Origin of the sequence: Pseudarthrobacter sp. DSP2-3-2b1 (assembly GCF_049895945.1) — a bacterium.
Classification (GTDB): Bacteria; Actinomycetota; Actinomycetes; order Actinomycetales; family Micrococcaceae; genus Arthrobacter.
Genome location: NZ_JAFCTI010000009.1, coordinates 56,719 through 172,061, shown reverse-complemented (window position 1 = coordinate 172,061; position 115,343 = coordinate 56,719). Strand labels below are relative to the sequence as shown.

The following is a 115,343-nucleotide window of genomic DNA, read 5'->3' as shown; positions in this document are numbered from 1 at the left end:
GCATCAGGGTCCGGGAACGGATCGTCGAAGCCATGAACGCGCAGGAATATACCGACGCCGGGACAGCCGAGCGTGTGACGCTGCGGTTCATGGCAGCCCCCACGGACGTGAACTGGGGCGGGAAGGTCCACGGCGGAATCGTGATGAAGTGGATCGATGAGGCGGCGTACGTCTGCGCCTCCCGCTACAGCGGCCTGGACACCGTGGCGGTGTTCTCCGGCGGCGTCCGGTTCTACCGCCCGCTGCTGATCGGCCACGTGGTGGAGGTGGAGGCGCGGCTGGTCTACACCGGGACCAAGGGAATGCATGTGGCTGTCCACGTGCGCTCCGGGGATCCAAAGACCAAGGAGCTGAACCTCACCACGTACTGCCTCACCGTGATGGTGGCGCGCGACGCCGAAGGCACCTCAGTGCCCATCCCCCGCTGGGTGCCGGTCTCCGAGGAAGACAAGCGGCTGCACGCCCACGCGCGCGAACTGCTCGAAATCAGGGGCACAGCCCCGGGGAACCGGCTCCCCAACCACCTGCTGGCCCAGGGCTAAACCCGTTCCGCCGCGGTGGGCAGCCCTAGAAGCCGCCGCCTCCGGCGTCGGCCGCCATATTCGCGAAACGGGAATAGTGGCCCTGGAACGCCACAACGATGTCCTTGGTGGGTCCGTTACGGTGTTTGGCAATCAGGATGTCAGCCTCGCCGGCGCGCGGTGACTCCTTGTCATAGACGTCTTCACGGTGCAGCAGGATGACCATGTCAGCATCCTGCTCGATGGAGCCGGATTCACGGAGGTCCGAGACCATGGGCCGCTTGTCCTGGCGTTGCTCGGAGCCACGGTTCAGCTGTGACAGGGCGATGACCGGAACCTGGAGCTCCTTGGCAAGGAGTTTCAGCGCGCGGGAGAACTCGGAAACCTCCTGCTGGCGGGACTCCACTTTCTTGCCCGAGCTCATCAGCTGCAGGTAGTCGAGGATGACGAGCTTGAGGTCATGCTGCTGCTTGAGGCGGCGGCACTTGGCGCGGATCTCCATCAGCGACATGTTGGGGCTGTCATCGATGAACAGCGGGGCATCGTTCATCCGGCCCATGGTGGTGGCAATCTTGGACCATTGCTCGTCCTTGATGGTGCCCTTGCGGAGGTCCTGCAGGCCGATGGTGGCTTCGGCTGAGAGGAGGCGCATGGCGATCTCGTTGCGGCCCATTTCCAGGGAGAACATCACCGTAGCCAGGTTGTTCTTAATCGCTGCCGACCGGGCGAAGTCCAGTGCAAACGTTGACTTGCCGACTGCGGGCCGGGCGGCGATGACGATCATTTGACCCGGGTGCAGGCCGTGGGTGAGTTCGTCCAGCTCGTAGAAACCGGTGGGCACACCTGTCATGCCTTCGCCGCGGTGTCCGGACGCTTCGATCTCGTCCACCGTGGCTTCCATGACGTCCTTGAGGACCACATAGTCCTCGGCTGTGCGGCGCTCAGCTACGGCGTAGACCTCGGCCTGCGCCTGGTTGACCAGATCCTCCACTTCGCCATCGGAGCCGTAGCCCAGCTGGACGATCTTTGTTCCTGCGTTGACGAGGCGCCGCAAGATGGCGCGCTCTGCCACGATCTCGGCGTAGTAACCGGCGTTGGCCGCGGTGGGTACGGTCTGGATCAGTTCGTGCAGATACGCCGGGCCGCCGATCCTGTTGATCTCGGCACGCTTGGTCAGTTCGTCCGAGACGGTGACGGCGTCCGCGGGCTCGCCACGGCCGTAGAGATCGATGATGGCCTCGTAGATGGTTTCATGGGCAGGCCGGTAGAAGTCCTGGCCTCGAAGGATTTCCACAACATCGGCAATGGCGTCCTTGGACAGCATCATGCCACCGAGTACTGACTGTTCGGCAGGGATGTCCTGGGGCGGCTTTCGGCTGGTTTCGGATCCGCGGGTGCCCTCGATCGAATCCAGGTGCGTTACTGACAAAGCTGCCGTCCTCCGTTAATACCGCGTGACGCCGCGGCGCTGTAGCCAATTCCTGCCGGGTGCCGGCTTGTGGTCTGTTGCAACCGGCCTCCGTAGCGCGGCTGGTTTCAGGTCTACCAGCTGCCACCGACAACGAAGGCCGCAGGGGCCCGGGCAGTCGGTGGTGCGGGCAAAGAGAGTTATCCCCACAATCCACAAGGTTATCCACAGAGGTTGCCGCCAGCGCAGGAAAAATAGCCTGCCACCGCGGCACACACCTGTCCGTGGCGGCGCTGATTGCGCCCCACGGAACAGGTCTCCCGCTACGGTATCCGCCCCTGCCCCACCATCCAAGCCCACCCTTCAACCGGCCTGTGGATAACCTGTGCACTAAGTGGCATAGCTTGTGCACAGCCTGTGGGCGAACCTGTGGAAACAAAAATACTTTGGTCCACTCCGAGCTTCTGACCTGCGAAAACGTAAATTACGGGTGTGGACGGAATATTATTTTTTGGAACCTTCATCCACAGCTTGCACTCTGGCCACTGGGAGCCGGCGAGGTTTTAAGGGCCACCCGAACCTCAACTCATATCCCTCCGGTGATGTGCGCCACGGAGGCAAAGCAGTTTTGACGGAAGGGGCCAAGGGAAGTATGCAAAGCCAAGAATGTGCTGTGGATAACGCCCCTTCTGGCATAAGCTCTAATCATGGGCGACATACTGATAGTCCTGCTGCCGGCCATCATCCTGGGGGCAGTTATTTGGGCACTGACAACAGCCCTCCGGCCCCGCGATTCGGGGACCTCCGACGCGGAGAAGTACCAGCAGGATCTCGCCAGACGCTCAGCAGAGCACTACGCGGAACAGGTGCGGGTGGCCACGGCTGCGCGTGCCCGGCTCGAGGCCAAAACCCGTCCCAGCCAGAACGAGCAACAACAGTTGCAGCAGGAAGGCAACGCCCGGGCCGCACAGCGCGCCCAGCCATCCAACAAGACCTGGCCCCCGCCAAAGAGTATGTAGATCGGCCTTAGAAATGGAATCGCTTGTGATCCCCGTTATTATCCTCGCTGTTGTCGGCGCCGGAGTAGCGCTGGCAGCCCGCGCGTTCAGCAGGCGGCAGTCGTCCGCCAAGGAGGCGGGCTCTGTCCCGCCGCCGGATCCGGTTGAGCTCGCGCGCAGCGCGGCCGCGAAACTCACCGAGGACCAGCACCGCAGGCTTTATGCCCTGATCGCCCAGGGTCAGGCGATGGCCGCCATCAAGCTCTATTACGAGTCCACCGGTGACGGCCTGCGGTCTGCCCGCGACGCAGTGGCCGCGTTGGCTGCCCACCCGCAGCCGTACCTCAGCCCTGCTGCCGAACCGGCCGAGGTGGACATCGACGACGACGCACCCCAGCGGTTCCCGTACAGGTACCGCGCAATTGCCAGCAAGGGCGACGTCACGCGCGAGGTCAGCAGCAACATGCTCAACGACGAAATCTACGGACGCATCCGCACCCTGGCCCGAAGCGGCGACACCGAGGCGGCGGCGAATGCCCTCACCCGCCACTCGGACATCACTCTGAAGCAGGCCCGCGAGTTCATTGCCCTGCTCGATGACTAGCCGGACCTCCGGGTCCTAAAGGCCGAATTGGCCCTAGAAGTCGAAGAGGTCCCCCAGCCATCCTTCCTTCTTCTTTGGCCGCCGCCGGTCATAGTCACTGCCATAACCCTGTTTTCCGTGCTTCCGGTCGTCATAGCGGGGCTGGTCATAGCGGGGTTGGCCACGTTGGGGCTCAAAGTTTGGATACAGCGGAGGAGGGACCGGTGCCGCTGCCGGCGCCGCTGCGGGGCGGACCTGTGGAGCGCTTCCACCCATGGCCTCGTTGGCGCGGTCGATGATCTTATCCAGCTCACCCCGGTCGAGCCAGACGCCGCGGCACTTGGGGCAGTAGTCGATCTCCACACCGCTGCGTTCGCTCATGATCAGGTCAATCGAATCCACGGGACATTTCATGACCGGTCAACGATCGGCGGCCCAGGTTAGTTCGGCTGGGTTGGTTCGGCTGGGATAGTTCGGCCGGCAGCTCCCGGACCGGATCAGCGGCCGCCGGAGATCCCTGCCAGCAGTTGTTCGAACGGCAGGGACTGCGCCGCGGCGGGCCGGGAGCTGGGCTGCCCGCCCGTGAGGAGACCGGCGAACTCGGCTGCTGCGCGCTCGATCCGGGCCGACAGGGGCGATCCGCCGTCGTCGGTGTTCCCCCAGTCCTGGGGGCCTGCAAACACGCCGGTGGCGGTCATCCGGGTCCGGAGGTAGCTGAACAGGGGGCGCATGGCGTATTCGAGGACCATCTGGTGGCGGTCCGTTCCGCCGGTGACCCCGAGCAGCACGGCCTTGCCCTCCAGTGATTTTGGATCAAGGACGTCGATGAACGACTTGAAGAGGCCGCTGTAGGACGCACTGAAGACGGGGCTGACGGCGATGATGCCGTGGGAGGCCTCAACGCCAGCGATGACATCAGCCAGGCGCGGGCCTGCGTAGCCGGTGACAAAGTTGTTCGCGATGTCCACGGCGAATTCCCTGAGCTCAACAACGTCCACGCTCACGTCATAGCCCGCACCGGCGAGACGTTGTTCTGCGGCCGCGGCAAGCTGATCGGCAAGAAGCCTGCTTGAGGACGGGACACCAAGGCCGGCGGAGAGGACGGTGATGCGGCGGGTTTCCACTATGGGCTCCTGAAGGTTCGGTTGATTCAAGGTTACATGTGTTTGCATGTATCGAGGTAACCTGTGGCACTCTTTGTTTATTCCGCGCGGGCCGTACCGCTACAACAGCACCGTCCCGCTGATGCAGGTGGTGGAGGTGCCTCCCACCCAGATGTCAGAGCCCGCGGACTCCACATGGACGCGCCCTGCCCGTCCCAGCACAGTGCCCTGGGCGACCATGTACGACGCCGGCGCCCGCCCGGTGCCGATCAGCCACTGGGCGGCACCGGCATTGAAGCTGCCGGTGACCGGATCCTCAGCAGCCGCATCCCCCGGAATGAAGGTCCGCACCTCAAATCCGGGGCCGCCCGCGTCCGGGTACGGCCCGATCACACCCACTTTCAGGCCGTCCATGGCAAAGTAATCCGGCCTGATGCTCAAAACCTGCGCGGCCGATTCCAACAGCACACCGATCCATTCGGGTCCGTTCACCAGCCACGTGGCATCCAGGAGCTCTGTGCGGGGCAGGCGCAGCCCGGCAGCGATCCGCTGGAGCTGCTCCTCCCCTACTGGCCCCGAGCGCGTCAGGGGCGGTGCAGCGAACGCCAGCCGGCCGTCGTCGCACTTGACGCGCACCAGGCCCGCAGCGCACTCCTGGATAAGGACGCCGTCACGCTTGGGAATTCCGCCGGCCTCCAGCCAAGCGTGCGCAGATCCCAGAGTGGGGTGTCCGGCGAAAGGAAACTCCTCGTGGGCAGTGAAGATGCGGACCCGGTAGTCGGCGTCCGGATGAGTGGGCGGCAGCAGGAAGGTAGTCTCCGACAGGTTGGTCCAGTTTGCGAACTGCTGCATCCTGGCCGTAGTGAGACCTTCCGCATCGACCACCACTGCCAGCGGATTGCCGCGGTAGTGTTCGGCGGAAAAGACGTCCACCTGGGTAAACGGGCGACGGCGGCGGGCTGGGGCAGGATTGAGGCTCACCGCTGCAGGCTACCAGCGGGAGCGGCCGCGGCTGACAAGTCGCGCGGGCTCTGCCAGACTGCCAGCATGGCTGAAAACAAGACCCAGGCGACCGGTGCATCGGTGGACGAATTCCTGTCCGCGGTGGAACACCCCGTGCGGCACCGCGACGGGCTCCGCCTGCTCGATCTGATGACCGGGATCACCGGCGAACAACCGCAGATGTGGGGACCCACAATCGTGGGCTTCGGACGGTACCACTACAGGTACGAAACCGGCCGGGAGGGCGACGCCGCCGCGGTGGGATTTTCCCCACGGAAGGCGAGCCTTTCGCTGTACGGGCTCACCTACGGCCCGGAGGCTGAGGAGCTGCTGCCGAGGCTCGGCAAGTACAAAACCGGCGCCGGGTGCCTGTACATCAACAAGCTCGAGGATGTGGATGAGGCTGTCCTCGCCGAGCTGATCCGGGCGGGCTACCGGCACGTGACCGCAGTCCTCCACAGCCCCTAACAGTTCACGCTCAGACCCCGGCGTTCACGGGATGCAGAAAGACCCCCGCTGCCGGTGATGGCAACGGGGGTCTTTCTCAGAACTGCGTAGCTCTCTGGCCGAACGGGCCGAAAGTGCTACTTGCCTGCGACTACGTCGAGTTCGATCACAGCGGCAACGTCGTCGTGGAGACGGACATTGGCCTGGTATGAACCAACCGACTTGATGTGTGCCGGCAGTTCAACCTTGCGCTTGTCGATTTTGCCAAGGCCAGCGGCCTCAACGGCATCGGCTACGTCGGCCTGCTTGACGGTGCCGAACAGGCGTCCGGTCTCGCCAGCCTTGACGACGAGCTTGACCGGCTTGGCGGAGAGTGCAGCGGCCTGCTTCTGAGCATCTTCCAGGGAAGCATGCGCACGGGCGGCGCGGGCAGCCTTGATGGACTCAACCTGCTTCTCGCCACCCTTGGACCAGGTCAGGGCAAAGTTGCGGGGCAGGAGGAAGTTACGTGCGTAACCGTCCTTGACCTCGACAACATCGCCAGCGGCACCGAGACCGGTTACTTCGTGGGTCAGAATGAGCTTTGCCATGTTAGTTTCCCTTCCTTAACCGCGGCCAGCGCCGGAGTAAGGCAGCAGTGCAACTTCGCGGGCGTTCTTGATTGCCTGGGCGATCTTGCGCTGTTCCTGCACCGTAACGCCAGTGACGCGACGGGCGCGGATCTTTCCGCGGTCGGAGATGAACTTGCGCAGCAATGCTACGTCCTTGTAGTCGATGACAGTGATGTCAGCGGCCTTCAAGGGGTTGGACTTTGGTTTGGGCTTACGGAGTTCAGCCTTAGCCATCGTGGAGCTCCTATTCTATGGAGCCCGTGGATGTTGATCCACGGGATGGTGGTGGTCCGACGGCGGAAGTCACGTCCGGTGCCTTGCGGCACGTTCGGTGGGTCCCGGCGTCGGGCCTTTATTTGTGTTGTCTAGAAGGGAGGTTCGGAATCGGGGCCGTTGCCCCAGCCGCCTGCATTGGAGACGCCGGGCGTTGCCCAGGGGTCCTCCTGTGCAGCCTGCTGGTTGCCGCCGCCGCCGAAGCCTCCACCGGAGTTGCCGCCCTGGTTTCCACCAGAGTTGCCGCCTCCGAAGCCACCGCCGCCGTTGCCTCCGCCGAAGCCACCCTGTCCACCCTGACCGCCGGAGCGCTGGGTGCGGTTGACCTTGGCATTGGCGTAGCGCAGGCTCGGGCCGATTTCATCGACTTCGAGCTCGATTACGGTGCGCTTCTCGCCTTCTTTGGTTTCGTAGGAACGGCTCTTCAGCCGGCCGGAAACAATCACACGCATGCCCTTGGTGAGGGACTCGGCGACGTTCTCGGCTGCTTCACGCCAGACGGCAGCGCGGAGGAACAGGGTTTCCCCGTCCTTCCACTCGTTGGACTGGCGGTCAAAGGTGCGTGGGGTGGAAGCGATGGTGAAGTTCGCTACTGCCGAACCTGACGGTGTGAACCGCAATTCCGGGTCATTGGTGAGATTACCGATGACCGTAATGGTGGTTTCGCCTGCCATCTACTGCCTCCTTGTTCGATCCTGGATGAAGAATTCGATCCTGCGGGGTAAAGAATGAAGATTGGAGCTGAAATTACTCAGCAACAACTTTCTGCTCTTCGGGGCGGGTGATCTTGGTGCGCATGATGGTCTCGTTAAGAGACAACTGGCGGTCAAGTTCCTTGGCGGTGTCCGGCTTGGCGGTGAAGTTCACCACGGCGTAGATACCTTCAGACTTCTTCTTGATTTCGTAGGCCAGCCGACGACGGCCCCAGATGTCAACCTTTTCGATGGTTCCACCATCGTTGGTGATGACGTTCAGGAACTTCTGAAGCGACGGCTCAACGGTACGCTCTTCGACCTCGGGGTCGATGATTACCATCAATTCGTAAGGACGCATATGTGAACCCACCTCCTTTGGGCTAAGCGGTTACGGCATTTCCGTAACAGGAGGTTCATTTGCGATGCCATGCAAAGCCCCACCAACAGAACGGAGGCAGGGCGCAGCACAGACTTCAATATCTTAGTGCATTTGGACCGGATAGGCGATTCGCGCTTGACTCAAGGCTACAGCCGGGACACCTGCCGCCCGAAGCCGCTTTCAACGTATGTGGAAAACCCTGGATTCTGGCGTGGCACGGGCGCCTGCGGCGGATCCAAGTGGCCGCGTCAAGTACCGGGCCCGGCTACCCAAGTGCTGTACTCAGATAGCTCGGCCCAAAAGTACTGTGGTGCGCCCCGTTGAGCCCCGTCTATATTGGCATCCAACGGCTGGGTACCGTGCTGGACGCTACGGAGCGACCAGGAGGTTAGCCCGCACAGTCAAAGGACTGGGCGGGCCTCGTCAACAAACGCAGCAAGGCAGTATCGGTCTCCTTCTTCGATGGATTGGGGACCGCATGTCGTTAATAGGCCGAAGCAAGGAGTTGGACCGGATCCTGTCGGTGATCCGCAGGCCAAAGGAGTCCGCGCTCATGATTGCGGGCCGGCGGGGCGTCGGTAAGTCTGCGTTATTGGCGGAGATACCGCGGCTGTCCGATTACCGGACTGTTTTTCTGCGGGCCAGCGCATCGGAGTCTGACTGGCCACTTTCCGGCCTCACCGCACTGCTGAACGGCATTGACGATCCCGTGCTCAGCCGTTTTACCGACGAACTCCTCAGGGATTCGAGCGGTGCCATGGACGTGCCTACGGTGTCCACCATGCTTCTCAACGGCCTTCATCAGCGCTCGTCTTCCCGGACCGTCATTGTCATCGATGATGCAGACCAGCTGGATCCCAGCAGCCAGGCCGTCATTGGATACCTGGCCCGCCGCCTCTCCGGAACCGACATAGCGCTTTTCACCAGCGTCCGCGAAGAGTCGCCGGACAGCCCGTTCAGCAGCATTCCTGCTTTGCAACTAAGAGCACTGAACTACAACGACACCGTGCGAATGCTGGAATCGATTCCCGCCCGGCAGACCGCGACGACGGCAGTCCACGCCGTTGCCGCAGCAAGCCAGGGCAACCCGCTCGCCGCCGTCGAGCTCTATGCGTGCCTCTTGGAGCGCCAGGCCGAGGGCAAATATGCACTGCCCATTCCCCTGCCTTGTAAAGGGAGCTTCGAATCCGAGTTCGCCGCGATGGTGGGAGCCCTTACTCCGGCTGCGAGGCGGGTCCTTGACCTGATGTCGCTGTCCTGCCGGAGCGAGATAGCCACCCTGGAGAAGGTTTATGGCGGTTTGTGGCCTGGGGTGGATGAGCTCCTGGCCAACGGAATGGTCAGCCGGTCCGGACCGCACCTGCGGATCCAGGACCAGCTGCTGCGGGGCTACGTCTTCGCCGCGATGACGCCGGCAACCCGGACGGCTGACCACCGGTCGTTGGCGGAGGCGGCCGGGGAGTCCGATCCGTACGCTCGCCGCTGGCATCTGAGCTTCACCGCGCTCGAACGCCAGACACCGTTTGGACTGCTCCGTTACGCGGTAGAGCTGATCCGCAGCGGCGAGGTGTCCTTCGCCGTCGAATATATAGAACGTGCCCTCACCATCAACCCCTGGGAAGCGGAGACTGCTGCCCGGCTCACCACAGTGGCGGAGCTGCTCTTCAACAGGGGCGAATTTGTGTACGCCAAGCGGTATCTCGACTGGGCGCAGCGGGTCACCCGCAACCCTGCCCTGATTCTTCGGCTGACCGGGCTTGCCTTCGAAATCCAGTTCATGCAGGGCGCGGCTGTCCGGTCGGGCATGGTGCTTCGGCTGGTCAAGGAATTCGGCCGTCACGACCCCTCCTACGCCGCCACGCTGCTGGCCGTCGGATCCCTGTTTTACGCCGAGCGGTGGGAGCTCGAGGATGCCGCCAGCCTGCTCAAATACGCCGAACAGTTCAAGGACGCAGCGTCTAGGGACTGCCTGGCTGTGGGCGACCGCGCCCGGCTCCTGATCGAGGCGATCAGCGGGAACTCCGAGCATCTGAGCCGGAAGCACGACGGCGGTACTGTTGCCACGCTCCTGGTGCAGGGACGGGCCCTCAGCTACGCCGAACACCATGATCTGGCCCAGGAGGCCTTCGCCATGGTTCGCAATTCCGTCGAGGCAAGCAACATCAACTGGCGGGAAACGGCGGACTATCTGGCCGTCGACAACGAGATCCGGGCCGGCAATGTACGCAAAGCGGTCCGGCTGATCGAGGACCTGGAGCTTACCGAACCCGAGGTCAAGTACCACCGCGGCATGAGGCACATCTTCCGCGTATGGCGCGCCCATTCCTTGGGCGACGAGGCACTGGCCCGGCTTTACGTGGCGGAGGCCCAGCATTTCTCCGGGGCGGACAGCCATCCGGCCATCACAGCCCAGCTGGCTGCCTGCCAAGGCCACTTCGAGTTGATGCGCGGGAATCTTGCCGAGTCCTTTGCACAGCTTTCACGGGCGGCCGAGCTCGGCATGGCATTCGGCAACCCCACCTTGCTCCGCTGCGAGGCTGACCTGGTGGAGGTCCTGGTCCGGCTGGGTCGGCACCGCGAAGCTTCGCAGGCGCTGTACCGCCTCGAAAGCCGCTCGGTGGGGTTGAGATCACCCTGGCTGCTCTCCGCCGTGGCCCGCAGCCGGGCCATGCTTGCCGACGGCGAACAGTCGCTTCAGCTGTTCAGCCAAGCGCTTGAGAGCCGGAACGCCCACGATTCGCTGCTCGAACGCGCCAGAACCCTGCTGTGCTACGCCGAGCGGCTGGACGCCTTCGGCCGGCGGCGGGATGCCAAGGACGGGCTGCTGCGCGCGAAAGTCATGTTTGACGAAGCCGGCGCCGACGCGTGGACGCAGCATGTTGATTCCCTCCTGCTTGACGAGCGGGTGGAGCCGGCACGGGCGCCTGGGAACCCGGCCATGCTCATGCTCGCCGACCACGAACGCGCCCTCGCCCAGATGGTGGCCCGCGGCATGCGCAACAAGGAAATCGCTGCCACGCTCTACGTCTCCGTCCGGACAGTTGAAGTGCGCCTCACCGCCATTTACCGGAAGCTGGGCGTGGAGTCCCGCGCGCAGCTGACGGCCCTCGCCGCCGGCAAAAACGCTGCGGCCCGGGAACCGTACCTCCTGCCCGTCCTGTAGGGAAAAACCGGCCTTTTGCAGGTACCCGCAGTTTCCACACCGTTCCTTGGCTCCAGCCACATGGCCCCCGCTTTTCCCCGTAAGAGGGATTGGTTCCGGACTAATTTTGCAGCACGGCCAGAACAAAAACGTACGCAGGAAAGGGATCATCATGGTGGAAATTCCAGTAGCCCGGACCCGGCGCTCATCTTTTGACTGGCCTGTAGCGTCCGTTGCTGCACAACGGACCGCACCAACGCAGCTGGCGGGAGCAGAAACTGCAGGAACCCGGTTTCTGCTTCCGCCGGCTGCCGCAACCTCATCGCCGGGCCGCAAAGGGGCAGCGGGGTGGATCGCCACCCACATCAACCTTTTGCGTGTTACGGACTCGTTGCTGGTGGCAGGCGCTGTATTTGCCGGCTACCTCCTATCCAACGTCGGATTTGCTCCGGGCGTTGAAAGCACCAAGGCAGGCGTCCTGACCGCGGCGACTGTAACCATGCTTTGGGCTTTGGCCCTGGAAATCTACCGAACGCGAGATTCCAAGGTTCTCGGAGTGGGGGCGGACGAGTTCAAGCGGGTTGCCTCGGCGTCCCTGAGGATCTTTGGCCTGATGGCAATCAGCGCGGTGGTGTTCTCCATCCATGGGGGCACCGCTTTCGTCACCGTGTCGCTGCCGCTGGGGCTGCTGGCCCTAACCGCCAACCGTTGGGCCTTCCGGCGCAGGCTCACCTTGGAAAAGGCGCGCGGCCGGCACCTCTCACGTGCAATTGTGGTGGGAGAGCCGGAGGACGTCCGTTACGTCGTCCAACAAGTGGCCAAGAAGTCCGGCCCGGTGTACAAGGTCCTGGGAGTTTGCCTCCCCGGGGCCCGGCGCGGGGCGGGCCTGCGCATCGACGGCCAGCAAATCCCCGTCCTTTCATCCACTGATGACATTGCCCGGACCGTACGGCTGTCCGATGCGGATTCGGTCATCGTGGCGGGCCCACTGCCGGGTGGGAACAAGTTCATCCGGGAGCTCGGCTGGAAGCTTGAGGAGTGCTCTGCGGAGCTGATCCTGGCAGCCACCCTGACCAACGTTGCGGGTCCCCGAATTCATTGGCGGCCGGTGGAAGGCCTGCCGCTGATGCATGTGGACATCCCGCAATACTCTGGTGCCAAGCATGTACTGAAAAGGGCAATGGACGTGATCTCGGCGCTGGCGGGCATTCTGGCACTCCTGCCCCTGCTGGTGGTGCTGGCCGCAATTGTGCGGCTGGACAGCCCGGGGCCGGTTTTCTTCCGCCAGGACCGGGTGGGCAAGGACGGCAAAACGTTCGGGATGTTCAAGTTCCGGTCCATGGTGGTGGATGCCGAAGCCCGGCTGGAGTCCTTGGGCCAGCTTAACGAAGGCGCCGGCGTGCTCTTCAAGCTGCGTGACGATCCGCGGGTGACACGGTGCGGCCGCTGGATGCGCAAGTACTCGCTTGATGAACTGCCGCAGCTCTGGAACGTGGTGCTGGGCCATATGAGCATGGTGGGGCCGCGTCCGCCGCTGGACCGGGAGGTCACCGGCTACGAACGGCACACCCACCGCCGCCTGCTCATCAAGCCCGGGATCACCGGTCTGTGGCAGATCAACGGCCGCTCCAACCTGGCTTGGGACGAAGCCGTCCGCCTTGATCTTTATTACGTCGAAAACTGGTCGATCGCGGGTGATCTGCTGATCCTGTGGCGCACTCTCCGGGCAGTCATCAAGCCCTCCGGCGCCTACTAACCATCCCTTCATGGAAAGAAAGTGATATGCGGACCTTCGCCAATTCGTTCCACGTTCCCACCCACCGGGAGCCGCCTCCGAAACTGAAAATCGCCGTCGTCGGTGCAGGCTACTGGGGGCCTAATCTGGCCCGCAACCTGCAGGCCAGCGTTGACTGGGATTTGGTGGCCATCTGTGACCTGGACATCGAGCGGGCGGCGAAACTGGCCGCCACACTGGGTGGTATTCCCGTCGTCGAGTCCCTTGATGAACTCCTGGACACCTTTGATGTGGACGCAGTGGCGATTGCGACGCCGGCACGCACCCACTACGGGACGGTGATGACGGCGTTGCGCGCCGGCAAGCACGTCCTGGTGGAAAAGCCGCTGGCGGACAGCCGTGCCCACGGGGCCGAAATGGTGGCAGAGGCTGAGGCGAACAGCCTGGTGCTGATGGCCGACCATACATATTGCTACACACCGGCCGTACTGAAAATGCAGGAGCTCGTGCAGGAGGGCGCTCTTGGCGACATCCTGTTCGTTGACTCGGTGCGCATCAACCTGGGGTTGGTCCAGCCAGACGTGGACGTGTTCTGGGACCTGGCGCCGCACGATCTGGCCATCCTGGACTTCGTTCTCCCGGGCGGCCTGAACCCAGCCGAAGTGTCGGCGTTCGGAGCGGACCCGCTCGGAACCGGCAGGGATTGCGTGGGGCACCTGAATTTCAGGCTCCCCAACGATGCCACAGCCCACGTGCACGTGAACTGGCTGAGTCCCACGAAAATCAGGCAAATGGTGATCGGCGGTTCACTGCGGACCCTCGTCTGGGATGACCTGAACCCTCAGCAGAGGCTCAGCGTCTACGACCGGGGCGTCAGTCTGGACCGTCAGCCCCTGACCGCCGGAGAGAAGAAGACATCGGCGATCTCCTACCGCCTGGGCGATACGTGGTCCCCGGCGCTGCCTGAACGGGAGGCCCTGAGCCAGGTGGTGGAGGAGTTGGCCCACTGCATCCGCAACAAGCGTGAAGCCCGCACCGGCGGCGCGTCCGGCCTGCGTGTCCTTTCCGTCCTGGAGGCAGTGACCCGCAGCCTCAGCCTCGACGGCCAGTCCTCCCCCGTGGAGGGGACCGGCCCCTCTGACGACAACGGACTGTCAGGGCCGAGCCGTTCAGCAGCCGAGGTACAGCTGGAGCGTGCGCTGTGAGTGAGCTGCAAGGAGCCAACGTCCTGGTCACCGGCGGGGCGGGAACGATCGGTTCAACGCTCGTGGACTCCCTGCTTGCCGCTGGAGTGAACCGGATTGTCGTGCTGGACAACATGGTCCGCGGCCGGTTGGCGAACCTCGAAGTTGCCCTCGAAAGCGGTCAGGTTGAGCTGGTCCAAGGGAACATCGGCAACCGGGACCTGGTACACGATCTCACCAAGGGTAAAGACCTGGTGTTCCACCAGGCGGCTATCCGTATCACACAGTGCGCCGAAGAGCCCCGGCTCGCCCTTGAGGTCCTGGTGGACGGGACGTTCAACATCCTGGAGGCGTCCGCCGAGCATGGCGTGGGCAAGCTGATTGCCGCATCGAGCGCCTCGGTGTACGGCATGGCGGAGGAATTCCCGACGACGGAACGTCACCACCACGCCAACAACGACACGTTTTACGGTGCTGCCAAGTCGTTCAACGAAGGCATGGCCCGCAGTTTCCACGCCATGTCCGGGCTGGACTACGTGATGCTGCGCTACTTCAACGTTTACGGGCCGCGGATGGATGTCCATGGCCTGTACACCGAAGTACTGGTCCGCTGGATGGAAAGGATCGTGGACGGCGAACCGCCACTTATTTTCGGCGATGGCCTGCAGACCATGGATTTCGTTTACACCACAGATGTGGCCCGGGCCAACGTCCTGGCAGCGGCCAGCGACGTCACCCACGGGTGCTACAACATCGCCAGCGGAACCGAGACGAGCCTGCTGGAAATGGCGCAGGCACTGCTCAGGGTCATGGGCTCGGACCTGGAAGTGGAGCACGGCCCGGCCCGCCTGGTGAACAGCGTGGTCCGGCGTCTGGCCGATACCGCGGCGTCACGCCAGGACCTGGGATTCAAAGCAGAAGTGGAACTGGACGAAGGCTTGCGCGAACTCGTCAGCTGGTGGCGGCCTCTGCGCGAAGAAATCGCCGCAACAAGGAAGGTTGGTGTCCGATGACTGCTGAGACAGTCCTTGCCCGGATCAACGTCATGAAGCCCTGGCTGGGTGACGAGGAAGCCAAGGCCCTCGCCGAGGTGGTTGCCTCTGGCTGGGTGGCGCAGGGGCCCAAGGTCAAGCAGTTCGAGGCTGACTTCAGCGCAACGCAGGAGGTGCGTCACGCCGTCGCGACGTCCAGCTGCACTACTGCACTTCACTTGGCACTGGTGATTGCGGGAATCGGCCCCGGTGACGATGTGGTGGTTCCTTCTCTTTCTTTTATCGCCACCGCCAACGCAGTGGCTTACGTGGGGGCCCGTCCAGTATTTTGCGATGTGGACGCAGCCACGGGCAATGTGACTGCTGAGACGATCCACGCTGCGCTGACCCTGGACACCCGGGCTGTGATTGTGGTTGACCAGGGCGGCGTGCCCGTTGACCTTGACCCCATCCGGGAACTCTGCGATCGCCACGAAATTACAGTCATTGAGGACGCCGCCTGTGGCGTTGGCTCCCAGTACAAGGGCAGGCCGGTCGGTACAGGGGCGGACGTGACGGTCTGGTCGTTCCACCCCCGCAAAGTCCTCACTACCGGCGAAGGCGGCATGCTCACTACGCACCGGGCGGACTGGGCAGCAAGGGCACGGACGCTCCGGGAGCACTCCATGAGCGTCTCCGCGACGGACCGGCACGGGACCGTGTTGGCCCCGCCGGAGGTCTACACCGAGATTGGGTTCAACTACAGGATGACTGACCTGCAGGCAGCCGTCGGGATAGTGCAGCTGCGCCGGCTCGCAGAAGTGGTGGAACGCCGTCGGGAAATCGCTGCGGCCTACGTTGCCGGGCTGATAGGCCTGAAAGGCCTCCGGTTGGTGGCCGATCCGCCCTTCGGAACCACAAACTTCCAGTCCTTCTGGGTTGAGGTCCTGCCGGCGTTCGCAACCAGCCGGGAAGGACTGCTGTCCAAGCTCGCTGATGCCGGCATCTCGGCCCGGCGCGGGATCATGGCCTCACACCGCCAGCCGGCCTACCGCTGGCGCGACACCGGCAACGCAGGGTTGCAGAACACTGAGCGCCTCACTGACAGGACACTCATCCTGCCCGTCTACCACGAGCTGGACACCATCAGCATGAACCGTGTTATCAACACCATCCAGGAAGCCGCCAACGGGGTGGGGCCGTGAGTGAACTGATTCTGATAGCCGCCAGCGGCCTTGCCCGCGAAGTCCTGGCGATGGTCCGCAGCAGCGGACAGTACGACGTCGTGGGTCTCCTCGATGACGACAAGGAGATGGCAGGCGTCACCGTGGACGGCGCGCCCGTGCTCGGAACGATCGATGACGCCCCTAAGTACACCCACGCGTTCGTGCTCGTGTGCATCGGCTCGGGAAAGTCCAGGGAGGCGGTGGTGGACAGGCTCACCGCCATGGGGCTGCACGAGGCCCGCTACGCAACCGCCATCGACCCCAGCGTGCAATGCCCGGAGGGATGCAGGGTGGGCCGGGGCAGCATCCTCCTGCGGAATGTGACATTGACCGCGTCTGTCACCTTGGGTTCACATGTGGTGGCCATGCCATCGGTTACGTTCACCCACGACGACGACGTGGCGGACTTCGCCACCTTCGCTGCCGGCGTGTCGCTGGGCGGCGGAGTCCGGATTGGCCGGGCAGCCTACCTCGGCATGAACTCCAGCGTCCGCGAACGGACGTCCGTGGGAGCCTACGCCACCGTGGGGATGGGCGCCGCGGTGCTTAGCAACGTGCCCGACGGCGAGACCTGGGTTGGGGTGCCGGCCCACGCAATCGACCGCGAGGCGTTCTTTATGGGGAGTGGATTATGAGCGCGGGGATGGAAGTCAGGGCCGAAGCCTTAGTGCCCCTGGTGGACCTGGCTGCGCAGCAGCGGGATGTTCACGAGGAAGTCATGGCCGGGCTCACGGATGTGTTTACCCACGCCTCGTTCATCGGCGGGCCGGCCGTCGCCGAATTTGAGGCGGCCTACGCCCGCTTCCTGGGTGCCGGCCACTGTGTTGGGGTGGCCAATGGAACGGACGCCCTGGAACTGGCCCTGCGTGCTTCTGGAGTCGGGCCGGGCAGCGAGGTCATCATTCCGGCAAATACCTTCATTGCCACAGCGGAGGCGGTCAGCCGGATCGGGGCAGTTCCCGTGCCAGTGGACGTCGATCCTGAATACTTGCTCATTGATCCGCACGCTGTTGCCGCCGCGGTGACATCACGAACCCAGGCAATTGTTCCTGTGCATTTATTCGGACAGACGGCCTTCGTTGAGCGGCTTGTTCCTGTTGCTTCGGCCTGCGGCGCGGCGATCGTCGAAGATGCTGCGCAGTCTCAGGGTGCTACCCGGTTTGGCCGTTCGGCGGGAACATGGGGTCTCGCCGCCGGGACGAGTTTCTATCCCGGAAAAAACCTTGGGGCGGCGGGCGACGCCGGTGCCGTGGTAACCGACGACGACGACGTTGCCGCCCGGGTCAGGCTGCTCAGTTCCCACGGTAGCTCCCGAAAGTACGTGCACGACGCCGTCGGGTTCAACTCGCGGCTCGACACCGTCCAGGCAGTGGTCCTTCGGGCCAAGCTCGCGAAGCTTTCGGAGTGGAATGCTTTACGGCGTGCTGCGGCGGAACGCTACGCGCGACTCCTCGTTGATGTTCCTGGCGTGGAACTGCCGCGCGAGGCGCCAGGCAACGTGGACGTCTGGCACCTTTACGTAGTGCGCGTTTCCAACCGGGATGCAGTGCTCGCAGCTCTTCACGCCGCCGGCATTCAGGCCGGGATCCATTACCCGGTGCCGGTGCACCTCAGCGGCGCCTATAAGGGTGAAGGCCGGAAGGCCGGTAGCTTTCCTGTCGCTGAGGAAGCCGCCGGCCGCATCCTGTCACTTCCGCTCTTCCCACACATCACGGCAGAACAACAGGAACGGGTCGCGGGCGTACTGGGCACAGTGATGGGTCAGCGATGACAGATTCTCGGGGACGCCAGGTGGCTTCCGGAGCGTTCGGCTGGAGCGTCCTGAACACTGTGCTGTCCCGCGTGGGGACGTTGGGCATCGGCATTGTTCTGGCCCGCGTCCTGGGGCCTGAGTCTTTCGGAACGTTCGCGGTGGCCCTCGTGGCCCTCATGGCAGTACTGAGCTTCAATGAGTTGGGCGTATCCCTCGCCATTGTCAGGTGGCCGGGGAATCCAGCAAGGATCGTCCCCACGGTCAACACCATCTCCGTCGTTGGGAGTGCCATATTCTGCGGGGCGGCGATACTGGCAGCGCCCGTGTTCACCTCCGCCGTGGGGGACCCGGAGGCTACCGACGTCATCCGCATCCTGATTATCAGTGTCTTCATCAACGGACTAGTGGCGTCGCCGGCAGCCCTGCTGCAGCGCGACTTCCGAGAAAAGACGAGGATGGGCATCGACCAGGTCAACGTGTGGGTCGGCGCGGCCGTTTCCCTGGCTCTGGCCCTTGCCGGACTCGGGGCAATGGCGCTGGCATTTGGCCGGATTGCCGGCGGCCTGGTTGCAGCGGTCATGTTTTTGCGGGCATCACCAATACCGTACCGGTTCGGATTGGACCGAAACTACCTGATGCCACTTATCCGGTTCGGCATGCCGCTGGCCGGCACTAGCATCATCTTCTTCGCCATCGGTTACGCTGACCAAATAACCGCAGGCATACTGCTCGGAACAACCGGACTGGGTTTCTACGTGCTGGCCTTCAACCTTTCCAGCTGGCCCGTGAGCATCCTGGCTCAGCCGCTTCGACGGGTGGCACCAGCAGCGTTCTCTGCCCTCCAGCACGACCCGGCCCGAATCAATGGCACGCTAGGCGCCATCTTCTCCGTCCTCCTTTGCGCAGCAATGCCGCCGATGCTCTTCCTCGCCGCCAGCTCCGAACCACTGATCAACCTGATCTACGGGACACCTTGGCTTCCCGCCGCCCCCGTGCTGTCTTGGCTCGTAGTAGCCGCCTTTGTGAAGATCATCTGCGACCTCGCGTACGACTTCCTCGTGGTTTTGGGAAGGTCGGGCACGGTCTTCTTTATCCAAGCCGGGAGCCTGGTGGTTCTTATCCCCGCACTGATCTTCGGCGCCCTCCTGTTCGGGCTGGCCGGCCTCGCGGCGGCACAGGCTTTGGTCACGAGCCTCGTCGTCCTCCCGTGCTATCTTCGACAACTGCACAAAGCCGGCGTCAACCTGGTGCCAATGGCCGGGAGTATCTGGCTCCCCGCCGCCGCCGGACTCGGTGCCGGCGCTTTCGCCTGGCTGATGGCAACGGTCCAACCGAATCCGCTGTTCGTAGTGACATATTCAGGTCTGGTCACGGGGGCCCTCACCCTGTTCCTGCTCTACCTGCGCCGAACCTCGCTGGGCCTCCTTCGCACCATCGGAAACATTCCCCAAACCGCAGGGATGGCACTGTGAAAATTTTGGTTTTCCCCCACGAGCTCGAAATCGGCGGCAGTCAAATCAACGCCATCGAGATAGCGGCGGCAGTGCAAAAGCGGGGCCACGAGGTTGTCATCTTCGGCACCAAGGGTGCGCTCAATGCCCGGATCACGGAGCTGGGACTCGAATTCATTGAATCTCCCCGGCCCTCGCACCGCCCCACTCCGGCAATTATCAGGGCCCTGAACCAGTTGATCAGTTCACGTGGTTTCGCTGTCCTGCACGGCTATGAATGGCCCCCTACACTCGAATGCGCGCTGGCCGCTACGCAAACACCCGCCGTGGCCGTTTCCACTGTCATGTCCATGGCAGTTGCCCCGTTCATTCCCAAGCATCTGCCCCTGATGGTGGGAACCGCCGACATACTGGCAGCCGAGCAGAAATTCGGCAGGACCCTCACCGAACTCCTGGAGCCTCCGGTTGACTTGGCTGCCAACAATCCAAGCGTAGAGCTTGGGGTCCAAACATTCCGGCGCCAGTGGGGGCTGGAAAGCTCGTCTTTTGTTGTTTCAACAGTCACTCGCCTGGCAGCTGAACTGAAGCTGGAGGGCCTGCTGTCCGCCATCGAGGCAGTTGGCAGGGTAGCCCATCAGATTCCCGTCCAGCTCCTCATCGCCGGTAGGGGGCCCGCCGGCAACATCGTCGAGGCAGCCGCCATCGAAGTTAACCGCCGGACTGGACGCAGAGTTGTTGTCCTGGCAGGGCAAATGGACGATCCCCGTGCTGCTTACGCCGCCGCGGATCTTGTTCTCGGCATGGGCAGTTCAGCTTTGAGGGCTATGGCTTTCGCCAAACCGCTCGTGGTCCAGGGTGAACAGGGATTCTGGGAGTTGCTGACTCCGGAATCACTGCCGCTATTCCTGCAGAAGGGCTGGTTTGGCACGGGCCCCGGGCCAGAAACCGGAGCGGGAAAGCTTGCAGGACTGCTGATGGAGGTCTACCGGAGCCCGGGCCGCCGCCGGGAGTTATCCGCCTTCAGCCTCGCCACCGTAACCGGACGCTTCTCGCTGGCACGGGCGGCCGAACTGCAGGAAGCCTTCTACGTCCGGTCCATGCAGGAGCCGCCGGCCGTGCAGGTACGGAACAATCTGGGAGCCACGGGCCGGTTTGTCGTCCATCAACTGACCCAACATACTCGGCAACTGTTCGGTTCCGCCGCCGCGGACGACTTCAACGCACAACGGCCCGGCAAGCGCGCAGCCGTGGTGCGTCAGGCGCTGAAAGGAATGCGCGGATGAGCGACGTAACCCGCGTGCTGGTGTTCATCCCAGGTAGCCGCTGGGAAAATGTCAGTGGCACCGATCACCAGCTTGCCTTGACCCTGGCTGGATCGGTTCCCGTTCTTTGGGTCGATCCGCCCCTTCCATTCCATCATGCCCTTCGGACACATGACCTTCCACAAGGTCGCCTGGAACTTTCAAAGGTTGCTGACGGCATCACCCGGCTGCGGTCCCTGTCGTTGCCGGGATTTACCCGCCGACTCGTGGCACCCTTTACGAGCCGGCTGCTGTCCGCTGACATCAGGACCAGTCTTGTCCGACTCGGCGTTGAGGCGAAGGCCACCTTGCTGTCCTCGCCGATCTCACGATTCCCGTCCGGGCTGACTGGTCCCAACTTGCTGTACGTGACAGATGACTGGGCCGCGGGTGCGACCATGATGAGGCTGGCGCCTTCGCTGGTGGAAAAGACGCTGCAGGCCAACGTGGCTACTGCCCGGCACACCGCAGCAGTCTCACCGGCACTGGCTGCCTTGGTCGATTCCAGAATCAAGGACGGCCGGCGGGCCACGGCGGTGGTTCCTAACGGTTGTGCCGTCACCGCCCCTCAGGAGCCGGCTCCGGACCGGACGCCCACGGCTGTGCTTATCGGGCAGCTGAACGAACGGCTGGACATGGACCTACTGGCTGCATTGGACGAAGCCCGCGTCCCGATCCTTGTCATCGGACCACGCACCGAACACGACCGCAAAACAAGCCGCCTGCTGGACACTTTCCTGGGCTCGGACAATGTCGCATGGTTGGGCCGGCTCCCGCTCGCGGAAACCCGGAAGCACCTGGCTACTGCTCGAGTAGGTCTAACCCCATACCGGGACAATGCGTTTAACCGGGCATCCTTTCCCCTTAAGACCCTCGATTATCTGGCCGCCGGCCTGCCGGTTGTGGCCACCGACCTGCCCGCCGTTCGTTGGCTGGAGACAGATCTGGTGTCGATCTGTAAGACCAAGGAAAACTTCGTCCGACAGGTCCAGCAGGAGTTGGCCACCGCACCGAACACCGCGACCGAGGCTGACCGGAGGACGTTCGCGGCAGGACATTCCTGGCACGAACGGGCTCGCCAGCTAATGTCCGTAATTGAAGGACGTGAGAAAAGATGACATCTCCCGTCCGCAACGCGGCGTTAGCTTTAATGGGGATCATCGGACTGTTCTGTGCTGGATGCACCCCCGTTGGAGAGGCAGCTCCGGCGGCCGAAACCAGCACGGGGCTTAATCTGCCCAGAATTCCCTGGGAAGGCGGCCCGGAATACTGGAAGTCGTTCGCCAATGCAGACGCCGCCGGGTGGGACGATCCCAAGTTTTTCCCAGTGGCCATCTGGTACAACGGCATCAGCACCGACGAGGAAGTGCGCTTCGACAAAGACCATGGAATCAACACCTACATGGGCATGGACAGCAGCACTCCCTACTCAATTTTTGAGCGCAACAGCGTCTACTGGATCGGGGGGAAACTCAATGAATCATTCACCCCGGCCGGGACCAACTGGGTGGGTGCGTTCCTGGACGACGAAGTGGATGGCCGGTTCACCCCGGAGGACGGCCGGAAGCATCTGCAGAATCTCACTGACGCAGCCCCCGCAGGACTCTTTAAGTACGCCAACTTCACGCAGATGGTCCTCAGTCACTACATGCCACCCTCCGATGCCCAAGCCTATGTGAACGGCTATACGGACGCTGTTTCCATTGACATGTACTGGTACACCATCCCGTATTGCAGCATCGAGCCGTACGAGAACGCCCACCTGGTACCTGTAGACGCCGCAGCCTGCCGGACTGCATCCAGCTACGGGAAGACGATGAAGGCCTTACGCCTGCAGGACGCTGCGGACGGGAAGCTCCAGCCGTTGTGGCAGTTCGTCGAAAACCTCAACGGCGGTCCCGGCGAGGGCCCTTTCGTCTCTAACATCAGCCCGGCACAGTTGGAGGGCGCGGTGATGAGTTCAATTATCAACGAAGCCCGCGGCATCATCTACTTCAATCAAAGTCTTTCCGGCCCCTGCGGCGGCGGGAGCGTACTGCGGCTGGCCCAAGTGATGACTGATTTCTGTGGTGCCCCCCAGATCGCCGCCATGAAGAACGTCAACTCCCGCATACATGAACTGGCACCGGTCCTCAACACCCAGTCCTTTGACTTTTCGTTCGGCGATGGCCTGGACACAATGCTGAAGACACACGAGGGCTCCGCCTACATTTTCGCGATGGCCACAGGGGAATCCGTGCCAGGAAACCGGGCCTTCGTCCTTCCGCCGGACATCAAGGCGGACAGCGTTGAGGTCCTCTTCGAGGAACGCTCCCTTCCCGTTGACGGCACAGGGCGGTTCTCCGACTCCTTCGCCCATGAATCCACCTACCACGTCTACAAGGTGAAACTATGAACCACGCAATAGACCACGTAATCCTCACCAGGTTTAATGTGCCGTCTACCGGTCTGGAAAGCCGGATCCGCGCCAAAGAGGGTTGGCTTCGTGAACGGATGGTGCTTTTCGAGGCTTTCTGCCTGCCATCCGTCCAGTCTCAGACCAACACTGATTTCCGCTGGATAATTTACCTCGATCCGGAAAGTCCCGGATGGCTCAAGTCACGGATGGCTGAACTCAGCACCGGCGGGCTTTTTACGCCTGTTTACCGGTCACAGATTTCTGATTCGGAACGGATTGCCGATATCAGGGCAGTGACCGGTGCCACCGGCCAGATACTGATCACTACCAACTTGGACAACGATGACGCACTCGCCGAAGACTTCATCGAACGACTACAGGAGCCCGGCGCCGGGTCGTCCCGAGCAGCCGTGTACTTCGTCAACGGCTTGATACTCAGCGGTGACGCCCTGTACACGAACAAAGACAGCACTAACGCATTCTGCTCAGTACGGGAAACCTGGGACTCACCGGTGACCTGCTGGATGGATTGGCACACCCGGCTGGGAAGATCCATGCCGGTGCTGGAAATTGGCGGCGCGGCAGGCTGGCTCCAAGTTGTCCACGGAACAAACGTGAGCAACCGAGTCCACGGGACCCGGATACTCGCCAGTGCAGCGCCGAAGGCTTTCGGACAGCTCCTGGCCGGGGTGAAGGACCCCACCGGGCTGCAGTTGCTCTATGAGTTGACCATTGCCCGGCCTGGCAGGTGGAGCCGGGACAGGGGACGATCTCTGGCCAAGGCAGCCGTTCTAGGGATTTTCGGAAAAACGGGATTGGATCGGCTGAAGGATTCCCTAAGCGCCCGGACCCGTCCCTTGTCCAACCGTTGATAGTTTAGAGGAGCCACGAATGTACTTGCGTGATCTAATAGCCAGCCTGAAGCGGAGATGGTATTTCGTTGTGCTTGGAGCGCTCCTGACGATCTCCTTGGCCTTAGTCGTTTACTTCCAGGCGCCCGTAAAGTACGAGGCCACCGGTGGTGTTGCCCTGGTACCCCCGGCGACTGCGGTTATTTCCGGCGACAACCCATTCCTTTACATGGGAAGCCTGGAACAGGCGCTGGGAATCCTGACTGCGAAGCTGAACTCTGACGAGGTGCAGCGCGATATCTTGGGCAAACACGACGCTGTTGAGTACTCCACCATCCGCGACCCGTCGACGAACGGGCCCATCGTCCTGGTTACCGTTACCGGGGCCACGGCCGATGAGGCATTGGGGGCCCTTACTGACGTCCTCGCTGCCGTACCGCAGAACCTCACCAGCCTGCAGAACTCTCTGAACCTCGCCGAGAATTCCAGAATTACCTCGATGACCTTGTCCTCGGACGAGGAAGCCACGATCGTCGACAGCACCCGGACCAGGGTTGTACTGACCCTCGCCGCAGGGGGTGTCGCCGGAACACTGCTGCTGACCGGGCAATTGGACAAGATTCTCCTTCGTCGACGGGCAGGCGAGGGGACAGTTCGGTCGGGTATGCAGTCCGGCAGCGGGAAAAAGCCGGAACACTCTGGGAGTGATTCTTCCGCAGTGAAAAATGCGAACCGCTCCGGTGTCGGGCAAGCCGGCCCGCCCTACGGTTCAGGGACCTCCCCCGACCCGCGAAGCGGCATCGGAAGATCAGGGTCGAGACGCCGCCACCGCACACCGGAGCCGCGGGCGTGAGCGCACCTATGCGCAGACACTCTGACCCGCGGAGCTTTAAGTTTCCTACCGCCGATGCCCGCGGCCCCGAACGGGACCGGACAGGATGGGACGCCGGCAACGTCCTCATCATCTATTTCCTGATCCTCCTGGTTGTGCCGTCAAACCGCGCCATCGAGGCGTTGGGCGGGGCGGGAGCACCCGCCGCACTGTTTGCCCTGGTTCTTCTTCCGTGGTGGGGCTGGTACCACTTGCAGCGTAGTGCCAGGATGCTGCCCGACCGCATACAGCCTGTGCGGATGGCGATGTTCATCCTGCTGGGGTGCATCATGGCGAGCTACGCGGCCGGCGCCCTCCGGGCAATGACGCTCGCGGAGTCGAATGCGCTGAACCTCGGACTGGTGCGGACCGCCGCGTTCGCGAGTGTCTTGTTTTTGGCAAGTGACGGCATCCCCACGAGGGAGCGGTTGATCCGGCTTCTCCACTGGTGCTGCCTTCTGGGCGGCATATACGCGGCACTGGGAATCCTGCAGTTTATTACGGACCATTCATTTGTTGCCAACCTGACAATCCCGGGCCTATCGGTCAGTGATTTCGGCGCCCTGCAGGAGCGCGGCGGCTTCAGCCGCCCATCTTCCACAGCCCGAAATCCGCTCGAGTATGCCTTTGTGTTGTCCATGCTTTTTCCTGTTTCCATCAGCCTGGCACTGCATGACCGGAGTAGACACATCTTCCTCCGCTGGTTTCCCGTCGCCGCCATGGCCATGGCTGCCACGCTTTCGGTATCCCGTTCGGCCATCATTGGTCTGGTTGTGGCAGTGGCCGTACTCTTTCCATTTTGGTCCCCTCAGGTCCGACGTAGGGCGGGTATCGCGGCTTTGAGCCTGCTGGTGATCGTCTGGGTTGCGGTACCAGGGATGATGGGCACAGTGCGGGGCCTTTTCGGCGGCGAAGAAGCCAGCTTGAAATCGAGAACTGACAGCTACGATATCGTCTGGACCTTCTGGCAGATGAACCCCGTCTTCGGCAGGGGCCTGGGTACCTTTCTGCCCGAGTACCGGATACTTGACAACCAGTACCTCGTGAGCCTGCTTGACACAGGGATTGTGGGCCTGGCCGCCTTCATCGCCGTTCCTGTCACGGCGTTCTTTGTTGCCCTCACCGCGCGAAGGCGCTACAGCGAGCAAGTGTACGTTCACCTCGGTCCAGGGCTGGCGGCAGGCGTTGCGGCAGGAACTTTGCTTACCGGCTTCTTCGATGCACTTTCGTTTCCACAGGCGGCGGGCTCCTTTTTCCTTCTTATGGGAGTGTGCGGCGCTTACTGGCGCCTGCGGGATCTCCCATCGGTGCCCGCGCCGGACCGTCCCGAGCGGTGGTCTTCCAGCCGCAGAGTGGACATCAGGCAGTGGGGAATTGCAGTAACCGTTCTGCTGCTGATGGCGCCACTCATCGTTGCCGCCAGCCAAGGCAAAGGAATCTACTCGGCCAAGCAGGAGGTGGTCTTCCTGCCGCCTCCGGGCGCAGCGGCCGGAAACCCGCTTCGATTGGATTCCGAGGATATAGTCCAGTTCGCTGCAGTGATTGAGCGCAGGGCCATTGCCAAGAGTCACGAGCCGCAGCTACAAACAAATGGTGCAAGTCTCTACACAACCGGGGTCAGGGAGGGCTACTCGGTTAACCTTCCCAACGCCGGGTCACAATGGGAACATTCGTTCAAGAGGGCCGTGGTAGAGGTCGAAGCCGTAGCGGAAGACCCTGCCACAGCCGAAAAGCTAGTAGCGGAACTCGCCCGGAAAATCTCAGCGACAGCCACCCAGGAGCAGGACGCACTGGGGGTTTCGCGGAGTGCACACATCACTACCGAACCATCAGCAGCCGCAGTCAGCTATCACGCGTCCAGTCCCGTTGCGGCTGCAATGGCTTTGGTCCTGCTCGCCCTGGGTCTTGGTGCGGGCGCTGCTGCCACCAACAGAACCCTTTCGGCTAACCGCACGCGACGGCAAACAGAGGGTGACTGACGGAACATCGCTGAATCCGTTCGAGGCGTTTCACCCAGACGTCTGCCATCCCAGTGTTACCCGCGAATCCAGTGGTACCCGCGAAACATCCCCGGCCGGAGACCGCGAAGGCAGGATGGCACGTAGTGTTTCCGCTGGATGGATTCATCGACCATTGTGGCGGCCAGGAATTAGTTACAACTGCTGCTGTCCTTCCAGCCCCCCGCACGCGGCCGAACGGGCCATCCGGCCAGCAGTCCGCGCCCGCAGTGTGAAAATCGCGTAAACCGCGGCATCCAGAGCTGTGAGCAGACCGCGAACTGTTCCCAGTACTTCCGCGAGGCTGCCGGTGGCGTCGCCACCGGGATTTTGTCCCGCGTTGACCGGGCACGTGCGTCGCAGGACGGCTTCCAGGGCCATGACTGTATGCGGGGTGCTGACCACCAAAGTCTTGGAGGCCACGACGGTGTTCTCCTCGGGACAAAACAGCGAGTCGATGGAAAGGTCGTCGGCCGCAAGGTCGGGAATGCTCTTGATCCTCGAATGACCCTCGGCGCTGACGGCAAAAGCACCGGCGGCCCAAAGATGTGCCCGCTGAGACGGCATCCTGAAGCGCGCCCGGTAATAGGAACGGACCAGCCAATGGGCTTTGCGGCCGTTGTAAACGAAGCCGGGACGGGCCGCGAGCGTGCCCCCGGCGGACAGTGAGGAGAACAGTGCTGCCAGAACTGTAGGATGCATATCGATGTCCGCGTCGAGGTAAAGACGCGGCCAGATGGTCGCAACAGCATCTGCCGCACTGATTGCCGTTCCCTTGGACGCTTCGCTCGGTTCAACGATCTGGACTCCCGGGTAGCTTTGCGCAATCCCGGCAGCGCCGTCGCTGCAGACGACCACCACTTCAAGCCTTCCGGCGGTAGCGTACGGAGCAAGATGTTCCAGTGTGCGCGCCAGGACGGAAGCTCCATTGCGGGCAGCAATGATGACCGATCCCCGAGGCATAAGCGAGGGATCCAGATCTGAATCAGGACCAGGAAGGTCAATCCACCGCGACTCGCGCGCAACTTTCGCAAGAATTCCGCGGTGGGCGGGCAGGGGCTCCCGAAGCAGTGCACTGAGGATCACTGCCCCATGGAAGAGGCGGGCATAAGACTCCGATTTGAACTTGCGGATGTAGCGAACCCGGTTGGCGGCCATGAGCGCATCCAGTACGCTTGAAGCCCCGGAAGCCCCGCGCGAATGGCTCATTCGTGCCGTGGGTTCGTACCATATGGTGGCCCCTGCCTGCCTGACGCGGCGCATGAAGTCGGTTTCCTCTGAGTAGAGGAAGTACTGCTCGTCCCAGTCTCCGACGGTGCGGGCAACCCTGCTGTCTATTAGCAGCGCGGCGCCGGTCGCCCAGTCCACCTGATGAGCGCGCGCGTAATTGTCCGGGCCGAGTTTCATTTCGGACAGCCATCCCGGGCGTCCGGGGATCCTGCTTCCCAGCACGGCATCACCTACTGCGCGTGTAACGGTGGGTTCACGCCGCAGCGAGGGGTAAACGCTGCCATCGTCGTCCTTCAGGAGCGGAACCACAACGCCTGCACCGGATCGCTCCATCCGGGTCCGCATTTTCGCGACACAGCCCTGTGCAAGCCGTATGTCGGGGTTTAGAACCAGGTAGGAATTCACGTTACCCGCACGTCGCATAGCAAGGTTGATACCGGCGGCGTACCCCAAGTTGCCGCCGGTTCGGAAAATATCCACGTCTTCCTGCCCCAGCAGGCTGTGGAGGGTGGCCGACGAGGGGGAGTTGTCCGCCACGATGACCTTGATCGTCTGCTCCGCAGCCTCTTTGCGCAGATCTGCCACGAGCAGTGGGAGTGTTTCCTCGCTGTTGTAAGTCACAATCAGGACGGCCACGTGGGCAGGCTCATCCCGTGCCGCGAACCGGTTCCTGCAAGTCTGTGGGATTCCGGTCGGGACCGAAGGATTTGAAGGGCCTGGAACAGGACCGACGGACGGTACAGCAGAACCAGCTGATACGCCGCTGAATGACCGCAATCTGGCGTAGGCGGGGGGTCCGTCCACCAGGTAACGGGATGCCAGCCGCTTCGGTTCAAGGGCAAGCCGCCAGGCCCATTCGAGCCCTGCTTCGCGAAGTGGTTCCGGTGCCCGGCGCACCTTTCCTGCCAGGAAGTCGACGGCCGCCCCGAATGCCAGCAATACATTGGCTCCGGTGAGGTGGCCATACTCCTTGATCCAAAGCTCTTGGCGGGGTTTGCCCAGACAAACGAACAGAATGTCCACCCGGGCAGCGGAAATGTCGGCTGCCAAAACCCGTGAGGAGTCAGGGTCAGCAAGATCCTTCCGCTCCGGTGCCCAGTAACCCGCAACGTCCAGCTTGCTGAGTTCCTGGTTGAGCCGGTGCCGAACGAGCTCGTGGGTTGAGGACTGGCCACCGATAAACCCCACCCGGAGGTCAGCTTCGGCCGCTGCGGCGAGGATGGGCCAGGAAAGGTCACTGCCGGCGAGCCTCGGCCAGCGGATCTGCGTCAGTCTCTCGGCCTGTGTCACCAGTGGTGCGCCATCGAGCAGGGTCAGCCACTCAACAGGCTCGGTCGACTCCATGGCGCCTGCCCATTTCGAGCCGTGACCGAAGTGCTTGATATGATCCAGATTTGCCGAACCAACGGCAAGGGGCGGCCCTGTCTGGCCGGCCGCCCGCGCCATGATGAGGCCCAAGGCATCATCGGAGGTGGCTAGGTGGACTGGCGCACCGCCGAGATTGATGGCTAACGGAAGCACAGGGGCAACGGTCACCCGTTGCGGGGTTTCGGGTTCTGAGTGGCGCCGCCACCTGACTGGATGAAGGCCGCTTGCGCTTATCGCTTTGCTGGCCAGGGCGGGTGCAGAAGACATCTATTGGCTCCATGGTCTCGCCGCAGCAGGCGGAGGCCGGAGCCGGGGTCTGCACTCCCCGTTCCTGCCAGGTGCCGAAGGCCGGCACCATGCCTGACGCGTCAGTCAGTTGTCAGCGGAGCACGTGGGCGGCGAGGCGTCGGCCTCCCCACGCATGCAGCCCGGAACCGTGGACCGCATACCCCAAGGGCATCCGTTGTGTTCAACCGTAGGCGCGGCGGAGAAAGGCTGCTAGGCCAGAAGAGTCACTCTGCGGGTATCCGCACCAACTTTGTGGTGACGGGCGCAGGAAGGTGAAAGCGCTTAAACCCCGCTGCGGAAAAACAGCTCAGCAGCCGCAGCAAGAAACGCCGGATCCTCCACGCCGCAAAGTTCGCGCGCCGAGTGCATTGAAAGCAGCGGCACGCCCACATCAACGGTCCGGATCCCCAGCCGGGTGGCCGTCAGCGGCCCGATGGTGGACCCGCAGGGAACCCCGTTGTTGGATACGAATTCTTGGTACGGCACCTTGGCCTCAGAGCAGAGCCGTGCCCAGAACGCCGCCCCGGTAGCGTCTGTGGCATACCGCTGGTTGGCGTTGATTTTGAGCAGCGGGCCGCCGTTGAGGACCGGGTGGTTGGCGGGATCGTGCCGTTCGGCGTAGTTGGGGTGGACCGCGTGGCCGGCGTCCGCAGAAACACAGAACGACGCCGCCAGCGCCTGCCGCCGTTCGCTCACCGTTGCGCCAAGGCCGTCGGAGATGCGGACCAGCACGTCTTCGAGAATGGGGCCGCAGGCTCCGGAACGGGAGTTGGAGCCGATTTCCTCGTGGTCGAACGCCGCCAGCACGGCGATGGGCGCACCGGCCCCGCCCGAAACGGAGGAAGCAGAAGCGGCGATCAACGCCGTCAGCCCCGCATGTGTAGCTGAAAGGTTATCCAAGCGCCCGGAGGCGAAGAACTCACCGTTGGCCCCGAAAACCGCGGGCGCCTGCGTGTCCGCAATGACGACGTCGTACCCGCCAATCAGGGCCGGATCAACGGAAGCGCCAGGGACGTGCGAAGCCAGCACGGACAGCAGGTCGGAATCGGCGGGGTTGCCCAATCCCCACACCGGGTTCATGTGCCGCTGCTTGTCCAGCGTGAGGCCGTCATTCACGTTACGGTCCAGGTGGATGGCCAGTTGAGGGAAGCGGAGCAGGGGACCCGTTGCGGTCAGATGCTGCGTTCCGTCCAGCATGACCAGCCGGCCGGCCAGCTGCAGCTCCCGGTCCAGCCACGAGTTCAGCAGTGGACCGCCGTACACCTCGACGCCGGCCTGCAGCCACCCGAAGGCACCGGTGGTGGGCTTTGGCTTGAGTTTGAAGGACGGCGAGTCAGTGTGCGCGCCCAGGATGTTGAACCCGGTGGTCGGACCAGCACCCTCCGGAACCACCCAGGCGATCAGGGCGCCGTCGCGGACTATGTAGAACCGTCCCGGCCCGCCCTCCCACGGCTCCAGCTCATCCAGCCCCGTGAATCCGGCCGCTTCCAGCCGCCGCGCTGCCTCGTGTACGGCATGAAAGCTCGACGGCGACGCGCTGACATACGCGCCAAGGTCCTGGATGTGGTCTGCGGCGGAAGGTGAAGGCATGGTTCCGAGTCTAGATGGTCACGTTGAGCCCAGCCGTGTACCCGGTGGCGGCGGAGCCGGTCATCGTGGCCAACTGGTAAATCCCGCCGTCGTCGCCGAATACGTTGTCCGACTGCAGCGGGGTCCGCTTCATGTTGGTGACGCTGGTCTCGTAGCCGGCGGTGGCGTAGACGTCGTCGCAGGCGGCCTGGGTCAGGGCGATCTGCGATACGGCGAGCACCTGCCCGGCGGCCGTGGCGTTGCTCATCGATTCGAAGACCTCGAAGTGGATGTGCGGCCAGCGGCCCGAGTAGGCGCACGGGAAGACGGACTTGAAGGTGACCTGCCCGTTCGCGTCGGCCTCCTGGACGCCGCGGAGGTAGTTCTCGCCGGTCAGGCCGGAATCGTAGAGGGAATACCGGCCATCCCTGTCGCAGTGCCAGGCATATACCGCGGCGCCGGCCAGGGGAACGCACCCGTTGGCGTTGTCCAGCAGGGTTAGGGTCAAGGTCAGCGGCACACCTTCGGCTTGGGCGCTGCCTGTCCCGAAGCTGGCGGTGATGTCCTGGCGCACCACTCCGGATGCCGTCAGCACGTTGGGGCCGTTGGAGCCGTCGCCCGGGTACGGGCCCGCTGTTTCGGCGGGAATCTCCACACCGCATTCTGCGATTGCCCGGGTGAGCGTGGGAGATGCGGAGGGCGTCGCCGTCGCACTCGACGTGCCGGTTGCGGCGGCACTTTCGCTGGCGGCCGACGTCGTCGTGCTGGCTGTGCTGCCTGACCCGCCGGGTGTGCAGGCCGCCAGGGCCGCAACTGCGCCGCCGGCACCGAAGAACATGCCGAGCGAACGGCGGCTCATCATGGTTGAGAGATCAAATTCGAGGCCGCGATCGTGGTTGGGATGGGGAACATGATTGGTCATGTTCCCCATCAAACCCGCCTTGCCTATCCCCTGCATAGGCGGTTCCTGTGCGGAACCTGTGGGATGGTTCCTAGACGTCGCGCTTCTTGAGCACGACGGCGGCGAGTACCACCGGGATGACCACCCAGGCGCCGAGGACCAGGGCAGCCTGCCACGCCTCGAGCGTGTCGGGTACGTGCTGCACGGCGGTCATGGGTTCAACCGTGTTGCCAGGCAGGTACTTGCGGGTCTGCACGAAGAAGTCGCCCGGAATCAGCTGGAACGCGATCGGAGCCACGAAGAACAGGCCCACCAGGGTCATGATGCCGCCCGCGGAATTCCGGAGCAACGTGCCGAGAGCCATGCCAATGGCTGCAACAGCGGCCACGTAGGCACTGTTGATCAGCAGCATCTTCACCGACTGCGAGCTGGCAAGGTCAAGTTTGAGGTCGTAGTTGTCCAGGATCGGCACAGACACGAGACCCGCCACGTACACGGACACCGCGGTGACAACAAAGGCCGTGACCATCACTACCAGCAGCTTTGCCACGAAAGCCGGCGTCCGCTTCGGCACGGCGGCGAACGTGGAACGTGCCATCCCGGTGGAGAACTCCGAGCTCATCAGCAGCACGCCGAGGGAGCCCAGTATCAGCTGCGCGAAGGCAATGCCGGAGGTGGGCACACCGACGGCGAGGTCCCCGCCCTGGGCCGCAAAGGCGGCGGCAGCCTCGGGGTCGTTCAAGGCCTGCTCGGCGAACTGGCCGGTTCCCCATGCGGAGAGGGCACCGAAGCCCACCACCACCAGGACCGTGCAGGCAAGGAGGATGAGCGTGGAAAGCAGGGTGCGGAACTTGATGAATTCCGAGTTGAGCACACGGTGGAACGCCGGGCCCGGGCCTGCGCTGGTGCCGTCACCCGGCAGTTTGCCTGCCAGTGCGGTTCCGGCGTGCGCTCCGCGGCGGGAGGGGTTGGGTTCGAGGGTGGTTGAGCTCATGGCTTAGTTGCCTCCGGACTGGACGGGAGCGTCAGCGCCCGTGGTGATCAGCGAGTGGTATTCGACCTCATCCTTGGTCAGCTCCATATAAGCTTCCTCAAGGCTGGCCTGCAGCGGGGTGAGTTCGTAGATCATGGTGTGGTTATCAAGCGCGGTCCGGGCGATCTGGCGGGGATCCAGGCCGGATACCTCGAGCAGTTCGTAGTCCTTGAGCTCCACGGAAACACCCTCGCCGGCGAGCAGCTGCGTCAGCTGTTTCGGCTGGTCCGTGCGGACCCTGGTGCGGATCCGGCCCGTGCCGTTGATGATGTCCTTGATCGGCGCGTCGGCGATAATCCGGCCGCGGCCAATCACAATCAGGTGGTCTGCGGTGAGCGCCATTTCGCTCATCAGGTGGCTGGAGAGGAATACCGTGCGCCCCTCGGAGGCCAGGTACTTGACCAGGTTGCGGACCCAGACAACACCCTCCGGGTCCAGGCCGTTGACGGGCTCGTCCAGGATGACGGTCTGCGGATCGCCGAGCAGCGCCGCGGCAATCCCCAGCCGCTGCCCCATACCGAGCGAGAAGCCGCCCACCTTCTTCTTGGCCACCTCGGTGAGCCCTGTCATCTCAATGACTTCGTGCACGCGCTTCTTCGGAATGCTGTGTGTCGCGGCCATGGCCAGGAGGTGGTTGAACGCCGTGCGGCTGGTGTGGACGGCCTTGGCGTCGAGCAGCGCACCGACGTCGCGGAGGGGGGCTGCGTGGCGGGTGAACGGTGAGCCGTTGACGCTGACCGTGCCCGACGTCGGCCGGTCCAGTCCCATGATCATGCGCATGGTGGTTGATTTGCCAGCGCCGTTGGGGCCGAGGAAGCCGGTGACCCGGCCGGCCTCGACCGTGAAATTGACTCCGGCGACGGCGGTCTTCTCGCCGAAAACCTTTGTCAGGCCTTTTGCCTCAATCATGGACATGTTCCTTCGAATGGCAGCCGGGCGGCTGCGGGATGGCTGAAAGATTGGTTATCACTGTCCACGCTACCCATGACCTCCGCAGATTTCGTGCGAATCAGGGATGAATCAGGGTCGAATCAGGGTTTATCTAACGAAATGATCAGAGCCGGTTTCCGGCCGGGGCGAATAGTAGGTCAGGGCCTGCCGGTGGACCCGGATCCGCACGCTGCGCACCCCTGCCACCGCCTCACCGTCGACCGCCAGGACCATCGGGGACCCGTTTGCCTCAATCCGGACCTCCTCAGCCTCACGCAGGTGTGTGATTCTGGACGTTGCCACCGTTCCGGTCAGCACCGACCACAGCAGGCGAAGGCGGGCCAGGCGCTCGTCCGCGGTGATCATCCGGATATCGAGGACCGAGTCGTCCAGGACAGGCCTGAGCAGCGGTGCGTGGTCGCGCGGAAAGTAGCGGCCGCGCCCAACGTAGGCAATCCACACCTTGTGCCTGACGCCGTCCACAGTCAATGTGGTGGGTGTCCCCGCAGCGAAGGTACGGAACATGGCCACGACACCTGCCAGCGGTTTGCCGAGGGCAGGCTGCAGTTGTTCCCGCCGCCGCACGAGGTTGGGGTACAGGCCGATGCTGGCGGTGTTCAGCATCAGGTGCTCGGCCGTCTCCGGGTTGCCCGCCAACCCACGTTCCACTGTCACAATGCCAACGTCCGCCAGTGCCGCTTCTCCCCGGGTGGCCGCGGTAACTGCTTCCTGGAGGCTCCCTGTTCCGGCGTCCCGGGCAAAGTGGTTCAGCGTTCCGCCGGGCAGGACCAGCAAGGGTAGGGAACGCTCGACGGCGGCAGCTGCTGCCGTGCCGACGGTTCCGTCACCGCCCCACACGCCCAAGGCGGCCGTTCCGGGGCGGTCGACGATTGCCGAGATGGCCTCTTCAAGCGACTCATCAGGCTTTACCGTTTCTATATGCGCCCTTGGGAATACGTCTTGGAGCGCGGAGGCGGTCTGCTCCGTAAAGGCCCCGCCCAGGGTGTTCACCACGATGCCCAGACCCGCGCCGTCCGGGAGTCCGGGCGCGTCCGTCCAGCTACGGGTGGTGGCTGGAAACGGCGGACGGACCGGCCACCACTTCCGGGTGATCAACGCCGCCCCCGCACCGATGGCTGAACCGAAGATAACGTCCGACGGCCAGTGGGCTCCGGTATGTACGCGGGAATAGGCGACGCCGGCAGCCAACGGGGCCAGCGACGCCCCCAAGCCCGGCTGGATGATCCCCGCGCCCACCGCGAAGGCCACCGCTGACGCTGAGTGCCCGGACGGCATTGAAGAACTGGTGGGCTGGGGGTGGACAAAGCGGAACACCGGCAGGTGCTCCGGCAGGGGACGGGTACGCGGGAGCAGGGTCTTGAACCCGAGGTTGGTGACCGCAGACGCAACGGCCTGGGCGATCAGCCCGTGCAGCGCGGCCCGGCGCGGCTTACCTGGAAAGGCAGCCATCACGGCAGCGGCTCCCATCCACAATTTGCCGTGGTTGGCGGAGGCGGACAGGCGGCGGAAGAACGTATCGTGGTCACCGCCCGGGAAGGACGACACCCTGCGGACCAGATACCGGTCAAAGCGGCTGATCTGGCCCGGTCCCTTGCGCCATACTCTGTGCATCTCCCCACCCTACTGCGCAGGCGGGTGGACCTTGATGAGCTACTTGGTGGCGAGCGGCTTCGCAGCCCCGGCCAGCAGAAGTGCCAGAAGGATCGGCGCCATGATGGCGAGCAACGCCAGATGGATTCCCGTGAGGTCACCCAGGTAGCCGAGCAACGGCGGCCCGGCAAGGAATGAAACATAACCCAAAGTGGATACAACCGACACCCTGGCGGCGGCATGCTTCGGATCATCGGCGGCTGCGGACATCCCCATCGGGAAGGCAAGTGCTGCGCCGATCCCCCACAAGGCTGCTCCGACCGCTGCGAGCCACACGTTCCCGGCCAGCACAAACAAGCCGAGGCCGGCGGCTGCTGCCGCCATGCTGGCGCGGAGCACAGCAACGCGTCCGTACTTATCAATGACCCTGCCGCCGACGAACCTCATGGCCGTCATGGCCAGGACAAACAGGGCGAACATCAGCGCGCCGGTGGACTCTGATGTTCCCAGACCGTCAACAGTTGCCTTGGCGATCCAGTCGTTTCCGGCGCCCTCGGTCAGGGTGGCGCCGAGAACCACCACGCCGATCAGCAGGGTCCTGCTGTCGCGCCAGGCGGATCCCTTGGGAGCCCTGGGTTCTCCGTTGGCAGGGGCCACCGCCGGGAGGTGGGGGAGGAAGTACCGGGGAGCGATCAGCGCCACGATGACCACCGCGCCGGCGATGACCAGCAGGTGCAGCGGAAGCCCCACACCGATGCTGGACAGCCCGGCACCAATCAGCGCCCCCACAAAGGCCCCGCCGCTGAAGGCGGCATGGAACTGGGGCATGATGGTCCGCCGCAGTTTGTGCTCCACGTCGGCACCCTCGATATTCTGCGAAACATCCCACAGGCCGATGCCGATGCCGAAGAAGAACAGGGCAATGGCAGTGCCCACCACTGATTCCGCGGACAGCGAGAGTGCAATTCCAACGCCCGCCAGGGCTGCCAGCACTCCGGCGGCGCGTACCGCATTGGCCGTTCCGATCCTTCCCACCACCAGTCCCGCCGTCGGAAGCGCCAGCAGCGAGCCGATGGCCGTGCACAGCAGCAGCGTGCCCATCTGGCCGGAAGTCAGGTCCAGGGTTTCGGTGACGGCAGGGATACGTGCCGCCCAACTGGCAAAAACGAAGCCGTTGACTCCGAAGACCACAAATGTGGCGGCGGCCGCTGCCCGGAGGGAGGGCCCGGCCGTGGTGCTGGTGTTGATGCTCATGCTTTGACTACTTCCACCGGGAGCTTTTTCAAACCGTCAAATAACACTGTCAAGATCATTCCTATCCAACGCTCTCTCACTTCCTGCAGCAAAACCACCAACGCTCTTGCAGCCGGTGCAAGAGCGTCGGCCCAAAACGTGCAGGAAGTGCCAGAGCGTCGGGTTAGCGGGCGCGCTGCACGCGCTTTTCGTCCCAGACGGGTTCGGCGGATTCGTAGACGCGGCCGTCGGAGCCGAAGACCAGGAAGCGGTCGAAGGTCCGGGCGAACCACCGGTCGTGGGTGACCGCCAGGACCGTGCCCTCAAAGTGGTCGATGGCCTTTTCCAGGGCCTCGGCGGAGTGCAGGTCCAGGTTGTCGGTCGGCTCGTCGAGCAGCAGCAGCGTGGCACCCGAAAGCTGCAGCAGCAGGATCTGGAACCTGGCCTGCTGCCCGCCGGAGAGAGACTCGTACTTCTGCTCGGACTGGCCTGCCAGGCCATAACCGTCCAGGGCGCCGGCCGCGGCCTCGCGGCCCAGCCCGGACCGGTGCTCGTCGCCGCGGTGCAGAATCTCCAGCAGGGTCTTGCCGAGGAGGTCGGGGCGGACGTGGGTCTGCGCAAAGAACCCGGGCCGGATGCGGGCGCCGAGTTTCACGGTGCCTTCGTGCGGCACCTCGGCGATCTCGACGTCGGATACGGGGACGTGCTCCTTCTCCGGGTCCGTGCCGCCGGTGGCGAGCAGGCGCAGGAAGTGGCTCTTACCGGAACCGTTGGACCCCAGCACCCCCACGCGGTCGCCGAACCACACCTCGGTGGAGAACGGATCCATCAGTCCTGTCAGCTCAAGTTTCTCTGCCACGATGGCGCGTTTGGCGGTCCGGCCACCCTTGAGCCGCATCTTCACGTTTTGCTCGATGGGAAGCGCCTCGGGCGGACCGACTTCCAGGAACTTTGCCAGCCGGGTCTGGGCCGCGTGGTAGCGGTTTGCCATGTCGGAGCGGAAGGCCGCCTTGTTCTTGTACATGTTGACGAGTTCCTTGAGCTTGATGTGCTCCTCGTCCCAGCGCTTGCGTAACTCCTCGAAGCGGGCGTTGCGGTCCGCGCGGGCGTCCACGTAGGAGCCGAAGCCGCCGCCGTGCACCCAGGCGCCGGCGCCGTTGATTCCGGGTTCCAGGGTGACGATGCGCCCCGCGGCATTGTTCAGCAGTTCGCGGTCGTGGCTGATGAAAAACACGGTCTTTTTGGACTCGTTGAGCTTGTCCTCGAGCCAGCGCTTGCCGGGGACGTCGAGGTAGTTGTCCGGTTCGTCCAGGAGCAGGAGTTCGTCGGGGCCGGCAAAAAGGGCTTCGAGGACCAGCCGCTTCTGCTCGCCGCCGGAAAGGCTCGACGCCGGGCGGTGCTGAGCGCGGTCGAACGGGAGTCCCAGCGCCGCCATGCAGACCTCGTCCCAGACGGTCTCCACGTCATACCCGCCGGCATCTCCCCAGTCCACGATGGCCTGGGCGTAGCGCATCTGGGAGGGTTCGTCGTCGTGCTCCACCATGGCGAGCTCGGCCTCATCCACCTCACGGGCCGCCGCGGCCAGAGCCGGCGGGGCCGCGGAGACCAGCAGGTCCCGGACCGTTGACTCATCCCGGACCTGGCCCACGAATTGGCGCATAATGCCCATGTTCCCGGAACGCCCGATCACGCCTTCATCAGGGACCAGATCACCGGCGATGATCCGGAACAGCGTGGTCTTCCCGGTGCCGTTGGGGCCGATCAGCGCCGTTTTGGTGCCGTCAGGGACCTTGAACGTCACGCCGTTGAGCAGCTGGGTGCCATCGGAAAGGAAGTAGTCAATGCCGGAAATGTCTATGTGGGCCACGCCAACAATCTTCCCACGCCCGGCTGCCGGTGCTTTCCCGGCGGTCAGCCGGCTGCGGTCAGGAACTGCTTGAGCAAGGGCCCCGAGGTGGTGGCTCCAAGCCCACCGTCCTCCACGAACACTGCGACCGCGAGATCACCGTGGACGGCCACAATCCACGCGTGTGTCTTCGGCGGGTTCTCGTTGCCGAATTCCGCCGTTCCGGTCTTTGCACCAACGGGCGCCCCGGGAACGCTGGACAGGAATCCGGCGTGACCGGACGTCACAACCGCCCGCATCATGTCGGACAGTGCAGCCGCCTCGGCGGCGGTGATCGGTTGGCCGGACGCCTGGGCCGGGGCTTCGGGGGTAACGCTCGACGACGGCGACGCGGCATCCGCCGTCGGCTCTCCGGGCGTCCCTCCCGCGGCGCCGCCGGCCTCGGGATTCAGGACAAGCTGCGGTGAGACGGGGGAGCCCTTGGCCACGGATCCGGCCATGATGGCCGCGGCGAGGGGTGATACCAACACCTTGCCCTGGCCGATCATCGAGGCCGCGTGTTCAGTGCCCGCAGCTTCCCCCGGCACCGAGCCGAGGAAGGCCGCGGCACCTAGCGACGGTGCCTCCACGGCGACGCCCATGGCCATGGCTGCCGCCTCAAGCTGTGCCTGCGACACGGAATCGCGGGCGGCGATAAAGGCCGTGTTACATGAATGAGCGAAGGCGTCGCGGAGGGTAACGGACCCCAGTGAAGCCTCCGGATAACCTTCTGCGTTCTTAAATGTCCGGCCGTCCACGGTAAGCGTGGGCGCACACTCCACCTTCGAATCGGGGGTTAGGCCGTTGCGGAGCATCGCAAGCGAGTCCACCATTTTGAAAGTTGATCCGGGCGCGTATTGGCCGAGCATCGCTGTGTTGTAGCCGTTGCTTCCGGGGCCGGAGGCTGCCGCCAGAACGGCACCGGTGGAGGGTCGAAGGGCCACGATGGCCGATGCCGGGCCCACGCCGGCAAGCGTGCTCTCGGCCAGCGCCTGCAGATTCGGGTCCAGCGTGGTTTTGAGTGGAGTCCCCGGTGTGGGAGCAACCTCGAACACCACGCGGCGGGGATCGGTTCCCGCCGCCCGGATCTGCTCAGAGGTCAGATCGGCCCGCTGCGCGCGGATCACTACTGCGTCCGTGCCGCGGAGCTGCGCATCGTATTGCTGCTGCAGTCCGCCGATTCCGGTCACGTCGCCGGCGGTGAGGGCTCCGGCTGATGCTTCGATCTGCTCGGCATTGGCCTCACCCACGGTGCCAAGGACCGCCCGGGCGAACGTCCGGCTGGCCGCCAGGGGCTGCGTTGCCGGGATGGCACGGGCGCCGGGGATGGCCTGGATCTGCTGGTCCGTGATGGTGCGGCCTTCTTCACGGAGGGTGATGGCTATGACAAAGGCTTCGTCCCCGGAGGCTGCCACTTGCTGGGTGTAGGCTGCGGGGTCAACGCCCACCAGCTCGGCCAGCTGGGTGGCCGACGCTTCCGGATCTGACGAACCCAGCTGCGGCTTATCGATCCCCACGTTGACCACGGGGCGGTAGGTGACCAGCTTCGCGTCGCCGGCGCCCAGAATGTCGGCCCGCTGTGGTGATTGGCTGCCCTTGCTGAGGATTTCGTTGTCGTTGAGACCCGGCACCAGGGAGGCCGGGTTCCACACCGTCAGCCACTTGTCGTCGGATTTGGTGAATTTGGCGGAGACCGTGTACTTCCACTCTTTAGAGGCAATCTTCCAGGTGTAGTTCAGCGGAACAGTGGCTGTATCGCCGTCCAAAGTGAGCTCACCGGCATCCACGGTTGGCCGGTCCGGCTCCAACGCTTTGAACACATCCTGGACCTGCTGCCTGGCCACCGCAGAGTCCTTGCCATCGAAGGCCACTGCTCCGACGTCGAGCGCGGACACAGCTGCCGCAAACTGCTTCGCAGCGCTTTCGGCACCGCCTCTGCCGTCGTCGCAGGCGACCAGGGAGGCGCCGAGGATGAATCCAGCTATGGCAAGTGAAAGTTTCTTTGAGTTCCCCACGGCGCTATTATGCCCCCTTTTTAAATGCGCTTGCTGACCCGGCTTGGGAAAGGCCCCGGACCCAACGGTCGGGCCCCCGGCGGTCCGGCGGAGGCGGCTTATAGCCCCAGCGCCGGAACGCCCCGCCCAAACATGTCTTTCAACGCATACTTGGCGGCGAAGAAGCCCGGCATGCCCGTCACACCAGGGCCTGGTGGCGTGGATGACGAACACAGATACACGCCGGGCAGTGGCGTGCGCCACGGAACGCGGGATACGACGGGCCGCTGGAGAAGTCCGCGCATGTCCATGATTCCCGCGCTGAAGTCTCCGCCGACATAATTCCGGTTGTAGCTGGCCAGTCCGGCAGCCGTGGTGACATGCGTCTGCACCACCACGTCGCGGAAGCCCGGGGCGAAGCGCTCCAGCTGGGCTGTCACGGCTTCGCCCATATCCCTGTCCGAGCCTGCCGGGACGTGGCAGTAGGTCCAGAGGGTATGGCGCCCGGCCGGGGCACGGCTGCCGTCAAAGCGGGATGGCTGGGCTACCAGCACGTAGGGCCGCTCGGGGTGTTTTCCTGCCGACACTTCGTTCTCCGCCCGGGCCACTTCCGCCCTGGTGCCACCCACATGAACCGTTCCGGCGTCGGCGAGCTCTTTGGCTGCCCAGGGGACCGGACCGGACAGGATGTAGTCCACCTTGCAGGAACCGTTGCCGTAACGGAATGACTCCAGGGACCTCCGGTACTTGCCGGGGAGTTTGTCGCCTGCGATGTTCAGCAATCCCTGCGGGGCGACATCAAGCAACGTTGCCCTGGCACCTCGCACCTGCTGCAGGCTGTCGATCGGCTCACCTGTGTGGATAACGCCGCCGTGGGCGCGGATGTCTTTTGCCAGTGTCCCGGCAATGGCAGCCGAGCCGCCCAGCGGAATGGGCCAGCCCTGGCCATGTGCCAGTGCCGTGAGCATCAGGCCTGCGCCCGCTGCCGCCAAGGAAGGCAAGTGCGAGACGGCATGGGCAGCCACGCCGCTGAGCAGGGCCGGTGCCAGCGGCTCCCTGAAGCGGGCGTTCCACAATGGAGATCCCTGTTCCAGGGTCCGCATCCCGAAAAGCGCCGCAGCAAGGGGGTCCCGGGGGATCCGGAGCAGCTGGTGCTGGGTGAAGTCCATGACGCCGTCGATCCGGCTCACCAGCGGGCCAAGAAGGCGGCGGTAGGCAGCACCGTCCCTGCCCAGGCCTTCGACGGTCCGTTCCAGGGAGTGGTAACCCAGGGCAGCCCGGCCGCCGTCGAGCGGTGATCCGAAGGCGAGCTCCGGAACCGCGAGCTCAATCCTGCGTGCCAGTTCGAAGGCGCGGAAGAAGGGTGAGGCCAGAGCCATGGGGTGGACTGCCGAGCAGACATCATGGAGGTGCCCTGGCTGCATCAGCTCGGAGGTGCGGGTCCCGCCTCCGATGGTTGCTGCGGCTTCAAAGATCTCGACGGACAGTCCGGCCCGGGCCATTACGGCGGCGGCGGCAAGGCCGTTGGGGCCGGCACCTACGACGGCGACGTCAGGCATGCCGTTTCTCCCGCCAGGGGAGGGCCGCCCGGGAGGGGTGCCGGGGGTTCAAGCGCAGCCAATCGGGCAGGCCCTCGTACGGGCCGCCCTGCGGGTCATCGACGTCATGGCGGCGGATGGGATCGTAATTGGGGTCATAGATGTCCCAAACCACCCTAAGCATCAGATATGCCGTAGCGAGCATATGAGCTGCAACCGCTAAGACGTAATACGGCATGTCGATGTTGTGCTGCGAGGTCCCCTGGCTGGTCACTTGGCCAAGGTACATCCAGATCGCAACCCAATGAAAGGCCTCGACCCCTTGCCAGACGAGGAAGTCCCGCCACCGCGGCCGCGCAAGCGCCACAAGCGGGATCAGCCAGAGCACAAACTGAGGTGAGTAGACCTTGTTGGCCAGGATGAATGCCGCCACGAGCAGGAATGCCAGCTGGGCCAGCCGCGGCCGCCGTTGTGCGGTGAGGGCCACCAGCGCTATGAGGACACAGGCGAGGACGAAGAGCGAGACCGCCAGCCAGTTGATCACCGCGGCGTCCAGAACCAGCCAGCGGAGCCGCCGGGCCACCAGGTTGTAGGCGTACCACAGCGAACCGTAGCCCGCCTCCCTGGTCTCCGGGAAAGTGAAGGAATGACCCCAGCTGGACGGGTTGGCGAGGGCAATGGGCGCGTTGACCGCCAGCCATGCGCCTGCCGCTGCCGCTGCCGTCACCAGGAAGGGCCGGATGCGCCCGGTACGCAGCGCCAGCAACAGGATGGCAACCAGGATCAGGACGGCGTACAGCTTTGTAGCCGCGGCAAGGCCAATCAGGATGCCCGCCAGGACCAGCCTGCCGCGTGCGAAGCACAACATCCCCAGGGCCAGGAAACCCGCGGCCCACATGTCCCAATTGATGGTCCCGGCCAGAACGATGCCGGGAGCCAGAGCCACCATTGCGGCGTCCCAGGGCCGCCGCCGCGACATCCGCGCAGTGGCCAGCACCGTGACAATCCAGACGGCTGCGATCAGGGTTGCGTTCGTGTCGAAGTAACCAAGGATCCGGGCGTCGTTAACACCAGCACCGGGGATCAGCCAGGCGGTCGCCCCGGCCAGGAGTCCAACGAGGACAGGATCGTCAAAAACGCTTCCCTGGCTCAAGAACGGGAACGTCCCCTCGCCCAGTCCGCGGTTCCGGAAGTACTCCGGAAAATCCGAGTAACAGGTGGAATAGAACTGACCGGGCGTCTCCCAGCCTTTGGCCCGGCAGTAGCCCTTGATGGCGATGCCTGCCAGCGCTGCCAGCACCGTCAGGATGATCAGCACGCGCTCCACGGTAAACACGCCGGGGGAGACGATGCCCGGCGCCGACCGGGTACCCATCGGTCCGCCGATCAGCTCTGTGAAGTTCCTCAGCAGCAGGTCACTGCGGCTCGGCACCACCAGGCGGGCGCGCCTGTGGTGTCGCGGCGGCTTGGTCTCCTGCATGAGTCAGAGCTTACCGGGGTGGTGCCCTGAGAGACCGTCAAAAAGTGATCAGGGCACCGGCGGTTTCCGGGGCTTCAGTTCAGGCCGGCCCTTTGCTGGTGCATCAGGACAAAAACGTCCTCGCGTCGTTGGTCCAACAGGCGGGCGTTGAATTGGCGGCGCTGAGCCCGGACAGGAACGCGCAACCGAACCAGCACGCTTTTTATTCTCTTGATCATGGCAATCACATCCTTTCTTCTGTAAATGGGCATGACAAATAAGGCCGACGAAGTTCAGGTAAAAGCCGGCTGAATTTGGGCAAAGAAATGCCCGGCGTTTATGTGTGGTTGCAAATACGAACTGGGCTACGGAAATAGCGTCGTGCAGCGCCCATCAGGAAGCAGGTTCCGAACTATGGGGTTGCTGCGTCACCGCATGGGCCGCTGCGCATTGCGCCGCTGCACACCGACAAGGTGCCGGGAGATGTGCCGTGCTCCAGTGATGCCGCCACCGGGCGGGATCACATACTGGTGCTAAGAGGCAGGAACTCCGTTAAAATGGCGCGCAAAAGCAGAGGCCGGGTTGGCGGTGATGGTCATCTTCCATCCGCTAGTCAAAGTAATCATTTTCCCAACCTCCTTTTCTGCTCAGCCGTTGCGCCAGCAGACTGGCCTGGCAACGCGCACCGTGACCCCGGCGGATCGCTCTGGGGTCAGGAATAAAATTACCCTATGAATGCGGCTATGCGCCACTTAAATTGGAAACTTTTTCAAGGAAGTTTATGAATGGCTTTTATAGTCCCCAACGGACAATGGCGGGCGTCCTTTTGTCCCATCCCAAGGTGCAGACTTTTGCCGTGCCCAGGATGAAGTGGCGGCCTTCTGCGGGCGGCAGTTCGAGCCACCGCGCAGTCAGGATCCGGGAGAAGTGCCCGTGGGCCACGATAAGGACGTTATCCAGCCCCGATTCCAGGACGCGGGCCACGATCTTGTCCGCGCGGGCGGCCACCTCGTCCAGGGTTTCGCCGTTGGGCACCCCATGCGTCCAGATCAGGTAGTCAGGGTTGTCCTTGCGGATGAGATCCGAGCTGATGCCCTCGTAATCGCCGTAGTTCCATTCAACGGACAGCGGTTCGTGCTGTGCGTCAGGGAACCCCGCCAGTTCCGCGGTCCGCCTGGCCCGCCGCAAGGGGGAGGTCAGCACGAGGTCGAAATCGACCCCGTCCAGCACCTTCCGGGCCTCCACCGCCTGCTGCTCACCCTCCACGGTCAGGGGCAGGTCCGTGAGTCCCGTGTACTGCCCGCTTTTGGACCACTCCGTCTCACCGTGGCGCATGATCCAGAGCTGGGGACGTGGCGCAAACATCGGGACGCTCATGTGGACTCCTTCTTCGGGGAAAGTTCGACGCCGGTAGGAGACGTTGCGGTCTCCGCTGACGGGGGTACGGGTTCGGTAAGAGGGGTTGATTCGGGCTGTTCGGCCCACCACGCCAGGAGCCGCGCCTCGGCATCTTCGGGCTGCAGGGGGCCGTGCTCCATCCGTTCCTCCAGCAGGTACTTATAGGCACGGCCAACCACGGGTCCCGGCTTAAGGTTCAGGATGGCCATGATTCGGGCGCCGTCCAGGTCGGGGCGCACAGCGTCCAGCGATTCCTGCTCCCGGAGCGTAGCAATCCTGGCTTCCAGGTCGTCGTACGCGAACGCGAGGCGTTCGGCTTTGCGCTGGTTCCGGGTGGTGACGTCCGAACGGGTCAGGCGGTGCAGCCGTTCCAACAGGGGGCCGGCATCCGTGACGTAGCGCCTGACCGCGGAGTCGCTCCAGCCGGCCTCCCCGTAACCGTAGAACCGCATGTGGAGTTCAACCAGGCGGGCCACAGCTTTGATGGTGTCGTTATCGAAACGCAGCGTCTTCATCCGCTTCGCGGTCAATTTTGACCCCACCATGTCGTGGTGGCGGAAGCTGACCGCGCCGCCCGGTTCGAAACGGCGCGTAGCCGGCTTGCCGACGTCGTGCATTAACGCTGCGAACCGCAGCACAAAATCGGGGCCAGGCACGGCGCCGTCGGCGTCAGTCTCCAGTGCAGCGGCCTGCTCCAGCACCTGGAGGGAGTGCTGGTAAACATCCTTGTGGCGGTGGTGCTCGTCAGATTCCAGCCGCAGGGCGGAGACTTCGGGCAGCACAAATTCGGCCAGTCCGGTTTCCACCAGCAGGTCGACGCCCACGCGGGGGTGGGCGCCACAGATGAGCTTGACCAGTTCATCGCGCACGCGCTCCGCCGAGATGATGGTGATCCGTTCCGCCATCTGCGTCATGGCCAGCCGGACGTCGTCGTGCACGGAAATGCCCAGCTGCGAGGCAAAACGGGCGGCGCGCATCATGCGGAGCGGATCATCGGAGAAAGAGGCTTCAGGGGAGCCTGGCGTGGCGAGCACTGTGGCATGGAGGTCCCGGACACCGCCGAACGGATCAACCAGTTCCAGCGAGGGGAGCTTCAAAGCCATGGCGTTAATGGTGAAGTCCCGGCGCAGCAGGTCATCGGTCAGCGAGGATCCGAAGGCCACCACCGGCTTGCGCGATTCCGGGTCATACGCCTCAGCCCGGTAGGTGGTGATCTCAATCTGGAAGCCTGCCTTGCGCATGCCGATGGTTCCGAAGGCACGGCCGATTTCCCAATAGTTATCGGCCCACTTCTTGATCAGGGCCACAGTCTGGTCCGGCGTGGCGTCGGTGGTGAAATCCAGGTCCGGCGACGTCCGGCCCAGGAAGAGGTCCCGCACCGGACCGCCCACCAGCGACAGCTCGTGGCCGGCGTCGACGAAGCGCTGCCCGAGCTCCAGGACCACCGGGTCTACCTGGAATTCGACGGTGTGGGAATCAGTCTTGTGATGTGCGTGCGCCATAGTTACTTAAGCTTGGCAGAAACCAGCGGCTTGGCAGGCCAAAATCCGGTCAAGATCGCGCGTATTCGCTCACAGGCCCGGAAACTGCGTCATACGCCGTCCATCTCGAAGTCATGTTCCGGTCATCATGAACGGGCAAGAGTCGTTAGAGTGGACTCCATGGCCCATCCCGTACCGAGCGCTCCCGGCAGGAGGACAAACGCACCTTTGCCATCGGCAATTGGTGCCCACGTCGCGCCTGCCGTGCACTCGGCACCGGCATCGCTCCCCACCGTTGAGGAAATTTCCGCCGGGGGCGTTGTGGTGGACACGTCCGACGCCGAACTCAGGGTTGCGATCATTGCCCGCCTTAACAGGGGCGGACGGCTGGAGTGGTGCCTGCCGAAGGGCCACCCGGAGGGCAAGGAAGACAACGAGCAGGCCGCGGTCCGGGAGATAGCCGAGGAAACAGGCATCGAGGGCGACATCCTGGCTCCGCTGGGCAGCATTGACTACTGGTTCACCGTGAGCGGGCACCGCGTCCATAAGACCGTTCACCACTATTTGCTGCGCGCCACCGGCGGCGAACTCACCATCGAGAACGATCCTGATCAGGAAGCCGTGGACGTGGCATGGGTTCCCATCCGCGAACTGGCACGCAAACTTTCTTTTCCCAATGAACGCCGCATCGCTGACCTGGCCCGGGACGTCCTGCCCGAACACCTCTGAGGCCTTCAGGCCGCCTGTCCGTTGCGGAACAAACAGCGTCCGGGTGAGACGATGAACTCGATGTCAGCTTCCAATTTCCCCTCCGATAAAGCAGGCCGCGCCGGGCAAACCGGGGCGGCCGCCGATCCGACGGTTCCTGCCGGCCCTGCAACCGGACCCGTGGGCGAGCCTGACGGCGGTCCTGCAGTTCCCACGGGCCCCAGCGAAACCCGCTCCAGCGCCATCATGGCGGCGGGGACCCTGGTCTCGCGCTTCCTCGGCTTCGGCAAGACGTGGATGCTGGGTGCCGCCCTCGGGCTGAGCTCCACGGTCAATGACACGTTCATTAATGCCAACAACCTGCCCAACCTGATCTTCCTGCTCGTGGCCGGCGGCGTGTTCAACGCCGTCCTGGTCCCGCAGATCATCAAGGCCAGCAAGGCGCCGGACAGGGGAGCGGACTACATCAGCCGCCTCCTCACCCTTGCCGTCCTCCTGCTCCTGGGCCTCACCGCCCTGGTCACGCTGGCGGCGCCCCTGGTCATCGACCTGACCACCCAGGGATACTCGCCGCAGCAGAAATCACTGGCGATTGCTTTCGCGTTTTGGTGCCTGCCGCAGATTTTCTTCTACGGCCTCTACGCACTGCTCACGCAGGTACTCAACGCCAACGGAGCCTTCGGCCCGGCAATGTGGGCACCCATCCTGAACAACCTCGTGGCTATCGGTGGCCTCGGTATGTTCATCTGGATCTACGGCGCCAACGAGGTCAATCCGCACACCCTGGACAACTGGGGACCGTCACAGACCTTGTTCGTGGCCGGCTTCTCCACCATCGGCGTTGTGGCCCAGACGGCCATCCTCCTCATCCCGGTCTTCCGTCTCAAGCTTGGCCTCCGGCCGCGGTTTGGCTGGCGGGGAGTGGGACTTGGCCAGGCAGCGAAGCTGAGCGTCTGGACCCTCCTGACCGCCGCCGTCGGGCAATTGGCTTTCCTGTATGTCATGCGCATCGCCACGATTCCCGGTGCCGAGCGCCTCAGGCTGCAGGCTGCTGGGGACCCTGCCGCAGAAATGCTCCCCGGCAACGCAGTCCTTGAAGTCGCCAGCCAGCTTTACCTGTTGCCGCATTCCATCATTGCGCTCTCGCTTGCCACCGTCCTCTTTAACCGGATGACCAGAGCATCCCAGGACGGCGACCGGGATGCCCTGCGCGATGCCCTTTCGCACGGGCTCCGCACCATGGCCGTGGCCACGGTGTTTGGTGCCCTCGCACTGTTTGCACTGGCCGGGCCGCTGGGCATGTTCTTTTCAGGCGGCGATAAGCAGGACGGCGTGATGCTGGCCCAGACGCTCACCATTCTCGCCTTGAGCACACCGTTTATGAGCGCCAACTTCATGATGTCCCGGGTGTTCTACGCCAACGAGGATGCCCGCACGCCGTTCTACGTCCAGCTTCTTCTGGCCTTTGTCTACGTCGCCGGTGCCTTTGCGATCCAGTTCCTGCCGGTCGGCCAGATCATTTATGCGATCGCCATTCTTTACATGGCGGGCAACATCCTCTCGGTGGTCATCAGCGCCTATTTCCTGCGCCGCCTCCTGGGCCACCTCGATGGACCGCGGATCGCCAACTCCTACATCCGGATGGGTTATGCGGCCCTCGGCTCCGCCGTCGCAGGCGCCGGTGCCCTGTGGCTGCTGGGAAGTTACAGCCCGGACGGCTTCGCTTGGCACGACAGGTTGACCGCACTCATAACGGTGGTGGTCGTCGGGCCCATCATGCTGGTTGCCTACGTTTTCCTGCTCAAGGTCTTCCATGTAGCGGAACTCCGTGACCTGCTCCGCCCCTTGCTCGCGCGGCTTGGCCGCGGCGGATCCGGACCCTCGGAGCCGTCCGGGGGAGCGCCGTCGTCGTCGCCGCCGTCTTCAGGTGAGTCGGCGCAGCAGGCGACGGCGGAACGAGCCACTGTTTCAGTGGACACCGGGATGATGCCGAGAATTTCAGGCGAATTCGATTCAGCATCGTTCCGTGCCGGACCGGTGCCGGAACCCACCCCGCCTTCCACGGCGCCAGAGCGGGTGGGCGACAATGACGGCCCCATTGCCGGACCGGGAACTGGCCCTGCCGAGGGTTATCTTCCGGCGGAGGACGTTCCGGGCACTGCCAGGGGCGGACTGCTGCGCGACGAGATTCCCCTGCCAGGCCGCCGCACCTTCCAGGGCAAGGCCGGGGAGAACCCCCACTTCAAGCCGCGGCGGCCCCGAAAAAAGTGATTCCCGCCGTGTTTCTGGTCGCCTGTCGCCCGCGGCGGTCAGGGCCAATCGGCTAGGATCGACTGTGAACAGGGGTATTTGCAGGCAGGTGTCAGGCCGCTCGCTGGCTGGTTTTTTGACAGGTTTCCAGCAGGCACTGGCCGCATCTCCGCCGCAATACCCGGACAGCCTAGGAGGAACACGTGTCCCACCCGATCGACGTTGGATCAGTACTCGGCGGCCGCTACAAGGTCACAGCCACTGTATTGACCTCACACGACCATGATCTGGTGCTGGACGGGGTGGATCAGGTTCTCAACCGTCCGGTCAGCATTCTGGTTGCCGGCCCGGAAAACACCGAGCAGGTGGCGCAGAGCGCCCGCGAGGTGGCAACCGGTGAGCGCCCCGGAAATGTCCAGGTCCTTGACCTCGGTGTCACTGAGGCCGCCACCTACCTGATCACCAACCACACATCAGCGGCAGACCTGCTGGACCTGGTGGTTGCCGCCAACCCGCCCTACGTTGAGCCATTCTTCACGGACACCTTGGGCAGTGAAATCTTCGGCCAGGCACGTTCAAACGAACCGGAGCCGTACGACGACGAAGAAAACGTCGACGCCGGCTACATCAACTACGCGGATAACCACGCCAGCCAGGTTGATCCTTACCGGGCCGCCTCACCGGCTGCCCCGCAGGCCGCACGGCCCGTGGTTCCGCCACGTCAGCCCGTCCGTCCACCATCGGCCCCCACTGGAGGGTCGGGGCGGGGCGCAGGCGCACGCCCGGGTGTAGGCGCCGCGGCGGCAGGTGCTGCAGCCGGTGTTGCTGCAGCTGGAGTTGCTGCAGGTGCGGCTGGGCGGCAGCAGGCTACGTCACCCCAACCCGTCCAACGCACAGACCGCCAAGAATCCGGATCCGGCGCCACCTCCGAGGCTGGTCAAGGCCGGGGAACGGGCGGCGAGTCCCCCAAGGTCTCGCTTTGGTCTGAAGACGACTACTCATATGAGAACCCGGAAGCTGACTATGAAGAAGCCGTCAGCTCGGAGCGCTCCGCCCGGCCCGGACGGGCAGCGGGTGCTTTCCCCTCGCTGGCCCGGAAGACGGCTCCTGCGGCAGCCGTCCCGCCGGCCGGCCCAACCGACGATTTCTATGACGACGACGACGAACCTGAGCGTGAACCCAGGTCCATGCGCTGGCTGGTGGGCGGCCTGCTGGCGGTGCTGTTGGTTGCCGGTCTCGTCTTCGCATTGACGGGCTTGGGCGGCCTGTTCAGGCCAGATCCGGTAGCCAACCCGACTCCCGCTCCGGACGGCGGCAGTGCGTCCGGCACGGCAGCTCCAAGCCCGAATCCGAGCTCTGTTGCCCCTGTAGTTCCACCAGCAATCGACAGCGTCACGCGGCAGGGCAACTTCGAATTCGCAGCCAACTATGACGTTGACCTGGTCAAGGCGTATGACGGCAACGCTGCCAGCTACTGGTCCGACATGGAGTTTGCCACTGAGGGCTGGGGTGGCCTTGCGGCGGACGGTGTGCCGCTCGTCGTCAAACTGAAGAGTCCTGCCCCTGTCTCTTCCATCACGCTGACCCAGCTCGGTGCTTCCGGCGGCAACCTCAGCGTCTTCACCAACGATCGGCCCTCACTGGACGGGGCCAAGCTGGTGGGGACCAACAGCTTTACCTCAACGGACCTGACCATGCCGCTGGCCGAGCCTGTGCAGGCGCAGTACGTGATTGTGTCCATCAAGACGCTCCCGAGGCTGGCCGCCCCGAAAACCCGGTATGGCTTCGGTATTCGTCTGGCCGAAATCAAGATTCAGTAGGAAGAACGCACGTTGGTGCTGTTGGGCCGCGGTTGTTCTGTGTGGAGGGCTGCTCCCGCAGTAACAGGCGCGGCCCAACTGTTTCCAGACGGTAATCTGGGAGGGCGTCCTGCCGAGCTGGCTCTGTGATGGCCGCTCGGGGTTCTCCGCTCGCGCGGCGCCCGGAATATTCACCACCTGGATTCAGTTGTGCCATGTGGCCGGCCCCGATAGCCGGCGCATCGATTAAGGAAGAGGTTCACCGTTCAGTGACCAACGCAGAAAACACCGCGTCCGAAGTACGTGATGTCATCATCGTCGGCTCGGGCCCGGCTGGGTACACGGCTGCCGTTTACACGGCGCGCGCCAACCTGAAGCCGCTGTTGCTGGCAGGCTCCGTCACGGCCGGCGGCGAACTGATGAACACCACCGACGTCGAAAACTACCCGGGGTTTCCCGAGGGCATCATGGGGCCGGACCTCATGGAGAACTTCGAAAAGCAGGCTGCCCGGTTCGGGACCGAAATCCAGTTCGAGGATGTCACGTCCTTGGAGCTGGACGGCGCCGTAAAGACGGTCACCATTGCAACCGGTGAGACCTTCAAGGCACGGGCGATCATCCTCTCCACCGGATCCGCATACCGCGAGCTCGGCCTGCCCAACGAGAAGCGCCTCTCCGGGCACGGTGTTAGCTGGTGTGCAACCTGCGATGGTTTCTTTTTCAAGGACCAGGACATTGCGGTTATTGGCGGGGGAGACTCTGCCATGGAGGAAGCGCTGTTCCTCACTAAGTTCGCAAAGTCAGTCACGGTAGTTCACCGCCGGGATTCGCTGAAGGCCTCAAAGATCATGGCCGACCGCGCCCTCGCCCACGAGAAGATTTCCTTCATCTGGAACAGCACCGTTGATGACATCATCGGGGAGAACAAGGTCACCGGCCTTAAGATCAAAAACCTTCAGGATGGCGCAATTTCCGATCTTGCGGTGACGGGCGTCTTCGTAGCCATTGGCAACGACCCCCGAACGGACCTGGTCAAAGAATCCCTGGAAATCACCGAGGCCGGCACTATTGCCGTCGAAGGCCGTAGCTCCAGGACCAGTGTCGCCGGCGTGTTTGCTGCAGGCGACGTTGTTGACCCGACTTACCGCCAAGCCATCACAGCTTCAGGCTCGGGGTGTGTTGCTGCAATTGATGTGGAACACTACCTCGCCGAGCTTCACGCGTAAAACACTTACCGTCCATTCGAAGAGAGAGAGACAATGTTATGAGCAACGCTAAAGACGTAACAGATGCAAGCTTCGGCACGGACGTACTGTCCGCTGACAAGCCGGTTATTGTGGATTTCTGGGCTGAGTGGTGTGGCCCCTGCCGCAAGCTTGGCCCGATCCTGGACGAGATCTCTGTCGAATACAGCGACAAGGTGGATGTGGTCAAGGTAAACGTCGACGACAACCCCGCCATCGCTGCCGAGTACGGCATCACCTCCATTCCTGCGGTCTACCTCTTCCAGGACGGCCAGGTGAAGAACACCGTTATCGGTGCCAAGCCCAAGCAGTTCTTTGAGAAGGAATTCGCTGACGTCCTGTCCTAGCAACGAGCTCACGCCGAGACGGCGTGACAGATAACGAACGAGGTCCTGTGGCCACCGCTTCACTGAAGCGGTGGCCATTCGTTTGAGACCAAGTTTTGGACTAATTACGCCCCATTTTGGTTTCAAACTGGTGGCTACACGCTGTCAGTACTAGGGGCGGGCATCTACGTGCCTTCCGGCGGACTAGCTGGACTGCATCAGCCGTCCCAGAGCATAGAGGTCAGTTCCTACGCGACACTCGATATTTCACCCACCGTTCCTGCCAGTCGTTCTACTTCGAGCGCATGGGCATGTTTCACGTGAAACATTGAACAGGCTTCTGACGCTTCGGCCGTGGACAGTGCGCTGTGGTCCAAGAAAACCCAGTTGTCCCTAAATCGGGGCAAGGAGTTGCGGCCCGATGGGGGATTTAGCGGACCCGTCGGCCGGTGCAGCAAGCCCGCAGACCAGCTCAGCTCTGGTGAAAGTGTGTTGAGCACTGTTCAGATTGTCCCCGCAACAGATACCGCAAGACGTGTCCGCCTCAAGGCAACTTCCACCTTGGAAGCTGAGCTCAATAGTGCCGCACCGCTGAACAGCCATTGAATATCGGGCTGTTTCACGTGAAACATCGCAAGGCGATTGGCCGGTCCGCATCTCGGCGGGCAGCGGTAAAAAAGAGGGACTCTACATTCTCAGGAAAGATACCAGATTCGTCTCAACCCAGATTTCGGGATCCCTCAAACCAGCTCCACTTGGCAAGTCCTCGACCGATATGGGTTCAAGAAGACTGTAAACTCAAGCAAGGACCCACCAATCGACGGCCAAGGTGACCGCACCGTGCAGGTGTCCGCGCCGGAAAGCATCACTATAGCCAGATTGCAACCGAACCGGCCATATCCGGCCCCCGGGCATCGGCCTGCGTAGACCTGGCGAAACTCAAATCCTCAACTCCACGCGTCGGCATGCCAGAACTGAGAACGAGGCCTCACTCCAAGGACGAGCCTTTAACTTGAATGAAGACAGCTAATGCGGAAGGCGCACGGGATGTGGTGTGGTGCCACAAGCGGGGATCCACTACCGTGATACTCCGGTATGGAGGCGGCGTTCCTTTGCATTGCGAGTACCAGCGATGCGCCAGGCCAGGCACTTTCCATTTCCGTTCTCTGCCCCAGAGTAACTCTAGGGCCATGTCACGCACCCGCAACTCACCCTGTCCTCGGGATACCCGCGTAGGCGTGAAGAGGCGACGTAGCGGCCAGTGAGTGGCCGCTGGAGGCGGCCGGCAACGAGTCGAAGCATCTAGCGTCGTGAACTGACACGAGTTCACAAAGAGTGATGCCACAGAAACAGCGTCCGGTAAAGATCCAGCGCGGCACGCCAAGGCTAAGTAGTCCAAAAGACAAAGCAGGACCTACCAAGTAGCTAGACGCGCAGCTACTACACCTACGTGCCGTCATTCATCCCGGGTGCAGCGCCCTCCCTCAGGATATCTCCTTGCGACAAAACAAAGACACGGAGCGCAATGACAACTTCCGCTGCACAACCGGAGTCCTCAGGACCAATGTCAGCACATGCAGGCCACAGCCTAGAGCCCCCGCCTACCGAAAACGTAAGGCTTAGCCGAGGCTCCTCCTGGGTGTTCCACTTCGATCGCGCGCTGTCGCGGATTGGGGACGTGCGGCGTCGGCATGCAGGCCGAGCTCCTGCCCGCGAGGGACTAGTACAGCAATCACGCTCGATCAGCATTGGGCACGAGCCGCATGTCCTGGACAATCAACGCCTGCGCAGCTGTGCGCGGACACTTTTGGGAGGTGGTCCAATGTCGGGTAGTGAGTAAGATGTTTCACGTGAAACACGGGAGCAGGATGAAGGTCTCATTAGTGGACCAGTGGACGCGGAGCCGGGTCTACCCCTCCCGGAGTTCTCCGGTCAGGGTAACCCATACGCTCGCTGGGTTGGATAGGCGTATAAGAGAGACTTCGACCTGATGCGGGAGCGCTTGTTGTCACCGTTTCACGTGAAACATCCTCTGTCTGAGACTTGCCTGCTCAGGCGCGGCGGCGTAAGCGCACCGTGCCATCCCTAACCACGCTGGCTGCAGCACATTGAGCGCCGGCTGACAATCTCCGGCACTCCCTGGAAAAAGCGAGGACGAGTAAGCAGGGCCTGACGAGTTGGAAGTCAGCCGGCAGTTCATACGATGCCCCTTTACGGAAGCCAACATAGTCAGCGCCGACGCCTGCGTGACTTCCCATGATCAACCCGGCGATAGATCAACTAAGCTACGCGCGCCGTAGCTGCGAGCACTCAGGGTTACCTTGCGGTGCCTGTGGATTCCTAACCTGTGGCTGAAACCGGGAGCGTGGAACGCCGCGAACGTAGATACACGGCGTCGACCCAAGGACCGCAACACCAGTGGCGCATTCTCAGCATTCCCGCAACTTAGAGTTGAGCCTCACCGTAGACATCATTAGGACATAACGTTCCCATGCGCAGGTCCACTGGTCGGGGAGATGTCACGTTGAGCCTCGAAGATCCCACGACCCCGAGCTTCGCTAGGGCCGTGGGATGTTCTTCCCGGCACTGTTCTCCACAAGTTATCCCCACACTTTATCCACAGCAGTATCCACAGCCCAATCCACCACAGGATCGGGCATTTGGGGTCCCCTCATACCAGCGCAGGCACTAATGCCTAGGTTCGTCTATACACTCAGGGAACGAGCCGAAGAGCTACGACCCAAGGAGCAACCGGCCTATGGGACCACATGATGCAGAAAGTCCCAATAAACACGGGTAATTCAACTGAATTCATCCCCGTGCATGCCTACTAAACAGGTCACGATCTGAAGCCGAAATGTTTCACGTGAAACACCCCCGTCCTCTCTCCAGCGACGAGGGTAGGATGGTGCGGCGAGGCCCATCTTGAGCCCTGGCCGCGGCAACTCGAAACCACTCGCAGCTGCTGTGAGATACGACTCCGTCCACAAAGTTATCCACAGAGATATCCACCGCGCTTCCCTCGCCTCCGTGGGGGACTCACGATGAAATCGAGGGGCGAGAGGATTTGAGAGAGAGCCGCATGAGTCGTGCACATGGTCCACCACCATCGGGTCTTTTCGGCCAGACACGCTAGTGGTGATGACCGGAACTATGCGCTCGGGCACGGCCAGAATCTCGATCTGGCGGATGGGTGTCGTCTCATACGCGGGTGGGACGGACTACGGTGCCCGGTCGGCGAGTGCGCATAACGCGACTGGTGATTGATATCCTTGCCCTCAACGCCTGCCGACCCTTTGGGTTGTGGATCCCGCCGTACGCGATCCGCCCCTGCACCGTATCGGGCATCCACCGCAGGTTCATTCACGCGATCATCAGGCCATCTGGCATCCTCGTGTTGGCCCGCCTCGGCAAGCCAGCACCCATCGGACAGGAGATAGGCATGCCAGCAGTGGGAACCGTAAGCGGTCCCCGCCGCAACATGTACCTGCACGCCGGGGGCGCGTAGAGGCACACGTTGACGCTCAACACGTCGGACACTCGCGCACTCACGCACTCACGCACTCACGCACTCACGGCATGGATATGCTCCCTCGCCAGGGCCACAACTCCGAGCCAACGGACCTCCGGGCTCAGTCTGGAGCCCTGCAGACGGACAGATTCATTCCTAGAGAAGGCGGCGAGCCGATCGAGGCAACACGCCTTCTAGTCCCGGCCGGGGGCTGACCAATGTCAGCCCAAACGGCGCTCCATGATCGTCGCCAGCGCGCAGGAACAGCGATCCGTGGCGTGGTGCTTCTTGCAGACAATCGGCGGTCATTTTGACCATCGAGCCCGCTAAGGTGATCCAGCATAGCTATGCGCCTTGGCCAGTACGGCCTTCAGGCCGGTTTTGCCTGCCGTAGGAGAGTCGCGGCTGCAATACGGCCTTCAGACCCTGTGTGCCAGCGTAGGGGAGCGTCACGCCCACAGGTACGGTCTTCGGACCCTGCGTGCCGGCCGGCGGAGGGCGACTGCCGCACCGACGAGCCAGCAGGCACCACGGCTAGGGCTCACAGGGCGTCCCGCGTCCCTTCAAACGCCTCCAGGACCCTCCAAGGTCTGCACCCCGTTGCGCCACCCGGGAGGGCTCGGTAATGGGAGTGCTGCCCCCGCGGTGGTATGTCCTTTCACCAGGCATCCCATCGTGTCGGTCGTCCCATCGTGTCGGTCGTCCCATCGTGTCGGTCGTCCCATCGTGTCCGAGCCTGGGATCAAGCACATTTAAGATCTTTGGCAGTCGCGAGGTCCGCCTTTACATCAGCCAGGTAGCGACCCACGCGGGGCAGGAAGTGTCGTCGGATTTGCCCACCGCAGGAGGTGACCGAGTTCAGTTGCTCGGGGCGAAAGCTGGGCTGGCGTGCACAGGTTGACTAGCGCGTCCCTAGGGGAGTTGCCCGCCAATTCGAGGGACCATTGTTTCACGTGAAACATCCCGGACCGGGCCCCTACCTGATCCAGGTCTACATTAGTCGCCAGCTATTCCGCATCTTCCATATCTGGAACTGTTCTACGGAGAAACGTCGTCGATAGTGCCTGACTGGCACAGGCGGTGCGACATCTTGGCCCAGGCTGACCGCTTACCTCAAGCAGCTGCGGTGTTTCACGTGAAACATGCCCCGCGGTTCGACAATACGAAGGGGTATTTGGCAGTAATGGGGCGTTACAGATCATTCCCATACCCGAACCTCAGGAGCGCGAGGATGGATGAACACCTGTGGCACATACAGGTATCAGTCCGATCCACAGCATTATCCGGGTCGAACCACAGGCCAATCCGTCCGTCCCATTGCTGACGAAGAGCGAGCGAGGTTGGCCCACGGCAGCACTACTGTCACGCCCAGCGCAGTGCGAGATCAGGCGCTGTTGTCCCAATGCCGGAACGGATATGTAACCTTACAAGCCACGTTCGCGCATCGCCAGGTCGATTACGAACATTCTTGAGTGACTTCGCCCTTTAGGACCACAAACGGACGGAGGCTGTGTCGCCTTCTAATCGAAGGTTCCAGCAGGCCACTGGTGTGACCCGCCAAGCACCGAGCCTTGTGGCAATGCAACACACCGTAGTTCTGAACCTTCGCGTAGTGCCCAAAGGGGGCATGCGGACCATAATCCAGAAGAACTGTAAACGAAAAGAGGGCCTGTTTCACGTGAAACAGGCCCTCCCAAGCTATCGAACTAGTTCTCGGATCCCGGCGCCAGCACTTCCATGATGCGGTTCAGATCCTCAACGCTCGCGAACTCAATGCTGACGCGCCCCTTGCGAACGCCGAGCGAGATCTTTACGTTGGTGTCCAGCCGATCGGAGAGGGAGGAAGCCAGGTAATCCAAACGCTCATGCCGCGCACCGGGCCGTGGAATGTTGTTCTTGGTCGGCGTTGTCGGATCCTGATAAAGCGTCACTGCTTCTTCCGTGGCCCGAACCGACATTCCTTCGGCCACGATCTTCTGCGCCAGGCGTTCCATGGCCGCAGCATCCGGCAGTGCCAGGAGCGCACGGGCATGGCCGGCAGAAAGAACACTTGCGGCCACACGTCGCTGAACCAGCGGCGGAAGCTTCAGCAGACGGAGCGTGTTGGAAACCTGAGGGCGGGAACGCCCTATGCGATCGGCCAGCTGTTCATGCGTGGTCCCGAAGTCTTCAAGCAGCTGCTGGTAGGCGGCCGCCTCTTCCAAGGGGTTTAGCTGGCTCCGGTGCAGGTTCTCGAGGAGGGCGTCACGAAGAAGGTCATCATCCGTGGTGTCGCGCACGATGGCGGGTATGGTTTCCATGCCCGCGGCCTGAACTGCCCTCCACCGGCGCTCACCCATGACGAGCTCATATGGTTCTCCACCTTTTTCGGTTGAAGTACGCACCACAATTGGCTGGAGGACGCCAATTTCACGAACGGAGTGAATCAGCTCCGCCATGTCGTCCTCATCGAAGACAGAGCGGGGCTGCTTACGGTTGGGGTGAATGTCCGACACCGGGATCTCAGCAAAACGCACACCGGGCACATCCACGAGGTCCACGCCATTATCAACCAGTTCACCAGACGCGTCATCTGGAGCCGACGCATTGGCGGACGCCTCAACAGCGGCGGCATCCTCCGCCGATGCAGCAGCGTTGGCCTTACCAGCGGTTGGTGGGGTGGCCGAAGCAGATGTCTTGTCAGGCGCCCCGGTGGACGCTTTAGCAGAAGCCTTCGCCGGCGCTGCAGCAGCCCTCTTGGCAGGCGCCTTTTCCGAGGACATCTTTTCAGCTGACTTCACAGCCTCAGAAGCGGAGCCCGCAGAGGTTGCCTCACCGTTGTCTACAACCTCATCCGACGGAAAGACTTTCTTGCGGCCCTCCGGGAAGAAGAGATCCACGGGACGCGACGCTGCTGCACCGTTGCCCGATGCACTCCCGGCGGCGGAACTTGGAATGAGTGCGCCAAGACCGCGGCCTAGGCCACGTCGCTTCTCGCTCATGGATAAATCCCTCCGATGGAAGAGCAGGCCCAGCCTGACTCCGGTTGTTGCAGTTCTTGAAGATTCTAGCGCTGAGCGATTTCAGCAGCAGCTTCCAGATAGGACAAGGCCCCACTGGAGGAAGGATCGTAAGTCATAACAGTCTGTTGGTAGCTGGGCGCTTCCGAGATCCGCACCGACCGGGGAACCACGGCCCCAAGGACCTGGTCCGGGAAGTGCTGACGCACCTCCGCAGCTACCTGGGCAGCCAGGTTGGTCCGGCCGTCATACATCGTCAGGAGAATGGTCGAAACAACCAGATCCGCATTCAGGTGCTTCTGGATCATTTCGATGTTTTTCAGGAGCTGGCTCAGGCCTTCCAACGCGTAGTACTCACACTGTATGGGAATGAGCACCTCGCCGGCGGCACAAAAGGCGTTGACCGTCAGCAAGCCGAGGCTCGGTGGACAATCGATGAAGATGTAGTCCAGGCGTTCTTCACCGTTTTTGGCCCGGGTCTTGGCGTAGACGTCAATAGCCCTGCGGAGCCGCTGTTCGCGGGCAACCAAAGATACAAGTTCAATCTCGGCACCGGCCAGGTGGATGGTGGCGGGAGCACAGATCAGATTGCTGATATCCGGGCAAGGAGCCACAACATCCGCGAGGGGAAAATCGTTGATCAGGACGTCGTAGATGCTGTCCACATCTGCGTGGTGTTCCACACCCAGGGCAGTGGAGGCGTTACCCTGCGGATCAATGTCAATGACCAGGACGTTGAGGCCTGCGGCAGCAAGGGCAGCGGCGATGTTCACGGTGGTAGTAGTCTTACCCACCCCGCCTTTTTGGTTGGAAACCGTGAAGATCCGGGTCTTCTCAGGCTTGGGCAGTTCACGCCCGAGCAACCGTTCGCGGCGTTTTGTCTCGTGCGCGAGCTCACGGGCAATGGGGCTGGAGTCGTCCATGGTGTCGATGACGTTGGTCTTGCCACCGGCTGTTGTTTCACGTGAAACAGCAGCAAAAGCTGCCACGTCTGCAACCACTTTGGGGTGCGTTTCAGTTCGGACCGGTGCGGAACCCATGCCAGCAACTGATCGTGCTGACCCCAAAGACACAAACGGGGGGATCCGTTGTGTGGAGGCTTCGCTACTGGTCACTGGGACACACTCACTCTCGTTCAGCTTTTTGCTGCCGTTGTCTAGCCTAACCGCTTCGCCCTGCAGACCAAGGTTACCGGGCCCGGACTAGGCAATCTTTCCGGACTTGTTTACGACGATGCGCACCACCGTAGTGGGTTCTTCCAGCAGATTTTCACCGACAGTCACCACCGAAGTCTGAACGCCCCCGAGCTTACGGATGACCTTCGCGGCCTTCTCGATTTCCTCGCCCGCGCTGCGGCCCTTGATGGCCACCACCTCGCCTTTGCCGCCGAGCAGCGGAATGGTCAGCCCGGCCAGATTGCTCAGCGCCGAAACCGCGCGGGCAGTGACCACATCAGCTTTGACATGGCCCACGGCAAGTTCCGCACGGCTTCGCATCACCGTGACGTTGGTCAGGCCCAGGTCATCCACCACTTCCTGGAGCCAGATGACCCTGCGCTCCAAGGGCTCGATCAGCGTCAGCTCCAGGTCAGGCCGGGCAATGGCCAGGCAGAGCCCGGGAAGGCCCGCACCGCTCCCGACGTCAGCAACATGGCTGCCATGGGCGATCTCACTTTCGATGACCGCACAGTTGAGGACATGGCGGCTCCACAGCCGAGGGATCTCACGGGGACCGATGAGGCCCCGTTCGGTGCCGGACGTGGCGAGGTGCTCGACGTAGCGCTTAGCGAGATCCAGCCGGTCCCCGAAGATCTTCTCAGCCGCGAGCAGTTCAGCTGCCGTGATTTCAACCATGATTTAGCGGATCAGCAATTCTCTAGTCAGCGGATACAACAATGTGGCGGCCGGCGCCTTCACCTTCGGACTCGCTCACCAGGCCGAGGTCGGCGACGGCGTCGTGCACGATTTTGCGTTCGTAGGCGCTCATCGGCTCCAGGGCAACGGCCTTGCCGGTCTCCTTGACCGAAGCGGCTGCATCCTCGGCGATCTTCTGAAGGTGGCCAGCGCGCTCCTGGCGGTAACCGTTGATGTCCAGCACCAGGCGTGAGCGGTTCTCGGTGGCAGAGAGAACAGAGAGCCGGGTCAGTTCCTGGAGTGCTTCCAGGACTTCGCCGTCTTCGCCGACGAGGCTGTCCAGGCTGTCGGACTCTTCCTCGGCAACGATCGAGATGTAAGTCCTGCCGTTCCTGACTTCAATATCAATGTCGCCATCAATATCCGCTATGTCCAGGAGTTCCTCAAGGTAGTCGGCAGCCACGTCGCCTTCCTCCTCAAGGCGGCTCGCGGACGAACCCTTCGGGGAATCTGCATCACTCACGGACTCGTCGTGATCTTCGGTGACCTCGTCGGAAAGGGCGTGTTCGGTGCTCTCGGCTGACATTACTTCTTCTTCCTGTTCTTACGTTGTGGCTGGACGCGCTGTCCCTTTTGCTCGATAAGCGCAGCGGCGGCAGCTGCCTCCGCCTCGGCGTCGGCCTTCTTCCCGCCCAGAATGGGAAGGACCGGGAGGCCCTTGGCGGCACGGCGCTCAGCGAGTGCCTTGGCGGCGGGGGATCCCGGCGTCGGCATGCGGCGGATGACGAAGAACTGCTGGGCCATAGTCCAGAGGTTGGTGGTTGTCCAGTAGATCAGCACACCGATGGGGAAGTTGATACCGCCCACACCAAACACGATGGGCAGGATGTAAAGCATCATTTTCTGCTGGCGCATGAACGGGCTAGCCATGGCCTCTTCAGACATGTTCTTGGCCATGATCTGCTTCTGCGTGATGAACTGCGAGGCGGTCATGGCCAGGATCATCACGATCGACAGAACATAAACAGCGAATGCATTGCCCTCGGGGTTGTGCAGCAGGGTGGCCGACAGCGGAGCTCCGAAGATGGTGGAGTCGTCAAACTGCAACACCTGTTCGTGGCTCATCGCGCCCATGCCCTTGCCCTGATCACGGGCGGTGCTGATGCCGGACAGAACCTGGAAAAGCGCGAAGAAGAACGGCATCTGGATCAGCATGGGCAAGCAGGCGGAGAACGGGTTGGTCCCGTGCTTCTTGTACATGGCCATCTGCTCCTGCGCCATGGCCTGGCGGGAGAGCTGATCGGTCTTGCCCTTGTACTTGTCCTGGAGTTTCTTCAGGTCCGGCTGCAGCAGCTGCATGCCGCGCTGCGCCTTGATCTGCTTGACGAACACCGGGATCAGCGCGGCCCGGATCACCAGCACCAGGCCGATGATGGAAAGCGTCCACGTCCAGCCGGAGGCTTCCGGCATGCCAATGGAGCTCAGGCCCTCATGAAAACCCACCATGATGATGGACACAAGCCACTTGAACGGAAACATGATTGTTTCAAAGAAGTCCATACGATATCCCTATTCGTCAGGCCGCAAGGCGGCCTTCTCCATCAGTCTGAGCAGCCAGGTACTTGTCCGGGTTGTTCAGCACAACAATTGTGGGGGTCCGGTGTTCGGGCCAGTGGCGGTGGCCGGCGGGGACATGGTCCACACCACCGGCATTCCACGGATGGCAGCGCACGAGGCGGCGGACTGCCAGCCAGCTGCCCTTCACTGCGCCATGAACGGTGATGGCTTCAAGGGCGTACGCCGAGCAGGAAGGGAAGAACCGGCATACCTGGCCATACAAGGGGGAAATCACCTTGCGGTAGGCCATGAGCAGCAGAATAAGAATGTTTTTGGGCAGGTTCCAGAGGAAGGTGCCCAGCGCAGCAGCAACAGGTAAGAGGTAGCGGACGACGGCGGCAGTTACCTTACGCACGCTGTGTCCCCTCCTGTGTTGTACCGGTAGAACCGTCTACAGCAGCCTTTGGAAGGCGGCTGCCCAACCGGCTCATGGTTGATTCCAATGCGGCGTTGTAGTCCGCCAGCAGTTGGTCCCAGCTGGCAGCCGCGGACGCAGGCAGCGCCCGGACCACTATGGCGAACCCGGTACCGTACTCGCGAAGCGAGGCAGCACCGGCTTCTCTCAGTCTCCTCTTAACGAGGTTCCTGACAACAGCGTTCCCGACACCTTTGGAAACTATGAACCCGATCCGGCTGGGTTCGTCGGCAGAAATGGCTGCCGCATATAACACTACGTTCCGGCGTCCATTACGGACACCGGAACGCACAGTTGTTGAAAATTCGGTTGCAGTCCTCAAACGGTTACGGGTGGCCAGCACCTTAAACTCGCAAAGAAATGTTTACCGACGAGTCAGAATCTAGGCCGACAGTTCGGTGCGGCCCTTGCCACGACGGGCTGCCAGGATGGCACGGCCGGCACGGGTACGCATACGAAGGCGGAAGCCGTGCTTCTTGGCTCGACGGCGGTTATTCGGCTGAAAAGTCCGCTTGCTCACGTTAGTTACTCCAGTGGATCAAAGGTGCGCCCACCCGATCAGTAAAAGGGGAAGAACTGGCCGACGCTAAGTTTTGTATATGCACGCTTCCCCCGGCTGCTCCAACGCGGTGCGTCAGAGAGATTCAGATAGGGCTAGAAAGCGGACACAAAGGACTTCACAACGTTAGGGCAAAATGCAGGTCAGAGTCAAACCGGGATGCCCTCCCTGCCCTGCCCCGGGCTGTGGTTAACCCGGCCTCGCAGCCTGTGGATGAAGTGGCTCACAGGGCCCGTTTTGGAACCACACCGGTGTAATTATCCACAAGCTACTTCCCAGCTATCTTCTGGCCTTTTGATCCCCTAGAGTGGCTCAGTAGCCGATTATCCACGGACTGTGCATAACCCTGTGGATGAAGCTGGACCAGCATCCTGGTTCCGGACTTGGGGCTGCACGTAATGCAGGCACGCAAGTTTTGAGGAACTGATTGATGACAGTAGACGAAGCCAACCACGCCAATACTGTCGGAAGTTCCTGGCGGCGCGTGGTGAACCTTCTCGAGCAGGATGACCGCGTTTCACCGCGGCAACGGGGCTTCGTCATCCTGGCCCAGGCCCAGGGCCTGATCGGTTCCACGCTCCTCGTCGCAGTCCCCAATGAACTCACCCGTGAAGTGCTGCAGACCCAGGTCAAGGATGCCCTGGACGATGCCCTCCACAACGTTTTCTCCGAGGACATCCGCTGCGCCATCGATGTGGACACCGATCTGGTTCCCATCCACCCGGAACCGGAACCCGTCGTCGTACCTGCTTACTCACCGGACCAGCTGATCGAACAGAAGCCGCAGCCCATGCTGCCGAGCACGTCCCATGAATTCGGCCGGCTGAACCCGAAGTACGTTTTTGACACCTTCGTGATCGGCTCGTCCAACCGCTTCGCCCATGCTGCCGCCGTTGCCGTCGCCGAAGCACCCGCCAAGGCCTACAACCCGCTGTTCATCTACGGTGATTCCGGGCTGGGCAAGACCCACCTCCTGCACGCCATCGGCCACTATGCCCGCCGGCTCTACAGCGGAATCCGCGTCCGCTACGTGAATTCCGAAGAGTTCACGAACGACTTCATCAACTCCATCCGGGATGACGAAGGTGCCAGTTTCAAGACCACGTACCGCAACGTGGACGTACTGCTGATCGATGACATCCAGTTCCTGGCCGGTAAGGACCGGACGCTGGAGGAGTTCTTCCATACGTTCAACTCGCTGCACAACAACAACAAACAGGTGGTCATCACCTCGGACCTGCCGCCCAAGCAGCTCGCAGGCTTCGAAGACAGGATGAAGTCGCGCTTCGAGTGGGGCCTTCTCACTGACATCCAGCCGCCGGAACTCGAAACGCGTATTGCCATCCTCCGCAAGAAGGCTCTCAGCGAAGGCCTGTCCGCGCCCGATGACGCCCTCGAATACATCGCCTCCAAGATCTCCAGCAACATCCGGGAACTTGAAGGTGCGCTGATCCGTGTGACGGCGTTCGCAAGCCTGAACCGCCAGCCCGTGGATGTGGCCCTGGCCGAAATGGTGCTCAAGGACCTCATCACCGACGACGGCGCCCAGGAGATCACCTCCAGCCAGATCCTCACCCAGACGGCTGACTACTTCAAGCTCAGCATGGAGGAACTCTGCAGCAAGTCGCGCACCAGGACGCTGGTGACGGCCCGCCAGATTGCGATGTACCTCTGCCGTGAACTCACGGACATGTCCCTCCCCAAGATCGGCCAGGAACTTGGCGGCCGGGACCACACCACGGTGATCCATGCTGACCGCAAGATCCGTGAGCTGATGGCGGAACGGCGTGTGATCTACAACCAGGTCACGGAACTGACCAACCGGATCAAGCAGCAGCAGCGCGACTCCTGAGCCGGCACACTCTTACCTTATTAACAGGCGCATGTGGATAAGCCTGTGGATAGTTAAGGGGACAACCGCGCTTAATGGGCTTAAAACCCTTAAGCCAGCTGTGGATTGGCCTGACGCCGAAAAATGTTATCCCCATCCACAGCCTGTTTAAAACTGCGTCACCCACACTCCATGAACAGGGCTTAACCGCCGGATCCTGCGGTGAGATCGAGTTATCCACAGTTTCCACAGCAGTTATTAACACTACTAATCCCAAGAAATTGATTTCCCTCAAACAACAATCTCGATCCACACCCCGAACGGGCCAAGGTTGCAAGTGCAGCCGAGGGCCTATGGACCCCGGCGGCGGCAGCCGGGGATGGGTTAATCGCAGATCTTCCGGCTAAGCTGTCAGCAGCGCTCCCATCCTCGGGTTTCTTTGTGGTTCGGTTACCGAATCACCATGCAGGTTCGGTGGTTGGGCACTCCTCATTGGACTCCCCAGCGGAGTTCCCGGTTTCGATATGCAGCAGTAATGAAAGGCGGCACCCTTCCGTGAAGTTCAGAGTCGAACGGGACGTCCTGGCAGAAGCCGTCACCTGGACAGCCCGGTCGTTGTCTCCGCGGCCGCCGGTTCCCGTGCTGTCAGGTCTGCTTTTGAAGGCTGAAGGCGGTACGGTCAGCCTCTCGAGTTTTGACTACGAGACCTCAGCGCGGCTGGAAATCGCCGCAGACATCACCACCGAAGGAACCATCCTCGTCTCGGGCCGGCTTCTCGCTGATATCTGCCGCAGTCTCCCGTCCGCCCCAGTTGAAGTCGAGACAGACGGAAACAAAGTCACACTGACCTGCAGGCGGAGCAGCTTCCACCTGGCCACGATGCCCGAGGCCGAGTACCCGCCCTTGCCGGCGTTGCCCACCATCAGCGGAACAGTGCCTGGTGATGCCTTCGCCCAGGCCGTTTCCCAGGTCATCATCGCTGCGAGCAAGGACGACACCCTTCCCATCCTCACCGGCGTACGGATGGAAATTGAGGACGATCTCATCACGCTGCTGGCAACTGACCGCTACCGGCTGGCCATGCGGGAAGTACCGTGGAAACCCGTCACCCCCGGCATCTCCACCAGCGCGCTGGTCAAGGCGAAGACCCTCAACGAAGTAGCCAAGACCCTCGGCAACAGCGGCGACATCAACCTTGCCCTGGCGGATGATGACAGCCGCCTCATCGGTTTCGAAAGCGGCGGCCGCACCACCACGTCGCTGCTTGTGGACGGCGACTACCCCAAGATCCGGTCTCTGTTCCCTGATTCAACCCCCATCCACGCCACGGTCCAGACCCAGGAACTGGTCGAAGCCGTACGCCGCGTATCGCTGGTGGCTGAGCGCAACACCCCGGTCAGGCTCGCTTTCACCGACGGATTGCTTCACCTGGACGCGGGCACCGGCGAGGATGCCCAGGCGTCCGAAGAACTCGAAGCCCAGCTTTCCGGCGATGACATCACCGTCGCGTTCAACCCGCATTACCTGGTTGAGGGTCTCAGCGTCATCGAAACGAAGTTCGTCAGGTTCTCCTTCACCACCGCACCGAAGCCTGCCATGATCACGGCCCAGGCGGACGCCGATGGTGAAGACCAGGACGACTACCGCTACCTGGTTATGCCCGTCAGGCTCCCCAACTAGTCCCACCGCCACCCTCGCCCCGCCAGCTCGGCCAGGGAACCCCTGGCGGCGTGGGCCCACACAGTTGTTGTCGTTCTGAACCTCAAAACGACAACCGACACCCAAATGCAGAAGGAGAACCCGCATCGTGCATATCGGACTGATCGGCCTTGGAAAAATGGGTTTCAACATGCGCGAACGCCTGCGCAAGGGTGGCATTGAAGTCACAGGCTTCGACCGCAACCCCGAGGTCACCGATGTTGCCTCGGTGGACGAACTCATTGCCGCCGTCCCTGCGCCGCGGCTGATCTGGGTCATGGTTCCGTCAGGCGAAATCACCGATGCCGTCATTACCGAACTCGGGAACAAGCTGGACGCCGGCGACCTGGTGATCGACGGCGGCAACTCGCGTTTCACCGAAGATCAGAAGCATGGTGCTGCGCTGGCCGAAAAGGACATCCGGTTCGCGGACTGCGGTGTTTCGGGCGGCGTATGGGGCCTGCAGAACGGGTACGGGCTGATGGCCGGCGGTGACGCTGCGGATATTGAGCGCGCGTTGCCCGTCTTTGATGTACTCCGGCCGGAGGGAGACCGCGCCGACAGCTTCGTCCACGTCGGCGGAATCGGTGCCGGCCACTACGCCAAGATGGTCCACAACGGGATCGAATACGGCCTGATGCAGGCCTACGCCGAGGGCTACCAGCTCCTTGCTTCCAAGGACATTATCAACGATCTCCCAGGAACATTCCGCGCCTGGCAGAAGGGCACCGTGGTCAGGTCCTGGTTGCTGGACCTCGCGGTCAAGGCGCTGGATGAGGATCCCGGACTGCAGAACATTGACGACTACGTCGAGGATTCAGGTGAAGGCCGATGGACGGTCGAAGAAGCCATTGCCAACGCGATTCCCGCACCTGCCATCACGGCCGCTCTGTTCGCGCGCTTCGAATCCCGTGAGGACAGCTCCCCGGCCATGAAGATGGTATCCGCGCTGCGCCACCAGTTCGGCGGGCATGCCACCCGTCCCGCCAAGTAGCAACCAGCCCGGGGCCCGCGGGGTTCCGAGAATTCTGAAGACCGCGTGTACTTAGAACACCTTTCGCTGACTGACTTCCGCAGTTACGCCCAGGTTGACCTTGCCCTCGAACCCGGGGTCACGGTACTGGTGGGCTCAAACGGCATCGGCAAGACCAACCTCATGGAAGCCATTGGCTACCTGGCCACGCTCAGTTCGCACCGGGTCAGTTCCGATGCTCCGCTGCTGCGGTTCGGGACCGACCGGGCGCTGGTTCGGGCCCGCCTGGTCCGGGGCGAACAGACCACAGTGCTGGAACTTGAAATCAATGCCAGCCGGGCAAACCGCGGCCGCATTAACCGCAGCAACCCCGTCCGCGCAAGGGACCTGCTGGGGATCTGCCAGACAGTGCTTTTCGCTCCCGAAGATCTTGCTTTGGTCAAGGGTGACCCCTCAAACCGCCGGCGGTTCCTCGATGAGCTGCTGGTGAGCCTCATTCCCCGTCACTCGGCGACGCGCAGCGACTATGACCGCGTCCTGAAGCAACGTAACGCCCTCCTCAAATCGGCCCGGGCCGGCAAATTCACGTCAGCGCATGAGGCAACTCTGGATGTCTGGGACCAGCACATGGCAAAGGCCGGAGCCGAACTGCTGTACGCAAGGCTGGAACTCGTGGAACGCCTGCGCCCGCACCTGGCCAAGGCTTACGCCCAGCTCACGGACGGATCCAAGGAGGCCGGCGCACTTTACCGCTCCACCCTCCAGAACCTGATGGACGACGACGGCGGCCCTTCATCCGGAAACACCGGTTCCGGAACCGGGATGGCTGGCTCTGCCCCTTCCGGACAGGACGGTGGACCTGAAGAACTCCGGTACCTCTCCGTCGAGGAACTCACCGAACGCTATATCCAGGCATTCGCGGCGTCCCGCCGTAAAGAGCTGGAGCGGGGGATCTCACTGGTGGGGCCACACCGGGATGAGCTTGAGCTGGTTCTCGGTGAAGCACCTGCAAAGGGCTATGCCTCCCACGGCGAAACCTGGTCCATGTGCCTCTCGCTCCGGCTGGCCTCCTACTACGTCATGCTGGACGACGCCCGGACCGGCGGTTCCGCTCCCATCCTGATTCTTGACGATGTTTTTGCCGAGCTCGATGTGCAGCGGCGGCGTAAACTGGCGGCAATAGTCTCCGGCGCGGAACAGGTCCTGGTGACCGCCGCCGTCGAGGCCGATATTCCGGCGGAACTGTCCGGCCGGCGGGTGAAGGTTATCCCGGGAGGAATCGATGAGTAGGGACGAGAGGAACGGCGGGCTGCAGCCCGGCCGCGATCCCGACAACATTGATGCCCCGCAGGCTGCGCTGAACCGGATGCGGGAGGCTGCTGCGGCGCGCGGGGAAATCCGGCGTAAAGCGTCCCCTCCGGTGGGTTCGGCCAAGGCAAAACGCGGAATCCGGGACACCCGCGGCTTCAGCCAGTTCCACTCGACCGGCCGGGACCCGCTGGGCCTGGGCAAGGTTGTGGGACGCCTTGTGGCGGAACGCGGCTGGACCTCGCCCGTGGCGGTGGGATCGGTGATGGCCGAATGGGCAACCCTGGTTGGTCCGGAAATCTCCGCGCATTGCACGCCGGAAAGCTTCGCCGATACCACTCTGCACGTCCGCACCGACTCGACAGCCTGGGCTACCCAGCTGCGTCTGTTGAGCATCAGCCTGCTGGAGAAATTCCGCACCGAACTGGGCGACGGCGTGGTGACCAGCATCCAGGTGCTCGGCCCCTCGGCACCCAGCTGGCGCAAGGGCGGCCGTACCGTCAACGGCCGGGGACCCCGCGATACCTACGGTTAGCCCGCCGTCGGACCTTGTATCTCCGTTCGGCGGCGTGTAGGGCGGTCTAACCGCCCTGAGGCGTATAGGCACCCGGCGGCCGCACCGCAAGGGCGCCCTAGGCGTGATCAATGGCCAGACACAGGCAAAGACAGGTACGGCGACGCCTCTGGAATGCGGGGTTGCGGCACATTTCACGATAGAATCACATGAGATAACTGGGCGCCGGTGAAACGTTGACTGAGTCCGTTCTCCGTATGCCCTCAGCAGGCGGACTTCGGTTCTGCAGGTCGACCTACTCTTCAGCGCCATCAGCTTGTGCCTGTTGGCGGGTGCTTTCCCTTGGAAAGAATTCGCCGGCCATCATCGAAAAAGAGGAGTCGACAGCACCTGTGGCTAACGACATGACAGATACCCAGGCAGTGGAGCGCGCAGCGGAGGATGTCCCCACCCCCGGCACTCCGGCGGAAGCCGTGACTCCGAGGGAATACGGTGCCAGCGACATCACAGTGCTTGAGGGCCTCGAAGCGGTCCGGAAGCGCCCTGGCATGTACATCGGATCCACCGGGCTCCGGGGCCTCCACCACCTGGTCTATGAAGTGGTGGACAACTCCGTCGATGAGGCCCTGGCCGGATACTGCACGCACATTGAAGTAGTCCTCCAGGCCGACGGCGGCGTCAAGGTTGTGGACGACGGCCGCGGTATCCCCGTGGACATGCACCCGACTGAGCACAAACCCACCGTCGAAGTGGTTATGACCATCCTCCACGCCGGTGGCAAATTCGGCGGCGGCGGTTACGCGGTTTCCGGCGGCCTCCACGGTGTAGGCATCTCCGTAGTCAACGCGCTCTCCAGCCGGGTGAACACTGAAGTCCGGCGCCAGGGCCACGTGTGGCGGATGTCCTTCGCCGACGGCGGCAAGCCCCAGGGCGGACTGGTCCAGGGCGAAGAGACCGACCAGACCGGAACGACCCAGACGTTCTATCCTGACGCCGGCATCTTCGAATCCACAGACTTCGATTTCGAAACCCTCCGCGCCCGGTTCCAGCAGATGGCCTTCCTGAACAAAGGCCTGCGCATCACGCTGACCGACGAGCGGACCCCCACGGAAAATGCAGCCTCCGCTGAGGACCTGGACCTGGACGCGGTGGTTACCGAAGGTGAAGTGACCGCAGAACACCGCACCGTGGTGTACCAGTACGACGACGGCCTGCTGGACTATGTAAAGCACCTGAACTCGGGCAAAAAGGTGGACGTGGTCCATGAGGATGTCATCTCCTTCGAGACCGAGGACACGGAACGCCACATCGCCCTGGAAATGGCCATGCAGTGGACCAACGCCTATTCGGAGAGTGTTCACACCTACGCCAACACCATCAACACCCATGAGGGCGGAACCCACGAAGAGGGCTTCCGCGCCGCCATGACCTCGCTCATCAACCGTTATGCGCGGGAGAAGGGCATCATCAAGGAAAAGGATGACAACCTCACCGGTGATGACATCCGTGAAGGCCTGACCGCAGTCATCTCCGTCAAGCTCGCCGAACCGCAGTTCGAGGGCCAGACCAAGACGAAGCTGGGCAACTCTGAAGTTAAGGGCTTCGTCCAGCGCGTGGTCACGGACGGCCTGGGCGACTGGCTGGAACGGAACCCCGGTCCGGCCCGCGATGTCATTCGGAAGGCAATCTCCGCCGCCCAGGCCCGTATGGCTGCCCGGAAGGCGCGCGACAACGCCCGGCGCAAGAGTCCGCTGGAGTCCTTCGGGATGCCCGGCAAGCTCTCGGACTGCTCCTCCAAGGACCCCGCCCGCTGTGAGGTCTACATCGTGGAGGGTGACTCCGCCGGCGGTTCCGCCAAACGCGGCCGCAACCCGGAAACCCAGGCAATCCTCCCGCTGCGCGGCAAGATCCTTAACGTGGAGCGCGCCCGTTTGGACAAGGCGCTCGGCAACGCCGAAGTCCAGTCCATGATCACGGCCTTCGGCACCGGCATCGGTGAGGACTTCGACCTCGGCAAGCTCAGGTACCACAAGATCGTGCTGATGGCCGACGCCGATGTTGACGGCCAGCACATCACCACCTTGCTGATGACGCTGCTGTTCCGCTACATGCGCCCGTTGATCGAGAACGGCTATGTGTACCTGGCGCAGCCGCCGCTGTACCGGATCAAGTGGTCCAACGCGCCGCACGACTACGTCTTCAGCGACAAACAGCGCGATGCCAAGCTCGTCTCCGGACAGGCTGCCGGACGCCGAATCCCCAAGGACAACGGAATCCAGCGCTACAAGGGCCTCGGCGAGATGGACTACACCGAGCTCTGGGACACCACCATGGACCCGGACAACCGCACCCTGCTGCAGGTCACCATGGATGATGCCCTCGCCGCGGACCAGATTTTCTCCACTTTGATGGGCGAAGACGTGGAATCGCGCCGCAACTTCATCCAGCAGAACGCCAAGGACGTCAGGTTCCTGGATATCTAGCCGGCCCCCCGCCTAGATATTCCATAACCGACATATACCTGAAACGGAAAAGATAAACGATGAGTGACGAGACACCTGAGAACCCGGCGGGATCAGCCGATCTTCCGGAAGACGTGCTTGTAGGCGATGTGCTGGTAGACCGCGTGGAGCAGGTGGACCTGCAGACGGAGATGCAGCGCTCCTACCTTGACTACGCCATGGCCGTCATTGTTGGCCGCGCCCTGCCTGATGTGCGCGACGGCTTGAAGCCGGTGCATCGCCGCGTGCTGTACGCGATGTTCGACGGCGGCTACCGCCCGGACCGTTCGTTCAACAAATGCGCCCGTGTGGTGGGCGAAGTCATGGGCCAGTACCACCCCCACGGCGACACCGCCATCTACGATGCGCTGGTCCGGCTGATCCAGGACTGGACCATGCGCTACCCGCTGGCTCTGGGCCAGGGCAACTTCGGCTCACCCGGCAACGACGGCGCTGCCGCCCCCCGGTACACCGAGACCAAGATGGCGCAGCTGGCCATGGAGATGGTCCGCGACATCGACGAGGAAACCGTCGATTTCCAGGACAACTATGACGGCAAGAACCAGGAACCCACTATCCTGCCGGCGCGGTTCCCCAACCTGCTGGTCAACGGATCCTCCGGCATCGCCGTGGGTATGGCCACCAACATTCCGCCGCACAACCTTCGCGAGGTGGCCGACGGCGTCCAGTGGTACCTGGCGAATCCGACCGCCACCCGCGAGGAACTGCTCGAAGAGCTGTTGCTGCGCGTCAAGGGACCCGATTTCCCCACCGGAGCAACAATCCTCGGCCACCGGGGTATTGAGGACGCTTACCGGACGGGCCGCGGCTCGGTCACCATGCGCGCTGTGGTTAACGTCGAGGAACTCCAGGGCCGCACCTGCCTGGTGGTCACCGAACTGCCGTACCAGGCCAACCCGGACAACCTTGCCATCAAGATCGCCGAACTGGTCAAGGACGGAAAGATCTCCGGGATCGCTGACCTCCGCGACGAGACCTCGGGCCGCACCGGCCAGCGCCTGGTGATTGTGCTCAAGCGCGACGCCGTTGCCAAGGTGGTGCTGAACAACCTCTACAAGCACACCGAACTCCAGAGCAACTTCTCCGCCAACATGCTGGCAATCGTCGACGGCGTTCCCCGCACGCTGAGCCTGGACGCTTTTATCCGCCACTGGGTAACGCACCAGATGGACGTCATTGCACGCCGGACCCGTTACCGCCTGCGCAAGGCCGAAGAAGAAGCGCACATCCTGCGTGCGCTGCTGAAGGCCTTGGACGCCTTGGATGCGGTCATTGCACTCATCCGAGCCTCCAATACCACCGAGGCCGCGCGCGATGGCCTGATGGAATTGCTGGACATCGACGAACTGCAGGCCAGGGCCATCCTGGACATGCAGCTGCGCCGCCTGGCAGCCCTGGAGCGCCAGAAGATCCAGGACCGCCACGCTGAACTCGAAGCGCTGATCGCGGAATACACCTCCATCCTGGAATCTGAACACCGTCAGCGGGAGATCATCAGCACCGAACTCGGCGAGATCGTCGCCAAGCATGGTGATGACCGCCGGACCAAGATCCTGATGGGCTTCGACGGCGACATGTCCATGGAGGACCTGATTCCCGAAGAGGAAATGGTTGTCACGATTACCCGTGGCGGCTACGTCAAGCGCACCCGCAGCGACAACTACCGGTCCCAGCAGCGCGGCGGCAAGGGCATCAAGGGTGCCCAGCTCCGTGGAGATGACGTGGTGGAGCACTTCTTCGTGACCACAACCCACCACTGGCTGCTGTTCTTCACCAACCTGGGCCGTGTCTACCGGGCCAAAGCCTACGAACTGGTGGAAGCCGGCCGGGATGCCAAGGGCCAGCACGTGGCCAACCTGTTGGCTTTCCAGCCGGATGAGCACATCGCACAGGTCCTGGACCTGAAGGACTACCAGCAGTCCCCGTACCTGGTCCTGGCCACCAAGCGCGGCCTGGTCAAGAAAACGCGCCTGGAGGATTACGACACCAACCGCTCCGCGGGTGTCATCGCAATCAACCTGCGCGACGGCGACGAACTCGTCTCCGCCCAGCTGGTCTCCGAAACGGACGATCTGATGCTGGTGTCACGCATGGGACAGTCCATCCGCTTCACCGCCACAGACGATGCGCTGCGCCCCATGGGCCGCGCAACGTCGGGCGTCACTGGAATGAAGTTCCGCGAGGACGACGAACTGCTGGCGGCCGACGTCGTCACTGACGGATCGTTTGTCTTCGTGGTCACCGAGGGCGGGTATGCCAAGCGCACTGCGGTAGAGGAATACCGCCTCCAGGGCCGTGGCGGCCTGGGAATCAAGGTGGGCAAGTACCAGGAGGAACGCGGGCACCTGGTGGGCGCACTGATTGTCCAGGAAGAGGATGAGGTCCTGGTGGTGATGGAAGGCGGCAAGGTTGTCCGTTCATCCGTGACCGGCGTTCCTGCAAAGGGCCGCGACACCATGGGAGTCATCTTCGCGAAGCCGGACAAGAACGACCGCATCATCGAGGTGGCCAGGAACAGCGAACGCGGCCTTGAGGGCGAAGAATCCGCGGACGATGACGTAACGTTGGCTGAAGATGGCGGTTCCCCCGAGGGATCCGCAGGGTCAGCATCAATGGCAGAAACATCACCGGCTGTTGAGTCAGAGGACGCCTCCGGCGACGCTGAGCCGAACGAAGACTACACCGGAGGTAACGAGTGAGTAATCCCGACTCATATCCCAAGCCGAACAGCGCTTCTCCCGCTGGAACGCCGCAACCCGCGGCCGCGCCGCGGGTGAACGCACCCGTCCGGCCGCAGCAGCGTCCGGCCGCACCGGCGGGAGCCCCGTCTGCTGCCCCGGGCCAGCGCCCCGCCACTCCGGGCCAGCGCCCGGCACAGGGCCAGCCTGTCCAGCGTTCAGCCCAGGCACCGGCCGGCCAGCGCCCCCCGCAGGGCAGGCCTTTGCAGGGCCAGCCAGGCCAGGGCCAGCGCCCGGCCCAGGCCCAGCCCGGACTGGTCAAGCCTGCACCCAAGGCCAAGGTCAGGCGCGCGCGGCTGCTGGTCAGCAAGGTTGACCCCTGGTCCGTCCTGAAGATGGCGTTCCTGCTGTCTGTGGCGTTGGGAATCGTCACCGTTGTCGCAGCGATCGTGCTATGGACCGTCCTGGACCTTACCGGGATCTTCGATCAGGTGGACAGCCTCCTGGGGACCCTGGCCGGTTCCGAAGGCGGCGGGTTCGAACTGAAGAAGGTTGCATCCCTTGGCCAGGTGGCTTCCTTTGCCACCATCATTGCCGTGGTCAACGTTGTCCTGCTGACTGCCCTGTCCATGCTCTCAGCGGTGCTGTACAACATCTCCGCCACCCTCGTGGGTGGCATCGGCGTGACCCTCACGGACGACTGAAATCCCACTATTTTCCGGTTATTCTTCCGGAAAATGCCTCGATTTGAGATCGGGCCGGGATGTGCTGTAAAGTCGTATCTCGGCCCGATGAGGCATCGGGGCGTATAGCTCAGGCGGTTAGAGCGCTTCGCTGATAACGAAGAGGTCCCAGGTTCAAGTCCTGGTACGCCCACGGAACCTGTGCAGGTTCTCTGGAGTGATCCAGTCTGCTTCGGCAGGCAGGATCGGAATGGGGTGCATGTGAAGAAGTTGCTCGCAATTGCAGCTGCGGTCGCAGGCATCCTGCTCTACAGGAAAGCACAGGAATCCGAGGCCCGGAAAACAGTCTGGAGCCAGTCGACCGATTCGGTCGAATAGGCTTCGGGACCCGGTCCGGGAGCTGGCAAGAGGCTCCAGGGATTCAGGGTATGATTGACGGGTTGCTTCTTATGGGGGCATGGCGCAATTGGTAGCGCACCTGCTTTGCAAGCAGGGGGTTCGGGGTTCGAGTCCCCGTGCCTCCACCATAAGGGAAGTCCCGGACAGCGAATAGCTGTCCGGGGCTTTTTCGTTAAGCGGACCATTAGGGTTGAACGGTGAACTTCTTTCTGGCGGCTATCGGCGTCCTCGGCGTAGCCTCTTCCGGGCCCCTGATTGCCGCTACGCTGGGTGCCACCACGGTGAGCGCCCTGGCCATCGCCTTCTGGCGGAACGCCATCGGGGCTGCTGTGATGGCCACTCCCACGCTGGTCCGTGAACCGCGGCAGTTCGGCCGGATTACGGCGCCGGAGTTCCGCTGGTCGCTGTTGGCGGCCGTGGCGCTGGCACTGCACTTTGCCTGCTTCATCACCTCCCTCCAGCTCACCTCCGTGGCGGCGGCAACGGCGTTGGTCTGCCTGCAGTCAGCCTGGATCGCCGTCTTCCAGCTCTTCCGGGGGACCCGGCACCGCTGGCAGGTTCTCGTGGGGCTGGGTATTGCCTTTGGCGGCGTGGTCACCATCACCGGGTTCGATATGGGATCCTCCACTGATGCCCTCGTGGGAGACCTGCTGGCGGTTGCCGGCGGTGCCCTGGCCGGCCTGTACACGCTGGCCGGCGGCAAGGCCCGGCAGACCATGACCACGGGAACCTACACCACGCTGTGTTACGGGATGTGCGCTGCCCTCGTGGCCGTGCTGGCGCTCTTCAGCGGCCAGCCCCTGGTGGGGTTCGACGCCGTAGGCTGGCTGGGCATCGCTGCCATCACTGTCTGTGCCCAGTTGGTGGGCCACACGGCCTTCAACCACCTGCTCGCCACCATGAGCCCGCTGCTGGTGTCCATGATCATTCTGCTGGAGATCCCCGGCGCAGCCCTGCTGGCAGCCGTGTTCCTGGACGAGACGCTCCCGGGTGGCACGTATGCCGGACTGGCACTCATCCTGGTGGGCCTCGCCGTCGTGGTCCTCGGACAACGCTCCGTCGGAGCGCGGCAGCACCGCGCTGAGGCGGCGGCCGGCACACAGGCGGGGGAACCGCCGTCGGACCGTCTCGCGGAGCTGGGAACTGACTGACCCCTGCGGCGTTACTGGCCGCCGCGGCGGACTGGCTGGGCTGTATTGACGGTGTGGATCGCCCGCAGGAGCTTGGCCGGGAAGTAGACGGAGAAGAACACCACCATGGGTGCTTTGAGGGCCATTTTTTTGACGTTGTGTGCTTTGTAGGTGCGGTCGAACCGCGTCACGTAATAGCGGTAGTCGCGAGGCGAATCCTCAAGCCGGCGCGCAGACATTCCGGACACCATCTGTGGCCAGTACTGAACCTTGAGATCGTGATCGGCGAGGTGCAGTGAGAGGTCGATGTCCTCGTGCATCTCGTCCTTCTCATCGCGGCAGGTTTCGTCGCGGATGGTTTCCCAGGCGGTGGCTCGCAGGGCCATGTTGGAGCCAAAGAGGAAATGGTACTGGTGCTTGGCGAGCTTCAGCATCAGCTGGCGCATTTTATCGTCAGCCTTGAGCCCGAAGCGCCGCATCGGCATGTCGTAGTAGACCACCGGCCCGGTGGCTGCCTGGACTGACTGGTCCTGGAAAGCCTTCTGAACCTGCTCCACCCAGTCAGGCTCCACCACCGAATCGGCGTCAATACGGCCCAGGATGTCCCCGGTGGCGCTGTTCAGGCCGAAGTTTCGTGTGGGGATCAGCCCTTGGTCTTTGTCCTGGCTCAGCAGGAGGATAGGGCTTTCGGGGTACTCAAGCTGCATTTGGCCCACGATGGCCGCGGTCCGGTCCGTAGACAAATTGTCCACAACGATGATCTCGTGGGCCGGCACCGACTGGTAGACCGCAGCAATGAGGCACTGCCGGATCACGCTCTCCTCGTTATATGCCGGGATGACAATGGACACGCGCGGCAGCAGTGCTGCGTCGTTCAAGGCATCCCCAGAGGATTTATCGGCTGACATCAGTCCAAATTTAGCACCGATCCCCACCCGCCTGTCCGCCGACAAGGGTAATGGCGCGGGTAACATCCGGAAAACACTGAAGGGGTCCCGGCCTGTGAACTGGTCACAGGGGAACCCCTTCAGTGGTGCAGCTGCCTGGCGGCAGCCTGTGTTCTAGTGCTCGGTCTTGTCTGCGGAACCGTTCATGTTCGATGCGATGTTCTTCATGGCCGTCTTGGCGTCAGTGGAACCCTTCGCGGCGGTGTCAGCCGAATCGTCAGCGAGGTGCTTGGCCGGCTCATCAGTTGAGTCCTTGACTTCCTCGGCAACATCCTCCGTATTGCCGGCAACCACGCCCGCGGTGGAAGCGGTGGCGGCTGCGGCCTTGCTGGCAGCATCCTCGGTTGCGTCCTTGACTTCGTTAACCGTGGTGGCGGGAACCGGAGCCGGGGTGGGCGTCACAGGAGACGGAGTCTTCCACGGATCCTCCACAGGCTTGGAAGCCTTCCAGGCAGCAACACCTGCAGCCACTGCCGCAGCGATGATGCCGAATACCAGCCAGCCGCGCTTCTTGGGCTTTTCCGGCTCCGCGAGCTGGATGCCCACGGCCCTGCCAGCTTCGTGCGCCGCTGCCTTGAGATGGGTGCCGGCAGTCTGTGCCTGGTCCTGGAGGGCGTGGACGATGCCAACGTCTCCGAGCTTACGGGCCACCGCGTCCACCTGTGCCGGGGCGCCTTCCAGCGTCCGGTGGACGGCCTCGGAGGCGTGGCCGATCTGGTCAGAAAGGCGCGGCAGGTATTCCACCACGACGCGGTCGCGGGCGTTGAGGATAGCCGGCGTGGCCTTATCCAGTGCTTCGTGAAGGCGCGGGGTGGTGCCCTCTACAGCATCGTGGATCTTCGGCGCGAGGTGCGCGAGCCCGTCCTGGATGCGCGGAGTTACGGTTGCGACGCCGTCGGCAAGGTTGTGGGCAGCGGACTTAAGCCCTTCCTGGATCTTCGGAGATGCGGTATCCAGGCTGTGCTGCAGGCGGGGCACGGCCCAATCCACGGCTGCTTCCACGCGGGGGGATGCCCAGTCCTTTGCATACTCGACTGCGTTGTTGACTGACTGCTCGAGGTCACGGGCAATACGATCCGACTTCTTCACAACTACCTCCCGATTAATGTGACGGTTTTGTTGTTAGCCTACGTGGATTGACCTGCACCGGCTATTCTTCCAGCGGATTTACGGCCGATTTCACCCAGCGCGGAACTGTCCGCGGAGCCGCTCCGGCGTTGACCCGCCGTGAAAGAATGAGCGGTATGACTGCAATCGCAACAGCAAAAGCAACCATCCACACCAGCCTCGGCGACATCGTCGTCAACCTCTTCGGCAACCACGCGCCCAAGACGGTCAAGAACTTCGTTGGCCTCGCCACCGGCGAGCAGGCCTGGACGCACCCGGAGTCCGGCGAGGACAAGACCGGCACCCCGCTTTACGACGGCACCATCTTCCACCGCATCATCAAGGACTTCATGATCCAGGCCGGGGATCCCCTCGGCCGTGGCGTCGGCGGACCGGGCTACAAGTTCGATGACGAAATCCACCCCGAACTCAGCTTTAACGCCCCGTACAAACTGGCCATGGCCAACGCCGGCATCCAGGGCGGCAAGGGCACCAACGGTTCGCAGTTCTTCATCACCACCATCCCCACCGACTGGCTCCAGGGCAAGCACACCATTTTCGGTGAAGTTGCTGACGACGCCTCCAAAAAGGTTGTTGACGCGATCGAAGGCGTCCGCACCGGAATGGGCGACCGCCCGGTTGAGGACGTCACCATCAACAGCATCGACGTCGAGCAGCTCTAACCCACCGCATGAGCTACGGAATTCCGGCGGCTGAGCCGTCCGCCCAGGTTCCCGTGTGCCCCCGGCACCCGGACCGGCCCTCCTACGTGCGCTGCCAGCGGTGCGGGCGCCCGGCGTGCCCGGACTGCCAGCGGGCGGCCGCCGTCGGATTCCAGTGCGTTGACTGTGTCAACGAAACACGGCGTACGACGCCGGAGGTCAGGACTGTCTACGGCGGTGCCGTTGCGTCCGGCAAACCCATGGTGACGTTCGGCCTCATCGCGGCATGTGCGCTGCTCTTCGTGCTGCAATGGATCATTCCCGCCGATGCTGTGTTCAGGAACTTCGCGTTCGCCTCGGTCTACGCTGCTCCGGAGTTCGGCGCTTTCGAGCCGTGGCGTCTCCTGACGTCTGCGTTCCTCCATTCACAGGGCTTTATCCTCCACATTGCGCTGAACATGTACATGCTGTGGATGTTCGGCCAGGCGTTGGAGCCCCTCCTCGGCAGACTCCGTTTCCTGGCCGTGTACCTCGTTTCCGCCGTTGGCGGTTCGGTTGGTTACCTCGTCCTGACTCCGCTCCTCCCGCCCGGCGGACCCGTAGGCGTGGTGGGTGCATCCGGCGCCATCTTCGGGCTCTTCGGCGCCATGCTGGTTGTACAAAGGCACCGTGGCGGGGATACCCGTCAGCTCTGGATCCTCATTGCCATCAACGGCGTCATCGGATTCCTGGTTCCCCAGATCGCCTGGCAGGCCCACCTCGGCGGCCTGATCACTGGAGCCCTCTGCGCTGCCGTGATTGCGTACACACCCCGGGGGAAGCGGCAAGGCCTGCTGCAGGTGGCAGGTTTGGTGGCAGTACTCGCGCTCCTGATCGTGGTGAGCTGGGTCCGGATCGCTGCCGGCTGACGCCCTGGCTGGGCCAGCCTTTACTCATTCCCTTCGACCCCGATGTCCTACAGGACATCGGGGTCTTTTGTGCTGCCGCCGGACGTTTCCGGTTATCCACAGGGGTTATCCACAATGTTGGTAACTTACACCTATGTAGTTCACGTGGTCGCTTTTCCTCAGCCCGCGCCGCCCGGCCCTTTCGGAGGTTCTACCTGATTCCGCCGTCCACAATTGTGGAAAACTGCTTTGCTCCGGCTGTGGGTAAGTGGAAAACTTGCCTTCTTCATCGGCGTCTGTGGAAAACCCCGGCGATCCGGGCCAATCTGGTCCACTGAGCAGCCAGGTGAAGGCCTGTTTCAACAGGGTTATTCACAGTGTTAGTAACTTACAGCCGTGTAGTTAGCCTTGGGTGTTTGGCTGGCCATGGCTCGCGAGAGCCTACGCCGATTTGACCTGTGGAACGTTGTCCACACCTGTGGATAAGTTGTGGGTACTCGAGTTGTTAGTAAGTGGAAAACCTCTCCATATGGGAGGGTGAACCTACAGAACCCGACACAGAGATCTTTGGCCAGAGATCTTTGGCCAAGGAGGACCGCCATGAGCGCCAGCACCACTGAGCATATTTTCCTCGATAAGCAGCATCCGGCAGTGTGGAGGGCCCTGAACGGGTTGGGGCTCAAGGCCCGGGATGCCGCTGACGAGGCCGGGATCGACCCCAAGACTGTTGAATTGCTCAACGTCCGGACCTCCCAGCTGAACGGGTGCGCGTACTGCCTGGACATGCACGTGCGGGATGCGTTGGAGGGCGGAGAGAGTTCCCAGCGGCTCGCCGTCCTGCCGGCGTGGCGGGAGACCTCACTGTTTACGGCCAAGGAGCGGGCCGCCCTCACGCTCGCGGAAGCCCTTACGGAACTTCCGGAGCACCGGACCATGGAGCACGAAGAAGGCTACGCACGGGAACACCTCAGCGCTGACGAGTTTTCTGCCGTGAGCTGGCTGGTTATCACCATGAATGCCTTCAACAGGGTGTCCGTCATCAGCCACCATCCGGTCAGGCAGGATCGGTAAAGAGCGCGTATATGGGGCGCCCTGATTCGTGCAAACGTCAGTATGTCGCCTATGCCGATGGGCGCACTTCCTCAGGACAGGCGGGTTATCCACAGCTAATTCACACTGTTAATAACCCCCACGGGCAATGCCCGGATCGGGATCCGGGACGGCGACGCCGCCATCAGGAACCATTCCGCGGTCTTTCCCGAAGTTATGCACATTGTGGATAACTTTCCCAACAGTTGGGGAAAAGTAGGTGTCCCTGCTGCAGCTGCCCTATGCCTGGACCTGCTTTAGGGCAGGGCCTGCTTTAGGGCTGGCCTGCTTTAACCTTGGGCCGGCCAGATGCCCGACGAGCCACGGCGATGGCTGTGTACCAGATGGGTATCCACCATGCCTATAGCCTCCATCAAGGCGAACATGGTGGTGGGGCCCACGAACGAGAACCCCTGCTTCCGGAGGGCTTTGGACAGCGCCACGGATTCCGGGGACTGGGTGGGGATGTCGGCGTGGATGGACGGCTCCGGGGTGGCCAGGGGCTTGAACTGCCAGACAAAGCCCACGAGGCCGCCCTGTTCCCTCAGGGCAATGGTGGCCTGGGCATTGGTGATCGCCGCACGGATCTTCAGCCGGTTGCGGACGATGCCCGGATTCTGGAGCAGCCGCTCGATGTCAGCCTCCGTATAAGCGGCAACATCATCGGGCTGGAAATTGTGGAAAGCCTCGCGGAAGGCCGGGCGTTTACGCAGGATGGTGGCCCACGAGAGGCCTGCCTGGAATCCCTCCAGGCTGATGCGCTCGTACAGTCCCTGCTCATCCCGGACAGGGAGGCCCCACTCGGTGTCGTAGTACTCGCGCAGGAGCGGATCGTTGGCCGCCCACGGCGGGCGGCCCAGGCCGTCGTCGCCCGTTACCGTTCCGATCGAAAGGGTCGCGCCCGCTGTTGGCCCGTCCGCTTTTATCCCGTCCACGGGGTGGGTGTCATTCCCGTCCGGCGGCCAGGGTCAGGAGCGCCAGCGGGTGGTCATGAGGAACCCGATGATGGCAATGCCGAAGCCGGCCACGATGTTCCACGATTCCCACGCCTGGACCGGGAACCGGCCTTCGCTGATGTAGAACGTGATGATCCACAGCAGCCCAATGATCATGAGCCCGAACATCACAGGCTTGAACCAGACAGCGTTGGGCTTGTACGCCTGCGCGCCGGACGCGGTCTGCGTTGCGGTGGAAGACTTCTTGCGTGGCTTTGACTCGGGCACGTGCTCTCCTTGGCGGACTGAGCAAGCTCGGCCGCGCGGGCTTGATATCCTGCAAGAAGGAAGTTGCCAGCGGTCAGCGCGATCTTGGTCAAATCTGGATTCTTACTAGCAGTCAATTCTAGCCGTAGTTCAGGGCACCCCAACGCCCATCGCGACCGCCCCGACAGGAGAACGCGTGGTATTGCAGGAGAAGGCGAGGCCCACCGCGGTGGCGCCCACCAGCGCCGACGTTCTGCGCGGCACCGTCCAGGTTGTGGGCGAGCTGCTTATCACCGGCGGCATCATCCTCCTGCTGTTCGTGGCCTGGCAGCTCTGGTGGACCAACGTGGAGTCCGACGCCAAGCAGAGCGCCGTCATCAAGGAGTTCGCTCAGGAGCTCGGCGGGGCGGCACCGGGCCCCGCGGAAGCTCCCGGCGGAGTGTCGTCCGTACCCGCGGATTACGGAACGCCGGCCGTAGCAGCAGCCCCGGGCCACGCCGGCACCATCGGGATCATGTACATCCCACGGTTCGGCAACAGCTACACCCGGCCCATCGTGCAGGGAACCACCGGGGATGTGCTGGATACGCTGGGGCTGGGCCACTACAGCAATACCGCCATGCCGGGAGCGGTGGGTAACTTTGCTGTAGCCGGTCACCGGCAGACCCACGGCGCCGTGCTGGACAATATCCACACCTTGGTTCCGGGCGATAAAATCTACGTCCAGACAAAGGACGGCTACTATACCTACGTTTTCCGCAACAACCAGATAGTCATGCCGTCCCGCACCGACGTCCTGGAGCCGGTCCCCACCCGCCCGGGCGCGGCCCCCACCGAAAGCTTCCTCACCATGACCAGCTGCAATCCGCGTTACGGCGCGGAGGAACGCATTATCGCCTACGCCCTGCTGGAGGGCTGGCGTCCAGCGTCGGCCGGACCGCCGTCGGAAATCGCCGCACAGGTGGCGGCAGCGGTAGGGGGAGGCTGAGTATGTACGGCTGGATTTTTCGCCACCTTCCCGGTCCCCTCTGGATGAGGATCTTCACCTGTTTAGTCCTCGTGGCGGGTGCGCTGGTCCTGATGGTCCAGTTCCTGTTCCCCTGGATGTCCGGTTTCACCCAATTCACCGACTCAACGATTGGTTCCGTAAGTCAGCCATGACCACAACTAAGATCCTGGTCGTAGATAACTACGACAGCTTTGTTTACACCCTGGTGGGCTACCTCCAGGAGCTCGGCGCGGAAACCACGGTTGTCCGCAACGACGACGTGACCCTGGCTGAGGCCATCGAAATGGCCGAGAGCCGGGACGGCGTCCTGATCTCACCAGGCCCGGGCAACCCGGCGGAAGCGGGGGTGTGCATCGACCTGATCAAGTGGTGCGGCGAGAACAACAAGCCCATGTTCGGCGTTTGCCTGGGGCACCAGGCTTTGGCCGAAGCCTACGGCGGTAAGGTGACGCATGCGCCGGAGCTGATGCACGGCAAGACGTCCCTCGTGGAGCACAACGGCACCAGCGTCTTCGCCGGGCTCCCCTCCCCCATCACGGCCACGCGGTACCACTCGCTGGCGGCCGTCCGGGAGACCATCCCCGAGGTCCTGGAGATCACTGCCGAAACGTCCTCCGGTGTGGTGATGGGCCTGCAGCACCGGACCGCGCCGCTGACGGGGGTCCAGTTCCACCCGGAGTCGGTCCTGACCGAGGGCGGCTACCAGATGCTCGGCAACTGGCTCGAGTCACTGGGTATGACCGGTGTGGCAGCCCGCGCCGCCAAGCTCAGCCCGCTGATCCAGCACTAAACACCCGGCGGCGAACTGCAACGCGGGGTCATTCCTCGCCCTCCCCGGAAGGGAATATTGGGCGAGGATTGACCCCGCGTTGGTTTAAGTCAGCGGGACCTGGTGGAGGTCGGGGTGGGGGTAGGAGTGGGCGTGGGGGTGGGTGTTTCCACCGGTGGCGGTGGCGGTGGCGCTTTGGCAACCACAATGGTGATGGTCTTGCCCTGATCGACTGCGGAGTTCACGCCGTCGCTTTGATCCGTGACCCGGCCAACCTCAACCTCCGAGTTCTCCGCTTCCTGGACGTTGGGCACAAGTCCCAGCTCCTTCAGGGCCGCCTCCGCCTCGGCACGGGTGCGGCCGCGCAGTTCGGGCATGGCCACCTTGCCGGTGGAAATGACGATCTCCACGGTGCTTCCCACAGGGACCTGCTGACCGGGTGCGGGGCTGGTGGTGATGACCCTGCCCCCGGGGACCGTGGCACTGTTTGCTGTGGTGGTTGAGGCGGCACCGAGCAGCCCGTTCTGGCGCAGGATGTCACGTGCCGCAGCCTCCGTCTGGCCCGGCAGGTTCTCCGGGATCTTCACAGCGGCGGGGCCGTCAGAGATGTTCAGGATCACCTCAGCGCTGGGATCGAGAGATGTCCCGGCCACGGGGTCGGTGCCGATGGCTATGCCTGCGGGGACGGTCTCGTGCTTGACGCGCTGGCTCTTCGGGCGGAGGTCGGCTCCATAGAGTTCCTGGAGCGCCGCAGACTCAGTGAGCGCGGCCACCACCGGGACGGGGACCTTCGCAGGCGGCGGGGCAGGACGGTTCACGATGTTGTACACCCACAGACCGCCTCCTCCCAGAACCAGAAGGGTGAAGATCACCAGGGTGGCGATCCATGTACGACGGCGGGACTTCTGACGCGCGGTGCGCTCACGTTCCGGGGCGAATCCCAGCGGCAGTCCGCCGCTGTCCGGGCCGGCCGAAGCTCCGGGGGCTAGAACGGGAAGTATCGGACCGTCTGTGCGGGTGTCATCAGAGCGCTGGCTGGCCGGGGCATCGTCCAGGAAGTTGGCGGCGGTCATGGCGAAGGCCTCTGTTGCCGGCGTGCGTTCCGGCGTCGGCACGTGGTCATGGGGATCCGTGGGTGCCTCGCTCGAGGCGAGGGCGGGGACAGCAACTCCTGCCCGTGCGGCGCGCAGTGCCCGCCGGAAGGCGGCCGCATCCTGGAACCGGTCTTCCCGGTTCTTCTGCAGGGCTTTAGCCAGGACACTGTCCATTGCCGGCGATACCTCGGGGTTCACGCTGCTGGCAGGTTCAGGAATCTCACGGACGTGCTGGTACGCCACGGAGACTGGGCTGTCGCCGATAAAAGGCGGCCGGGCGGTCAGCATTTCGTACAGCAGGCAGGCGGCGGAGTAGAGATCGCTCCGGGCATCCACAGTTTCGCCCCGGGCCTGTTCCGGCGAGAGGTACTGGGCCGTTCCCACCACAGCCTGGGTCTGGGTCATGGTGGCCGAGGAGTCAGCCATGGCCCGGGCGATCCCGAAGTCCATAACCTTGATGGAATCGGAGCCTTCGCAGTACATCACGTTGGCGGGCTTGATGTCCCGGTGGACGATGCCGGCTTTGTGGCTGTATTCCAGGGCAGCCAGGACGCCCAGGGTGTACTCGATGGCCTTGTCGATGCTGACTTCCTTGGCCCGGATCAGGTCCCTGAGCGTCTTTCCCTCAACAAACTCCATCACGATGTACGGCACCCGGATGTCCTCGGTACCGTCCGGGACCACGTGCTCGCCGGTGTCGTAGATAGCGACGATCGAGGAGTGGTTCAACGCTGCCACGGACTGCGCTTCGCGCTTGAAGCGGGCCTGGAACTGCGGATCCCGGGCCATGTCCGGACGCAGCAGTTTAATAGCCACGGTCCGGCCAAGCCGGGAATCAACTCCGCTGTGGACGTCCGCCATCCCCCCGCGGCCAATCAGGCCGCCGAGTTCGTAGCGTCCGCTCAGGACGCGCTGCTTATCCACCGGGAGGCTGTCCTCCCGGTGGAGCGGGGTGCGGGTTGAATCATTCATGGGAGTTCCTGGCGTTTACGGCGTGCAGGTAGGAGGCACTCCCGGCAGCTGGCCAGGATTGCAGGTGGACAGAGCCGAGCCCGTTGTTGTTGGCTGGGCGGCAGTGGGAACCGGCGAAGGGGTGGTCCGTGTAGGGGCGGGGGCAGGAGGCGCCTCAGCATAGGTGACGGTCACTTCTGACCCCTTCGGCACGGTGCCTGTGGGGTTGACCTGCAGTACCGTTCCGGGAGCGGCGGTGCTTTGCTGCGGGATGACGCGAACGGACAGGCCGGCTGTTTCCAGGATCCCCCGCACTTCTTCGTAGTTCTTCCCGAGCAGGCCTGCCGAGATGATGTCCACGGTGGTGGGCGTCGGTTCGGGAGTCGGTGTGGCGCTGGTTGGCGTCGGCGTGGGCGTGGCAGACTGCGAGGTCCTCGTAGGGCTGGCACTCGTAGACGGCGGGCTGCTGGACGCGGATGTGGTGGTCGCGTCCTTGGCCGGAAAGAGAATCCCCTGCTGCGTCAGGAAGTACCCCACCAGCGCGAACAGGACCAGCAGAATCAAGGCGATCAGCGGCCACGTCCAGGGGCTGCGGCCTCGACGATCGGGCTCATCTGCCGGCTCGTCGTCGTACGTTTCCTCCTCCTGGACCCAACTGCGCTCGGCGGCCAGGGCGTCCGCGCGCGAAAGCGTGCTGCCGGCGCCGGTGGGAGCACCAGTGGCGGCAGCGGCGCCTGCCGCTCCAGCTGCGGCACCTGCGGCTGCGGCTCCGAGGACAGGCAAGGCGGAGGTGGACGCCTCTGAGCTGTCCTTCTGGCTGATGACACCGGTGGGCGCCGTGGCAATGTCCACCGGTGCGGTGACGTCTTCAGTGCCACCCTCAAACAGCAACATTCCGGGGACGGCGGCCTGAGCGGCGTTGATATCGCCGTTACGGATGGCCTCCGCGGCTTCGGACAGCTTGATGGCGTTGGCCGGGCGGTTCTTGGGGTCCTTGGCCAGCATCGACATCAGGAGCGCCCGGACGGGTCTGGGCAGGGAGTCCGGCAGCGGCGGCGGGGCGTCGTTGACCTGGGCCAGGGCAATCGCGATCTGCGACTCACCGGAGAACGGCCGGTGGCCGCTCAGGCATTCGTAGCCGATGACACCCAGGGAATAGATGTCCGAGGATCCCGTGGCGGTCTGGCCGGTGGCCTGCTCCGGGGCGAGGTACTGGGCCGTGCCCATCACCTGGCCCGTCTGCGTGAGCGGAACCTGGTCCGCGAGCCGCGCGATGCCGAAGTCGGTCACCTTGACGCGGCCGTCGGGGGTAATGAGGAGGTTGCCGGGCTTGACGTCACGGTGCACCAGGCCCTGCGCGTGCGCCACAGCAAGGGCCCGGGCGGTCTGGGCGATCATGGAGAGGGTGCGGTCCGGCGACAGAACCTGCTCGTGTTCGATGATGCTGCTCAGCGGCTGGCCGGGGACCAGCTCCATGACCAGGTAGGCGGAACCCTCTTCCTCGCCGTAGTCAAAGACATTGGCGATGCCAACGTGGTTCAACAGTGCTGTGTGGCGTGCTTCGGCACGGAAGCGCTGGAGGAAGCCGGGGTCCCCGGTGTACTCCTCCTTCAGCACCTTGATGGCCACGATCCGCCCGAGGACAAGGTCCTTGGCCTTCCAGACCTCGCCCATCCCGCCGATCGCGATCCGCGTGGTCAGCTGGAATCTGCCGCCGAGGGTGATTCCCGTTGATGGCCTCACTTATTCAACACCGCCTCAAAAATCTTCTTCGCGTTCGGACTGGTTAGCTGTGCGCCGGTGGTGATGTCTACGCCCTCCATGACGATAGTGACACCCACCTGCGGGTTGTTCGCCGGGGCAAACCCGGTAAACCAGGAGTTGTTCAGGCCGTTGCCCAGTTCAGCGGTTCCGGTTTTGCCGGCCACCTGAACGCCGGGAACGGCTGCGCCGCGGGCGATACCCTGCGACACCGCACTGGTCATCCATTCGGTGATCTGACTGGCGATCTGCGGGGTGGTGGATGTCCGGAGCACTTCCGGCTCGGGCTCTTCAATAACCCGCAGGTCCGGGGACCGCACCGTTTTGACCAGGCTGGGGCTCATCTGGATTCCGCCGTTGGCGATGGCCGCGGTCATGAGGGCCACCTGCAGCGGAGTGGCCCGCACATCCTTCTGGCCAATCGCCGACTGGGCCAGGCCGGGCCCGTCAAGGTCATCAGGGAAGCCGTTGCCCTTGGCGTACTGGAGCTTCAGCTGGTCGCCCAGGTCCTCGCCGAAACCAAACTTCGCCGCCTGCTCGGCGATAGCGTCCCGGCCGAGGTCAAGGGCGATACTGGCGAACGGGGTGTTGCAGGACTGCTGCAAAGCGAAGGCAAAGCTGGCCGTGTCCTGGGTGTAGCAGTTCCCGCCGGCGTAGTTGGGCAGCGTGTATTGGATTCCCGGGAACGGCATGTTGGCCGGGTTCGGCAGCTCGCTGTCCTTGTTGTACTTCCCGGAGCTGAGCGCTGCAGCCGTATCCACGAGTTTGAAGACCGAACCCGGGGCCAGCAGCTCTCCCGTGGGGCCGCTGACATTCTGGTTCAGGTTGATTCCCGGTACTTTGACCAGTTCGTTGATGTTGGTGCTCTCGGCGGTGGGATCCTGGGTGGCGACGAGGTTGGGATCGTACGACGGCTTGGAAACCATGGCCAGGATCGCGCCAGTCTTGGGGTTGGTAACCACAATCGACCCCCGTTGCCCGTCCGGAATGAGGTCATAGGCGAGCTTCTGGATCTCGGGATCGACGGTGAGTTCCACGGAGGCGCCCTTTGGCTGGTTTCCCAGGAAGAGTTGGCCCACCCGGTCCAGGAACTGCTGGTCTGAACTGCCGGCGAGCTGCTCACGCATTGCCTGCTCCAAGCCGGTGGCACCGTAATTCTGGGAGAAGTAGCCGGTGAGCCCCGCGTAGAGCTCCGGCTGCGGATACGTGCGTTGGAATTTGCACTGCTCGGATCCCTCTACGGATTCAGCCACAGGCGCGCCGCCCACAATGATGGCACCGCGATCGTTGCAGTAGTTCTGCAGGATGGCGCGTTTGTTCCAGGCATTTGCCTTGAGTTCATCGGCGCCGATCACCTGGACAAAGCTGAGGGCGCCGAAAATCAGAGCGAACATGGCGATCGCGGCTACCCAGGAGTTCCTGATTGCCTGGTTCACAGGGGTTTCACCGCCTCGGTTGGTGCGTCCATTGCTTTTGCTTCTGCGCCATCGCCGGCGGGCAAAGGCGTAGTGTCCACCGGTCCGCGGGCGGTGTGCGAAATCATCAGGAGCAGGCCCACAATGATCCAGTTGGCCAGCAGCGAGGAGCCGCCGGCGGCCAGGAACGGCGTTGTCAGGCCGGTCAGCGGAATGAGCCTGGTGACGCCGCCGATGACCACGAAGCACTGCAGGGCAACAGCGAAGGACAGCCCGCAGGCCAGCAGCTTGCCGAAGGCATCCCGGGTGCCAAGGGCGGCCCGGAAACCGCGGGTAAACAGCAGCAGGTACATCATGACAATCGCGAAGATGCCGATCAGGCCCAGTTCCTCGCCGAAGGAGGCGATGATCATGTCGCTGTTCGCAAAGGGGACCAGGTTGGGCCGGCCCTGTCCGAGACCTGTACCTACCAGCCCCCCGTTGGCCATGCCGAACAGGCCCTCCACAATCTGGCCGCTGCCACCGGGCGAACGCCCGTACACCTCTTCGGTGAAGGCATTCAGCCAGCCGTCGATCCGGAGGCCGACGTGCGAGAACACCCGGGAGGCGACGAAGGCGCCGCCGAGGATCAGCGCGACGCCGATCACCACCCAACTGATCCGGCTGGTGGCCACGTAAATCATGACGATGAACAGGCCGAAGAAGAGCACCGATGAGCCGAGGTCGCGCTGGAAGATCAGGACGCCGATGCTGACCAGCCAGGCCGTGATCATGGGCCCCATGTCCTTGAACCGGGGGAATTGCAGCGGACCGATTTTTCGGCCGGCCAGCAGGATGAGATCGCGGTTCGAGGAAAGATACCCGGCAAAGAATATAGCCAGTGTGATCTTGGCGATTTCGCCCGGCTGGAAGGTCATGGACCCAACCCGCACCCACACGCGGGCGCCAAGGATCTCACCCGCCGAGATACCAGGCACGAGCGGAAGGATCAGCAACAGCGCGCTCACGGCAAGCGATATGTACGTAAACCGGCGCAGGGCCCGGTGATCTTTGAGGAACCAGATGACCGCGATGGCCACGGCCATTGCTATGAGCGTCCAGCGGAGCTGGTTATTGCCGGTATCTTCACCAGGCGCATCAAGGCGGTGGATCATCGCCAGTCCAAGCCCATTGAGGGCAATCACCAGTGGAAGTATTACCGGATCGGCATATTTAGCACGGATCCGCAGGACCACGTGGAACACCAGCGCGGCAAGGGCCAGGAGGCTGGACTGGAACCAGAAGTCCGAGTCGAACGCCTTCTCCTGGTCAACGCCCACCATCATGTTGGCGCCGATGCCGACTGCCAGGGCAAGCACCAGCAGCACAAGTTCAACGTTGCGCCGGGGTTTGGGGATGGTGCTGAGCTGGCTCATTGGCCTCCCTCGCAGCTGACGGTGGGGCTGGGTGTCGGCGAGGGGGCCGCTGAGGCTCCGGACGCTTCCGGTGAGGGCGCAGGAGCGGTGGGGACGGCTGCCGGATCCGTTACGGGCGCGGTTGACGGGGCTGTGGTGTCGCCGGGAGTGGGCGAGGCGGTCAGGCACTCGTCCTCAGGCGCGATGGTTCCGGTGCCTTCAAGGTTCTTGACGATCCGCTGGGCATCGTAAAGATCGCGGGCGGGAACGGTCTGACGGACCCGCTGCTGGGAGAACTGGGGCAATGAATCCATCCGGATTTCCGTCACGGCTTCCAATTCTGAGAGCTGGAGCGGCCCGAGCCGCTGCGAGACTCCGTTGTAGATGGCAACCCGGGAATCAAACTCCCCGATGTAGTAGCGGGTCTGGGTCCACGCATAGCCAAGCCAGAGGCCGATTGTCAGCACCAGAAGTACGGACGCGGCGATGGACAGGGTGACCCACCGGCGGGGCTTGGGCCGTTCAAGGATTTCGTCGTCATCGGAGGCGGGCGTTTCGGCCTTGTGGGTAAGGACGGTGGCGGCCCGCCTGGCGACGGTGCGGCCGGCGATGGTGGGAATGGAGCCTGAGTCAGCTGCAGAAGCGGCGGCTCCCACCAGTTCGTGGGGCCGTGAGGCCAGTTCCAGGCGCAGGACCTCGGCTGAGAGGTGCTCGCCCAGGTGCGGGTCGGTCGAGGTCTGTCTGTCAGCGCCGGCAGGGTCCTTGCCGTCGGGGGCCTGACGTTCACCGGGTGCGGCTGCGTCAGGGTCCACCGGCTTTCCGAGCGCGCCCGGTGTCTCCCCGGCCGGCTTTGCGGCGGCGATGGGGGCGGCGGCGGCCGGCAGCGAGGGGACGACGTCGACGGCGGCGGTACTGACGTCGTCGCGCGTTTCCTCAACGATTTCCACCATGACCACGGTGACGTTGTCCGGGGCGCCGTTCTCGAGCGTAAGGTCAACCAGGGTTTCGACGCACTCGCGGAGGTCCTTCGTCTCACGGACGGTCCGCTCCACCACGTGGCCGGCGACATAATTCAGGCCATCGGAGCAGAGGAGCCAGCGTTCACCGGGCTTGACGTCCAGGGTGTCGAGATCCAGCTCCGGGCTGGCATCGACGTCGCCCAGGACGCGCATGAGGACGTTCTTGTGGGGATGTGTTTCGGCTTCTTCGGGCCTGAGCCGGCCTTCGTCGATGAGGCGCTGGACGAAGGTGTGGTCCACGCTGACCTGTTCAAACTCGCCGTCGCGGAGACGGTAGGCGCGGGAGTCTCCGATGTGCGCGAAGTGCAGCTTGCCCTCGGCGAGCAGCAGGGCGGTGACGGTGGTACCCATCCCTGCCAGCTTGGGGTTGATGTGTACTAGTTCAGACAGGAGCGAGTTGGCGGTCTGGATCTCGTCCGCCAGGATGGTGCCGGCGTCGCCCGCGTAGTCTCCCTTGTCCAGGTGCAGCATGTCCAGGACGGTGGCGGCCGATGCGACATCGCCGCCGGCGTGGCCGCCCATGCCGTCCGCGACCACAGCCAGGTAGCGGCCCACGTATGCGGAATCGTCGTTTTTGGCGCGGATGCGCCCCACATCGGAACGCGCTGCATAGCGCATGATGAGGGGCCGCTGGACGGGCCTGGACTCGCCGGCGGGAAGATCAGCGGCCATTGCTATGGCCTCAATTCGATGACCGTCTTGCCGATCCTCACGGGTACGCCAGGCTCAACGGGCAGTGCCCGGGTAAGTTGCTGATCGGCGAGGTAGGTGCCGTTCGTGGAGCCGAGGTCCTCGATGAACCAGCGGCTGCCCTGGGGAAAGAGCCGGGCGTGCCGGCCGGAGGCGTAATCGTCCTCAAGCACCAGGGTGGCTTCCTGGGCGCGGCCCAGGAGGATGGGGCTGGCTGCCAGCGGGATGGTGGTCCCCTTGAGGGGACCTTCTGTGACTACCAACTGATGGGCCTGCTGCTTCTGCGGCGGCGCGGGTGCCTCGGCGAGTTCAGGGTTTTTGCGGACCTGCCGCGCTGTTGGTGTGCCGGCGGCGGCCTTGCGGCCAACCATGAGGTCGCGGCGCATGGCCGAGACGATGCTGAAAATGAGGACCCAGAGCAGGATCAGGAAGCCGAACCGGAGCGCGGTGATGGTCAGTTCACTCATGGGCGGCCACCGGAGTTGGCGGGCAGAAGGCGAAAGATGATTTTTGTCCGTCCCATGGTGATGGTGGAACCGTCGGTCAATTCTGTGCTGCCGGCAACCTTGTGGCCGTTGACGTAGCTGCCGTTCGTGGAACCCAGATCCACGGCGCTGGTGACTCCGCTGGCGGTCCGAATCTCAAGATGCCGGCGCGAAACCCCGGTGTCATCAACGAGGATATCCGCCTCCGAGGAACGGCCCAGGACGATGGACGGCGCGTTGAGGGAATAGCGCTGGCCATCGATGTCCAGAACGGGCTGGAGCCGCACGGGCGGGCGGCTGGGAGCTGCCGGGAGGTTGGGCCGTGGTGCCGCGGTGCCTGGCCCGCCCTTGGCCTTTTCGGTGGAAGAGACAATCTCGAAGTCCCCGGCCCGCATGTCCTCGGCCCGGCGGAAGGAAATCCGCACGGATCCCTGGAGCGTATAACCCTGGCTCCGGACGTGGTTGATGACGACGTCGCAGAGTTCCTCGGCCAGCGGCGTACCCCAGTCCTGGGCCCGCCTGAAGTCCTCATCACTGAGCTGGACGTCGAAGACGTTCGGGGCCAGGGTGCGTCCGGCCGCGATGGTGAGGGCTTTGTTGTCTACTTCGCGGCGGAGGCGGCTGGCGATTTCCACAGGTTCAACCTGGGCGCGCGAGCCTGTGGAGAAGACACCGCGGACGGCTTTTTCGATGCCGCGCTCGACCTTGTCCAGCAATCCCATGGTCCTTCTCCTTTCCTCCCGGTTGCGGGGTAGTTTTCGCTCCGGAACAGAATCCGGATCAATGTTCAGAACGCAGTGGCCAGCCGGAGCGCGGCAGGCACTACTACATCAGATACTACTGGGCAGGCCTGTGAATGACCTTAATCCCCAACGGCCGGGCGCCGGGAAAAGTTCAATGTGCAGACCTCCGAAGCGCCGTTCCGCAGGGCACTGCGACGGCGCCGCTGCCCTCAATTGGTGTTTTGCCGCCGATGTCCGTTATGCTTGATCTCGCTGCTTTTACAAGGTTGCGGTTCCCGGAAAGGGGCCGTAAATCATGGAAAAGAAGTTGCGCGCGAGTGGCGGAACGGCAGACGCGCTGGCTTCAGGTGCCAGTGTCCGAAAGGGCGTGGGGGTTCAAATCCCCCCTCGCGCACGCAAACACAAAAAGAACCCCGGTCTTCTGACCGGGGTTCTTTTGCGTCCGGGAACTTGCCTGCTGCTGGGGCGGCCTGCTGCCGAGTCCGCGCAGGCCGCCCCCTACACTTGGAGGCCCTTAGCGGGCGGGCACAGGCTCCAGGGAATCCGAGACGGCCGAGGCGGCACCCTTGCCGGGCTCCGCCTCCTGCTCATGTGACTGCGTCTCTGAAAGCGAAGGCGGCGTGCTGCGGCGTTCCTTGAGGAAGTAGACCAGGCCGGCGGCCACGGTGGACGCAGCGGCCAAAGCGAACAGGCCCGGAACCACACTGCCCGTGGCCTCCTTGATCAGGCCGAAGCCGAACGGGGCCACAAAGCCGCCCAGGTTGCCCAGCGAGTTGATGGTGGCGATGGCCGGGGCCAGCACCAACGGGTGCAGGCCGGACTGCGGAATCGTCCAGAACAGTGGTGAAGCGCTCTTGAAGCCCATGGCGGCGATGGCCAGGAAGACGAGGGCGAGGACCGGGGTGGCCATGGCCGCGGCGAGGGTTCCGACGGCGGCGACCAGGAGTGCTGCCACCAGCAGCGGCTTCTTGGACTTTGCCTTGTCCTGCATCCTGGCGGCGAAATACATCGCGACGACGGCACATACCCACGGGATCGAGGACAGGAAGCCGACGCTCAGGTCAGTAGTGCCCGGAATCTGCTTGACGATGGTGGGCAGCCAGAAGGTGTTGGCGTAGATGGAGAGCTGTACCGAGAAGTAGATGCCGCAGAGCAGCAGGATCTGCGGGTTGAGCAGCATCTTCCAGCGGTTCACCTTCCCGCCGTCAGTGGTGGCGTGCTGCGCGTCCTCGTCAGCGATGGCCTTGGCCAGGGCGGTCTTTTCGCCGGCCGAGAGCCACTTGGCGTCCTGGATCTTGGCATCCAGCAGGAAAAACACCACGATGCCCACCACCACGGAGAGCAGCCCTTCAAAACCGAACAGCCACTGCCAGCCCCGGATCCCCAGGACATCGTGGAGGCTGAGGAGAAGGCCGGCGATGGGACCGGACAGTGCCGCGGCGATGGAGGAGCCGGCAATGAAGATGGCGGTCGCTTTGCCGCGCTGGCCGGCGGGAACCCAGCGGGCGAAGTAGAAGATCACTGCGGGGAAGAAGCCTGCCTCGGCCGCGCCCAGCAGGAACCGGAGCACGTAGAACATCATTTCGTTCTGCACAAAGGCCATCAGGAAAGACACGATGCCCCAGCTGACCATGATGCGGGCCAGCCATACCTTGGCGCCGTACTTCTCCATCATCACGTTGCTGGGAAGTTCGAAGATGGCGTAGGCGATGAAGAAGAGGCCTGCGCCAAAGCCGTAGGCCGCGGCGCCGATGCCGACGTCGGCCTCGAGGTGCTCGTGGGCGTAGCCGATATTGGAGCGGTTGAGCTGATTGCACACCAGCATGACCAGCATGATGGGCAGGACCCGCTTGAAAAACTTCTTCGTGGCCAGGGCCACATCCGTGACAGCGGTGTCTACAGACTGCATGGGGGGAATTCCTTAAACATGGCGGTTGGGCCAGCGGGCGCGCTTTGAGTGCCCTGGTCCGCACCACAGCGAGTGCAACCACTTTATTCAGGAACTTCGATGCCCGTCCAACACGTATATGGCATTAGGTGATGCCGCTACGGCATCATGTCGCGTCAGGGCCCAGTGGCTACTCCGCCGGCGGACGCACCGAAGCCTTGAACCGGCGTCGTGAGTTCGCCAGATGACTCCGCATGGCAGCGGCAGCGGCTGTTTCATCGCCATCGGCGATGGCGGCAGCGATGGAACGGTGCTCATGCACCACCTGATCGAAGTGGTCGCGGGCGTAATGCTCGACGCCGGTCATCAGCCGGGTGCGCGGCATGGCGATCATGGTCTGCCCCAGGGCCGCAAGGCAGTCCGAGTAGAACGGATTCCCCGACGCCGCGGCGATGGCACGGTGGAACTCAAAGTCGAACTTCATGGCATGGCCAGGGTGGTCCGAACTCGCCGTGAACTGCTCCAGGGCCGCATTGACTGCCCGGAGTTGACGGTCGGAGTGGTTGCGCGCGGCCAGCGCCGCGGCCTCCGCCTCCACGCCCATGCGGAATTCCAGCAGGTGGAGCCGGTCCTCGATGCTGGCCACGGGCCGGCTGCCCGGTACCGGCTGGGGGCCGTCGTCGGGCGGGGTCAGCGCGAAGCTGCCCCGCCCACGTTCGGTTTCCACCAGTCCCTCGGCCTGGAGCCGGGTCAGCGCCGAGCGCACCACGGTGCGGCTCACGCTGAATTCGCCCATCAGCGCGTTCTCGCTGGGCAGCTTGTCGCCGGGCTGGATAGCGCCGTCCACAATGCGGGTGCGCAGGTCAGCGGCGAGGTCCGCGGTCAGGTTCCGGCTCATGCGTTCAAGGTTACGCGCCGAACTCCACGGACTCGGTGGTCCAGGCGCGGGCCTGGTCACTGAGGGTCACGCCGAGGCCTGGGCGGTCCGGAACGATCATGCGGCCGTTCTTGGTTTCGAGGCGTTCGTTGAACAGCGGGTCCAGCCAGTCGAAGTGCTCCACCCAGGGCTCGCGCGGGTACGCGGCGGCCAGGTGAAGGTGGATCTCCATGGCGAAGTGCGGTGCCAGTCCCAGTCCGCGCTCGTCCGCGAGGGCAGCAAGGCGGAGGAACTGGGTGATGCCGCCGACGCGCGGTGCATCCGGCTGGATGATGTCGCAGCCGTTGGCATTGATGAGGCCCTTGTGCTCGGCGACTGATGCAAGCATTTCGCCGGTGGCGATGGGGGTGTCCAGGACGTTGGCCAGGTGGGCGTGGCCCTCGAAGTCGTAGGCGTCCAGCGGCTCCTCGATCCAGATGAGGTTGAATTCCTCTAGCTGGCGCCCCATGCGCAGGGCGGTGGCGCGGTCCCACTGCTGGTTGGCGTCCACCATCAGGGGGACGTCCCAGCCGATGTGTTCGCGGATTCCGGCGACGCGGCGCAGGTCCTCGGCGCTGTCCGGGAGGCCCACCTTGATCTTGATGCCGCCGATCCCTTCGTCCAGGAGGACTGTGGCGCGGGCTTTGACCTCGTCCAGGGAGGCGTTGAGGAAGCCGCCAGAGGTGTTGTACGTCTGGACGGAGTCACGGTAGGAGCCCAGGAACTTGGCAAGCGGGAGGCCGGCGCGCTTGGCCTTGAGGTCGTACAGGGCGATGTCGATGGCCGCCAGGGCCTGGGTGGCGACACCGGAGCGGCCAACGGAGGCGCCGGCCCACAGGAGCTTGGTGTAGAGCTTGCCGATGTCGTTGGGGTCCTCGCCGATGATGCCTTCGGCGACCTCCTTGGCGTGGGCGTACTGGGCGGGGCCGCCGGCGCGCTTGGAGTAGCTGAAGCCAATACCGCTGTGACCCTGTTCGGTGGTGATCTCGGCGAAGAGGAAGACCACCTCGGTCATGGGCTTCTGGCGCCCGGTGAACACCTTGGCGTCACTGATGGGGACGGCGAGGGGGAGCCTCGCGGTGGAAAGTTTAACGTGGCGGATGAGGTCTACGGTGCTCATGGGTGCTCCTCGAAAGCAGGCTGTCCGGGCTGCGTTGCCCTCCTACTTAGAGTACAAGTCTTAGACTTGTAATACAAGTAGCAGGAGGAAGGTGTGCCCCCTTCGCTATCTGCCTGGACCTGAGTAGCGGCTTAGGTTTGGTGGTGGTTTCGTTGGGGTCTTTGGCCGGGGTCAATGTGGGGTGGCGGAATGAACCAGGGGATCCCGCTTTTGACCTGGATTTTCCATTGTTCTTTGTGGATGAGGTGGTGGTGATGGGTACAGAGCAGGGTGCCGTTGTCGGTGCTGGTGGTTCCGCCGTGTGACCAGTAGGTGATGTGGTGGGCTTCGCACCAGGGCGCGGGGATGTTGCAGCCGGGGAAGGCGCAGCCGTGGTCGCGGGCGGTGATGGCTTTGCGGATGTGGGGCGGGAAGATCCGAGTGGTGCGGCCGATGTCCAGGATCCGTCCTTCGCTGCCGAGCAGGACTGGGATGATGTCCGCGTCGCAGGCGATCTTGCGGACGGTGGCGGCGGTGACGGGACCGGTGAACACGAATAATCCGGCGCCGGGGATGCGGAGAGGGTCCGGGGTTCCGGTCCCGGGAATGCTGCCAGGGCTGGTGGCCGTGGGTGTTTGGGAGCGGTAGCGGGGTCCTTGTGCTGTGGCGTATTCGAGCCGGTCCAGGAGGTCGCGGTAGTCGATGGTGACCATGATCTGCGGGCGGAGCCCTCCTGCCGCGGGGAGCGTGCCGGTGGCCAATGCTGCCTTGCAGGCGCCGACGAGGCCGTCGAGGAGTTGCTGGGGCCGGGTCCGCCGGTCGAGGTTGGTATCAGGGGCGCTGCCGGTGCCGTGGGTGGCTCCGCCGTCCAGCCCGCTGCCGGTCTCGGTGTGGCTGGTACCGCCGGCGACTGTGTTGTTGGTGTTCTCTGCATCTGTTGTGGAGTGCGTGCGGGGGTTGGTGGCCGTGTTCATGACCGTCAGGAGGTGTTCGTATTGGTCGGGTGTAGCGAAGATTTCCAGGTGGTGCAGTCCGCGGCGTTGTTGGCGGAGGAAGGCGCCTTGCCGGTGGTGGAGTTCGCGTTCGGTGGGTTCGGTGCCGTCCTGGTCGATTGCTTCGGTCCAGCGGCGGGCGATGCGGGTGAGGAAGTCGGCGTCGTTTTCTGCGGCGGCGCGGGTCAGGGCGTGTTCCATCCGGGACGTGGTGTCCTCGGTGGCGTGGTGCCGGACGCGGTCCAGGGCCAGGGTGATGATGGTCGCAGGGCGGGATGCGACGGTCCCCGCGGCAAGGGCGGTAGCGAGGTCCGGGCGTTCGGCGGACTGGGTGTGGCCGGTGATCCCGGGCCGGGGAAGCACCGAGTGTGCGAGCTGGATCCGTCGGTGGGCTTCGGCGGCACTGATTCGGAGCCGGGCACGCAGGAACTCCGCAGTGTTCCGGCACCCGTCATCAGCCGGCGACGCCGGAAAATGCGAAGCAAACGGAACAGCGGGACCGGACGCAGCTGGTGACTCGGTGATGGCCTGGGTGCGGGTGCGGTCCACGGCTCCGGCACCGAGGGTCTGCAGGTACTCCACAGACCGGGAGAGCTCCTCGACCTGGCTGGCGTACTCGGCGGCTTCCGCGTAGCCCGCCATGGCCAGGAAGTCCGGCCCGGCCGCGGCGGCCTCCTTCACAACGGCGATGGCCTCCGCAAGCCCGGCAGCAATAGGCCATTCAGCCCGCGTGAGCAGGGCGGATTGGCCGCCGTGTTCCGCGCCCTGAACCCTAAAAGCTTCCATGGGAATACTCTCTCAAGGGGGTCTGACATTTAAGGTTGGAGGGCTTTGGTGCCAGAAACTCAGCTGGCGGGGGGTTTCAGAACCGAAGCCAACCCCGGTAGCCAGCGAGGTCAGACCAGCCAGGCAACAACCAGCAGCGCGCCCACGCTGAGAATAGTGGTGCAAAGGATGACATCGCGGGCCACGGTGGTGCCGCGGCCGTACGGGGAGGCGAAGAGGAACACGTTCTGGGCAGTGGGGAGCGCGGCCATGATGACGCTGGCGAGGAGATGCTCCCCCTCAAGACCAAACACAAAGCGGCCAAGGACCCAGACAATGAATGGCATCCCGGCGATCTTCAGGAACGTGGCGACGAGCGTTTCGGTCCGCCCGTCACCCTTCTGCAGCGGCGCCCTGCCCGCCAGGGACAGGCCGAACGCCAGCAGCACCATGGGTACCGCACCGCCGGCAAGCATGTCGATCGGCTTCTGCAGGAGGTCGGGTGCCTCCCAGCCCGGAGGCGATGATCATTGGATTGCCGAACGGCTGGAGCAGCACCTTCCGCCATGAGATCTTGGAGCCGGACGCCAGCCCCAGCACCGTGAGATAGAACGGTGCCATGACCAGCAGTTGGACCAGCAGCACCGGCGCCACGTGCTGCGCGGTGCCCACGGCGTAGAGGGAAACCGGAATGCCGATGTTGTTGGCGTTTGCATAGCTGCTGGCCATGGCGCCGACGGCGGTTTCAGCCACGGGCCTGCGGAAGAACAGGAAACTGAGCAGGCAATACAGGAGCCCCACGATCGCTGCGGAGAGAAGCGCCAGCGGGGCATCCGTTCCCAGGGCGGCGCGGATATCGCTGCCGGCCACAACGGTAAAGAGGAGCGCCGGATTGGTGATGTAAAACGCCGTGCGGGTCAGGGCACCCTGGACTTCAGGCCCCAGGATTTTCAGCCGGGCGGCGAAATAGCCCACGGCAATGACGGCGGAGACGATCAGTATTCCGGAGACAACGCCGCCCACAGTGCGCCCTTCTGTTCAATTGTTGGGAGTCCGCACGGCCGACTCCTGTTGTGGGAGGAGCGGCCGTGCGGAAGCTGGGTGGTCGGAGTGCTTCTACCGGACCAGGCAGGGCCGCTTCGGGTCGAACGTCCAGCCGTCGATGTAGTACTGCATGCCGATGCTGTCATCGCGGGCGTCGAGGCCGTGCTGCAGGTACAGCTCGTGCGCCTTGCCCAGGGCATCGCGGTCCAGTTCGATGCCGAGTCCGGGTGCGTCGGGCACCGAGATGGCGCCATCGCGGATCTGCAGCGGGTTCTTGGTGAGCCCCTGCCCGTCCTGCCAGATCCAGTGCGTGTCCAGCGCCGTGATCTCGCCCGGAGCCGCGGCGCCGGTGTGCGTGAACATGGCCAGCGAGATGTCGAAGTGGTTGTTCGAGTGCGATCCCCAGGTCAGGCCGAACTCGTTGCACAGCTGCGCCACCCGGACCGAGCCGTGCATGGTCCAGAAGTGCGGATCGGCCAGCGGGATGTCCACGGCGTTGCTGCGGATGGCGTGCGACATTTCCCGCCAGTCCGTGGCGATCATGTTGGTGGCGGTCTTCAGCCCGGTGGCGCGGCGGAATTCAGCCATCACCTCGCGGCCGGAGAAGCGTCCTTCGGCGCCGCACGGATCCTCTGCATAAGCCACTACGCCCTGCATCCGTTTGCCGAGGCGGATGGCCTCCTCCAGGAGCCAGCCGCCGTTCGGGTCGAGGGTCACGCGTGCCTCGGGGAAGCGCTTGGCGAGGGCAGTGACAACATCAACTTCGTCGTCGCCGGACAGCACGCCGCCCTTGAGCTTGAAGTCGCTGAAGCCGTAGCGTTCCTGGGCAGCTTCGGCCAACGCCACCACTGCCTCCGGCGTCATGGCTTCCTGGCGGCGCAGCTTTTCCCAGCGGTCCGCCGGCGCGTCCTCAACGAGGTAGGGAAGGTCAGTCTTGGCGTGGTCACCGATGAAGAAAAGGTAGCCGAGCATCGGCACGGAGCTGCGCTGCTGGCCGTCGCCGAGGAGTTCAGCGACGGGTACGCCGAGGAACTGGCCGTGCAGGTCCAGCAAGGCGGACTCGACGGCGGTGACGGCGTGGACGGTGGTGCGCAGGTCGAAAGTCTGCAGGCCGCGCCCGCCGGCGTCGCGGTCGGCAAACTCGGCCGCAACCTCCCGCAGCAGGGAACGGTAACGGGCAACCGGCTGGCCGGTGATGAGCGCACCGGCTTCCTCGATGGTGGTCTTGATCTTTTCGCCGCCGGGCACTTCGCCTAGGCCGGTCCGCCCGTCCGAGTCGGTCACGATGACGATGTTCCGGGTGAAGAACGGCCCGTGGGCGCCGCTGAGGTTCATCAGCATGCTGTCGTGCCCGGCGACCGGGACCACTTCCACTTGGGTAATGGTGGGCTGATTGCTCATGCGTTGACCTCTGCATCTGCAGCGACGACGGTGCCGTCGATGCGTCGGTTCAGGTGCCAGGGGTTTTCGTCCTGCAGTGATGCGGGGAGGAGTTCCTGGGGGATGTTCTGGTAGGCGACCGGCCGCAGGAAGCGGTTGATCGCGAGGGTGCCCACGGAGGTGGTGCGGGTGTCGGAGGTGGCGGGGAAGGGTCCGCCGTGGACCATGGCGTGGCCCACTTCGACGCCGGTGGGCCAGCCGTTGACGATGATGCGGCCCACTTTCTGTTCCAGCGCCGGGATCAGGGGCGCCGCCGTCGCGTAGTCCGCCTCGGTGAGCTGCAGGGAAGCGGTGAGCTGGCCTTCGAGCCGGTTGATGGCCTCGAGGAGTTCCTCGGTGGAGGAGTAGCGGATCACCAAAGACGCGGCGCCGAAGATTTCCTCGTGCAGGACATGGTTGGTGACGAAGTCCCGGACCTGCGTGCCGAAGATGGTGGGTGCCGGGGCGTTTTCGGTGGGGCCCTGGGTGCCTTGCCCTACGACGTCGACGCCGGCGGCGGAGCCGAGTGCTTCGGCTCCCTGGTTCCAGGACGCGGCGATGCCTTCGGTGAGCATGGTCTGGCCGGCGCAGGTGGAGATGGCGCGTCCGACGGCGGCAGCGAGTTTGTCGCCCAGTTCGCCTTCGGGGGCGAACAGGAGTCCGGGGGAGGTGCAGAGCTGGCCGGAGCTGCCGGTGACGGCGGTGACGTACTGCTGGGCCAGGGCATCGATCTGCTCGGCGGAGCCGGTGAGGGCGCCTTCGAAGACGAAGACCGGGTTCAGGGAGGACATTTCCGCGTAGACCGGGATCGGTTCGGGGCGCGCGGCGGCGGTGCGCATCAGGGCGATGCCAGCGCTCTGGGAGCCGGTGAAGCCCACGGCCTTGATGGCGGGATCGGCCACGAGGGCCTGGCCGATGCTGGCGCCTGGGCCGTAGATCAAGGAGAAGACGCCGGGGTGCAGGCCGAAGTCCTTGACGGCTTTGGCGATCGCCTGGCCAACGAGTTCGCTGGTGCCGGGGTGGGCGTTGTGGGCTTTGAAGACGACCGGGCAGCCGGCGGCGAGGGCGGAGGCGGTGTCTCCGCCCGCCGTCGAGAAGGCCAACGGGAAGTTGCTGGCACCGAACACCGCGACCGGGCCCAGCGGGATCTGGCGCTGGCGGATGTCGGCCCGGGGCATGGGGGTGCGTCCGGGGAGGGCCGGGTCGATGCGGACGCCGCGGAAGTCGCCTTGGCGGACCACGGCGGCGAAGAGGCGGAGCTGGCCGGTGGTGCGGGCGCGTTCGCCGGTCAGGCGGGCGGCGGGCAGGCCGGTTTCCTGGCCGGCGCGGATGGTGAGTTCCTCGCCGATGGCCTCGATGTTGTCCGCGATGGCCTCGAGGAACGAAGCATGCGTTTCGGGGTCCAAAGTGCTGAAGGAGGGGTAAGCGGCAGCGGCGGCGGAGGTCGCCGTCGTCAGCTGTTCCTCGGTGATCAGCGAATAGGCGGGGTCGAGCTGTTCGTTGGTGGCGGGGTTGAAGCCAAAAGCGGTCTTGCCGCTTCCGGCGACGGGCTGCCCGGCGATCAGGGAATGTCCGGTGAGTGTCACTGTGGTTACTCCTAAGAGGGGGTGATCAAGTGCGGGAGATCAAGGACCAGTTGATCAGGAAATGCTGGCGATGAGGGCCTTGAGGTCTGCGAAGTCCTGCGGTGCCAGGTTCTGCAGCGGCGGACGGACGCCGCCGGCGGAGCGGCCGATTGCGTCCAGGCCGCCCTTGACGATGGACACGGAGTAACCCTTCACGCGGTCGCGGATGTCCAGGTACGGGATGACGAAGTCGTTGAGCTTCTTGTTCACGGCCACGCGGTCGTTGTTGCGGACGTCCTGGTAGAAGTCCAGGGCGAACTGCGGGACGAAGTTGTACATGGCGGACGAATAGGTGCTCATGCCGAGCTGGAGCAGCGGGAGGGCGAAGGTTTCCGCAGTGGGAAGGCCGCCGAGGTAGAAGAGGCGGTCGCCGAGCTTGGCGTACACGCGGGCATCGTGTTCAAGGTCGCCCACGCCATCCTTGAAGCCGATCAGGTTTTCGTGCCGGTCCGCGAGGGTGGCCACGGTGGTGTCCTTGTAGATGGCGTTGGCGCGGTTGTAGATGATGACGCCCAGGGACGTGGAACTGCAGATGGCGCTGACGTGATCAATCAGGCCGCCCTGGTCCGCTTCGGTCAGGTAGGGCGGGAGGAGCAGGAGGCCGTCGGCGCCGGCTGCCTCTGCAGCTTTGGCATTCTCGATGGCCTGGGCCGTGGAGCCGCCGGCCGAGGCGAGAACGGGGACAATGCTGCCAACTTCGTCGACGGCGGCGCGGACCACACGCTCAGATTCTGCCGGTGTGAGGGAGAAGCCTTCGCCGGTACCGCCCGCTGCGAACAGGCCAGCAACGGGGAAGCTCGCCTGCCAGGCAAGGTGCTTACGGTAGTTTTCCTCGTCGAACTGCAGCTGCGCATCGAACGCGGTCACCGGGAACGACAGCAGGCCTTCCTTGAGGGTGTCTGCCAATTCCTGGGGGGTGTACTTTGCCACGATGTTGTCCTCTGTCTGAATGCCGCGTGGTGACTGCGTCGGAGCGGCTGGATGCTGATTCCTGTCCAGAGTAGGCAGCCAACATGATGCCTGTCTAAGGTTCATTTCGTATCGATTGATACCCGGAAGGCATCATCATGCCGAAGCCTGGTGCCGCTAATCCGTCCTGAATTCCAGGTCCCTCAGGAGCCGCCGCAGGGCGGGGTTGGCCACCTTGCGGTTCCAGATGGCGTGAAGCTCCACCGGTTCCTCCCCGCTGGCGCCGGCCAGCGGAAGGAATTCCACGCCCTTGATGGCCAGCAGGGTGGCCGAGTGCGGGACAAAAGCCACACCCCTCTTGGCCGCCACCAGCGAGACCATCGTCAGAATCTGGCTCACTGTATGAACCACGTTTCCGTGCTGGATGGAGTGCATCCGGATGACCAGATCGTAGAAGTAGGCGGCCTTGGTGGGGGAATGCATAATGATGGGCTCGTCCCGGAGGTCATCGTCCGCTACGGGCCCTGAAAGTTCAGCCAGGCGGTGGCCGGTTGGTACGGCCAGCACCATTGCCTCGCGGTAGAGCAGGTGCGAATCGAAAACCTCGCGGTCGAACGGTGGGCGGGCCAACCCAAGATCGAGCTCACCCGTCAGCAGCCGCTGGATCTGTTCCCCGGTCACCAGCTCCTGGAGATCGATGTCCACCTCCGGCACGATGGACGCGATTTCCTCCAGGAGCGGTCCAAGGATGCTGAAGCCACTGGCGGCCGTAAACCCCACCCGCAATACCCCCGAGCGGCCGGTGGCGATCCGGCGGGCAGTGACAGGGGCCCGCTGCGCCAGGGCCATGAGCCGCTTGGCTTCGTCCAGGAAAGCAGCCCCGGCCGGAGTGAGCTGCACCTTGCGGTTATCGCGTTCCAGCAGTTCGGTGCCGATGCTCTTCTCCAGTTTCTGGATCTGGCGGCTGAGCGGGGGCTGGGTCATATTCAGCTTCTCTGCTGCCCGTCCGAAGTGAAGCTCCTCCGCGACCGCGATGAAGCCGGCCAGTTGGTCGAAAGTAAACATGATGCCTTTCGGGTATCACTTGATGCATATTAGGGCTTAGACATGCATCATAACGCCTCTCTATAGTCGGTGAGCGAGCCAGAAGTGATTCGGTTCACAGCGAAGTACCGGGTTTGCCCCGAATCTCTATGAGGAGTACCAATGATGCACTTCCCCACACGCCGCACCCTTCTGGGCGCGGCCTCCGCCGTCACCCTGCTGGCGCTTACTGCCTGCGGCAACGTGGCCGGCGGCGCTACGGCTGATTCCGCCAAATACCCCACCGGCCCCGTGAGCCTCTCGGTGGGCCAGGCAGCAGGCGGCAGTACCGACCTCATCGCCCGGGCCCTCGCCGAAGGCGCTTCCAAGACGCTCGGCCAGCCGATGCCTGTAGTGAACAAGCCCGGCGCCAACGGTGCCCTGGCCACCAAGGAAGTTGCGGGCAAGCCTGCAGACGGCCAGGAACTGGTCCTGCTCAACGCGTCCCTGATCACCATCACGCCCCTGGCTGTCTCCGCCGATGAGGCCGTGAACATCGACGACCTGGACATCATTGCCGGACTCTCGCAGGACGATTACGTCCTGGTTGCCAGCACCGAGTCCGGGTTCAAGACGTTCAAGGATGTAGCCGACGCCGGCCGCAACGTCACCTTCGGCACCACCGGCGTGGGCACCGGAAGCCAGCTGGCCCAGACCGTGCTCTTCAAGCAGGCTGACGTCAAGGGTACGGATATCCCTTTCGACAGCGGAAAGCCCGCCCTGACGGCAGTGCTCGGCAACCAGGTGGAGCTTGCCACCATCCAGCTCGGCGAAGCGATGCCGCAGATTCAGGCCGGAAAGGTCTCACCGCTCCTGGTCTTCTCTGAGGAACGCACCAGCTTCCTCCCGGACACTCCTACGGCAAAGGAAGCCGGTTTCGACGTTCCCGTTGCCCAGTACCGGGCAGTGGCTGCCCCGAAGGGCACACCGCAGGAGGTCAAGGACAAGCTTCTCGCGTCGTTCCAGGAAGCCTTCAAGTCAGACGCTTACAAGGAGTTCAACAAGAAGAACTCGCTGACGCCGAAGGAAATCTCCGGCGAAGAAGTTGTGACCGAGTGGAAGAGCTACGCAGCAAAGTACAAGGAACTGGTGGAGAAGTACGACATCAGCCTCAGCGGAACTAAGTGATTCCTGTGAAAGGAACACCCGCAGTGCCCGCCGGAGGCAGCCACGAAACGGCTGCCTCCGGCGGGAAGGCCCCCCACGCCATTTCGGACGAGCTCCTTGATGACCTGACGCCGGAACAGCTTGCCGCCCAGTGGGAAGAAGAAAAGCCACCCGCAGCAGGAGCCCTGGCCAACGCCGCATCATCCCTGGTGGTCCTTGCAGTTGGCATCGCAGCAGCAGCCCTGTCCATAACGATGGGGCTTGGCACCCCGGACAAACCCCAGCCCGGCCTCTGGCCCTTCGTCATCAGCACCGTCATGGTGGCCCTGGGACTGTTCCAGCTGATCGCTGGGCGGCACAACCGGGATGCGGAAAAATTCACCCGCATGTCCACCGCACCGCTGACAGGGCTCGTAACGCTCGCCGCCATGGTGTCGCTGATGCCCCTGATCGGCTTTGAACTGCCGGCCCTGGTGCTCTGCATCATCTGGATGCGCTTCCTGGGTGGCGAAACGTGGCGCTCAACGCTGGTAGTCAGTGCCGCCGTCGTGATTTCCTTTTACGCGATTTTCGTCCTCGCCCTCAACACCTCCGTCCCCCACCTCTTCTAGGAGACCCCCGTGGATTTTCTGAATCCCGTTATTAACGGATTTGCGGTTGTCCTGGAGCCGACCAACCTCCTGTACTGCCTGATCGGCGTGGTGATCGGCATGCTGATCGGTGTGCTGCCCGGACTGGGGCCCGCGGCAACCATCGCCATCCTTCTTCCGCTCACATACAACGTGGAGCCCGTCACCGCCATCATCATGCTGGCCGGCATCTTCTACGGCGCCCAGTACGGCGGCACCATCACCTCCGTGCTGCTGCGCCTTCCCGGTGAAGCGTCCTCGGTTGTCACCGTTTTCGACGGTTACCAGATGGCCAAGCAGGGCAAAGCCGGCACCGCACTGGGGGTGGCATCGATCGGCTCCTTCATTGGCGGCACCGCAGCCATCATCGGCCTGACCTTCCTGGCGCCCATCGTGGCCAGCTTCGCCCTGGACTTCGGCCCGCCCGAATACACGGCCCTGGCACTGCTCGGCATCCTCCTCGTGGCAACCATCAGCAGCGGTTCGAAAGCCAAGGCGCTTATCGCCGCGGCCCTGGGACTTTTGCTCGCCACGGTGGGCCGCGACATCTTCACCGGCGAAAGCCGCTTCACGTTCGGCAGCCTGCAACTGGCCGACGGCATCGATTTCGTGCCGATCGCCATGGGCATCTTCGGCCTCGGTGAGATCCTCTACAACCTGGAGGAACGCCACCGGGCCGCGAAGGCGCCGTCCAAGGTCACCAACGTCTGGCCCTCACGCAAGGACCTCAAGCAGGCCTCCGGTGCAATCGGCCGTGGCTCCGTCCTCGGCTTCTTCCTGGGAATCCTCCCCGGCGGCGGCGCCACCATTGCCTCCATGGCCTCCTACGCGATGGAGAAAAAGCGGGCCAAGCAGCCGGAGCGTTTCGGCAAGGGTGCGCCCGAGGGTGTGGCCGGCCCGGAAACGGCCAACAACGCCGCCGCCACCTCGTCCTTCATCCCGCTGCTGACCCTCGGCATCCCCGCGAATGCCACCATGGCGCTGATGTTCGGTGCCCTGCTGATCCAGGGGGTCACCCCCGGGCCGCAGCTGGTGGAGCAGAACCCGGAGCTCTTCTGGGGCGTGGTGAACTCCATGTACATCGGCAACATCCTGCTGCTGATCATGAGCCTGCCGCTGGTGGGAATCTTCGTGAAAATCCTCCGCGTCCGGGCAGCCATCCTGGCGCCGGTCACCGCGCTGATCACCTTGCTGGGTGCCTACACCATCAACAACAGCATGTTCGATGTCACCCTCGTAGTGGTCTTCGGCATCGTGGGCTACCTCATGAAGAAGTTCGGCTTCGAACCGGGTCCGCTCGTGCTGGCCTTCGTCCTGGGCGAACTGCTGGAAAGCTCCATGCGCCGCTCCCTGCTGGTCTTCGGCGGCGATCCCCTGGGCTTCTTCGGCCGTCCCATTTCGGCCACCCTGCTGCTGGTCTTTGTCCTGGTAGCAGTGCTGCCGGTCATCCGCGGTGCCATCGCGAAGCGCAAATCATCTAATGCACCACCAGCCGTCACACCGGACATCAAGGAGAAGGTATGAGCATCATCGTCGGATTCGTCCCCACCCCCGCAGGGGATGCCGCCCTCGTAGCCGGCATCGCCGAAGCAAAGCTGCGCAATGAGGACCTGGTGATCGTCAACTCGGCCAGGGAAGGCGCCCTGGTGGACAAGTCCGTCGCGTCGGAGGACGTGATGGAGAGGGCAGCCGCCCGTGCCGCGGAGGCAGGGGTCCGTGCCACAGTGATCCAGCCGCCGTACCTGCATGATCTGGCCGATGAGTTCCTCGATGTGGCCCGGGAGGCCAACGCCTCGTTGATCGTCATCGGCCTGCGGCACCGCACCCAGGTGGGCAAATTCATCCTGGGCAGCCACGCCCAGCGGATCCTGATGCAGGCGGACCGCCCCGTCCTGGCTGTCAAGGCTGACGGAGCCCACTTCTAAGGTGGAAAATAAGCATGCTTACCAATAGGCTGGCGAACGGGGAACTTCCCCTGCAACCCAGAACGAGGTGAGAGCATGACGGACACTGAGAAGATCGGCAAAGTTACGGACATCATCAACGATTCCCATATCGGAATGTTGACCACCATCAATGAAGAAGGCGCCCTCGTCAGCCGGCCGCTGGCCGTTCAGGATGTGAAGGACGACGGCGACATGTGGTTCTTCACGGGCCTCAGCACCTCGCAGGTCGCCCATGTCCGCGCGGACCCGCGCGTGAACGTATCGTTCGGCAAGAGCACGGAGTGGGTTTCCGTGGCCGGAACCGCCGAAGTGATCACGGACCGCGCCAAGATCCACGAAATGTGGAACCAGGTGGTGGAGGCGTGGTTCCCGGACGGCCCGGACACCCCCGAGGTGTGCCTGCTCCGCGTCGATTCGGACTCCGCGGAATACTGGACCAGCCCCGGCGGTACCGCTGCTACGGTGCTCCAGTGGGTGAAGTCCAAGGTGACCAACAGCCGCATGAGTGTTGGCGAAAGCGGCACCGTCGAGCTGTAATCCGCTCTGCGGACCAAGCCGGGCGGCAGCTCTCGCCGCTGCCCGGCTTCACCGTTGCCCGGCTTCACCGCAGGAAGATGTAGAAGACCAGCGCCAGGCCGGGACCCAGGGCCTGTCCGATTGCACTGATGAGCAGGCGCTTTTCGGTGATCCACAGCCAGATGCCCAGCAGGAACTGGCTCGCGCAGCAGAAAAGCACGATCGCTGAGCCGGCGGTCGCATCGCCTGAGACATTCACCATCCACAGGCCTGAGGCAATGCCCAGCGCAAAGGTGATGTTGTAGGCACCAATGTTCATGGCCCACATGCGCACGGCCGGAACATCATCGGGCTTAATCAGAAAAATCCTGAAAAAGCGGCGGTCGCCGTGACGGAAAATCTCCAGTAATCCGACGCCGAACAGGGTGAGGGCGGTGGTCCCGGCGAAAATCTGGCTCAGTAGATTCATCTGTCCCCTCCGTACCCGAGGCCGCCGTTGCGTTGCCTTACTGCGCAGGTTACGCCGCGTAGGCAGGGCTCATCAAGGGATCGCTGTGGCCGTCGGTCCGCTGCGCTAGTCGCGCAGGCTGCCCGGCTTCGGCACTATGTTTTCGATAACAAAATGGCTAATATGAGATCGATAACATTTTGAATCGATACAACCCGAGGACCCTCAATGACGAACGCTCCCGTGCTCATTAACGACAACGGTGCCTGGTGCTGGTTCCAGGACGAGCGTGCGCTGGTGGATCCGGCCAACAACACACTGCTGGTGGGGTCGGTGGCTGCGCCCGAGGGGCCGGGAGGCGAAAGCCGCGGCGGCAACATCGAGATTGCTGTCCTGGACCTGGCGACCGGCGAAAGCCGCGTCCACGTGCTCCACGGGCAGCTCGAATCGGACGATCACAATGTCCCTGCCCTGCTGATCCGTCCGGATGGGCGGTACCTGGCGATGTACGCCAAGCACAAGACGGACAACTACTCCCGCTGGCGCGTCTCGGTCCGGCCGCACGATGCCAGCCAGTGGGAGCCGGAGCAGGTCTTCGACTGGACCGAACTGGCTGACGGCCGCGGCGCCACCTATTCCAACCTGCACCGGCTCGCCGCTGAGTCCCGGACGTACAACTTTGTCCGCGCCATTAACGATGATCCCAGCCTGATGGTGTCCGACGACGACGGCAGCACGTGGAGCTACGGGGGCAAGCTGTTCACCCGTCCCAAGGTGGGCTACGTCAACGGCTACACCCGGTACAGCTCAAACGGCACGGACCGGATCGACCTGATCACCACGGACCACCACCCCAGGGACTACAACAACAGCATTTATCACGGCTACGTCCAGGGGGATGCGCTGCATGCTGCCGACGGGCAGGTGGTCAGCAAACCTGTGATCGGCTCGGCCGGGGTTAACCAGAATGTGCTCACCACCATTTTTGCGGCCGGCACGGAGATCGACGGCGACGTCCTCACGCACGGCTGGACCGCCGACCTGCGGCGGCAGGGCAACCAGCTCGGGGCGATCCTCACCTGCCGCGCCAACGATGTCAACGGTGCCCTCGGGCGGGTCCAGCCGCTCGACGTCGACGATCACCGGCTGCTGTACGCGCGCTTTGACGGTTCGGCATGGACCCTGCATCCGCTCGCCGTCGCCGGGCCCGGCTACCTCCCGCACGAGCAGGAGTACACGGGCCTGGGCGCCGTGGATCCGTACGATCTCGACCACGTCTACATCTCCACGCCGGTGGATCCGCGCTCCGGCGAGCAGACGCATCACTACGAGATCTATTCAGGACGCACGGCCGACGGCGGCGCGAGCTGGGACTGGGAGGCCGTCACCGCCGGTTCGGGTGCTGACAACCTCCGGCCGATAGTGGTTCCGGGGGATGAAAACGTCCATGCCGTGTCCTGGTTTCGCGGTTCCATGAGGTCTTCGCAGGCCTTTGAAACAGAAATCGTGGCGATCCTGGGAACGAACCGCACTAAGTAGCTGGCCGGGCAGCCCTCAGCCTTCGTCGCAGAGCAGGTGGTACCAGTTATCGGCGAGGACCTCGAGGGCATGCTCGCGGTTGGGTTCGAACTTGCGCCGGGTCCAGAGCGTGGCCACGTAATCCAGGGCGGTGAAGGCCAGGGTTCCGCGGATGTGGCGGGTTTCCGCCGCGAAGCGCCCGGCCTGCTCCATTCCGCGGACAAGGTCAAGGATGACCTCTTCGTGCCAGCCCTCCACCATGGCCCGCATCTCGCGGTCCACGGCGGCGGCCTCGTCGAGCACGTCGAGGTAGGGGCGGAAGACCGGCCACAGCGCCGCCCGCGACTCCAGCCAGGCCAGGATGCCCGGCAGTTCACCGGCGCGCACCACGTCAACGAGATCGGCCGCCGTCGAACCGCTGTCCGGGCCGTCCGCGCGGTCCAGCACCTCGTTGACGCGTGCCATAAAATCCCGCATCAGATCACTGCGGGAGGGGTAATACGCGTAGAACGTAACGCGCGTGGTTCCGGCCGCGGCGGCGATCTCGTCGATGGTGGTGGCCGCGTAACCCTTCTCGGTGAAGAGCGCCAGGGCCCGCTCCACGATTACGTCGCGGGTGAGTTTCTTCTGAGCTTCTCGCAGCGACGACATAGGTCAATCCTAACGGCGGGGGTGCTGGGTCATGCACTGGCGGGGTCAGACCCGGGCGGGTGCGGCCGGACGCAGCGCAGCGGGACCGCCGCCGGCCAGGCGCCGCAGTTTGGGGATGGGGATCCGGTAGTTGATGGCGGCGGCGGTGCCGGCGCCGTCGTCGTTCTGCCACCGCATCAGCACCGAATCCGGCTCAGCGCCCGGTTCGCAGTAATCGGGGGCGCCCACCACTGGCGTGAAGCCTACCGATTTGAGCGACAGGCCGAACGCTTCCGTCCAGAAATACGGCTGGAAGCTGAACTCGGGTGAGGCGTCGCCCTTGAACAGGCCGACGGCGGCGACCTTGGCTTGGTCGATGGCGCTCGTCCACAGGGGAACCCGCTGGATGCCGCGGCTGGTGGGGAAGAATGCGACGTCGCCGGCGGCCACGATTTCCGGCCGGACCCGGCCGCGGGAGTCGACCCGCAGCGAGCCGTCAGTGAGGAGCCCAGAGCCGGCCAGCCACTCGATATTGGGCTCATCGCCCACAGCAGTGACCACAAGATCAGCCTCGAGCTCGGTGCCGTCTGCCAGGACAACCCGCGTTCCGGTGCCGTGGTCCACAACCCGGGCCTTCCCGCCGCCCACCACCTTCAGCCCACGCCGGATGGCCGCGGAAGTGAAGATGTCAGCCAGGTGTCCGCCCAGCTGACGCGACAGCGGCGTGACATCGGAGACGAGGGTGACATCGCAGCCCACGTGCAGGCAGCCGGAGGCGACCTCCATGCCGAGCGGGCCGCCGCCGATGACGATGACCGAGGGCCGCGATGCCACACGCTCCTTGAGGAGGATGGCGTCCTCGATGGTGCGCAGGGTGAGCTCCGCTGAGCCGTGGGGTCCGCCGTCGCTCTCTTTTTCAGATCCCGGAGCGAGGCGCCTCGCCCGGGAGCCGGAGGCGATGACCAGGCCGTCATACGGCAGCTCACCGCCTCCGGCCAGGCGGACCAGCCGGGCGTCGACGTCCAGGCCCGTGGCGCTGACGCCGAGCAGTTCGGTTGCTTCGTGGGTGGGCTCGGGGAGTTCGTGCGCCTGGAGGGCGTCGCCGCTGTTCCCGTCGGCACCATGCAGCAGCGCCTTCGACAGGGCGGGCCGGCTGTACGGCTGGTGGCGTTCGGCGCCCACCACCGTGAGCTCGCCGTCGAAACCGGCAGACCGCAGCGAATCGCACGCCGTCAGTCCGGCGATGCCGTTGCCCACCACCACGATCCGGCGCATGGTCATGCTGCGACCAAACGGAGGGCGGCCACCGGGCAGATCCTGACCGCAGCCTTCGCAGCATCAAGCTCGGCCCCATCCACCTCCGGGACGTCGATCACCAGGTCGCCGTCGTCATCGAGGTGCATCAGCTTGGGTGCGGCCTCCTCGCAGAGGCCGTGTCCCTCGCAGCGCGGCCGGTCCAGTTCGATCCTCATGCTGCCACCACCTTGGTGACCTCCAGCTTCTCGATGCTGCGGGTGATGTTGCTCGGCTCGCGCACCTCGTCCCCGACGGCCAGCGATTCCACCCTGCGGGCCAGGGCCTCGATGATGGCGTGGGCCTCGAGTTTCGCCAGGCCCTGGCCGGCGCAGCCGTGCGGACCGTAGCCGAAGGACAGGTGGTCCACGGGGTTGCGCGCCACGTCAAAGGCATCGGGATTGTCGTAGTGCCGCGGGTCGCGGTTTCCGGCGCCGAAGAGGATGCCTACCTGGGC

General features: G+C 63.6%; 100 protein-coding genes and 3 tRNA genes (2 of these 103 only partly in view). 47 read left to right on the top strand and 56 right to left on the bottom strand.

The genetic code is table 11. From position 1 onward, the window contains the following. Positions 1 to 542, top strand: the 3' portion of a protein-coding gene (locus tag ACP7AX_RS12930; RefSeq protein WP_426226792.1) for an acyl-CoA thioesterase. Its footprint begins 427 nt before the window's first position; the window shows 542 of its 969 coding nt (coding positions 428–969); its start codon lies off the left edge, out of view; its stop codon occupies positions 540 to 542. Positions 543 to 567: 25 nt separating this feature from the next. On the opposite strand, the gene dnaB is transcribed toward ACP7AX_RS12930, so the two are convergent. After that, complete coding sequence (gene dnaB / locus ACP7AX_RS12925) at positions 568 to 1,950, bottom strand: replicative DNA helicase (RefSeq protein ID WP_131683481.1); 1,383 nt, start codon at positions 1,948 to 1,950, stop codon at positions 568 to 570. A 686-nt stretch (positions 1,951 to 2,636) separates the two neighbouring features. Between dnaB and ACP7AX_RS12920 the strand changes: the two genes are divergently transcribed. Together ACP7AX_RS12920 and ACP7AX_RS12915 are read left to right on the top strand one after the other, a co-directional pair. Next, positions 2,637 to 2,948 (top strand): hypothetical protein, encoded by a 312-nt coding sequence (locus ACP7AX_RS12920; RefSeq protein ID WP_131683482.1) that lies wholly within the window; start codon positions 2,637 to 2,639, stop codon positions 2,946 to 2,948. A gap of 13 nt (positions 2,949 to 2,961) precedes the next feature. Beyond that, the gene (locus ACP7AX_RS12915; protein ID WP_426226789.1) at positions 2,962 to 3,531 is read left to right on the top strand and encodes a hypothetical protein; all 570 of its coding nucleotides are present in this window, start codon (positions 2,962 to 2,964) and stop codon (positions 3,529 to 3,531) included. Between the two features lie 33 nt (positions 3,532 to 3,564). Here the strand turns inward: ACP7AX_RS12915 and ACP7AX_RS12910 are convergent, their stop codons facing one another. The 3 genes from ACP7AX_RS12910 to ACP7AX_RS12900 form a co-directional block, all read right to left on the bottom strand. Then, entirely contained in the window at positions 3,565 to 3,924 is a 360-nt protein-coding gene (locus ACP7AX_RS12910; RefSeq protein ID WP_426226787.1) for a zf-TFIIB domain-containing protein, read from the bottom strand. An 83-nt stretch (positions 3,925 to 4,007) separates the two neighbouring features. Then, positions 4,008 to 4,634 carry an FMN reductase gene (locus ACP7AX_RS12905; protein WP_426226785.1) on the bottom strand — a complete coding sequence of 209 codons (627 nt, stop codon included), beginning with the start codon at positions 4,632 to 4,634 and terminating at the stop codon, positions 4,008 to 4,010. A 99-nt stretch (positions 4,635 to 4,733) separates the two neighbouring features. Then, entirely contained in the window at positions 4,734 to 5,594 is an 861-nt protein-coding gene (locus ACP7AX_RS12900; protein ID WP_426226783.1) for a PhzF family phenazine biosynthesis protein, read from the bottom strand. A 66-nt stretch (positions 5,595 to 5,660) separates the two neighbouring features. Between ACP7AX_RS12900 and ACP7AX_RS12895 the strand changes: the two genes are divergently transcribed. Continuing rightward, entirely contained in the window at positions 5,661 to 6,083 is a 423-nt protein-coding gene (locus ACP7AX_RS12895) for a DUF1801 domain-containing protein (protein WP_426226781.1), read from the top strand. Positions 6,084 to 6,199: 116 nt separating this feature from the next. Here ACP7AX_RS12895 and rplI read toward each other — a convergent pair whose 3' ends face one another. From rplI to rpsF, 4 genes are all read right to left on the bottom strand, one after another. Then, positions 6,200 to 6,652, bottom strand: a complete 453-nt coding sequence (gene rplI, locus ACP7AX_RS12890; protein ID WP_131131999.1) for a 50S ribosomal protein L9 — start codon at positions 6,650 to 6,652, stop codon at positions 6,200 to 6,202. Positions 6,653 to 6,667: 15 nt separating this feature from the next. After that, positions 6,668 to 6,907 carry a 30S ribosomal protein S18 gene (gene rpsR / locus ACP7AX_RS12885; RefSeq protein ID WP_003800144.1) on the bottom strand — a complete coding sequence of 80 codons (240 nt, stop codon included), beginning with the start codon at positions 6,905 to 6,907 and terminating at the stop codon, positions 6,668 to 6,670. Positions 6,908 to 7,038: 131 nt separating this feature from the next. Beyond that, a complete protein-coding gene (locus tag ACP7AX_RS12880) occupies positions 7,039 to 7,620 on the bottom strand; it encodes a single-stranded DNA-binding protein (protein WP_131683487.1) in 582 nt (193 codons plus the stop codon). Between the two features lie 73 nt (positions 7,621 to 7,693). Further along, positions 7,694 to 7,999 (bottom strand): 30S ribosomal protein S6, encoded by a 306-nt coding sequence (gene rpsF / locus ACP7AX_RS12875; protein ID WP_011693941.1) that lies wholly within the window; start codon positions 7,997 to 7,999, stop codon positions 7,694 to 7,696. A gap of 499 nt (positions 8,000 to 8,498) precedes the next feature. Between rpsF and ACP7AX_RS12870 the strand changes: the two genes are divergently transcribed. From ACP7AX_RS12870 to ACP7AX_RS12805, 14 genes are all read left to right on the top strand, one after another. Beyond that, positions 8,499 to 11,183, top strand: a complete 2,685-nt coding sequence (locus ACP7AX_RS12870; RefSeq protein ID WP_426226778.1) for an AAA family ATPase — start codon at positions 8,499 to 8,501, stop codon at positions 11,181 to 11,183. Between the two features lie 151 nt (positions 11,184 to 11,334). After that, complete coding sequence (locus ACP7AX_RS12865; RefSeq protein WP_131683489.1) at positions 11,335 to 12,918, top strand: exopolysaccharide biosynthesis polyprenyl glycosylphosphotransferase; 1,584 nt, start codon at positions 11,335 to 11,337, stop codon at positions 12,916 to 12,918. Between the two features lie 26 nt (positions 12,919 to 12,944). Continuing rightward, on the top strand, positions 12,945 to 14,102 hold the full coding sequence (locus ACP7AX_RS12860) for a Gfo/Idh/MocA family protein (protein ID WP_426226775.1): 1,158 nt from the start codon (positions 12,945 to 12,947) through the stop codon (positions 14,100 to 14,102). After that, positions 14,099 to 15,094 carry an NAD-dependent epimerase/dehydratase family protein gene (locus ACP7AX_RS12855; RefSeq protein WP_426226773.1) on the top strand — a complete coding sequence of 332 codons (996 nt, stop codon included), beginning with the start codon at positions 14,099 to 14,101 and terminating at the stop codon, positions 15,092 to 15,094. Before ACP7AX_RS12860 ends, ACP7AX_RS12855 begins: the two co-directional genes overlap by 4 nt. Beyond that, the gene (locus ACP7AX_RS12850; protein ID WP_426226771.1) at positions 15,091 to 16,257 is read left to right on the top strand and encodes a DegT/DnrJ/EryC1/StrS family aminotransferase; all 1,167 of its coding nucleotides are present in this window, start codon (positions 15,091 to 15,093) and stop codon (positions 16,255 to 16,257) included. Before ACP7AX_RS12855 ends, ACP7AX_RS12850 begins: the two co-directional genes overlap by 4 nt. After that, positions 16,254 to 16,913 (top strand): acetyltransferase, encoded by a 660-nt coding sequence (locus ACP7AX_RS12845; RefSeq protein ID WP_426226769.1) that lies wholly within the window; start codon positions 16,254 to 16,256, stop codon positions 16,911 to 16,913. Before ACP7AX_RS12850 ends, ACP7AX_RS12845 begins: the two co-directional genes overlap by 4 nt. Beyond that, entirely contained in the window at positions 16,910 to 18,049 is a 1,140-nt protein-coding gene (locus ACP7AX_RS12840) for a DegT/DnrJ/EryC1/StrS family aminotransferase (protein ID WP_426226767.1), read from the top strand. The genes ACP7AX_RS12845 and ACP7AX_RS12840 overlap by 4 nt, the downstream gene beginning before the upstream one ends. Beyond that, on the top strand, positions 18,046 to 19,503 hold the full coding sequence (locus tag ACP7AX_RS12835) for an oligosaccharide flippase family protein (protein ID WP_426226765.1): 1,458 nt from the start codon (positions 18,046 to 18,048) through the stop codon (positions 19,501 to 19,503). Before ACP7AX_RS12840 ends, ACP7AX_RS12835 begins: the two co-directional genes overlap by 4 nt. Next, entirely contained in the window at positions 19,500 to 20,765 is a 1,266-nt protein-coding gene (locus tag ACP7AX_RS12830; protein ID WP_426226764.1) for a glycosyltransferase family 4 protein, read from the top strand. Before ACP7AX_RS12835 ends, ACP7AX_RS12830 begins: the two co-directional genes overlap by 4 nt. Beyond that, entirely contained in the window at positions 20,762 to 21,901 is a 1,140-nt protein-coding gene (locus ACP7AX_RS12825; protein WP_426226763.1) for a glycosyltransferase, read from the top strand. The genes ACP7AX_RS12830 and ACP7AX_RS12825 overlap by 4 nt, the downstream gene beginning before the upstream one ends. Continuing rightward, positions 21,898 to 23,178 carry a hypothetical protein gene (locus ACP7AX_RS12820; RefSeq protein WP_426226762.1) on the top strand — a complete coding sequence of 427 codons (1,281 nt, stop codon included), beginning with the start codon at positions 21,898 to 21,900 and terminating at the stop codon, positions 23,176 to 23,178. Before ACP7AX_RS12825 ends, ACP7AX_RS12820 begins: the two co-directional genes overlap by 4 nt. Then, positions 23,175 to 24,053 carry a glycosyltransferase gene (locus ACP7AX_RS12815; protein ID WP_426226761.1) on the top strand — a complete coding sequence of 293 codons (879 nt, stop codon included), beginning with the start codon at positions 23,175 to 23,177 and terminating at the stop codon, positions 24,051 to 24,053. Before ACP7AX_RS12820 ends, ACP7AX_RS12815 begins: the two co-directional genes overlap by 4 nt. Before the next feature lie 19 nt (positions 24,054 to 24,072). Beyond that, positions 24,073 to 24,885 (top strand): hypothetical protein, encoded by an 813-nt coding sequence (locus ACP7AX_RS12810; RefSeq protein ID WP_426226760.1) that lies wholly within the window; start codon positions 24,073 to 24,075, stop codon positions 24,883 to 24,885. Further along, entirely contained in the window at positions 24,882 to 26,882 is a 2,001-nt protein-coding gene (locus ACP7AX_RS12805) for an O-antigen ligase family protein (RefSeq protein ID WP_426226759.1), read from the top strand. Before ACP7AX_RS12810 ends, ACP7AX_RS12805 begins: the two co-directional genes overlap by 4 nt. A gap of 174 nt (positions 26,883 to 27,056) precedes the next feature. Here the strand turns inward: ACP7AX_RS12805 and ACP7AX_RS12800 are convergent, their stop codons facing one another. From ACP7AX_RS12800 to ACP7AX_RS12735, 14 genes are all read right to left on the bottom strand, one after another. Continuing rightward, positions 27,057 to 29,765, bottom strand: coding sequence for a WecB/TagA/CpsF family glycosyltransferase (locus ACP7AX_RS12800; protein ID WP_426226758.1), 2,709 nt, complete (start codon positions 29,763 to 29,765; stop codon positions 27,057 to 27,059). A gap of 303 nt (positions 29,766 to 30,068) precedes the next feature. Beyond that, positions 30,069 to 31,376 carry a M18 family aminopeptidase gene (locus ACP7AX_RS12795; protein WP_426226757.1) on the bottom strand — a complete coding sequence of 436 codons (1,308 nt, stop codon included), beginning with the start codon at positions 31,374 to 31,376 and terminating at the stop codon, positions 30,069 to 30,071. Positions 31,377 to 31,386: 10 nt separating this feature from the next. Beyond that, on the bottom strand, positions 31,387 to 32,277 hold the full coding sequence (locus tag ACP7AX_RS12790; protein ID WP_426226816.1) for a 3,4-dioxygenase subunit beta: 891 nt from the start codon (positions 32,275 to 32,277) through the stop codon (positions 31,387 to 31,389). Positions 32,278 to 32,347: 70 nt separating this feature from the next. Further along, positions 32,348 to 33,250: an ABC transporter permease gene (locus ACP7AX_RS12785; RefSeq protein ID WP_426226756.1), complete on the bottom strand. Its 903-nt coding sequence runs from the start codon at positions 33,248 to 33,250 to the stop codon at positions 32,348 to 32,350. Positions 33,251 to 33,253: 3 nt separating this feature from the next. Continuing rightward, the gene (locus ACP7AX_RS12780) at positions 33,254 to 34,198 is read right to left on the bottom strand and encodes an ABC transporter ATP-binding protein (RefSeq protein WP_426226755.1); all 945 of its coding nucleotides are present in this window, start codon (positions 34,196 to 34,198) and stop codon (positions 33,254 to 33,256) included. Positions 34,199 to 34,327: 129 nt separating this feature from the next. Beyond that, entirely contained in the window at positions 34,328 to 35,851 is a 1,524-nt protein-coding gene (locus ACP7AX_RS12775) for a bifunctional phosphatase PAP2/diacylglycerol kinase family protein (RefSeq protein ID WP_426226754.1), read from the bottom strand. 39 nt (positions 35,852 to 35,890) lie between these two features. Then, positions 35,891 to 37,084, bottom strand: a complete 1,194-nt coding sequence (locus ACP7AX_RS12770; protein WP_426226753.1) for an MFS transporter — start codon at positions 37,082 to 37,084, stop codon at positions 35,891 to 35,893. A 163-nt stretch (positions 37,085 to 37,247) separates the two neighbouring features. Next, positions 37,248 to 38,930: an ATP-binding cassette domain-containing protein gene (locus tag ACP7AX_RS12765; protein WP_131683507.1), complete on the bottom strand. Its 1,683-nt coding sequence runs from the start codon at positions 38,928 to 38,930 to the stop codon at positions 37,248 to 37,250. 44 nt (positions 38,931 to 38,974) lie between these two features. After that, positions 38,975 to 40,963 carry a penicillin-binding transpeptidase domain-containing protein gene (locus ACP7AX_RS12760; RefSeq protein WP_426226752.1) on the bottom strand — a complete coding sequence of 663 codons (1,989 nt, stop codon included), beginning with the start codon at positions 40,961 to 40,963 and terminating at the stop codon, positions 38,975 to 38,977. Positions 40,964 to 41,061: 98 nt separating this feature from the next. Then, positions 41,062 to 42,501, bottom strand: a complete 1,440-nt coding sequence (locus ACP7AX_RS12755) for a phytoene desaturase family protein (protein WP_426226751.1) — start codon at positions 42,499 to 42,501, stop codon at positions 41,062 to 41,064. Beyond that, a complete protein-coding gene (locus ACP7AX_RS12750) occupies positions 42,494 to 43,960 on the bottom strand; it encodes a glycosyltransferase family 87 protein (protein WP_426226750.1) in 1,467 nt (488 codons plus the stop codon). Before ACP7AX_RS12750 ends, ACP7AX_RS12755 begins: the two co-directional genes overlap by 8 nt. A gap of 74 nt (positions 43,961 to 44,034) precedes the next feature. Continuing rightward, positions 44,035 to 44,178, bottom strand: a complete 144-nt coding sequence (locus ACP7AX_RS12745; RefSeq protein ID WP_426226749.1) for a hypothetical protein — start codon at positions 44,176 to 44,178, stop codon at positions 44,035 to 44,037. Positions 44,179 to 44,731: 553 nt separating this feature from the next. Continuing rightward, positions 44,732 to 45,316, bottom strand: coding sequence for a histidine phosphatase family protein (locus tag ACP7AX_RS12740; RefSeq protein ID WP_426226748.1), 585 nt, complete (start codon positions 45,314 to 45,316; stop codon positions 44,732 to 44,734). Then, positions 45,313 to 46,839 carry a CCA tRNA nucleotidyltransferase gene (locus tag ACP7AX_RS12735; protein ID WP_426226747.1) on the bottom strand — a complete coding sequence of 509 codons (1,527 nt, stop codon included), beginning with the start codon at positions 46,837 to 46,839 and terminating at the stop codon, positions 45,313 to 45,315. Before ACP7AX_RS12735 ends, ACP7AX_RS12740 begins: the two co-directional genes overlap by 4 nt. A gap of 207 nt (positions 46,840 to 47,046) precedes the next feature. Here ACP7AX_RS12735 and ACP7AX_RS12730 point away from each other — a divergent pair, with 207 nt between their 5' ends. The 5 genes from ACP7AX_RS12730 to trxA all read left to right on the top strand — a co-directional run bounded on the left by ACP7AX_RS12730 (position 47,047) and on the right by trxA (position 53,166). Continuing rightward, the gene (locus ACP7AX_RS12730) at positions 47,047 to 47,547 is read left to right on the top strand and encodes an NUDIX domain-containing protein (protein ID WP_131683512.1); all 501 of its coding nucleotides are present in this window, start codon (positions 47,047 to 47,049) and stop codon (positions 47,545 to 47,547) included. A 60-nt stretch (positions 47,548 to 47,607) separates the two neighbouring features. Then, positions 47,608 to 49,797 carry a murein biosynthesis integral membrane protein MurJ gene (gene murJ, locus ACP7AX_RS12725; protein ID WP_426226746.1) on the top strand — a complete coding sequence of 730 codons (2,190 nt, stop codon included), beginning with the start codon at positions 47,608 to 47,610 and terminating at the stop codon, positions 49,795 to 49,797. A 182-nt stretch (positions 49,798 to 49,979) separates the two neighbouring features. After that, on the top strand, positions 49,980 to 51,596 hold the full coding sequence (locus ACP7AX_RS12720) for an ABC transporter substrate-binding protein (RefSeq protein WP_426226745.1): 1,617 nt from the start codon (positions 49,980 to 49,982) through the stop codon (positions 51,594 to 51,596). Positions 51,597 to 51,844: 248 nt separating this feature from the next. Next, positions 51,845 to 52,801, top strand: coding sequence for a thioredoxin-disulfide reductase (trxB, locus tag ACP7AX_RS12715; RefSeq protein ID WP_131683517.1), 957 nt, complete (start codon positions 51,845 to 51,847; stop codon positions 52,799 to 52,801). A gap of 38 nt (positions 52,802 to 52,839) precedes the next feature. Next, positions 52,840 to 53,166: a thioredoxin gene (trxA, locus tag ACP7AX_RS12710; protein ID WP_131683518.1), complete on the top strand. Its 327-nt coding sequence runs from the start codon at positions 52,840 to 52,842 to the stop codon at positions 53,164 to 53,166. 5,196 nt (positions 53,167 to 58,362) lie between these two features. Here trxA and ACP7AX_RS12705 read toward each other — a convergent pair. The 8 genes from ACP7AX_RS12705 to rpmH form a co-directional block, all read right to left on the bottom strand. After that, complete coding sequence (locus tag ACP7AX_RS12705; protein WP_131683519.1) at positions 58,363 to 59,637, bottom strand: ParB/RepB/Spo0J family partition protein; 1,275 nt, start codon at positions 59,635 to 59,637, stop codon at positions 58,363 to 58,365. A 65-nt stretch (positions 59,638 to 59,702) separates the two neighbouring features. Next, complete coding sequence (locus ACP7AX_RS12700) at positions 59,703 to 60,770, bottom strand: ParA family protein (RefSeq protein WP_426226744.1); 1,068 nt, start codon at positions 60,768 to 60,770, stop codon at positions 59,703 to 59,705. 87 nt (positions 60,771 to 60,857) lie between these two features. Further along, on the bottom strand, positions 60,858 to 61,508 hold the full coding sequence (gene rsmG, locus ACP7AX_RS12695; protein WP_131683520.1) for a 16S rRNA (guanine(527)-N(7))-methyltransferase RsmG: 651 nt from the start codon (positions 61,506 to 61,508) through the stop codon (positions 60,858 to 60,860). Positions 61,509 to 61,530: 22 nt separating this feature from the next. After that, complete coding sequence (locus ACP7AX_RS12690; RefSeq protein ID WP_131683521.1) at positions 61,531 to 62,094, bottom strand: R3H domain-containing nucleic acid-binding protein; 564 nt, start codon at positions 62,092 to 62,094, stop codon at positions 61,531 to 61,533. Then, a complete protein-coding gene (yidC, locus tag ACP7AX_RS12685; RefSeq protein WP_131683522.1) occupies positions 62,094 to 63,068 on the bottom strand; it encodes a membrane protein insertase YidC in 975 nt (324 codons plus the stop codon). Before yidC ends, ACP7AX_RS12690 begins: the two co-directional genes overlap by 1 nt. A gap of 16 nt (positions 63,069 to 63,084) precedes the next feature. Beyond that, on the bottom strand, positions 63,085 to 63,480 hold the full coding sequence (yidD, locus tag ACP7AX_RS12680) for a membrane protein insertion efficiency factor YidD (RefSeq protein ID WP_131683523.1): 396 nt from the start codon (positions 63,478 to 63,480) through the stop codon (positions 63,085 to 63,087). Further along, the gene (gene rnpA, locus ACP7AX_RS12675; protein WP_131683524.1) at positions 63,473 to 63,883 is read right to left on the bottom strand and encodes a ribonuclease P protein component; all 411 of its coding nucleotides are present in this window, start codon (positions 63,881 to 63,883) and stop codon (positions 63,473 to 63,475) included. The genes yidD and rnpA overlap by 8 nt, the downstream gene beginning before the upstream one ends. Before the next feature lie 39 nt (positions 63,884 to 63,922). Then, complete coding sequence (gene rpmH / locus ACP7AX_RS12670) at positions 63,923 to 64,060, bottom strand: 50S ribosomal protein L34 (RefSeq protein ID WP_003800212.1); 138 nt, start codon at positions 64,058 to 64,060, stop codon at positions 63,923 to 63,925. A gap of 469 nt (positions 64,061 to 64,529) precedes the next feature. On the opposite strand from rpmH, the gene dnaA reads away from it, so the two are divergent. From dnaA to ACP7AX_RS12610, 12 genes are all read left to right on the top strand, one after another. Continuing rightward, positions 64,530 to 65,951 (top strand): chromosomal replication initiator protein DnaA, encoded by a 1,422-nt coding sequence (gene dnaA, locus ACP7AX_RS12665; protein WP_131683525.1) that lies wholly within the window; start codon positions 64,530 to 64,532, stop codon positions 65,949 to 65,951. A gap of 534 nt (positions 65,952 to 66,485) precedes the next feature. Next, complete coding sequence (gene dnaN / locus ACP7AX_RS12660; RefSeq protein WP_131683526.1) at positions 66,486 to 67,610, top strand: DNA polymerase III subunit beta; 1,125 nt, start codon at positions 66,486 to 66,488, stop codon at positions 67,608 to 67,610. A 127-nt stretch (positions 67,611 to 67,737) separates the two neighbouring features. After that, positions 67,738 to 68,622, top strand: a complete 885-nt coding sequence (gnd, locus tag ACP7AX_RS12655) for a phosphogluconate dehydrogenase (NAD(+)-dependent, decarboxylating) (RefSeq protein ID WP_426226743.1) — start codon at positions 67,738 to 67,740, stop codon at positions 68,620 to 68,622. Positions 68,623 to 68,667: 45 nt separating this feature from the next. Then, positions 68,668 to 69,891 carry a DNA replication/repair protein RecF gene (recF, locus tag ACP7AX_RS12650; protein ID WP_131683528.1) on the top strand — a complete coding sequence of 408 codons (1,224 nt, stop codon included), beginning with the start codon at positions 68,668 to 68,670 and terminating at the stop codon, positions 69,889 to 69,891. Next, entirely contained in the window at positions 69,884 to 70,444 is a 561-nt protein-coding gene (locus ACP7AX_RS12645) for a DUF721 domain-containing protein (protein WP_426226742.1), read from the top strand. The genes recF and ACP7AX_RS12645 overlap by 8 nt, the downstream gene beginning before the upstream one ends. Positions 70,445 to 70,815: 371 nt before the next feature. Further along, the gene (gene gyrB, locus ACP7AX_RS12640; RefSeq protein WP_426226741.1) at positions 70,816 to 72,906 is read left to right on the top strand and encodes a DNA topoisomerase (ATP-hydrolyzing) subunit B; all 2,091 of its coding nucleotides are present in this window, start codon (positions 70,816 to 70,818) and stop codon (positions 72,904 to 72,906) included. 59 nt (positions 72,907 to 72,965) lie between these two features. Further along, a complete protein-coding gene (gene gyrA / locus ACP7AX_RS12635; RefSeq protein WP_131683531.1) occupies positions 72,966 to 75,644 on the top strand; it encodes a DNA gyrase subunit A in 2,679 nt (892 codons plus the stop codon). Further along, positions 75,641 to 76,327 carry a DUF3566 domain-containing protein gene (locus ACP7AX_RS12630; RefSeq protein ID WP_131683532.1) on the top strand — a complete coding sequence of 229 codons (687 nt, stop codon included), beginning with the start codon at positions 75,641 to 75,643 and terminating at the stop codon, positions 76,325 to 76,327. Before gyrA ends, ACP7AX_RS12630 begins: the two co-directional genes overlap by 4 nt. 98 nt (positions 76,328 to 76,425) lie before the next feature. Beyond that, positions 76,426 to 76,499, top strand: a tRNA-Ile gene (locus ACP7AX_RS12625). Between the two features lie 8 nt (positions 76,500 to 76,507). Beyond that, entirely contained in the window at positions 76,508 to 76,684 is a 177-nt protein-coding gene (locus ACP7AX_RS12620) for a DLW-39 family protein (RefSeq protein ID WP_426226740.1), read from the top strand. Positions 76,685 to 76,757: 73 nt separating this feature from the next. Then, positions 76,758 to 76,833: transfer RNA gene (locus ACP7AX_RS12615), tRNA-Ala, on the top strand. A 69-nt stretch (positions 76,834 to 76,902) separates the two neighbouring features. Beyond that, a complete protein-coding gene (locus tag ACP7AX_RS12610; RefSeq protein WP_426226739.1) occupies positions 76,903 to 77,856 on the top strand; it encodes a DMT family transporter in 954 nt (317 codons plus the stop codon). A gap of 11 nt (positions 77,857 to 77,867) precedes the next feature. On the opposite strand, the gene ACP7AX_RS12605 is transcribed toward ACP7AX_RS12610, so the two are convergent. Further along, positions 77,868 to 78,743, bottom strand: a complete 876-nt coding sequence (locus ACP7AX_RS12605) for a glycosyltransferase (RefSeq protein WP_131683534.1) — start codon at positions 78,741 to 78,743, stop codon at positions 77,868 to 77,870. Positions 78,744 to 78,896: 153 nt separating this feature from the next. Further along, positions 78,897 to 79,871, bottom strand: a complete 975-nt coding sequence (locus ACP7AX_RS12600) for a hypothetical protein (protein ID WP_426226738.1) — start codon at positions 79,869 to 79,871, stop codon at positions 78,897 to 78,899. 155 nt (positions 79,872 to 80,026) lie between these two features. Between ACP7AX_RS12600 and ACP7AX_RS12595 the strand changes: the two genes are divergently transcribed. The 3 genes from ACP7AX_RS12595 to ACP7AX_RS12585 all read left to right on the top strand — a co-directional run bounded on the left by ACP7AX_RS12595 (position 80,027) and on the right by ACP7AX_RS12585 (position 82,509). Next, complete coding sequence (locus ACP7AX_RS12595; RefSeq protein ID WP_131683536.1) at positions 80,027 to 80,572, top strand: peptidylprolyl isomerase; 546 nt, start codon at positions 80,027 to 80,029, stop codon at positions 80,570 to 80,572. Positions 80,573 to 80,580: 8 nt separating this feature from the next. Beyond that, positions 80,581 to 81,459, top strand: coding sequence for a rhomboid family intramembrane serine protease (locus ACP7AX_RS12590; RefSeq protein ID WP_131683537.1), 879 nt, complete (start codon positions 80,581 to 80,583; stop codon positions 81,457 to 81,459). Between the two features lie 579 nt (positions 81,460 to 82,038). Continuing rightward, positions 82,039 to 82,509: a carboxymuconolactone decarboxylase family protein gene (locus ACP7AX_RS12585; protein ID WP_426226737.1), complete on the top strand. Its 471-nt coding sequence runs from the start codon at positions 82,039 to 82,041 to the stop codon at positions 82,507 to 82,509. Positions 82,510 to 82,817: 308 nt separating this feature from the next. Here ACP7AX_RS12585 and ACP7AX_RS12580 read toward each other — a convergent pair whose 3' ends face one another. Together ACP7AX_RS12580 and ACP7AX_RS12575 are read right to left on the bottom strand one after the other, a co-directional pair. After that, the gene (locus tag ACP7AX_RS12580) at positions 82,818 to 83,462 is read right to left on the bottom strand and encodes a DNA-3-methyladenine glycosylase I (protein ID WP_131683539.1); all 645 of its coding nucleotides are present in this window, start codon (positions 83,460 to 83,462) and stop codon (positions 82,818 to 82,820) included. 33 nt (positions 83,463 to 83,495) lie between these two features. Next, a complete protein-coding gene (locus tag ACP7AX_RS12575) occupies positions 83,496 to 83,750 on the bottom strand; it encodes a cell division protein CrgA (protein WP_131683540.1) in 255 nt (84 codons plus the stop codon). A gap of 175 nt (positions 83,751 to 83,925) precedes the next feature. Here ACP7AX_RS12575 and ACP7AX_RS12570 point away from each other — a divergent pair, with 175 nt between their 5' ends. Both ACP7AX_RS12570 and ACP7AX_RS12565 read left to right on the top strand, forming a co-directional pair. Beyond that, a complete protein-coding gene (locus tag ACP7AX_RS12570; RefSeq protein ID WP_131683541.1) occupies positions 83,926 to 84,717 on the top strand; it encodes a class E sortase in 792 nt (263 codons plus the stop codon). A gap of 169 nt (positions 84,718 to 84,886) precedes the next feature. Then, positions 84,887 to 85,528: an aminodeoxychorismate/anthranilate synthase component II gene (locus ACP7AX_RS12565; protein ID WP_131683542.1), complete on the top strand. Its 642-nt coding sequence runs from the start codon at positions 84,887 to 84,889 to the stop codon at positions 85,526 to 85,528. A gap of 89 nt (positions 85,529 to 85,617) precedes the next feature. Here the strand turns inward: ACP7AX_RS12565 and pknB are convergent, their stop codons facing one another. From pknB to ACP7AX_RS12530, 7 genes are read right to left on the bottom strand one after another with little or no spacing between them, the layout of a single operon-like run. Beyond that, positions 85,618 to 87,573 carry a Stk1 family PASTA domain-containing Ser/Thr kinase gene (gene pknB / locus ACP7AX_RS12560; RefSeq protein WP_131683543.1) on the bottom strand — a complete coding sequence of 652 codons (1,956 nt, stop codon included), beginning with the start codon at positions 87,571 to 87,573 and terminating at the stop codon, positions 85,618 to 85,620. Positions 87,574 to 87,588: 15 nt separating this feature from the next. Beyond that, positions 87,589 to 89,295 carry a protein kinase domain-containing protein gene (locus tag ACP7AX_RS12555; RefSeq protein ID WP_426226736.1) on the bottom strand — a complete coding sequence of 569 codons (1,707 nt, stop codon included), beginning with the start codon at positions 89,293 to 89,295 and terminating at the stop codon, positions 87,589 to 87,591. Next, the gene (locus ACP7AX_RS12550) at positions 89,292 to 90,749 is read right to left on the bottom strand and encodes a peptidoglycan D,D-transpeptidase FtsI family protein (RefSeq protein ID WP_426226735.1); all 1,458 of its coding nucleotides are present in this window, start codon (positions 90,747 to 90,749) and stop codon (positions 89,292 to 89,294) included. The genes ACP7AX_RS12555 and ACP7AX_RS12550 overlap by 4 nt, the downstream gene beginning before the upstream one ends. Further along, positions 90,746 to 92,143, bottom strand: a complete 1,398-nt coding sequence (locus tag ACP7AX_RS12545; RefSeq protein WP_131683622.1) for an FtsW/RodA/SpoVE family cell cycle protein — start codon at positions 92,141 to 92,143, stop codon at positions 90,746 to 90,748. Before ACP7AX_RS12545 ends, ACP7AX_RS12550 begins: the two co-directional genes overlap by 4 nt. Beyond that, positions 92,140 to 93,813, bottom strand: a complete 1,674-nt coding sequence (locus ACP7AX_RS12540; RefSeq protein ID WP_426226734.1) for a PP2C family protein-serine/threonine phosphatase — start codon at positions 93,811 to 93,813, stop codon at positions 92,140 to 92,142. Before ACP7AX_RS12540 ends, ACP7AX_RS12545 begins: the two co-directional genes overlap by 4 nt. A 2-nt stretch (positions 93,814 to 93,815) precedes the next feature. Beyond that, on the bottom strand, positions 93,816 to 94,298 hold the full coding sequence (locus ACP7AX_RS12535) for an FHA domain-containing protein FhaB/FipA (protein ID WP_108599386.1): 483 nt from the start codon (positions 94,296 to 94,298) through the stop codon (positions 93,816 to 93,818). Further along, positions 94,295 to 95,038 carry an FhaA domain-containing protein gene (locus tag ACP7AX_RS12530; protein WP_131683546.1) on the bottom strand — a complete coding sequence of 248 codons (744 nt, stop codon included), beginning with the start codon at positions 95,036 to 95,038 and terminating at the stop codon, positions 94,295 to 94,297. Before ACP7AX_RS12530 ends, ACP7AX_RS12535 begins: the two co-directional genes overlap by 4 nt. Before the next feature lie 332 nt (positions 95,039 to 95,370). Between ACP7AX_RS12530 and ACP7AX_RS12525 the strand changes: the two genes are divergently transcribed. Next, positions 95,371 to 95,453 (top strand) — tRNA-Leu (locus tag ACP7AX_RS12525). Between the two features lie 120 nt (positions 95,454 to 95,573). Here the strand turns inward: ACP7AX_RS12525 and ACP7AX_RS12520 are convergent. The 10 genes from ACP7AX_RS12520 to ACP7AX_RS12475 form a co-directional block, all read right to left on the bottom strand. Beyond that, complete coding sequence (locus ACP7AX_RS12520) at positions 95,574 to 96,968, bottom strand: MFS transporter (RefSeq protein WP_426226733.1); 1,395 nt, start codon at positions 96,966 to 96,968, stop codon at positions 95,574 to 95,576. Positions 96,969 to 97,137: 169 nt separating this feature from the next. Then, a complete protein-coding gene (locus tag ACP7AX_RS12515) occupies positions 97,138 to 97,845 on the bottom strand; it encodes a FadR/GntR family transcriptional regulator (RefSeq protein ID WP_426226732.1) in 708 nt (235 codons plus the stop codon). Between the two features lie 10 nt (positions 97,846 to 97,855). Continuing rightward, complete coding sequence (locus tag ACP7AX_RS12510) at positions 97,856 to 98,983, bottom strand: L-talarate/galactarate dehydratase (protein ID WP_131683549.1); 1,128 nt, start codon at positions 98,981 to 98,983, stop codon at positions 97,856 to 97,858. 131 nt (positions 98,984 to 99,114) lie between these two features. After that, on the bottom strand, positions 99,115 to 100,740 hold the full coding sequence (locus tag ACP7AX_RS12505; RefSeq protein WP_426226731.1) for a DUF222 domain-containing protein: 1,626 nt from the start codon (positions 100,738 to 100,740) through the stop codon (positions 99,115 to 99,117). 110 nt (positions 100,741 to 100,850) lie between these two features. After that, positions 100,851 to 101,171, bottom strand: a complete 321-nt coding sequence (locus ACP7AX_RS12500; RefSeq protein ID WP_426226730.1) for an AEC family transporter — start codon at positions 101,169 to 101,171, stop codon at positions 100,851 to 100,853. Further along, positions 101,113 to 101,742, bottom strand: coding sequence for an AEC family transporter (locus tag ACP7AX_RS12495; protein ID WP_426226729.1), 630 nt, complete (start codon positions 101,740 to 101,742; stop codon positions 101,113 to 101,115). Before ACP7AX_RS12495 ends, ACP7AX_RS12500 begins: the two co-directional genes overlap by 59 nt. Positions 101,743 to 101,835: 93 nt before the next feature. Continuing rightward, complete coding sequence (locus tag ACP7AX_RS12490; protein ID WP_131683552.1) at positions 101,836 to 103,164, bottom strand: enolase C-terminal domain-like protein; 1,329 nt, start codon at positions 103,162 to 103,164, stop codon at positions 101,836 to 101,838. After that, the gene (locus ACP7AX_RS12485; RefSeq protein ID WP_426226728.1) at positions 103,161 to 104,768 is read right to left on the bottom strand and encodes an aldehyde dehydrogenase (NADP(+)); all 1,608 of its coding nucleotides are present in this window, start codon (positions 104,766 to 104,768) and stop codon (positions 103,161 to 103,163) included. Before ACP7AX_RS12485 ends, ACP7AX_RS12490 begins: the two co-directional genes overlap by 4 nt. Positions 104,769 to 104,822: 54 nt before the next feature. Further along, positions 104,823 to 105,737, bottom strand: a complete 915-nt coding sequence (gene kdgD, locus ACP7AX_RS12480; protein ID WP_426226727.1) for a 5-dehydro-4-deoxyglucarate dehydratase — start codon at positions 105,735 to 105,737, stop codon at positions 104,823 to 104,825. 156 nt (positions 105,738 to 105,893) lie between these two features. Continuing rightward, the gene (locus tag ACP7AX_RS12475; RefSeq protein ID WP_426226726.1) at positions 105,894 to 106,781 is read right to left on the bottom strand and encodes a LysR family transcriptional regulator; all 888 of its coding nucleotides are present in this window, start codon (positions 106,779 to 106,781) and stop codon (positions 105,894 to 105,896) included. A 141-nt stretch (positions 106,782 to 106,922) separates the two neighbouring features. On the opposite strand from ACP7AX_RS12475, the gene ACP7AX_RS12470 reads away from it, so the two are divergent. The 5 genes from ACP7AX_RS12470 (at position 106,923) to ACP7AX_RS12450 (ending at position 111,018) form a co-directional block, all read left to right on the top strand. Next, entirely contained in the window at positions 106,923 to 107,927 is a 1,005-nt protein-coding gene (locus ACP7AX_RS12470) for a Bug family tripartite tricarboxylate transporter substrate binding protein (protein WP_426226725.1), read from the top strand. A 23-nt stretch (positions 107,928 to 107,950) separates the two neighbouring features. Beyond that, positions 107,951 to 108,517 (top strand): tripartite tricarboxylate transporter TctB family protein, encoded by a 567-nt coding sequence (locus ACP7AX_RS12465; protein ID WP_426226724.1) that lies wholly within the window; start codon positions 107,951 to 107,953, stop codon positions 108,515 to 108,517. 9 nt (positions 108,518 to 108,526) lie between these two features. Beyond that, positions 108,527 to 110,059, top strand: a complete 1,533-nt coding sequence (locus ACP7AX_RS12460; RefSeq protein ID WP_426226723.1) for a tripartite tricarboxylate transporter permease — start codon at positions 108,527 to 108,529, stop codon at positions 110,057 to 110,059. Continuing rightward, the gene (locus tag ACP7AX_RS12455; RefSeq protein WP_131683559.1) at positions 110,056 to 110,460 is read left to right on the top strand and encodes a universal stress protein; all 405 of its coding nucleotides are present in this window, start codon (positions 110,056 to 110,058) and stop codon (positions 110,458 to 110,460) included. Before ACP7AX_RS12460 ends, ACP7AX_RS12455 begins: the two co-directional genes overlap by 4 nt. Positions 110,461 to 110,535: 75 nt before the next feature. Beyond that, entirely contained in the window at positions 110,536 to 111,018 is a 483-nt protein-coding gene (locus ACP7AX_RS12450; RefSeq protein WP_426226722.1) for a pyridoxamine 5'-phosphate oxidase family protein, read from the top strand. Positions 111,019 to 111,082: 64 nt separating this feature from the next. Here ACP7AX_RS12450 and ACP7AX_RS12445 read toward each other — a convergent pair whose 3' ends face one another. Next, on the bottom strand, positions 111,083 to 111,466 hold the full coding sequence (locus tag ACP7AX_RS12445) for a DUF1304 family protein (RefSeq protein ID WP_426226721.1): 384 nt from the start codon (positions 111,464 to 111,466) through the stop codon (positions 111,083 to 111,085). A gap of 207 nt (positions 111,467 to 111,673) precedes the next feature. On the opposite strand from ACP7AX_RS12445, the gene ACP7AX_RS12440 reads away from it, so the two are divergent. Continuing rightward, positions 111,674 to 112,984: a BNR-4 repeat-containing protein gene (locus ACP7AX_RS12440; RefSeq protein WP_426226720.1), complete on the top strand. Its 1,311-nt coding sequence runs from the start codon at positions 111,674 to 111,676 to the stop codon at positions 112,982 to 112,984. Between the two features lie 15 nt (positions 112,985 to 112,999). On the opposite strand, the gene ACP7AX_RS12435 is transcribed toward ACP7AX_RS12440, so the two are convergent. The 4 genes in view from ACP7AX_RS12435 to ACP7AX_RS12420 are tightly spaced (at most 45 nt apart) and all read right to left on the bottom strand, a layout consistent with a single transcriptional unit that may run on beyond the window. Next, positions 113,000 to 113,614, bottom strand: a complete 615-nt coding sequence (locus ACP7AX_RS12435; protein ID WP_131683562.1) for a TetR family transcriptional regulator — start codon at positions 113,612 to 113,614, stop codon at positions 113,000 to 113,002. Positions 113,615 to 113,659: 45 nt separating this feature from the next. Further along, the gene (locus ACP7AX_RS12430) at positions 113,660 to 114,874 is read right to left on the bottom strand and encodes an NAD(P)/FAD-dependent oxidoreductase (protein ID WP_426226719.1); all 1,215 of its coding nucleotides are present in this window, start codon (positions 114,872 to 114,874) and stop codon (positions 113,660 to 113,662) included. Continuing rightward, positions 114,871 to 115,065 (bottom strand): ferredoxin, encoded by a 195-nt coding sequence (locus ACP7AX_RS12425; protein ID WP_131683564.1) that lies wholly within the window; start codon positions 115,063 to 115,065, stop codon positions 114,871 to 114,873. Before ACP7AX_RS12425 ends, ACP7AX_RS12430 begins: the two co-directional genes overlap by 4 nt. Next, positions 115,062 to 115,343, bottom strand: partial view of a cytochrome P450 gene (locus ACP7AX_RS12420; protein ID WP_426226718.1) — the final stretch only. The gene runs 891 nt beyond the window's last position; the window shows 282 of its 1,173 coding nt (coding positions 892–1,173); its start codon lies off the right edge, out of view — the gene reads right to left on this strand; it ends in the stop codon at positions 115,062 to 115,064. The genes ACP7AX_RS12425 and ACP7AX_RS12420 overlap by 4 nt, the downstream gene beginning before the upstream one ends.

Bases quoted from the DNA above. Each gene is read 5' to 3' on its own strand.
- ACP7AX_RS12540 (WP_426226734.1), bottom strand. From the start codon at position 93,813: ATGGCCGCTGATCTTCCCGCCGGCGAGTCCAGGCCCGTCCAGCGGCCC.
- ACP7AX_RS12770 (WP_426226753.1), bottom strand. From the start codon at position 37,084: ATGAGCATCAACACCAGCACCACGGCCGGGCCCTCCCTCCGGGCAGCG.
- ACP7AX_RS12915 (WP_426226789.1), top strand. From the start codon at position 2,962: ATGGAATCGCTTGTGATCCCCGTTATTATCCTCGCTGTTGTCGGCGCC.
- ACP7AX_RS12910 (WP_426226787.1), bottom strand. From the start codon at position 3,924: ATGAAATGTCCCGTGGATTCGATTGACCTGATCATGAGCGAACGCAGC.
- ACP7AX_RS12470 (WP_426226725.1), top strand. From the start codon at position 106,923: ATGATGCACTTCCCCACACGCCGCACCCTTCTGGGCGCGGCCTCCGCC.
- rpsR (WP_003800144.1), bottom strand. From the start codon at position 6,907: ATGGCTAAGGCTGAACTCCGTAAGCCCAAACCAAAGTCCAACCCCTTG.
- ACP7AX_RS12430 (WP_426226719.1), bottom strand. From the start codon at position 114,874: ATGACCATGCGCCGGATCGTGGTGGTGGGCAACGGCATCGCCGGACTG.
- ACP7AX_RS12750 (WP_426226750.1), bottom strand. From the start codon at position 43,960: ATGCAGGAGACCAAGCCGCCGCGACACCACAGGCGCGCCCGCCTGGTG.
- dnaA (WP_131683525.1), top strand. From the start codon at position 64,530: ATGACAGTAGACGAAGCCAACCACGCCAATACTGTCGGAAGTTCCTGG.
- ACP7AX_RS12645 (WP_426226742.1), top strand. From the start codon at position 69,884: ATGAGTAGGGACGAGAGGAACGGCGGGCTGCAGCCCGGCCGCGATCCC.
- ACP7AX_RS12490 (WP_131683552.1), bottom strand. From the start codon at position 103,164: ATGAGCAATCAGCCCACCATTACCCAAGTGGAAGTGGTCCCGGTCGCC.
- ACP7AX_RS12520 (WP_426226733.1), bottom strand. From the start codon at position 96,968: ATGCAGTCTGTAGACACCGCTGTCACGGATGTGGCCCTGGCCACGAAG.
- ACP7AX_RS12740 (WP_426226748.1), bottom strand. From the start codon at position 45,316: ATGAGCGTCCCGATGTTTGCGCCACGTCCCCAGCTCTGGATCATGCGC.
- trxA (WP_131683518.1), top strand. From the start codon at position 52,840: ATGAGCAACGCTAAAGACGTAACAGATGCAAGCTTCGGCACGGACGTA.
- ACP7AX_RS12735 (WP_426226747.1), bottom strand. From the start codon at position 46,839: ATGGCGCACGCACATCACAAGACTGATTCCCACACCGTCGAATTCCAG.
- gyrA (WP_131683531.1), top strand. From the start codon at position 72,966: ATGAGTGACGAGACACCTGAGAACCCGGCGGGATCAGCCGATCTTCCG.
- ACP7AX_RS12835 (WP_426226765.1), top strand. From the start codon at position 18,046: ATGACAGATTCTCGGGGACGCCAGGTGGCTTCCGGAGCGTTCGGCTGG.
- ACP7AX_RS12530 (WP_131683546.1), bottom strand. From the start codon at position 95,038: ATGGGATTGCTGGACAAGGTCGAGCGCGGCATCGAAAAAGCCGTCCGC.
- ACP7AX_RS12780 (WP_426226755.1), bottom strand. From the start codon at position 34,198: ATGATTGAGGCAAAAGGCCTGACAAAGGTTTTCGGCGAGAAGACCGCC.
- ACP7AX_RS12505 (WP_426226731.1), bottom strand. From the start codon at position 100,740: ATGGAAGCTTTTAGGGTTCAGGGCGCGGAACACGGCGGCCAATCCGCC.
- ACP7AX_RS12690 (WP_131683521.1), bottom strand. From the start codon at position 62,094: ATGTCAGCCGAGAGCACCGAACACGCCCTTTCCGACGAGGTCACCGAA.
- pknB (WP_131683543.1), bottom strand. From the start codon at position 87,573: ATGAATGATTCAACCCGCACCCCGCTCCACCGGGAGGACAGCCTCCCG.
- ACP7AX_RS12545 (WP_131683622.1), bottom strand. From the start codon at position 92,143: ATGAGCCAGCTCAGCACCATCCCCAAACCCCGGCGCAACGTTGAACTT.
- murJ (WP_426226746.1), top strand. From the start codon at position 47,608: ATGTCAGCTTCCAATTTCCCCTCCGATAAAGCAGGCCGCGCCGGGCAA.
- ACP7AX_RS12435 (WP_131683562.1), bottom strand. From the start codon at position 113,614: ATGTCGTCGCTGCGAGAAGCTCAGAAGAAACTCACCCGCGACGTAATC.
- ACP7AX_RS12510 (WP_131683549.1), bottom strand. From the start codon at position 98,983: ATGAGCACCGTAGACCTCATCCGCCACGTTAAACTTTCCACCGCGAGG.
- ACP7AX_RS12800 (WP_426226758.1), bottom strand. From the start codon at position 29,765: ATGTCTTCTGCACCCGCCCTGGCCAGCAAAGCGATAAGCGCAAGCGGC.
- ACP7AX_RS12865 (WP_131683489.1), top strand. From the start codon at position 11,335: ATGGTGGAAATTCCAGTAGCCCGGACCCGGCGCTCATCTTTTGACTGG.
- ACP7AX_RS12605 (WP_131683534.1), bottom strand. From the start codon at position 78,743: ATGTCAGCCGATAAATCCTCTGGGGATGCCTTGAACGACGCAGCACTG.
- ACP7AX_RS12565 (WP_131683542.1), top strand. From the start codon at position 84,887: ATGACCACAACTAAGATCCTGGTCGTAGATAACTACGACAGCTTTGTT.
- ACP7AX_RS12450 (WP_426226722.1), top strand. From the start codon at position 110,536: ATGACGGACACTGAGAAGATCGGCAAAGTTACGGACATCATCAACGAT.
- yidC (WP_131683522.1), bottom strand. From the start codon at position 63,068: ATGGACTTCTTTGAAACAATCATGTTTCCGTTCAAGTGGCTTGTGTCC.
- ACP7AX_RS12795 (WP_426226757.1), bottom strand. From the start codon at position 31,376: ATGCCTTCACCTTCCGCCGCAGACCACATCCAGGACCTTGGCGCGTAT.
- ACP7AX_RS12535 (WP_108599386.1), bottom strand. From the start codon at position 94,298: ATGAGTGAACTGACCATCACCGCGCTCCGGTTCGGCTTCCTGATCCTG.
- ACP7AX_RS12475 (WP_426226726.1), bottom strand. From the start codon at position 106,781: ATGTTTACTTTCGACCAACTGGCCGGCTTCATCGCGGTCGCGGAGGAG.
- ACP7AX_RS12425 (WP_131683564.1), bottom strand. From the start codon at position 115,065: ATGAGGATCGAACTGGACCGGCCGCGCTGCGAGGGACACGGCCTCTGC.
- ACP7AX_RS12705 (WP_131683519.1), bottom strand. From the start codon at position 59,637: ATGAGCGAGAAGCGACGTGGCCTAGGCCGCGGTCTTGGCGCACTCATT.
- ACP7AX_RS12870 (WP_426226778.1), top strand. From the start codon at position 8,499: ATGTCGTTAATAGGCCGAAGCAAGGAGTTGGACCGGATCCTGTCGGTG.
- ACP7AX_RS12745 (WP_426226749.1), bottom strand. From the start codon at position 44,178: ATGATCAAGAGAATAAAAAGCGTGCTGGTTCGGTTGCGCGTTCCTGTC.
- ACP7AX_RS12850 (WP_426226771.1), top strand. From the start codon at position 15,091: ATGACTGCTGAGACAGTCCTTGCCCGGATCAACGTCATGAAGCCCTGG.
- ACP7AX_RS12825 (WP_426226763.1), top strand. From the start codon at position 20,762: ATGAGCGACGTAACCCGCGTGCTGGTGTTCATCCCAGGTAGCCGCTGG.
- ACP7AX_RS12595 (WP_131683536.1), top strand. From the start codon at position 80,027: ATGACTGCAATCGCAACAGCAAAAGCAACCATCCACACCAGCCTCGGC.
- ACP7AX_RS12590 (WP_131683537.1), top strand. From the start codon at position 80,581: ATGAGCTACGGAATTCCGGCGGCTGAGCCGTCCGCCCAGGTTCCCGTG.
- ACP7AX_RS12515 (WP_426226732.1), bottom strand. From the start codon at position 97,845: ATGAGCCGGAACCTGACCGCGGACCTCGCCGCTGACCTGCGCACCCGC.
- rpsF (WP_011693941.1), bottom strand. From the start codon at position 7,999: ATGCGTCCTTACGAATTGATGGTAATCATCGACCCCGAGGTCGAAGAG.
- ACP7AX_RS12500 (WP_426226730.1), bottom strand. From the start codon at position 101,171: ATGGTGCTGCTGGCGTTCGGCCTGTCCCTGGCGGGCAGGGCGCCGCTG.
- ACP7AX_RS12820 (WP_426226762.1), top strand. From the start codon at position 21,898: ATGACATCTCCCGTCCGCAACGCGGCGTTAGCTTTAATGGGGATCATC.
- ACP7AX_RS12790 (WP_426226816.1), bottom strand. From the start codon at position 32,277: ATGACCAATCATGTTCCCCATCCCAACCACGATCGCGGCCTCGAATTT.
- ACP7AX_RS12815 (WP_426226761.1), top strand. From the start codon at position 23,175: ATGAACCACGCAATAGACCACGTAATCCTCACCAGGTTTAATGTGCCG.
- rsmG (WP_131683520.1), bottom strand. From the start codon at position 61,508: ATGGTTGAAATCACGGCAGCTGAACTGCTCGCGGCTGAGAAGATCTTC.
- ACP7AX_RS12920 (WP_131683482.1), top strand. From the start codon at position 2,637: ATGGGCGACATACTGATAGTCCTGCTGCCGGCCATCATCCTGGGGGCA.
- ACP7AX_RS12895 (WP_426226781.1), top strand. From the start codon at position 5,661: ATGGCTGAAAACAAGACCCAGGCGACCGGTGCATCGGTGGACGAATTC.
- ACP7AX_RS12755 (WP_426226751.1), bottom strand. From the start codon at position 42,501: ATGCCTGACGTCGCCGTCGTAGGTGCCGGCCCCAACGGCCTTGCCGCC.
- ACP7AX_RS12775 (WP_426226754.1), bottom strand. From the start codon at position 35,851: ATGCACAGAGTATGGCGCAAGGGACCGGGCCAGATCAGCCGCTTTGAC.
- ACP7AX_RS12585 (WP_426226737.1), top strand. From the start codon at position 82,039: ATGAGCGCCAGCACCACTGAGCATATTTTCCTCGATAAGCAGCATCCG.
- ACP7AX_RS12445 (WP_426226721.1), bottom strand. From the start codon at position 111,466: ATGAATCTACTGAGCCAGATTTTCGCCGGGACCACCGCCCTCACCCTG.
- ACP7AX_RS12880 (WP_131683487.1), bottom strand. From the start codon at position 7,620: ATGGCAGGCGAAACCACCATTACGGTCATCGGTAATCTCACCAATGAC.
- ACP7AX_RS12785 (WP_426226756.1), bottom strand. From the start codon at position 33,250: ATGAGCTCAACCACCCTCGAACCCAACCCCTCCCGCCGCGGAGCGCAC.
- rplI (WP_131131999.1), bottom strand. From the start codon at position 6,652: ATGGCAAAGCTCATTCTGACCCACGAAGTAACCGGTCTCGGTGCCGCT.
- ACP7AX_RS12840 (WP_426226767.1), top strand. From the start codon at position 16,910: ATGAGCGCGGGGATGGAAGTCAGGGCCGAAGCCTTAGTGCCCCTGGTG.
- ACP7AX_RS12455 (WP_131683559.1), top strand. From the start codon at position 110,056: ATGAGCATCATCGTCGGATTCGTCCCCACCCCCGCAGGGGATGCCGCC.
- ACP7AX_RS12810 (WP_426226760.1), top strand. From the start codon at position 24,073: ATGTACTTGCGTGATCTAATAGCCAGCCTGAAGCGGAGATGGTATTTC.
- ACP7AX_RS12440 (WP_426226720.1), top strand. From the start codon at position 111,674: ATGACGAACGCTCCCGTGCTCATTAACGACAACGGTGCCTGGTGCTGG.
- ACP7AX_RS12860 (WP_426226775.1), top strand. From the start codon at position 12,945: ATGCGGACCTTCGCCAATTCGTTCCACGTTCCCACCCACCGGGAGCCG.